We start from the raw sequence: 115,343 nt of genomic DNA on the forward strand, positions 1-115,343 counted from the left end.
GTAGCCGAATAGGCGGTAGACCAACGCAAAGTGTCGCGGGATGGAGCAGCCCGGTAGCTCGTCAGGCTCATAACCTGAAGGTCGCAGGTTCAAATCCTGCTCCCGCAACCATCACGGTCGAACACAGTGTTGAACAAGCCGCCCTTGGGCGGCTTTGTTCGTTCTGGGGTGCTCCCAACGCGAGCAAGCCCGCCAACTCTCCAACAAGCTCAATCGCATATTCCCCGTCTTCCGGGATCAATCGAATCTCTGACAACAGACCGCGAATGATGGATATTGCCTCAGCTTGCGATGAGGGATCGCGCAATGCCGTGGTCAAATTGGCGACCTGTTCTCGGTAGAGGTCGGACAGACCGGGGTGCAGCAATACTGGTGGTTCATTTGATGCCGAATTGATGGTATCTTGGAGTTCGGATTTGCGTGCTTCTAACGCTGTCAGTTTTTCCTTCATGCTGGCGTGAAACATGCCATCACTGATGGCGTCGATGAGATGTGCGATCTTGCGCTCGACCTGCGCCAGATCACGTGTCGCGTTAATCCGCTCCTGTTGAATGGACCCGGCAAGACGGTTGTATTCCTCTTGATAGGCGTTGGTGAATTCCGCGATCAGATCAGGGTGCAGCAACTGTTCCTTGAGGCCGGACAGAACACGATCCTCCAATTCCGAGCGTTTGATCGTAAGCCGATTATCGCAGGTGCCTTTATTCTTATGAGTGGAGCACCCGTAATACTGCTTTCCGACTTGGATGATACCACCGCCGCAACACCCGCAGGTCAGCATGCCGGAAAACAGATGCTGTGCCCGCTTGGTGCGGCCCAGCTTCCTGATGCCATCGCTGATCGCGACGTTGCGCGTTTGTTCCTGCCGTGCCTTCACCGCGTTCCAAAGGTCATCGGACACGATGCGCAGATCGGACACGTCTTCAATCACCCAGTCTTCCGGCGGGTTTGGGCGAGCTTGCCGTTTACCACTGTCCGGGTCTTTGACGAAACGCTGCCGGTTCCAGACCAGTCGCCCGATGTAAAGTTCGTTGTTCAAGATGCCAGTGCCACGCTGGTGGTTGCCGTAGATCGTCGATGCGCCCCATGTGCCCCGAGGTCCGGGAATGCCCTCATTGTTTAGATGGGCAGCGATGTTGCGTGGGCTTAGCCCAAGGTTGTAATCCTGAAAGATACGTTGAACGATCTGGGCTTGGCTTTCATTGATCCGCCGTTCCCCTGTGGTGACGGACCCGTCTGCGTCCATGTCTCGCACAACGTCATAGCCGTAGGTGATACCACCGGCTGATTTGCCTTTGCGCACACGCCCCTCAAGCCCACGATGGGTCTTTTGAGCCAGGTCTTTCAGGAACAGGCTGCTCATGGTCCCCTTGAGGCCGATATGCAGCTCGGAAATCTCCCCCTCTGCCACGGTGACAATTGGGATGCCCTGAAACCGCATCTGTTTGAAGAAGGCGGCAATATGCTCCTGATCACGGCTGATGCGGTCGAGACCTTCAGCCACAACGACGTCGAACATGTTGCGTCGAGCGTCCTCCAGCAACCGTTGATATCCGGGACGCAGATGGGACGCTCCGCTCAGCCCCCGGTCGGAATAGGTCTCTGCCTCTTGCCAGCCATTGCCACTGATCAGACGCAGGCACAGTCGATGCTGGTCCTCAATGGAGGCGTCACTTTGAAGATCGGTGGAGTAGCGGGCGTAAATGGCGGCGCGCATGGGTCGGGCCTTTCGGACTGAGAAACAAGTTGGCCCAACCCATTATAGGCATGGATTGGGCCGTGTCTTCCACTTTCGATTGCAACCCGTTGCAACAGAAAATGGCTTGATTACAAGTCTTTAACTCTATCGACTAGCGCCGTTTGGACGAGGTTGCCGACAGCTTGCCACCCAAGGTCTTCATCTTTGCCTGCAAGAGAGATTGATAGTCGTCACAGGCAGACAGTCCGGTGGCACGATTGTAGTGCTTCTGAGACATGTCCAGCGTCGCGTGCCCGAGGATATCCCGGATGATGTTGACATGTTCCGGGTCCGTCTCGGCGACGCTGGTCGCCGCAATGTGCCGAAATTTGTGCGGTCGCAACTCAACGCCCAGCATGCGCCGCGCCACTTTCGGCAGTTCCCGCGACAGGCCATCTGGTGTGATCGGGTCTCCATACTGGCTGATCCAGAGTGCATTGGATGTCTTAGAACCAAGGAGGACCGGACGATGAATATCCAGATAAGACTTCATCGGCTGTACCAGAACCTTGGGTAGAGGAAACCACCGCGCTTTTTTGTCTTTGGTGTCTTCCGCCGAAAGATGAACCTCGAACCCTTCGGCGTTTTTGCGCAGATGCTGGTCCGTTGTCAGCGCCAGCAACGTGCGACGGCGCACGGGTCGCGAGATTAGAAAGGCGAACATCAGACCCGCGCGAAAGTGAATTGCACGCTTCAGATCAGTGAGGGACGGATCATTCTCCACATCTTCGAGCCGCTGCAAACTTTTGTTAAGAATGTCTGCCGCCGAGAGGGCGACTGGCTTCGGCAGGCTTTTCCGGTCCGCTAGATGTACCAGGCGGTTGGACAGTTTGTTCAACCAGTCCCAGTCTCCTGCCGGGTGCATGGCCCTTGCAAGCACATACAGATCGCAAATCATGTTCTTGCGGGTCATGAGGCCTACGCGCGCTTCCGCTTCTTCCAGATATCCCCGCACGGCATCTTTGGTAATGCGATCTGTCGGCGGTTGATCCAAAAGGGCAGGCTGATGACGCTTTATCCATGACAGCCAGTATCCGTAGCTCTGGCGCCGTTTGGTGCGGCTGCCTTCGGACCAGCTCGCGCAGGGGCCTGTACCGTCAAAGATGTCACCTTCCGCGAACAGGGCCTCCCAGGCGGTTTTATCCGCCTCGGGCCAATCTTGATAAAGAAGAACAAGAGGAATGCCGTTAGTCATCGGTCTTACCTTTCCACTTGGACAGAACCACATCGTCGTAGTGATCATGTGCCCACTGATTGCTAAGCGACGCATAGAAATCCATCGTGGTCTGTTGTCGTTTATGTTTGAGCAGACGGCGGACGGTCTCGAAGTCACCGGGGCGTTCTTCGAGATAGAGCTTGGCTGCGATGTGGCGGAACAGATGCGGGTGAACCTTCAGACCGGTCTCTCGCAAGACTCGCTGGGTGAGTTCGCTACCAAAGTTGCTGGGTGCTCGTGGCTTCCCATCGCTGCTGCGCGGGAACAGAGCGCGCCCACCGGCTTGCGACACCTGCGGTCGGAATTGCATGATATAGCGGTGCAGAAGTTTGGAACTGCGGGTGTTCAGTTTGACCTCAATCGGCTCCCCATTCTTAACCTCGACCCCTTCGATACGGATGGAATAATAGGTGTGCGTCCCCGAGCGGGCAGGGATCAAATGCTTGTCCAAATCAAGGTTCGCGAGGTTTTTGACACGCATGGGACAGCTCAGAAGGATCGTCAGTGCCGCAGCGTGCATCGCCGCCAGAGCGCTGTCACGACAGGTTGGTTTGTCATCCGCCCGTGCCATCAACGTATCCGGAAGGCCTAGCAACAGAGCGACATTCTCCCAGTCGTTGAACTGAGCGAGGCGCTCGGCGTTTTTGGGGCTCATACCGCGAGGGCTGGTTGCAACGCGTTTGTGAATGTCTTTGAGCGCCTTAAGGACGTCTTCGGGTACGTTCAGGTGATGCCGTGCAATGGCGATGCAGGTTGCTGCAACATTACTCAGCCCAGAAGGCAGGCCGTCGGTTCCGCGCCGGTCGATGATCGTCCGGAAGGCCGTTTTGAGATTAGGCACCGTGATCAGTTCCGACAGGCTAACGAAGTGTTCCGAGCGCTGTCCGGCAGACACCAGCGCGTCGAGCATCTGCCGCAGATGGGCTTCGGTATTGCGCAGGCTGGTCTGACGCAGCGGTTTGTCGGGCCCGTCATCGCTGAACAGATCACGTTGCGCCAAGCGGTCGATATAGGCTTTGATCTCTGCTTGCAGGCTTTCCGGGTAGTCCGTCAACGGGCGAGCCACGTAGCGGTCCGACGACAAGCGGTCCAGCCGGGGAAGATCGAGACCGTGTTTGTCAATCACGTGGTTCCATGTATCGATCATGGACTGAATGTACTTGGCCGGTTCATTCTTCAGCAGCACTGCGTCGAGAGCCGTCTGAAACGCTTGAACCACGTTGTGATCAATGTCTGCGGGCAAGACCGACCGAGCACTGCAAAAGCGTGCAAACCGCATCAAGCCCCAAACCTGATGGGTGGATTGCACAGTCGTCAGAAACGCGCCCCACTCCGGAGTCAGTTCAGATTTGGCTTCAAAATCCTGCAACACCCCGACCGCACGCAGGGCACTGGCCAGATCGCTTTTGGTGGTGCTGAGGGTGTTGGGCTTCACCCCGCAGGCGGCGGGATGCAACGATGCCAGCAGTTTGCGCAGTTGCGGGATGTCTGTCGGAATGTCCGACGGAGGACGGTTCATGTATGTACTGACGCGCGAGATGGCGGACAGCTTGGACTGTTGACGTTTCTTGTTGGGGTCAGGATTGGACTTCAGAACGTCCAGAACCTCGGCCAGCGTCGTTGGTAGCTGGATCTCTTGGTGATGTGTCATGATAAACCTCTTCGGTTTTGAAAGTGGGGACAAAAGGGGACAGACGAGGACATGCTGACCCATGGCGGCCCTCTTGCGGACATTCGGGAAAACAAGGGTATGAATTTATAGCCAAAATCCATGACCCCGTTTTCCCGAACGCCGGAAAAGCCGAGATTTGTGAGAGCTTTAGAGAACATGGGCCGCTGCCTGATTGCCGCGTTGCTTGGCAAGGGCATGCAAATCACAGCGCGCGATGCGCCAATCGCGGCCCAACCGGGTTGCAGGCAGATCACCGGATTTGATCCAGCGGCGAACGGTCTTGGTGCTGATACGGAACAGCGCAGCGACATCGCGCACGCTGAGATAAGCGGCATCCTCTGAAATCGGCAGATCAACCATGATCCACCTCTGGGTCTTCACCGTTGCAACGGGTTGCGAAATCCGAGCGTGCAGCCTCGCGTGCCAACAGCCGCACAAGGTTGATCAGGGGTTCAGGAATAGCGAAATTGGGCGGGTTGCCCGTGGGAGCAGAAGACGAACACGTCATCGATACGTTCCTTTTTAAGGAACCGCTCGAGACAATGATCGCGATGTTCTGGCTTCGGAGCGCACTCCAGACGACAAAACACTGACCTCAAACGAGATCAGGATCATTGCCATCGAGTGCGTCGAGGACGAGAAACCGTCCTGTCCAATCCCAATATTGGCGGCCCAGCCATCACGGCCGGTAAGTTGAAAGTTCTTGAAGCGTAAGGGCAGTTGCTTGCCTGTCAAGGACGCACGGTGTGGCTACTCCGCGGTTACCGACTCAGAGACCAGATCGAGTTCTACATGTGTAAGCGAATGAAATTATGTACTTTTATCTTATTTTGGCTTGGGGTGGCTATCCGCACGTGATACCGTCATGTGCAAGGGTGCCGGGTGAGTGCCTGGATACCTCCTCTCTCTGACAAGCGACGAGGCCACTCCAGTCGGCTAACGCCGATATGTGTCAACCCGGCCCCCGATCTCTTCAGAGCAAATGGCAACCGGTTCTATTCCGACCCGGCTTTATAGCGCCCTGCAAAGACTACCAGCGTGAAGCGATCAATAGCTGCCTACAATAGAAAATGGTGCCCAAATTGCGGGATGCCTTAACACTTTCAAATCTTCCCTTGTTGACACCTCAATCATTGCCTCTTTCATCGCTTCATCCGCTGCTAGCCCATTGGAAATACCTTCAAAAAAACTAGGCATTAGCAAAAGAGGTGAAACGGTGGAAATTGTCCAATGGCTCACCACCAAAGATTGAGCGCCAGCTTCAAAAAAACCTTGCGCTAACCCAGACAAACCCGGAGCTCCAAATTGTCCTGAGGCGGATGCTGTGTTGCATGCCGATAGCACCACGATCTTGGCTGCGATCTGCTTTTGAGCAATTTCGCTCGCTGTTAAAAAGCCATCATCAATGTCGGAGGTTTCTGCAGGCGAACTGAGAACTAGTGCTGGCTCTCGCAAGTTGCCAAACTGACCAGAGACAATTGCGTGTGTTGCAAAAACGAGAACGTCACCTTTGATCTCGTGTAACTTAAAAACCTCTTCTGACGCATCTTTCCCGGTGTAATATGTAGAGGAAGAACCCGGCAGTGATCTGGATATTAGATCCAACTCGCGCTCTGTTTCCGGCAATGGCTCAAAGTAGTTTACAGTGCCGCCAAACCGCAACGCTTTGGGATTGATTTCAGGATCGCGGCTGAGAACTCCGGTGTCTGAAGAACGGTTTGAAAACGACGGGTTTGCAAATCCTGTTATACTTTTTAGTTCAACATCTTTGGATGGATTTAACTTGGAAAACAGGAGGTTCGCAACCGAAGTATAGACTGTAATCGAATGCGTTAGCCCCAAGAAACGCGCATCTGCTTTTTCAGGTGTTTTTCCGATTGGTGCGGAACTTCTAGTCGCGACTGCAAGAGAAATCTGTTGCGCTGGACCTTGTGGGACAACAAGCAGCTTTTTCTTTTTTTTAAGTATTCTGTCAAAAGGACCAAACAATATATTGTACAGTCGGGTGGAGGAATTAAAGTCAAAAGGTGGCGGTGTGGAGCGACCTTCAAGGTCCATATTTTCCCTGAGCTTTCTTACAAGTTGGTCGACTTTCTCTATGCTGGTGTTTGTCGATTCAACAAGAAGCTCATCTCTCGTAATAAGGAAAATAAATGTGCCGCCTTCAAACGAAAAGTTGGTCCAGAGAGCTTCATCTTGATCCAGCAGCGGTTGAATTGCGTTTAAAGTGATGACGGATGGCGACAAGTAAGGCACTAGATCAGGGTTTGCATTCAAAATCTGACTGTCAATATCCTGAATATGTAGTTTGACTTGATCGAGAACCTTTTGTTTTTGTTGATCCGGTTGAATTGTTAGGGCGCGGATCTGAGCTGATGCAGCGTGCCGCTCAGTGAACAGTTCTGCTAACTCCGGGTCCTTAGCTTTGAAGTGTCGTAGAAACCCATTAGTTGCAGTTGCAGCCTCATTCAGAAGAGCGAGTTGAGCGGTTTCAAACATTTCTTCGCTACTCGCGAAGCCTCTTCGTTGGTACTCGTTCAATACCGTGAGAGTGTTGCCTATTTGAAGATCAATAGACGATGACGAAAACTGTCGAGCGTAGGTAGTCGACTTGGCGACTTCCTTTAGTCTTTGTTTGATTCCAGTAATATTAGTGCGCGACAAATGCGCAGCTTTCTCAATATCTCCAATGTCGTTTCTAGAATAGTAAGTTTCGCTCAATAACCGCCTAATTTCACCAGACTTTTCAACACTTTCAGCTGCCCCAAACTCCTCATAGTTTCGAAGCAACTCTAAAAAGACATTTTCAGCTTCATCAAGCATTCCATCGTACAGATAAGCTTTTCCGAGGCTCATCTTGGTTGGTGCGAGATCGGGCTTGGAAAATCTTCCCTCCACCGCAAGCATTTGAGAATTGCGTAGTAGGGATTTGGCTTCTTCTAGTTCCCTCATTTCAACTAGCAAAGACCCCAAATTGGTCAATGCAAACAAATTTTCGATCGCCTGCTCACCGAAGATAATTGGTGCTTCAGAGACCAAATTGCGTGCTAAAGCTACGGCTTCGACTGTCCTATTGCTGAAACTCAATGCCCTGGTAAGTTCCAATTCTGTGTAGAACCTCGCGCGTCGGCTTCGAGCGCTGTTGTCGGAAAAAGCAGATGCGGCGACCTCGAATCCCCTTATGGAATTTTCGATGTCTCCGATCAATCCAAGGAACATTGCCCGTCTATGCAGCGTTTGACCAACTAGTGTCTCGTTGTTGTGTAAGCTTTCCTCGGCTATCACCATTGCGCGTTCGTTATTGGCGTACGCTTCCTGTAGTAGTCCCATCTGAAAGTAGGCTTCCGATAGGTTGTATCGGGCTGAAGCCAAAAGAGCGGATTGGCTTTCGTCTATTTGCTCCAGAAGAGCCTTTAGCTTATCCAAAGATCCCTGAACGTTTCCAAGTTGAAGATCTATTCTAGCGTTGATAAGTGCAACTTGCGGGTCGGTTTGATCGACTTGTTCAAGAGCATCAATTGAAGTTTGGGCTTGTTCTGGCCGTCGTAAAGTAAGGTATGCTTGACCCAGAATGGTTGCAACTTGCGTCGCCTGCCGCTCGTTTAGATGCTGTAACGGTTCAACTGCAGTTACTGCTTTTTCCCAGCTTCCAAGCTCTAGGCTATTTCCTGCAAATCGAATTCGTGAATGAGTGATGAGGCTGTCAATTTCTAGCCTTTCTGAAAGAGTTACAGCCTGATGGAACCTACTGTTTGCCTTTTCGCTCTCTCCTAACAGGCTCAAAGCCTCAGCAGAATTTAGAATGACAGCGACCAAAAGTTCATTTTCTGTAGCACTACTAATCAAAATTTTTTCAGCGCGTAGAACATCCTCAAGAGCTTCGTGGAATTGACCAGCAGTGCGTTTCAAGACGCTTATCTCGTTTAGTAAAAATGCGTGGTTATTGGTTTCCCGGTCATTCGACCTCGGGATTTTCGAGAGAATGTCTTCCAGAAGTGTGATTGCTTCAGTTGATTTTCCAGAAGCTCCTAAAGCGCGCGCCGCACCGAGCAAATTGATCAAATCAGGTTGCTGTGTTTGCGCGTTTCCAGGCGGAGTCACTCCTAAAAAAAAAGTTAGGAGAATGGTCGCAAAGGCGCTTGGGGAGCGTAAAAGTAGTTGGCAGATTGACTCAACACATTGCATTCGTAGACTATAGCAGAGTTTTTTAGCGTCTTTGCAAAGGGTTTTGGACAGAGGGATTGGTGAGATTTTGGTTTCATTTTTGCTTAGTAGGTGCCCTTCCCGCTTTAGTTTGATTCGGGTTTTTCTGGTTTCTGTTTGTATTCTTAGCGCCACTAGTTGGGCGGTATTTGCGCAATCAAATCAAATACCTTCAGAGTATTTGTCAGCGTTAGACAGAGTTAAACGAAATCCCTCAGACCCAGAGGCCTCGTTTCGTTTGGCGCAAATCGCTGCTCAAACAGGTGACTTCCAAACTGCGATTTCTGCATTTGAAAGAATACTGCTGCTTAACCCTACACTCGCGAACATTAAGCTCGAACTTGGTGTCCTATATCTGCGCCAGGGCGCTCCCAAGCTAGCCGAGAACTATATAAGCGAGGCACTGAAATCACCTGATGCACCGCCTGCTGTGAGAGAGAGAGCGGAAGAACTTCTCGCCATTGCTGAACAATCAAATTCCAGGTGGCGATTAACTGGGCGAGCGGCAGCCGGATTGATCGTAGATTCAAATGCAAATGCGGGTCCAGACAACGGAACCGAAGTCAGGGGTTTCGTTGTTCTGCCGGATTTTACCGACCAGTCGGACGTATCTGCCTTTGTTGGACTATCTGGAAAGTTGAAGTACGATCTGGGTCTTCAAGCAGGTCACTTGCTCGCTTTGGACGTAGACTTATTTGCACGAGGTTACCGCGATCAAACTCAGTTGAACCTGTCTCGCGGGGGTATCGCATTCGGGACCGATCTCAATTTGACAAGAGCCTTGAGCTTCCCCGCCGAGTTAGCGCTAAGATATTCCACGAGTTCGCTGCGTCGCGATGATGAAAGATATGTTAGTGAAGATGGTTGGGTCGCTAAGTTTCGTGCTGTTCCAAATGCGCAGAATAGCTTTGAGTTCAGTGCGTTTACTTTCGATCAAGACTATCACGCGACTACGTTGGACCCGTCAAACGACAATCGCGACGGTCGAAGAAGCGGGTTCTCTCTTCGTTACTCGAGGCTACTGACGGAAAAGACGGGGCTAAACGTCGTATTTGCTTACTCTGACAAATCTGCAGAAGAAGGCTTCGAAGCGTACCGGGATAGCGGTTTCTTTGTGGAAGTCCTTCGAGAAATTTCACCGTTGCTTGGAAAATCGGAAGACCCTTGGAAAATTTCTGCAGCTGTAGGTTACGGGCAGCGTAAGTATGACGAGCCCGACCCCGCTATCGATGACAATGCATCACAAAAAGATGAAAGGGTAGTCTTAAGGACGTCAATGTTCGTTCCGCTGACAGACAGCGTAGAGCTACAACTCGAACTTGGTCATTTCGACCAAAACTCAAATTATTCGCTGGATACCTTTGACAATACGTACCTGGCATTTTCGGTGACAAAGTCATTTTAAGTTTGAATATGGGAGGGAAGAACATGAAGTTTTCATTTACAAAATTTGCGGTACTTCTCGCCGGAGCGTTCGCAGTATCGACCACTGATTTAGCAGTTAGTGCAGCAACGTCCGATCACCGTATGAAGCAGTTTGTCCTCGGTTCTTCTCAATCTCGAACTGTCGAGACGGGCGAAAATGAGACTGCCGAAGTCATTTTGGTGGATGGTACATCGGTCGTCATTGCCCCTGGCAGTCTTGTCACCGTGATCACATCGAAAGACCAACCAATTGCTATTCGCGTCGAGCGAGGGACTTTGAGAGTTACAGGTGGGCTGTCGAACCGAACGCAAAATATCTCAATCATGACGCCTCATGCGCTTCTCTCACTCAAGTCCGGATCTGCGTTCATTCAAGTAGGCTCGGAAAGTACTCGCACACACTTGCTGAATGGCAAAGAAATACTGGTGTCGAGCGGGGGGCGTAGCCAAACGATCTATCGCACAGGGTTTCAGATTGTCGCTAGCAATGGGCGAGCCACCGCCCCACGACGCATGAGCACCCAAGATATCGTGAACGATCTAAATTCACTTAGCAGAGGGCTGCAGACGGGAACGACACCCAGGCTGGGTTCGACGCGGGGGAGTTCTTCTGGCGTTCAGAGTGAACAATTAACTGAGGATGTATCGGTTTCGGACGAAGATGTTCAGATTGCTGAAGCCGTTGAAGAAGTTTCTCGTTTGGACAATGCCGTTGGTTTCGATACCAGCGCAAACGAATCGGGAAATTCCGAATCTGATGGCGGAGGTTCTTCAGGTTCATCCCCGCCGCCAGAACCAATCGACTTTTCGTTTGATCTTGCGGGTGGAGGCTTCAGCCCATCCACAGGGGATTCATCTATACCTGTTGTGGAAACAGATACGACAACAGTAAACACAAATCGCGCTTTGATAAGACAGAACTATTCTACCGGAAACCCTCCTGAACAGCTTGGTATAAGATATCCATTTGTTGAAGAAATATTCCTTGGACCGATTGCAAACAGAGTATTTCCGACGCGAGACGCAAGTATTGCAATAGACAACGTTGACGTACTAACTTCGATTACTACCGGCGACGGCTCGCGTGCCGTTGGATATTACTACGGCTCTGCAACGTCCGGCATTGTTGCGCAACTGCCGCCAAACGAATTTAGTTTGGATACAGATCAAGGGCTAATAAGATTCGAAAGCCTCCCAATGGGACTCCTTTCTACAAATTCTATCTACAATATCGGGTCTGGAGACTTTATTCGTGCCGATACAACATTTGGAGTTCGTCCCGGGATCAATACGCCGGCAATTGGTGGTATTTGGCACAAGGGTACTGGTGTAACCGTCGAAGGTATCAATTTTGGGACGGATTTCGATAGAGTTATTCCTGGTTCGACCACATTAAACCGCAGGGACAATTTTATCTTCTTGGACATGAACTTGTTAGCAGCGTTTAACTGGCGCTGTGATTCAATTCGAGATTGTCAAATCGGAGGCGATGACGGGTTTATCGATGAAACGGAAACCGAAATTGCTTTTGTCGAAGCCATCGAAAACACTCCTTCTTTAAACGGTGAGAATTTTGACTTCGAATACGGGAGAGATATCCTAGTTTATGGCGGCAACAGTGACGCAGCGGCTTTGGTTCACGACCCATCTGAATCGCGCCGTTACATTTTTTCTGCCGGAGACTTAGATCAAGTCATTGAAAATCGCGTGCCCGGAGAGAGTGTCGACCGTTTCCACCTCGCGGCGGGAATGGGAAGCCAACTCCTTGCCGCCGACAGTCTATCTGACCTTACTGCTGGAATGGATCTTTCTGACGGAGATCGCGCCTTCTTTCGCGGGGAGACTTGGCTAGAACTGGCTGATGACTATAGTGAATCTACGTTTTCTCTAGATCTTTCCCAGTTGGCGCAAAGCGATTTGCTTATCATAAATCCGGACGGGCCGGTCATTGTAGATGACGGTGAGACTGCGCCAAATACATCCAAACTTTTGTATGCTGACTTGGGTATCCGGAACGATGCGGAGGGTCGGCAGGTATCAACAATCTCGGCAACAATAGGGGAAGTCCGCTATCGATTCACGAGTGAACTAAACGGAGGAACTGAGGGGTATGGCAACGATCAAATTGTTGATGCTCTGATCTTCAGCCGTGCCATTGGATCTACGAGAGGGATCAATTCGAGCGGAACGTCAAAGAGTCCCGTTCTTCTTTATTCTGACTTCCAAAGTACCGCGGCGGGAGGAGGAAATCCGAACATAGGAAGCCCAGGATCCCCAACACCCGGTCGCCTAGGGTTCTTTGTGCTGGAAAATACTGGAACGATCTTCGACGATGTCGAAGCCCGCGGGTCCCTTGGAAACGGGTTCGAAAGCCCTGTTGGATCAACAGATGGGCTCGAACCGGAACAGATTGAAGAGCTTGCACCAGTGCAATACGCCGCTCTGAGACTGGGCGTCGCGACAGGAACTGAAGCATTGCCTGGAAACAGAACCGGCTTTGGCTTCGCGCCGAGTGAAACCATTGGGTATGCGGTGGGCCTTGTCGACGTGGAAACTCCCGGAGGCTCGACAATCCGACCCATGGGAAACCCAGATTTGCTTCCAGATACCCTTGCGGGCCCTAACTTGTTTTTTTCCAACTTCGACGCCGCGTCCAATAGTTTCCAAGTTGCAATCGACGACTTAACTTTAGGAGGCGAAGGTGGAGCGAGTGCGTATGTCAGCGACACTGAATTTGGGGCTCGCAGTACTGATGGTGCGAGTGATGCAGCGTTGATATCTGGCGGTCTTGTAGCAGAAGGCATCGGTGCCTCTGTCTCATCGACCACGAATGGATATGAGCATGTGAAGTGGGGATTCTTTTTTGGTGACATCGACACTGGAATGGGTTCTGGGAGCAGAGAACATGTCCATTTGGGAACTTTCGCTGCGGGTAACGAACTGTCAGGAGATGAAACTGATTTGATAAACGGGTCAGTCCAAGATGCAATGGATAACGGTCTTTCTACGACTGTTCGGTATTCGGGTCACGCCATCGGCAATGTCGTGATGGGTGGAATCGTCTCAACTCAGACTGGCACATTTTCAGACACCTTTAACTTTGGGTCCCGCACAGGCCAAGCAGAATTGTCAATCGGTGGAGCGACCGTGGCGGGGAATAGTTCGTTAGCTTTAGAAGACGGTTTTGATAGCTATACTAGCTTTGTAACTGGAAGTGGCGGAATATCAGGTGAGTTGAATGGAAGCTTTGTTGGCGCTGTCGAACATCTAACGGTTGGTGGTGGTACGCTAATTGCCCCCGGCGGCCTCGTAGGTGGATTTGCCTTAAGTGATGGAGTAAGCGGTGGTTTTCGTGCTGTTGGGTCATTCGCTGGCGAATAAACATAAGATCGGGAACGCCTTTTTATTTTTCTTTTTTTGGGGGGTGCTATGTCTAAACGAGTTCGTATCCATGTGATCAAAAAGGGTGAAACACTAGATAAAATTGCTCGAGTTTATGGCTTTAGGTCGTACAAAGAGATCTATAATGCTGGGATCAACGCAAAATTCCGAAAAGAAAATCCAAATCCCGCAATCATCACACCTGGTAGCAAGATTTTAATCCCTAGTCATCTGGATACATCGCAAGGTATTAAATCCAAAAAGGCGCTGATATCACGCTACGAACGTAGAATTGCGGCCTACGAAAAGATTTGCTCAGATATCCAAAAATCCAGAGATGCACAGGTGCGGGAAATTAGCGCGGCTCTCAAAAAAGCTAAATCGACGGGTGATGCGGTCGATTTGGCAGCAACACTGATCAGCCTTACTCATGGAATTTACAAGGTAGGTTCGAAGGCGTCTGTTGCAATGAAAAAGAGCGGCGACGAAATCGCTAAGGCCAACAAAGAATTTTATCAACAAATGATGGAGTTCCGCAACGACTACCTTGAGGACGCGGTCGTCAAACCAGTACTTAAGCCAATCGCGGAAAAAATGAAATCGTCTAGCTCTACTGCTGAGCAGCTTGGTGCGGCCTATTTCCAAGCCTGGGTTGACTATACTAGCCCTTCTTTTTGGGCGCGAACTTATGTCAAATTGAGTGAATCCCGGATAGTTCGTGATATAGCCAAAGGAAAGTTTGAAGACGCTTGGGCAGCTTGGTCTCGGGCTGTAACATGGGACCCTGCTAAAGACCTGCAAGTGCAGACAAGCAAGATAAAGAAAAGCTCAGAAGTACAATTGAAAAAGTTTCGAGCCATTATTAGTGATGACAAAAAGCTCTTGAAGCAAATTGCGTCACTCTAAACTATCTCCTTAGAATCAATCTTGTTTCAAGTCTTAACGATAATCTAAATCTCGCGGCAATGCAGCGTTTTCGATGATAGCCATTTATCAACAGGTGTGTTTCGAAATAAGAAGTGTTTGTAGGGCCGTAGCATACAGAAGATTGAAAGCTTTCCACTGAATGATAGGCTGAATGATGGATAGAAACGCTGCCGTAGAATGCCGACAGAAGCAAAACTTGAAAGAATTCAAAAATTGGCTCTCAAAGTATAGCAAAGTGATCATGCCAATCCCGAATCGGGGGGCTATTTATGCGGGATTGGGAAAAACAAACCTCATGAAGATGAAGAAAGGGCTGCAAGCGCAGCCTGAAACAATCCCGATGTGGAAAATCATTGAGAAGGTCGAAAAAGACGCGCGCGAATACACAGGTTATGTGACGATAGATACGATTAACGATGTTCTAAAGCGCATAAAATCCCCGATTCCAAAACTCGTGGAAGCCACTGGAGCAAATGCTGGAGACCCTAAGAAATACTCTGACATGCTATCTTGTGTAAACGCGCTTGCCAGCGACGATTGGGAACTTTTGCCTAAAGTAAACCGTCGGAAGGTTTGGAACATGGTCTCCGCGAAGTACTCGGAGAACCTTTCCGGTGACGTACAAATTTGGGAAGGAGTGTCAAAGAGGCTTCGGCTGCTGGAGAAGTACAAAGTTATGCTGCAGGATGAATTGAAGCAAGTTCACAAGAACCCCAAGGTATCTCTGAAGACCCGAAAAGAGGTTGAGGGTTTGATTAAGAAATACGAGAATCACTATGGCGAGCTCGGTGCTGAAGCCAAATTGAAAGACAGCACTTTAAAAAGAAGTCTTAAGGTAGCCATGCGAAAGTGAGTTATTAACTTCTATGTTCACGTGAAATTAGGGTCAGGACTAATAGTAAACTGATGACGAGAGCTGCGAGGGCGATTGCTGAGAGGAAGACCTTCGGGCACCTGTCGTATCGGGTTGCCACACGGCGCCAACACTTGAGCCTATCAAACATGATCTCGATCCGGTTGAGGCGTTTGTGTCGGCCCTTGTCGTACTTCACCGTCGTCTTGCGCTGCTTCCGACCGGGGTACAAACGCGTATACCTGTGTCTTGCAACGCTTCTCGGAACCAAACGGCATCGTATCGGCGATTTCCGAGTATCCAATCGGCATTCGGTATACCGCTGAACAGATCCCGAGCACCGATGTAGTCGCTGACCTGTCCTGCGATTGTTAACAGGTTCAGCGGGCGTCTCTGACTATCGCAGATGACGTGCAGTTTGGTGTTCATGTCGCCCTTGGTTCAGCCAATCAGGCGTCCGCCCCCCGTTTTTGATGCCCGTGCTGGTCGCTTTCAGCTGAGCCTTCAGATAGGTCGCATCGATCACCACGGTCTTCTGTTCGCGGTACTCAGTGGCCAAGCCAGCCATCATTCGCGCGAATGATGCCCTTGTCGCTCCACCGTTTCCATCGATTGTACTGCGTCTTTTGCGGTTCATAGGCAGCAGGGGCATCCCGCCACCGCAAGCAATTGCGATTTATGAAGATAATCCCGCTCAACACACGCATGTCATCGACGCGCGGCTTGCCATGGTGCTTCGGGACGAAGGGCTCCAGATGCGTGATTTGCGCATCCGTAAGCAAGAAGAGATCAGACATGTTCACCGTTCGTTTTTGAACCGTGACACACGCCGCAAAGCGGAAAGCAATGGGTCCTGAACCTAAGTATCTGTTTGGATTTGGCCAAAACTCAATTGCTGGCGCTCAGCGACAGAGGTTCTGAAACGTTAAGCCCAAAGCCCTAAAATTGGCATTTCAATTGCGTTCGGCAACGGTGGTTGCGCTCTCCCGCAACCAGCGTCAGAAAATCCAAAACAGCCCGTTCAGACTACAATTGATCCCCGGATCAATTGCTTAACGTCCTAACCTCGTCAGCCTCATAACCTAAAGGTCGTAGATCCAAATCCTACGCCCGATAACAATACCCAAAACACAAGTGGCAGCACTGTGGAAGCAAACGGAGTGAATCAACCCTGTGGTGATCGAGCAACAGGGATTACCGGAAGGTCGGTGCAGTTTAATTCAAGCCATTTCTTGATCTTCGGATAGTAAGACATTAGCGATGCCGACAAGTCGATTTGTCCGATCTTGTTCAATCCGTGAAAGGTATTTTCTAAGGCAGGTGCTACCGTGGGCCGCCCGCCTTTTGCGTCTGGTAGGTCAAAAGGTTTTCTTAGAATAGGGTCGGCTTCCTCACGCACCATCCGCACTCGCACATCGACGAACTTCAGCGATTGATGTTACAAAGTGCTGTCATCACGTTTGGTCGCTCTTACCCATGCCTCCTTGGGGACTTGCACAGTTTTCAAATCCAAAGTTCTTGGACGGTCGAACCCGAATGCCCGATACCGACCTGATTTTAGCTTTTGGATCAGTTCTTGCGTGCACATTTTCAAAAGTTCATGTTTTGGTTTTCCGAGATCGCATATTTTTTTTGCGCTGTAAGCGAATAACTCTAAACCTTCGTAGCCCTGCGATTTACCTTCTCCAGCAGCGTCTTTTAAGTCTTCGATCCAAAGCTTGTTGCCAGCATGTTCGTTGGCTGCTTTCCTCTCCTTTTTATAGAAGTCTGCTGCGTATGTCCTTGGGCAATCTGAAAGCCAAAAAGAGCACTTCCAAAGCTCCATGTAGTCCGTCACCGCGCGCCTCTTGTCTTTTGAAGGAAACCTTACTGAGACCGTCGCGTGATCTAAAGTCTCGGAACTGGGGTTGCATGCAACGGCTATACCCAAAAGTTTCGATTCTGTTGCTGTTTCATCATGTTCGTGAATTGTGCTACGTAGGATGAACCGGTCGATGCCCATAGTCAAACAGAGCCATTTTCGCGCTATTTCAATAGCTTCGCGTTGGCATGTAAAAAATTCCTATCCCTTAAGAAATGGCCTTGTACTTCCGTTGCTTACACGGATATACCCGTCGGCGGAGACGTGGCCGAGTGGTCGAAGGCGCTCCCCTGCTAAGGGAGTAGGCGGGAAACCGTCTCGAGGGTTCGAATCCCTTCGTCTCCGCCACATACCTATTTTCGGTGAATTGGCACGGCTTTTCTAACTTGCCGAATGCAAAAAAAACCTGTGTTTACGGTCTCATAGTATCATATTGAGTTTTACTAAGTTGTCCTAAGTATTTTTCATTGAGTTGTTTATTCATGGCGGCGCTCAGCGGGAAGCTGGTAGAGAATCAAGGCCCGGGTCGGCATGCCGACGTTTCTGGTTTGTATTTTGTTGTTGATTGCTCTGGTGAGCGGCGCTGGATCGTTCGCGTAACGGTCAAAGGGCAGAAGAACCGCAAGGGCGTGCCGGTACGCACGGATTTCGGGTTGGGCAGCGCGGACGTTGTAACTCTGAGCCAAGCCCGAGAACGAGCCCTCAAATACCAGCGAATGGTGAAAGCAGGGTTGAACCACGTTTTAACGCCTAGCGCGAAATCCCGACCTTCGAAGAGCTCAGCCGACAAGTTCATATTGACCGAATGACGACATGGAAGAATGCCAAGCATGGACAGCAATGACTCAACACCTTGCGCTACTATGCACTCCCCATGATCGGACGCGAGCCAGTCGGTAGCATTGATCAGCCCGAAGTGTTGATGTGCCTCTCCCCGATCTGGACAGATAAAAACGAGACAGCAAAGCGACTTTCGCAGCGGATCAAAACGGTATTCGATGTAGCGAAGCCCCAGGGGTTTCGCTCGGGCGATAACCCGGCAACTGCGATTCGCGACGGCAAGGTGCTGCCCAAAGTCAACGTTAAGATGTAGCACCATTACGCGATGCCGTGGCCGGAGGTACCTGCGTTCTATGCCCAGTTGCAGACGCATTCGGCCATGGTCGCCAAGGCGCTTGCAGTTCACCATTCTAAGCGCTTGCCGAACTGGAGATGAAATGGCCCGAGGTCGATGTCGATACGCGTCTGTGGACCGTCCCGGCGGAGCGCATGAAGGGGCAAGTCCATCGTGTTCCTCTGACCGACGACGTGTTGGCCATTTTGGAACTGCTGCGTGCATTGGCCTCTGAATATGTGTTCGAGGTGCAAAAGCGGCTTGGCTACCAAACGGCTCAGGAACGCGCCCAGATGCGCGGCAACGTCGAAGTCCGCTGGCAAGAAGTGCCGCGCGTCCGCTGTTCGAGGCTGAAGTGCTTGTCGCATGTATAGGGCTAAAGGTGGACACGCTGCTAAGCTAAGCCAGCCATCTTGGAAACGCGGAGACAGATCGCGATATGCCAAAGAAGTGCGCAAGATGATTTATGACCTTATCCGCGCCAACGAGTAACTACAGAAATTAATCGACTGAACAAGGAATGAAAAGTAGAAGGCCGAGCAGGCACTTGTGCCAAAGGCAGCGAATAACTGCTCAGAGCATTTATTGACCGATGCTGTGTTTTGAATAGAGGTCCGCTTCAAGTAAGACGCAGAAGCTACAGGGAGCGCCCCCTCGATTTGCCAAACCTGTTCAAGACGTTGCGTGTGATCTGTTCGACTTGGTCGTCCTGCCGGATCAGGCCCGCGACCCATTCGCAGGTCGCAGCGGTGAATATCTCGCCCTTGCCACGCGGCCACGAGATGATCATTCCGTTGCCGCGTTTGCAGGCGTCCAAGGTTTCGGGCGTGACCTCTCCGAAGAGCACCTGCGCTTTGAACGCCGCATCCGCTGACCCGATGTAGAGCGTTTCACCCCAAATACCGTGATCGGCCTCGATATTGGTTGCGAGCCCCATTGCGAGGATGTCGATCTCCGGCACGGCACCATCCGTGCAGGTCGGAAAGGGCAACCCATCCTCGAAACGGTAGTCCAGCCCGTCAACCTCGTAGCCGAAAATCCGCGACCGCGCGCCCAGCACGTCTCCATAACCGAGCCCGGCTCCGTCAAAGGCCCAATGGTCGGAGCGGTAAATCGTAAAGCCGCCCGCACCGCCGCCAACACAGTTGCCAAGACCGGCATAGACGCCGCGCAGGGCGTTGACACCGAAGGTCAACGCGCCGGGACGATTGACTGGGTGCACCTCGAACGCACCCGAGACAAGGTGCTCTTGATCAGTCTCCATCAGAGGGTCCTGATCTGCGATGTATTTGTAGCAAACCTGAGTGCGGCCTTCGTCCTCGATCCGGGTCTGCCACAAGAAATTCCCGGCAAACCGAGCGACATGGCCCCCGGAATCGACATAGGCATCGACAGCATCGCGCATGTCCGCGCTCCAGTATTCATCGTGGCCAACGAAAACGGCACAGGCATAGCGGTTCAGAAGAGCAGGGTCGCGGTACAGATCGTGCTGTGTGACCATGTCGAATGCATATCCCTCAGCCTCGGCCCAACGGGCGAAATGACGTTCGTAGCTTGCCCAGCCCGCCGAAGCGTATTTCTTGGAATAGCCATAGGCATAGGCCCACTCCATGTAGGGATAGCGCACCATCTCGTCAGGCTTGGTCGGCTGTTCGCGCAACGCACGCGGTGCGCCCTCGGGCAGTTTGCAGAACCCCCGCGTCCATGGCCTCTGTGTGGAGACGATTGGTGAAAAAGCATCGCCATTCGGCCCTGTGATACCCTCATAGTGATTGGACCCGCCCCAGCAATTATAGGCTAGCCAGGTGCCCGTTGCACAAACCAAAACATAGGTCGGTGGCGCAGCATCTGGCGCGGTTCTGATTAGAATGACATGGTGTTCTTCAACCACATCATCGCCCTTCCGGGCGCGAAAAGTGACCAGATAACCGCCGGGTGCCCAATCATCGGGGATGGTGAAGGCATAGGACTCGGGCCAACCACAGCCTTTGACCGAGCAATCCCGCGGCGTTGGATGATGCGCCCCCGACAGGCCGTTCTTGGTCAGTAGTGGCTCATAGAGTTGCCCGTCGCGGCCGATCTCAAGCTCCCATTCCGTTGCCGTGGTGGACACGTGCAGCGCAACGCGGTCCCCGGGTGCATAGCTCATTTCTGGGGTGTAGCCCCATATTTCCAGAACCGCCTCGTCACGCGCCGGGCCGATATAGTAGTTATCAAGGATATGGCGCGCCTTTGCACGGCTACGCGGCGTGGTCGCCGGTCCGGGGTGGTCCTGTGTCATATGTCTACTCCGGCAAATACTTATCCGACCAGCTTTCGGCAGCTGCGCCATTTTCGATCATGTGCCCGATTTCCTCGTTCGTATAGCCTAGCCGTGCGAGGATTTCGCGCGTGTCCTGCCCGTATTTCGGAGCGGGTCCGGGGATCGTGATAGAGGCTTTCTCGGGCCGCACCGCATTGGGCGCGACAAGGTCGACCCACTTCCCCATCGGGTGCTGATCATGGCGCACCGCGCGGAAGGTCGCCTTTGAGATGTCGATCCTACCGTCGCTTTCGAACTGCAGGCCTGCGTCGCGCGTGTCATGGAGGGAACCAAGAGGCGTGATACCCACCGAGCCGGCGGCAAAGACGTGCATCCAGTCTGTCACCGGTTTTTGCGCAAACCGCTCGGCAAGGTCGGCTTCCAATTCGGTGTCATCCTTTCCGACGAGATCGGACAGATCAGGCACCCGTTTAAGGGCCGCTTCCCGCTCTGTCGGGGCAGCAAAGAACATCCAGCCATCGGCGGCGGCATAACAGCGATAGAACGGCCCCCAACCTCGCACCTCGCGTCCTGAAGGCTCGTCGAACGCTGGACGCCCTTCGAAATCATACATGAATTGCGCCTGGATCATTTCACCTGCAGCGGCCAGTGAGGCGCGGGCAACACCACCTTTACCGGTCACCCTTAACCGTTCCAGCGCCGCTCCGAGGGCCACGCAGGCACAATGCCCGGTCAGCGCGTCGATCGTACCGAAATGAGCGTGCTCCTCGGGTGTCTCCGGCCCGCCACCAAAGCGGGTCATCACACCTGTCGCGGCTTGCGCGAGATCGTCATAGCCAAGGTGATCCGATTTCGGCCCCCGACGCGGTCCGCCCCACGCATCAAGCTGCACCAGAATGAGACGCGGGTTGATTTCATTCAGTCGCGCTTCGCTCAGGCCCAGTGCATCACGTTGTTGATCGGTGCCGTTCATGGTTATCACATCGGCCCGCTCCACCATTCGCCAAAGCGCCTCTTGCCCCTGTTCCGAGCGCAGATCGAGCAACACGCTTTTCTTGCCTCGCTGCGCATGCAACCCGAACACCACCGCGTTCCACGGATCGACTGAAGGCTGCACGGGCTGGACCAGCGTAACCTGCGCCCCGAACCGCACCAGTGTAGACCCGATGGTCGGTCCGGCAATGACGTTTGTCAGATCCAGCACCTTCAGCCCGTCAAGCCAGAGGCCTTTGCCGTCGCCGCCCACGGGCATTCGCGGCGTCTCTGCAAGAACACCGCTCAGTGCATCCCGAAAGTCGTCCCGCTGTGGCCCTGCGGCTTTATCCATTGCGCCTGGATCATCGGCCAGCCAAGCGACGTTGCCCATCTGCCGCATCTGCCCATGGCGGGGATCGTCAAGCGCGACCACCAGCCCCGAGGCCAACGCGTGGGGGTCGGCCAGCCATTCGGCCGTGCAGCGTTGTGCTGTCGCCGGAGCCTTGGCCGCGCCGAACAACTCTTCCCATTCATGCGAGGGACGGGTCAGGAATGCTGCTTTCATCGCATCAGCCAATCGCCTGCGATCGCCTACCCCCACCGGATAGTTGCGCAAAGCCCATTCCGCGGGCCAATCCGCCTGATCGACATAGACATCAAAATCCGGCAATTCCTTCAACAGATCGCCAAGACCGAGAACCTCCAGCACTCTTTGGGGATGGTTCACGATCGAGCAAGACACGATGTAAAACCCGCGCCCATCGGCACAGGTATAGGTGCGGTAGAACGGATCAAGAAATTCGGACAGCTCGGCAAAGCTCAGGTTGTTGGGCAGGCCTTCGCGCGCGCGCCGCTCCAACTCCAACTCACGCGGAGATTTGTAGCGCTCGGGGTAGCCCTCGATCTGTTCGCAATTGTAAACCAGCCCCTCCAGCAGGGCAGACGCAAGCGGTACTTCGATGTGGTCGCCTCCCATCCGGGGCCGCGCGGCCAACGCAAATAGGACCGACATCGCGCCGAATGCGGCACCATAGGCCGAGGCCAGTCCCAGCGGAGTAAAGGAAGGATTGATCCCCATCAACCGACGATTCAACCCCATGTCGGTGAATTGCCCAGTGCGCGCCGCGATCACCGCCTCCCAGGCTGCCAATCCGGCGAGTTCGGGATCGGTCGACGCAAATCCGGGAAGCGAAAGCGAGACGATGTCGGCGTTCACATGCCTGAGCGCCTCCGGCCCAAGCCCCAGCCGCTCCATCACGCCGGGACGGAAGTTCTCGATCACCACGTCAGCGCGGCGAACCAGATCTAGCGCCGTATTGCGTCCGTCGGCTGTCTTGAGATCAAGCGCGAGCGCACGCTTGCCACGCGATAACATGTCGAAAGCGGGGTCCTGCCACCTGGGTCCACCTGGCGGATCAATGCGGATCACCTCGGCCCCGAGATCGGCCAGCATCATCCCGACCAACGGTCCGGCCAGAAAATGCCCAAAATCAAGGACACGAATGTGGGAAAGCGGGCGGTTCTGCATGGTTACTGGATCCTGTTCCGACGGTTTACCCCTACAAATCTATGAAATTGTCTGGGCATGTTTCATATTCATCCTGCCAAAAATGAGATCAATTCTGCCAATGCATCCCATCCACGTCTCTGTTTTCCTGTGCAATGCCTTTTCCAATATGGTGCTTGCATGCCTGCTTGAACCGTTGCGGGTGGTGCGCGATCAAACCGGTGCAGATATCCGCAGGAATATCCTGACGGACGGCGACCGTACCGTAAGCAGTTCCAGCGGTCTGAGCGTTTCGCCGGAAATGTCGATGGTAGACGCGCCCAAACCCGATCTGGTCATTATCATTGGTGGCGACGCCTTTCGCGACTCCAGGGGCGTGACCCCAGCCCGCAGTCTTGGACAATTGATGCAGGGCGCAACGTTGATTGCAGCCGATACCGGTGCCTGGGTGTTGGCGCGGGGCGGGTTTCTGAACGCTCGGAATGCCACGTTGCACTGGCAGCTTCTTGAGGAATTCGCCGAGGAGTTTCACGAAGTTGAGGTCCTTCCCGATCGCCATGTGCAAGACGTCCGTTTCTGGACATGCGGCAGCGCGGCGGCGGCGTTTGATCTGATGTTACAATTCATTCGAGATAAGTTCGGCGCCTCGGTCGCATTTGATGCCGGTGCAATGTTCCTACACGATAACGCCAGACGGCACGGCGCCTCATATCCCGATCAGGCATTGTCGCAAGCGGTGTCCCCGAAGCTCAAACGTGTCGTTGTGCTCATGTCCGAAGCGCTCGAAACAACGCAGTTTATCCCCGCCCTGGCGGAACAGGCACACATATCCGAACGGTCCTTACGCCGTTTGTTCTAGGCGGAATTGCAGACGACGCCTGGGCGATACTACTTGCTGCTTCGCCTGGCCCGCGCCCGCGAGTTGCTTCGACATAGTAACCTCTCACCCGATCAAATCGCTTTGCGTTGCGGTTTTGCGAGTTCGACCACCCTGACACGTAGTCTTCGCAAAAATTTTGTATCCGATCCGCTTCAGGATCGTCGGACAAATTTGTGACCTTTCCAACTCACGCATTGGCAATACGCCCCAAAGTGTAAACAAGGCATTTTAGAACTCCGCTGAGCATGGCCGTCACCAATTGGCACGCGCAAATCCAGTCGTTGGCCAGCCCTTCCCTGATTTGCGCTTTGTCCGCATAGGGGTCATAGACGTTTTCTTTCCGGCGTCTGTGATCGCCCGAAGCGGTCATTGGAAGCGGAGAGTTCGGTTTTGTGTCCTAGAATGACCGCTCAGCGGCACTTAAATGTCGTCTGAGCAAATCACTCAAATGATTGAGTCGAGCCCGCAGCATACTAATTAACTGTAACAGTTGTTTCCGTGTCGCGACTCGGCAATTTAGCAAATCCCATTCTACGATCAGGGATCATGGGCTCCAATTTAGCTTGCCGCCTCGCAACGCCGCCTCGAATTCTGCGGATTTAGGTACTGATAACCAATTTAAGCCCTAGAGATTCAAAGCTTGCACTGGACATTGCCTTTGTGAACAGGAAAGCATCTCAATAAAGACTGTTTGCGAAAGCGGGCCTCGCTGTAGCAAATTCAAATACGGCCGGGCAAATTCAGCCTGCGATAGCAAGAAACAACATGGGGGGAACTTATGACGTATAAATCGATTGCCATTGCCGCATCCATCGGGTTGCTGGCCACAGGGGCATTCGCTGAGACCAAGGTAGGTATGATAACTACTCTGTCCGGTGGTGGTGCCGGCTTGGGGATCGATGTGCGCGACGGTTTCATGCTGGGTATCAAGCAATCCGGGCGGGATGACATCGAAGTCGTCGTCGAAGATGATCAGCGTAAACCCGACGTCGCCGTGCAGCTTGCTGACAAGATGATCCAATCCGAGAAGGTTGATATCCTGACGGGCATTATCTGGTCGAACCTCGCAATGGCGGTTGTTCCGGCGGCAACGGCCCAAGGTAAGTTCTATTTGTCGCCGAATGCCGGACCGTCTGCGTTGGCCGGTCAGGGCTGTCATGAAAACTACTTCAACGTCGCCTGGCAGAACGACAATCTGCACGAAGCAGCTGGCGCCTATGCCAACACAGCAGGACATAGCAACAGCTTCATCCTCGCCCCGAACTATCCGGCGGGTAAGGACGCTTTGACCGGGTACAAGCGGTTCTTCGAAGGCGATCTTGCCGGCGAGATTTATACCGAGCTTGGCCAAACGGATTATGCAGCCGAGATTGCGCAAATCCGTGCGTCCGGAGCAGACAGTGTCTTTTTCTTCCTTCCTGGCGGAATGGGGATTTCGTTTCTCAAGCAATATGCGGATAGCGGGGTTGATCTGCCCGTGGTGGGTCCGGCGTTTTCGTTCGATCAGGGCATCCTTCAAGCCGTCGGACCCGCAGCACTTGGGATTGTGAATACCAGCCAATGGAACAAGGATATCGACAATCCAGCAAATGTCGCGTTCGTTGAAAGCTTTGTTGCCGAATACGGACGGCTTCCGTCTCTCTACGCGAGCCAAGGCTTTGACACGGCACAGTTGATCGTTTCGGCGCTGGGATCGGCGGACGTCTCGGATCAAGACGCGTTCAGAGATGCATTGCGTGCGGCTGAATTCGACAGCACACGTGGCGACTTTGCGTTTGGTCAAAACCACCATCCAATTCAGACTATCTATGCGCGCGAAGTCATTCAGGAAGGGGATGTATTCACCAACCGGATCATTGGTGTGGCGTTGGAAAACCACTCGGACGCCTACGCGGCAGACTGTAAAATGTAATCGGAGGGCCGCCCCCAACTAAATGGCGGCGGCCCGTTTTTGCTCGAACCGTGACTTTAATCCTTATCGCCGAGCAGATTCTGAACGGAATACAGTTCGGCTTCATGCTCTTTCTCATGGCAGCAGGCCTGACGCTTATCTTCGGCGTGATGGGCCTAATAAATCTTGCACACGGATCGCTCTACATGGTCGGCGCTTTTGCGGCTGCGGCGGCCGCTGCGGCGACGGGGTCGTTCTTGGCGGCTGTTGCAGCTGCCATTGCAGCGGCGGCTATGGCCGGGGTCATCGTCGAATTGGCAGTCATTCGTCGGCTCTATGCCCGCGATCACCTCGAGCAAGTGCTTGCGACTTTTGCGCTGATACTGATTTTCTCTGAGGGTACGCGATGGATCTTCGGTTCATTCCCGCTATTTCTCGATATTCCGAGCTATCTGTCCGGTCCCGTTTTATTGCCAGGCGGCATTCAGTATCCGCTATATCGCCTCGTACTCATCCTTGTAGGGCTTTTGGTGGCGGTTGGACTGTGGCTCTTCATCTCACGGACCCGCATTGGCATTCAGATTCGTGCCGGAGAAAATGACCGCGAAATGATTGCAGCACTCGGTGTTGATATCGGCAGCTTGTACACGTTTGTTTTCGCGCTCGGAGCAGCGCTCGCCGGATTAGCGGGAGCACTTGTAGGTGCCATCCAATCGGTCCAGATCGGAATGGGTGAGCCGATCCTGATCCTTGCTTTCGTCGTCATAGTGATCGGGGGCATCGGGTCCATTCGCGGGGCGCTTATCGGCAGTTTGCTGGTTGGATTGACCGATACCCTGGGCGGCATCTTCCTGCCGGAACTGTTCAAACTGTTCGTGGCGCCAGATGTTGCAACGTCGACTGGTTCGGCATTGGCATCAATGTCGATTTACGTTCTTATGGCTGGCGTGCTGATCTGGAGACCGACCGGGCTGTTCGGGGCACGCGCATGATCCCAGAAAAAGCACTAAACGTCATTCTCATGAGCCTGCTTCTTTGTGTGCCGCTTTGGGCTTGGGTCTCGGACGAACCCTTCACAATTACGTTGGCGACCCGCGCGGTCATCTTCGCTCTGGCCGCGGTTGGCCTCAATATCGCGCTTGGGCTTGGAGGGCTCGTGAGCCTCGGGCACGCGGTCTTCTTTGGGATTGGCGGCTATGCGATGGGTATTCTGGCGTTTCACGCGCAGACGTATTCGCCATTGATGGAATGGCCGTTCACGATTTCTGGCACCAAGCTCATGCCTGTGATCTGGTTGGTGGCAATACTGTTTTCAGGTGCTACCGCCTTTGTAATCGGGCTTCTGTCGCTTCGAACTTCCGGCGTATATTTCATCATGATCACGCTGGCTTTCGGGCAAATGTTTTTTTTCTTTGCAATCAGCTGGCCCGCTTATGGCGGAGAAGACGGCCTTTCCATCTACATTCGAAATTCGTTCCCGGGGATGAACACGCTTGATCCCATTCAGTTCTTTGGGATCTGTTTTTCAATTCTGAGCCTAATTCTTTGGCTAAATGTGCGGCTCGTAAAATCGCCCTTTGGGCTTGCGTTAAACGCGGCGCGGCAAAGTCCCGAGCGGGTAGAGGCGGTCGGACTTGATCCGTTTCGGCTGAGACTGATCGCGTTGGTGATTTCCGGTATGATCTGTGGGCTGGCAGGGGCGCTTTTTGCCGATCTTAATCGCTTCGTCAGTCCCACGATGTTCAGCTGGCAGATGTCAGGTGAACTGATCGTTTTCATAATCCTCGGAGGGCTGGGCCGGACGTTCGGACCGGTCGCAGGCGCGACTCTGTTCGTCGTACTCGAACACGCGCTTGGAGGCATTAGCGAATATTTCCTATTCTTTCTTGGATTACTTTTGTTGGCGGTCGTCCTTTTCGCCCGCGGCGGCCTTTACGGCGTCCTCACGGGAAGGTCTGACCGATGATGCGGCCCGTTTTGCAAGTTGAAGGTCTTACTCGACACTTTGGCGCCCTGATTGCAAATGACGACGTGACATTGGACCTGAGGCCCCGCGAAGTTCACGCCGTGATCGGCCCGAACGGGGCAGGTAAATCAACACTTATCGCTCAGATCTGCGGCGGCCTGAAGTCTGACGCAGGCTCGGTTCGCCTTCTGGGCCAGGATATCACCCACGAGACCACGAAAAACCGTGCAAGGCTCGGGCTCGGACGCACCTTCCAGATTTCCGCTCTAGCGTTAGAGGACACTGTCTTGCAAAATGCGATGCTGGGCGCACTTGGGGCCAAAGGCCGACCCTGGCAATTCTTCCTACCCGTTCTTGGCGACAAAAACCTGCGCGATCATGCAGAGAATGCACTGCGTCGCGTGGGCTTGATGGACTTTGCAGACAAGCGAACAGGCGAACTCAGCCATGGTCAGCGCCGCCAACTGGAAGTCGCAGTTGCGCTGACCCTAGAACCAAAGGTGTTCATACTGGACGAGCCAATGGCCGGTTTAAGCGCGGAAGGCACGCAGCTGCTCACGAACCTGCTGAGCGACTTGCGAAATCAGGCCCCGATCCTGCTTGTGGAACACGACATGGATGTCGTCTTCAAATTGGCTGACCGAATAACGGTTCTTGATTACGGGCGTGTGATTGCCTCCGGATCAGTCGAAGATATTCGCAAAAATCCAATAGTTCAGCGCGCCTATCTTGGAGAGAACCCATGAGCCTTCTTTCCATCTCCGGCCTTGTCGCAAGCTATGGCAAAAGCCAAGCCCTCTTTGGCGTTGATCTGACGATCGAAGCGGGCCAAGTCGTCGCCCTTATGGGGCGCAATGGTATGGGCAAGACGACCACCGTTCGCGCTATTTGCAGAATGATCGGAAGCAAAGGCTCGATGGTGTTTGCCGGCACCGACATTCTTAGACTGTCGAGCCACCAAGTGGCAAGGTTGGGCATCGGCCTTGTCCCAGAAGGCCGCCGCGCATTTCGCGATCTAACGGTGCGTGAGAATCTCGCAGCTGTGTCCCGGCCTGGCCATTGGGATATAGACAAGGTCGTTGCGCTTTTCCCGCGTCTCAGCGAACGCGCCGATCAGCTTGCGGGCTCTTTGTCAGGCGGGGAGCAGCAAATGCTGGTCATCGGGCGCGCTTTAGTCACCAATCCACGCTTACTCATATTGGATGAGGCTACGGAAGGGCTTGCGCCAAATATCAGGCGAGAAATTTGGGTGACTGTTGAGCAACTGAAACGGGAAACTGGTCTTTCAATTCTGGTAGTTGACAAATCGCTTAGCGAATTGCGAGCGGTCTGTGATCACGCGACAATCCTTGAGCGTGGCAGATCGGTCTGGTCAGGCGCAATGGGCGATCTGGATAGTGAAATCAGCCAGCGGCATCTCGGTGTGTAGTTGGTACAAATGAACAAGCTTTGACAGCTGCCACGCAGCCACCAAATCGTTTTTGATGTTTGACGCAATATCAGAATAGCTGTCGAGACGCGAACCGCATTACTTTCGTCTGGATGGGACGGCTGTTTCGTCCGCAAAGTAGATATTCAAGCAAATTGTAACGAACGTCCGCTATGCAGGACAAAGAGATCTTTTTTCTCCTGCGGCGATTTTTACAGATTTAGCTGTGAACGAAATGCACGCTCGCAAAGTGACGGCGCCAGTCAGCCACTTCGGCGGCGATATCGTCGCCCTTCAATCCGCGCGAAATCAGAGAAGCCAGTCTGTCAGCGTGATCAGACGTCATGCCCCATCTCACCAACTCGGGCGTACCTATGCGCAGACCATTCATGTCACCTTCGATTTCCGTCTCAGGTAGACCAATACCGCACGCCAAGAACCCAGCTTTGCGCAGGGTCTTGGATGCAGCCTGTCCACCGCCAAAGCTTTCTGCCAGAACAGCGAACTGGTGAGAGGCGGTGAAGCCCGCGTGTCCGGCAAAAACAGGAACACCTTGCGCATCGAGGCTCTGGGCCATTGCGCGGGACATTGCGATCATCTCGGCAGCGTAGTCCTGTCCATAGTCGCGCCAATCAAGCATCGTCACAGCGAGAGCAGCTGACTTCGCAGCATCAAAGTTTGCCGTCATGCCTGGGAATGCAATTGCATCCAAAGCCTTTGCGATCTCCGCATCGTTTGTGACAATCAGCCCCCCAGCAGGACCGCCGAGGCTTTTGTACGTACTCATTGTCATGAAGTGTGCGCCCTCGGCCAAGGGGTTGCGCCAGGCTCTTCCCGCGATAATCCCGCATTGGTGCGCGGCGTCGAACATCAACTTGGCACCGATTTCATCTGCAATGGCCCGTACTTCTTTGACTGGGTGTTCAAAAAGGTTGAGACTTCCGCCGATCGTGATCAACTTGGGACGCTCACTTCGCACAAGCGCGCGCAGCTGGTCGAGATCGACGGTGTAGCCATCGGCATCGGTTGGCGCATCTATTGTATGCAAACCAAACAACCCGGCGCATCCCGCGATGTGATGCGTTACGTGCCCACCGATCGATGCCGGCGGCGCAATGATTGTATCGCCGGCTTGGCAGGTGGCCATGAAGCCATAGAGGTTCGCAATCGCGCCAGAAGGCACGCGGATTTCTGCGAACTTTGCGTCGAAAACTTCCGCGCAAAGCTCGGCGGAGATGACCTCGATCTCTTCGATGGCTTCAAGGCCCATCTCATATTTTTCGCCCGGATATCCAAGCGACGGGCGCGAGCCAATTCCAGAAGACAGCAAGGCTTCAGCTCTCGGGTTCATTACATTGGTTGCAGGATTTAGGTTGAAGCATTCTTGCTCGTGGATTTCCCGATTTCGGGTGGCTAAATGCTCAATCCGATCCAGCAGAGCGTTGGATGAGGTGCGAGACGTTTCGGTTGCGATCTTCTGGACTAGTGCTTCGCTGTCGGCCGGCACCCAGTTTCTCATTTCTATGGTCATCGCAATTCCCTCCTTGGCTGCACACAGATTGGACAGATCGGAATGACAACGCAAACCAGTTTTGTTATTTCTGGGCATAGAAAAACTAAGGCTGAGATCTATGGCTGTCGCTCCACGTCGCCCCAAAGGGCCACCGCTCAATGCTCTGCGTGCCTTCGAAGCTGCGGCGAGGCTAGGAAGTTTCGTTTCCGCGGCCGAGGAGTTGGGCGTCACGGCCGGCGCGGTATCACAACATGTAAAAGCCTTAGAAGGCTGGGCCGGAACTACCTTGTTTGAAAGAGGTGCTCACGGTGTTTCGCTATCCTCCTCTGCTCGCAAGCTAGCGGAAGAGTTCACAAATGCCTTTGATCTTCTCGCCGCGGCGACGCAAAGTTTGCGAAACCTTGCACCCAACCCTGAGATACACATTGCCGCTTTGCCCTCAATTGCGCAGCTATGGTTACCGGCGCGATTGGGTAAGCTGCGTGAGAAGCGTCCCGACCTGAATGTCTCGGTGACAGCGATGGAGAGGCCTCCCAGCCTATCGAGAGAACTATTTGATCTGTCGGTTTTCTTTTCCGTCCCGGCTGAAACACCGGATCAGATCGTGCTTGCGGAAGACGAAATCCTTCCCGTTTGTTCAGCAAAGATAGCAAATGGGCTTGATCTAGAGACCGCGCAGTTGCTGCACGACCAGACGTGGCAAGAAGACTGGTCCATGTGGTCAGAGGCGACAGGTGTTTCAGTTGGTGATCCCCAAAGGGGGCCGAGGTATTCGCTATACGCCCTTGCCGTAGAAGAAGCGAAATCCGGTGCGGGTGTACTTATGGGACACAGTTGCCTGGTTGAGCAGGCGCTTCAGTCTGGACAACTCAAAAAAGTTTCATCGGAAAGTATCGGAACAGGTCGGGTGTTGGCCCTCGAGCTTCAACATAGATCGAGACGCCATCCTGCGATTGATGAGGTCGTTAGTCTAATTCGAGAGGAAGGACCGTACTTCAACGGATAAGAACTGCTGAGATGGCGATTCTTTCTGCTTTAGGCGCGGCGCAGTCAATCGCTCTACTTGGCGTGAACGGCTGCAACGCAGACAGTAACGTTTTTGCATGCGGCAGGGGGAAAAGCTTTTCCTGCGGGTATCAGATTTCTAGGTTTTACGTTTCTGCGACTTCGCTAGCTTCGCATGGATTGGCGTCAGTCTCTGTTTGCCGACTTTACCGATCACCTATTGAGGTAACCCTGCCTTTGACCACCCTTCACGCCAGTTGTTTGCGGAGGCGGGAACAGTGAAGATTGGTATCTGGGTTTCCTTTGAAGCGGCAGTCAAGCCCGGGCGCAAAATCTGCAAGTCTTTAACCGCTTTGCGAGCGGCTTCGTCATCAGTCAGGTGCCCCAGAGAAGCGATCAGCATGAGATGACTCATGACGAAGCTGGATCGCACTGACAAAGCATCCCGACAAGCTCCAGCCGCTTCTTCATATCGCTCAAGCTGAAAGAGTGCGCTTGCTTGAGCAAGGTAGGCCGCGTGGCGCAACGGATCATGTGGGCTAAGGTCGACAGACTGAACCGCGTGTTTCAGAGCGTCCTCCGGCCGATCAAGCAGGCAAAGGTTAATGGATGCTAGCATGTGAACTGTCGCAGCGTTTGGATTTTGCTTGAGCGCTTGTTTGAAAACGTCCCGTGCACGCGGCAGGTCTCGCGCGAGCATTGAGATAGAATGCGCCGCATACGCCATTGCGATCCCGTCTGCACGATCGCTCATAAGGACCCGTTCAGCGGCCTTGACAGCTTCCTTTGGTCCCTCACCAATAGGTTCAAGCCCTTGAACCATTCGTTGAATATGCAACCAAGCCAAAAGCCCGGATGCGGACGTATAGTCTGGATCACGATCCAGTGCGAGTGTTGTTAGTTGTATAGCCTTGCGGTTGTCTTCGTCCGTCAAAAGATGGAAGTGCGATTGCGCCTGAAGGTACAGTTCGTAAGCTTCCAAATTGTCCGTTGGTTTCGCTCGTGCTCGGTTTGTTTCAGCGTGCCTCAGTGATGGCTCAATCGCTGTCACGACCTCAACGGTGACTTTGTCTTGAAGGTCAAAAATATCATCAAGCACGCCGTCAAATCGATCTGCCCAAAGATGGCTGCCGTTTTCTGCATCAATCAGCTGCCCTGTAATGCGGACGCGCTGACCTGCACGTCTGACCGAGCCCTCCAGAACATACCGCACCCCAAGAGTGCGCCCAACTTCGCGTATATCTGTGCTTCTACCTTTGAACGTGAATGACGAGTTTCGGGCCAACACCATCAGCCAGCGGAAACGAGACAGCTCTGTGATAATGTCCTCGGTAATGCCGTCTGCAAAAAACTCCTGTTCGGGGTCACCGGACATATTGTCGAACGGAAGCACGGCAATCCCGGGTCTGACATCTGTTGTTGTGGAAAGATTGGCCGAAGTGCCTTTGGGCCAGTGCCAAACACCAATTCGGCGTGTGATGTTCTTCAATTCTGTTTGCTCGCCGCCTTCGAAGTGAGATGCATCACCACGGTCCAAACTGTTGTGCGAGGTGTCCGACATCAAAACCTGATCCGGCTCGGCCAGTGCTTCGAGACGGGAGGCGACATTTATTCCGTCACCAAAAATGTCATCACCGTCCGTGACGACCTCGCCGGTATGAATGCCAATTCGAAGTTTGATACCGTCCGGTTTCTGAGCTGACTGTATTGCGATCGCGCAATCTGCGGCATCTGATGTGGATTTGAACTCGGCAATCCAACCATCGCCCATGCTTTTGATCAGCGTTCCATCATGGTCTTCCAGCAGACACTGAAGCGTTTCTTCACGGAATGATCTGAGCGCTGCAATCGTACCTTCCCGGTCGCGATCCATCAGTGCAGAGTAGCCAACGATATCAGCTGCAAGCACTGTGGTAAGCCTTCTGTCCATTCGTTAACCCCCGTTTCTAGGAACTTAACGCGACACTCAGGTTCTGTCAGCCCGACAAGGTCACCTTCGGGCTCACGATGGACTTTCTCCGCTACTGTTCGAAAAGAGTCCTAAGCTGCTGTTGATCACACTTCGATCTTACGATCTTGCAGCTCGTTGCGAAACGGAAGAAGTTGCCGTGCGCTCAATGTTTGCTGAGGACCGGTCATAGCCTAGTGCGGACATGCCCAACCTGAAAGCCCCAATGAACAGCGTGCGGTACTTTGTGCCCCCAATCGGGCGCATCCGCAGGAAGTCGGTTTACTCGGCAACCGCCGCGACTTCCTTGCGCTCTGAGAATTGAAGCAAGGCCAGAAGCGGTGTAGCCAAGATGCCTAGACCGACAACGGCCAGCGCAAACATCGCCAAAAAGACCATGAAGGACAGGCCAAGGCTCGCCACGACACAGGCCACAAGAAAGAGGCCGACACCAGCAGCAGCAGAGGTCACCTTGTCCAGATACGTTTTCATGTCTCAATCTCCAGTTTCATTTATTGTGTTGATGAAACTGATATGTGGTTCTGGCTTTACGTCCGCCTGTGTCAAAACTTACAAATTTGCAAACTTCAGCGTCACCGTCAGCCCGTGAGGATCGGTTTGTGACAAGATAAGTTCTGCACCATGGCGATCTGCAACCGCACGGACGAGGGCTAGGCCTAAACCCGTACCCTCGCTCTGCCGTGTTGCGTCAAGACGGACCATGGGCTTGATGATCTCGGCATATTTCTCTTGCGCCACACCGGGGCCATTGTCAGCGACACTGATGGTGCGACCACGTGCTGCCAGATTGATCTGATCCCCTCCATAGCGCATCGCATTCTGTATGAGGTTTGCAACTGCCTGAACAAGCATCTGACGATCTGCGAAAACCGTTGCAGCGTCACTTGCATCAAATTGCAGCACTTTGCCTGCGTCCTCAACCACTGGGCCAAAGGTCACCGATAGATCGGTCATCAAGTCCGCCAAATCAACCGTTTCGAAACCATCTGTGCCTTGGGCGGCCTCAATCCGAGCGACCCGCATGATCGTATCGAAAATGCCGGACAAACGCTCTGCTTCTTCCAGGGCTGCACCGCGTTCATCTCCTTCGGGCAAGCTTTCAAGTCGAGACCGCAGGCGGGCCAGTGGGGTACGCAGGTCATGCGCCAAATTCGCGCTGAGATGGCGGGTCTGGGCGACCAGCCGTTCCAACTCGGCGGCAGTTAAATCCACCTGACGTGCCATGTCGTCGAGGTCATCCTTGTTCCGCGTGATCTCCGTGCGCGCGCTGAGGTCGCCAGAGGCCAACGCCGAAAGCGTGCTGTTGATCCGCTTGAGACGTCGCTGGGCGACGATACCGGTGGCAAACCCTACCACCAATGTCAGAACAATCATTGTCAACATCGTGGTCCAGAGAACACCGCCTAAGAGTTCAAACGCATCCTCCGCGTCATCAAGCGGAACAGCCGCCATGACCGGGGCGCCTTGACTGTCAGTATCTACAAGAACGCGCCAAGCTTCGGATTCCCGAAAATCATCGGACAGCTCCACCGTCCCCCCGCCGCGCGCAACCACACGCTTAAAAGCAATTGGCAGGTCTTCGAGATCATCTGGGTGACGCAAGATGACGCCAAACCGGTCCCCGCGCGCACCCTCAAGGGCTGAGGCCTTTGCCAGCGCATCCAGCGTCGTATCGATACGACGTTCGAACACATCTGAGCCTACCGTAATCGTGACGTAGGCAGCGGTAGCCATGCAAAGCGCGAAGATGGCTGACAATATCAACGCCAGCCGCAAGGTCGAGGAGCGGCGAAGCCAGGTCAGATTACCGGCCAAAGACATAGCCTTCCCCACGCCGGGTTCGGATCAGCGGTGTATCAAACGGCTTGTCAATTTTGGTGCGTAGCCGGCTGATATGGGTCTCCACGACACTTGTGGTGGGGTCAAAACTCATATCCCAGACCTGTTCCAGCAGCATCGTACGTGTCACCAATCGTCCCGGTCTTCGCATCAAGTATTCCAGAAGTTTGAATTCCTTGGCCAATAGCTCAATCTGTAGCTCCTGGCGTTTGCAGGTTCTCGCCAGAAGATCGAGGCTCAGATCCCCGTGGCGCAAGACGGTGGCTTCTTCCTGCCTCGCCTCCATGCCTTCGCGGCGGCGGCCCAAAGCGCCCACACGGGCAGAGAGTTCGGCAAAGGCGAAAGGTTTCGTCAGATAGTCGTCACCGCCAGCATCAAAGCCTTCGACTCGGGCGTCAACCTCACCCAAAGCCGTTAGAAAAAGCGCGGGGGTGGTATTCTTCGAGGCCCGCAAGGATTTCAGAACCGCCAAACCATCGAGGCCTGGGACCATGCGATCCAGAATTAGAAGATCGTACTCCTGAGCCATGGCCGCCATCAAAGCGTCTTTGCCATCCTCGAAATGGTCGATGACGTGACCTTCTTCGCGCAGGCCGTTGGTGACCCAAGACCCAAGTTGGCTGTCATCTTCCAGAAACAAAATTCGCATGTGAACCCTTACCGTCACGCATTCAGAGGCCACTCTAGTGAGCGACCTCCGAATTGGCCAATCATTCGCAGCTTGGCCGCGACCTATGTCTCATCTTCGTCGTTGTCGTCATCGTCGTCTTCATCGTCAGCCTCAACCTCAATCACTGCACCTGTGTCGGCGGCTATCTCGACTTCGAACTCTTGACCGTTAGCATCCAGGATTTCGACCTCATAGATCTTCATCCCATCTTCGTTTTCCAGTTCCGCTTCCTGGACCTCACCGGACACTTCCTGAAGCGCGATTTCAATGGCCTGTTGCAAAGTGAGTCCCGTCGCCTCTGCGGTGCTTTGTGCCGAAACCGAACCGACGACAGCTCCTGTAAGAATCAGACCTGCCAGTGCGCCGAGCGCTGCGTTTTTCTTGTCCATGTTTTCTCTCCATCGTTTTGTTGCTTGAAGGCTTTATTGCCTCCCGATGAGAACAACATGGGAGCCGCGCTTTGCTGGAAGATGCGGCGAAGTTTACAAATTTGTAAGCTGATCATCCCCCGCATGCCTATCCAACGTTTGGTGGATATCTAGTTGGCGCGCCACATACTTGTTTTCCAATCCTATGTTCGCGCGAATTTTTTGGGTTGCAGCGAACGTCTGAAAAACAGGCTGCGACTGAAGAAGTGTACCCAGGCGCTTCAGGTCGGCTCTGGGCCGTCCGCTAAAATTTGCAAAGGCAGCTTTCTGCGTATCGCTGCAATTGGGGCATCGCGCAGCATCGGTCAGAGTGGGCTCTGAGCGGTCATTCAGTGAAATCTGCTCAACGTCTATTTTTAGGACATTTCTGCCATTCACGAAAAAGCACCGCGGATTTGAGGCTTGGACGACTACGTTTAGGCCAGTGAGTAGCTTCGCCGACAAGTCTGACTTGTTTTCAACAAACTACTCGCGCAACATCTATGAACGTCCGGAACCAATTGGGAGGTTGGCATGGCGGAGCTACGCGAAATTGGTAAGACAGGGATACGGGTTCCTCGCATCGGGTTTGGATCGACAGGGTTGGGAAGTATTCCGGAAATCTATGGGTATGAAGTTGAGGAAGACCGCGCGATTGATACAATTCGGGCAATTCTTTCGCAGCCAAATGCGTTCCTGGACACATCCCGTTGCTATGCCATGGGGCGAAGTGAAGAGCGCATAGGAAAAGTCATTCGTGAGCTTGGCGGTTGGCCGGAAGGGCGGGTGCTTTCCACCAAAGTCGACCGGGATATGGAAACCGGTGCCTTTGATTCTTCTCAGGCACGTAGGTCATTCGAGGAAAGTCTTTCGGCCCTAAGCGTCGACAGCGTGGACATACTCCACGTGCATGATGTCGAATATGCAAATGATCTATCCGAGGTAAAAGGACCAGGTGGCGCGATTGAAGAGTTGTTCCGTATCAAGGAGGAAGGTCTGGCAAAGGCGGTCGGAATCGCAGCGGGACGTATCGACTTGATTATGCCAATTTTAGAGGGTTGGGATTTTGACGTGGTCCTGACACACAACCGGTATACGCTGGTAAACGACAACGCGGCACCTCTGATAGAACTCGCGAAATCGCGAGGCGTTTCGATATTGAACGCAGCACCTTATTCCGGAGGTGCACTTGCCCGAGGAAGCGCGATCCATCGCTTTTTTGTCTATCGTCCTGCAGATGATGAAGTACTTGCGCCAATACGTGCTGTTGAAGAGGTATGCGGGCACTACGATGTCCCAGTCGGGGCGGTCGCGTTGCAACACTCTTTGAAAAATGACGACATCATTTCGACCGTTTGCGGAGTGACATGGCCTCAGCATGTTCAACAGGCGATGGAATGGGCAGAGTGGTCCATCCCTGATGGTGTTTGGGAAGAACTAGCCCAGCTCGGGATATCTTCGGAGGACCCAGAGGCATAAAGTGAAACCCCAGAGGGGCAGTATAGCAAACAATGCGGAAGATCATTCGAGACTTGATAAGGTGCTTAGAACAGATTTTCGAAAAGGAAACGGTGTCCTCAGTACCTGCCAGTCTCGGCAAGGCCAAAAATTAAAGGGATCAATATGATTGCATTACTATTTGCGTTGTTCACATGCGCCCTTGGGCTCGCTTACTATAAACTCGTCCGACTTTCATACGCCCTCTTCGTAGTTACGCTTTTGGCGAGCGTTTATTGGCTTAAATTTCATGCAACAACGCCGCTTTCAATCCAACTGTGAGATCGTTCCATGTCACCTGAATTTGCCCGAAATATGAACGCGCTTGGTGCCCTGGCTGTCTGCCTCGTGTTGGTTCTTGCATTCTATTTTCAACTTGTTCTCTACGAACTACCTTGTCCGCTGTGTCTATTGCAGCGTGTCGGTTTCGTGGCCGTGGGGTTTGGGCTCGGGCTGAATCTCTTGTGGGGCACGCGTGCAAGAAACTACGGAATCGTCCTTGTGGCAGCAATATTTGGCATCAGCGTTTCGATCCGCCAAATCCTACTACACATAGTGCCCGGCACCGGGCACTATGGGTCTCCGGTTCTCGGTCTGCATTTTTACACTTGGGCCGGCATAGCCTTCGGATTGATAATACTCGGGACCGCGGTGATGCTTGTCTTTGAAAAGCAATATGATCTAGCCGCGGACGTTAGGGCATCGGAACGGTTCGGTGGAAGCAAGTTGGCCAAAACCGCGTTCATGTTGATCTTAGTTTTGGCAGTTGCCAACGCAGGCTCAGCTCTACTGGAGTGTGGACCAGGTATTTGCGACGATCCGCCAACAGACTACAAATTTTTGGAGAAGCTTGAGTAAGCAAGGGAAACTTAGGTCGAGGTGCGAGCTTGTGCGTAGTTTTTATGGTATTTCGCCGCCCAAAACCAAAGAAGATATTTAGAGGCGATCTCTCGCTTTATTTTGATCGCAAGCAGTTACCAACAAGGAAATTTAAAACTAGTAGTCAACTAAATGGTCACGGTTAAGGCAGGTGACCGCTTTGGCCTCAGAGTAGTACTTTGCAGCAATCCACGTGCGTTTCTGCTATAGCGTTTAACCAAGGTTCAGTAACATGACACCTCGTGCTAAGCCTCGGTCGATATCAAATTTAGCGTGGCATGTAGGATGGAGTATTTTCTCTATAACTAGAAAATTATTAAATACGTATCAGGAGTTTGCAGGCTTGGTGATACTGCCTTCGTCTCCGCCATAACCTCGAATTCTGGCGCCTTTCGAATAGATTGCTACGCCAGTTCGGCCAGTGCCGTGTCGATCCTGGACAGCATCGGGGATTGGCCCGCTGTTTCAACGATGACGCGGGCTTTGCTCAAGTGTTGCACGGCCAATTGCTTCTTTTTGCGCGCTTTGTAGAGCAACCCAAGGATCATGTCGCAGCGGGCGATATAATGCCCTTTGTCGTCGAATTGGGGGTTGCTGCGCACCTCGTCCAGCATCGCAACCAGTTTCTTTTCGCCAAAGAACAGCACCCAAAGGATCGAGCGGAAGTTCCGGAGAAAGACGCCAGCTGACGCACCACCCTCACCGGTTAGGATGGCAAGGTACATTTCGCATAGGAACAGACGCGCCCAATCGGCTGACACTTTGGTGCCTTCGTCCGTGCGCTTTTGAACAGCTCGTTCGATCTGCCGAAGCCCGTCGGCGATGCGTCCCTTCAGAGCATAGGCAACCCCCAGCATCGTTGCCGGGCCCATGGTGAACAGGGTCCAGCCGTGTTCATTGCAATTCTCGATATGGGCCTCGATGATCTCGATCGCGCCGGGTGTTTCGGTGGGCACCATAGCTGATACGCGGGCGGCCTCGGCGATGGCGCGCTCGAACTCGACTTTTGAAGCCTTATGCGCCTCTTCCGCGATGGCCAGCGCTTTTTCGTGGTCGTCTGCAACCATCGCAATCAGGGCTTTCATCGCCGTGCCATAGCCCAAAGCCCTAGGGTCGTTGGTCTTTTTGCCCAGCGCAATCATCTTGTCTGCGGTGGCGTGTGCCCGCGCCACCCGACCGCGAGTCAGTTCGTTCCAACCGATGGTGGCGAGGTAGAAGTTCTGGATATAGGCGTCGTCGATCTTTTCCAGCTCGGCCTCGATCACGCGCGCTTTGGCTTCGAACTCGGCGTTTGAAATCGGCGAGAAATAGATCGACACCGAAAGCTCATTCACCATGGCATAGGCCCGTGAGGCCGGATCGCCCAGACGTTCGGCCATGGCTGTCAGATCCTGTTGCACCCAGTGCGCCTCACGGTATTTGCCATTACAGACAAGACAGGACACGTAGTGGTGTAAGAACAGAGCGTGATGAGAGCTGTCGCCCACCTGTTCAAGGATGGGGCGCACGGACCCAGCAAGGTCAATGATCGTTTTGACCCTAAGCGAGATGTTCGAACACAGCGCAAAGCTGGCCAGAAACTCAGCGAACTCGGTCTTTGAAGCGCAGTCCGGGTCGCTTTCGTATAGAGCATAGGCCGCCGTGTAGTAATTGTTGGCCTCATCCAGCGAATAGACGCCCAGAGACTTGTCCCCAGCCATCGCCGTGTACCGGAACGCTTTGTCGGTCTGGTCTGTCTGGCTGAAATGGTAGGCCAGCATTTCGGCCACTTCCTGCAGGCGGTTTGCGTTGCGCAGAACCAGACACTCGGCCACCTCAAGATGCAGGCCTGCGCGGCGAGTGGCGACAAGGCTCTGATACACAGCATCGCGCAGTAGGACATGCTTGAAAACGTAGTCCGAGGAGTTCTCGTCGCGATACAACACGTCCTGAGCTTGCAGTCGCTGCAGGGCGTCACCGGTTTCAGCAGGGTCTTTGGCCAGTTGTGAGAGCAGACCCGGATCAAACCGCCGCCCAATGACGGCGGCGGCTTGCAGCAGGTCTCGATCTTCGGTCGACAGACGATCAACGCGGGCGGTCAGCAGGTTAAGCATGCTGGCCGGCAGATCGGCCTGCGCCATGTCGATATCCAGATGCGCTTCGGCAGCGTCGACCCGCAGACTGCCTTGTTCCAGCAGATAGGTTAGGATTTCTTCGCCAAACAGCGGATTGCCACCGGCACGTTCGGCCAGTTGCCTGTCCAGCCCCACAGGCAGAGTGGTTACGCCCAGCCGGTTGCGCGCCAGGTTGGCGAAATCCTCGGTCACCAGTGGTTTCAGTGCGATAGTCCGAACCTTGTCGTCGTCGCGCCACGCAGGTGTGTATTCCGGGCGGTGCGTCTGGATCAGCAACAGGTTAGTCAGGTCCGACCGGTTGACAATGCCCTGCAGCAACTCTTCCGAAGCGCTGTCGATCCAGTGGCTGTCTTCGATGAACAGGATCACGGGTTGTTTGGCGCATCGTGCTTTCAGCAGTTCAGGCAGTAATTCACGGGTGCGTAGGCCAATGAGAACGCCGTCAAGCCCGTCCAATGCGTCTGGAGGGGGCGTTAGACCCAGCAGGTTCATCAGCAGACCTAGGTTCTGATGAGAAAAGCACTCCCAAGCCTTCAGGCCGGTCTCAATCTTGTAGGCGATGCGGGTCGGGTTGTCCTGATCCTTGATGCGGAATCCGGTTCGGACAATCTCGATGATTGGTAGGAAGGGAACCTGCTGCCGATCCGCAAAACAATAGCCAGTCAGGACGTCAATCTGATCGCGGGGCAGGCGGTTTAGGAATTCGAACACAAGCCGGGTTTTTCCCAAGCCCGGTTCGGCCACCAGATCCACCACCGAAACGCCGTTGCGGGCCCGAGCCAGTGAATCGGCCAATTGAGTCAGTTCGCTGTCGCGCCCCACATAGGTGCTTAGACCACGCGCTACCGAGGCATCAAATCGCGAGGCATCGGCCCGTACGGATTGTAGTTGCCACAGTTTCTGAGGGGCAGCGAGACCTTTGAGCTGATGTTCCCCATCAAAGCGCAGCTCAGTTACCCATTCGACAAGGCTGCGGGTCTTGTCGCAGATCAGCGTACCACCCGATGGGGCCAGGTTTTCGATCCGCGACGCCATGTTGACCGTGCTGCCCACCGCTGTTGCCGGGCCGTCTGCGCCCTGTACGGCAGCCATCAGAACGGTGCCGGAACTGATGCCGACCCGCATCTGAGGGCGCACACCAAAGCGGGCCTCGATCTTTTGGGCGGATGCGCGGAAAGCGTGATGAATGGCGTCGGCGGCGCGGCAGGCCCGTTCGGCCGGGTCCTCTAGTGCCTCAGGGATGCCGAACAGCGCCATGATACTGTCCCCGGCAAAGTCGCGGACCGTACCACCATGTTTTGTTACCGCGCCCGAGAGTGTGTCGTAGACCAGACGCACAAACTCCAAAGCTTGTTCTTCGTCCAGTTTCGAGACGATCGACGTATAGCCAACCATATCCGCAAACAGGACCGAGACCTGGCGCCGCTGCCCCAGATCGCCCTGTTGTTGTGAAGATATGACCCCGCCGTCCTGCATTACCACCGGAGTGATACAGCAGCAAAGCACTCGCCGCCAGCCGTTGCGGACATGTTGGTGTGATTGGCCTGTGAAATGTACGCGAAAATGTCACGCAGAGACGCGCGGATGCCCGCAGCCCTGTGACCAGACTGCGGGGCGTGGAATTACTTGAACACGTCCACCAGATCCGAGACGCTGACGCCTTCCTTGATCTCTTTTAAGCGGGCAAAGATCAGAGCGATGGTGATGCTGAGCCAACCATAGGCAATCGCGTTGAGTGCGGCCTCGAAGAAGGCCCATGGACCCAAAGATGCTGTTGGATCAGCAATTCCGGAGAACCCGAACGCAGCTGCGAAAACAAATGTTACTACCATGACGACCAGCACAATACATAGACCCATCAGGATCAGCGCGCCGATGATGGGCCAACGGTAGTTCTTGGTCAGAGTCGCGCTGCGTCCCATCGCGCCGAACCCGGCCCTGTCGATCACAATGGCCGGTACGATGACGGAAAATACGGCGTAGATCCAGATACCCGGCACGACCAGAAAAACAAGGCCGACAAAATACAAGATCGTCGTTGCGATCGACAGAACTGCAATGGCGGGCAGGTTGACGACAGCCGCCGAGAAATAGCTGCCAATACGCGCCGCACGCCCCAGTTTTGCGTCATAGGCGAACTGTATGATCACAGCCGTGGTAACGGCATATGCGAGCAATGTGATCAGAGCCGACACGATCACGCCAGAATAGAAGGCGGTATTGTCGAAACCGGCGGTGCCAATGTCATCGAAAGACTGCACCACCGTATAGTTGTTCACAATGACCTCGATCAGGGCCGGAATGAATCCAAGCAGAAGCACAAGGTGGATCTTTTTGAAAAAGATCGAAAACGTCTCACCGACAATGGCTCCGACGCCTAGGGGCATGTGAGCCTCGGGGTATTCGGGATTGGCTGTATCTGTCATTTTTTGTTCCAAACCATTCTAATGTTCTGTCTCTGATAGAGCCTTGAGAACGGGTTCATCCTCAAGACGAGTTTCGTTTTTCTGCTTCTCGCTTGGGTAAATCTGCAACAGGCGTGGTTAGCCTTGCTTGTCTGCCTCGGCGTGGAATTTATCGGCGCGTTTGTCGCCGAACAACTGGCGCTGCTCCAGAAAGGCGCGTTGTGCTTTGTAGAAGGCCTCGAGAAAGGCAAGCTGGTCTTCGGCGCGTACCGCATCAGCATAGTCGATCTTGCGACGGACCTGCTCGACAATTGCGGCCATGGTTTCCTTTTTCCGTTTGTGTGCCTCGGGCCCGGTCGAGCGTGCCGCGCCGCGCAGAAACCCTTCGAGGGTATGCAATTCGAACGCGCCGTAATGTTCAAGCTGATGGGTCAGAAACTGGAACCGGGGCTGGGTGGCGGTGGCGGGTTTGATCGCTTTGGACATATCGGGCAGCAGGATCGGTTTGGGAAGGTGGATCACATAGGTGCCAGCGATAATGTCCCCCAGCCGTTGGCTGCGCTTGTTGAACACCGGCACCGCTACTACGCCCAGCACCCAGGCGAGCGAGATCAGCGACGGGATCAAAGCCTCGGCATTCAGGGTCAGAACCAGTGTGCCGGGCAAGAAAATCTCGGCCTCTTTCATAAGGTTGCGAACGACAAGCGATTGCGTCGTCAGCGCTTGACCATCGGCCGAGACAACCTTGATCTTCATCATGCGCTTACCGATGGTCTGGCCGTTCCACACCAGCTCGGACGCAGCGTAGTAGGGGATGCGGATGACGAAGAACAGCATCGCAGCAACCGCCACCAGCGCCTCGGGCGGGACAACGTCGATGGCCAGCAAAAGCAAGAAGAGGGCGATGGCACCCACCCCGGTGATCAAGATATCAGCGAATTGGGCGGCCATACGCACGCCCACACCCGCAACCCGGAAATAGAGCGGCACACCTTCGGGGGGCAGTAGGCGGTCGAGCTTGGGTTGCGTCATGACCGCTTCCTTCCGCCCATGCAGAACCACAGCAACCACAGCGCGCCGATCCCCCAGCCGATGGCGATGCGCGTGGTGCGGTCCTGTACCAACTGCCGGCCAAAGCCTTCCAGCAGCGCAGCAACCACCAGCATCATGGCGGCGATCAGCGCCAGTTTCACTGCGTCATGCCCGGCGGCCCGCAATGCCGCGCGGCGTGTGAGCTGGCCGGGGAACAGTACGGCAAGGCCCAGTTTCAAACCGCCCGCGCCTGCGATGCAGATCGCCGACAGCTCGGTCACGCCGTGGACCGACAGCCAGCCAAACAGGTCCCAGCCCAATCCCCGATCAATGTGTAGTGCGTAAAAAACGCCCAAAATCAATCCGTTATAGAACAGCAAAAGAACCGTTGGCGCACATAGGAACGCCCCCAATCCGAATACAAAGATCGCGATGCGCGTGTTGTGCGAGAACAGGTAAGTGGCGAAAGCCCCCAGACCGGAGCCGTCCTCTTCTCCGTAAATGACCGAGCGCAGGTAGTCCGTGCTGGCGTCCGGCCCGCGCCCTCCGGCCAGTTCGGTCGGCATGAAGACAAAGAACCATTCGGGATTGTCGAAGTAGAAGAAATACCCGGCGATGGCACCAGCCGCCATGCACAGAAACCCCAGCAATGTGACGTGCCACGAGGACCGCATCGCTTGCGGACCGCCGCTGGTCAGGAACTTGCGGATGATCCCGCCCAGCCGTTGTTGCGGGGCGTAGACACTCAGATAGGCGCGGCTTGTCAGCGCCTCGAGATATTCCAGCAACCCGCGATCCAATGAGATTTCGCGCGCGATGGACAGGGATGTTGTGGCCTGCCGGTAGAGGTCGGCCAGATCGCGCGCCTCTTGAAAGCTCATACGGTGCAGGCCCTGACCTTCGGCCTTGTCGACCAGATCGGACAAACGTCGCCAGTCGCTTTCGCGTTCCTGCCGGAACCGGGCCGAGCGGATCAGGTCAGCGTCAGACATCAGATCATCTCTCGCGCTTTGATTTCCAGATAGGTCGAGATCAGCCGCGCCGAGATCTCGCCCGGTTCGGCGTCTATCACGGTCACACCGATCTGTTGCAGCCGTTCCAGCACAAGGCGGCGTTCGCGCAGAAGCTGCCCGGTCGAGACGGTCTCGGCCACGTCGTTCATGTCCTGCGGGGCTGTGTTGACTTGCGCCTCGAGGATCGGATCACGCAGGGTGACGAAAACGATCAGGTGCCGCTTGGCCAGCGCGTTGATGTTTTCGACCATCAACTCGGCCGAGGTGGTGTCGACGAAATCCGAAAACACGATGATCAGGCTGCGTTTCGGGGTGCGCCCGTTCAGCTCGGTCATGGCGAGGGTGTGGTTGGTCTCGACGCTTTCATATTGCAGTTCGGCCGTACGGCTGCGCAGTCGGGTGAACGCTGCGCGGCCCGGTTCGGGGGGCAGGAACATGCGCGGCTTGGCGTCATAGGCGTAAAGTCCGACCAGATCCCCCCCGATGGCTGCGGCCCAGGCGGTGGCAAGTGCCGCGGTGATGGCATGGTCGATCTTGGGCAGGCCCGCGATCTCCTCGCGCATCTGATAGCCGTTGTCCAAGGCGATGATGACATGGTGGTTGCGCTCGGCCCGGACCTCTTTGGCGACCAAAGACCGATGCCGGGCGGACCGCTTCCAATCGATTGAGTTCGCATCCATGCCGGGTACAAAATCCCTCAACTGGTGAAACTCTGTGCCCTCACCGATGGCGCTGTTTTCCTTTACGCCGAACAGGCGTGATTGGACCGTCGTCGAAATTTCACCCGATTGCACCCGGCGGATGTTGGGTACGATCGCCAGTTCAAGGCCAAAGGCGATTTTTGGGACGAATTCGAACAGTCTGAATCGGGACGACCAACTGAGCCATAGATCTGAGAGGCGCCATTTTCCGCGGCGAATGGCGCGAAATGGAACGCTCACCTGACCGCTGGACAGGTCGAACCGGGCCGGTCCTTCGATCCCTTCGGGCCAGTTTACCTGCCCAGACATACCCGAAGTTGCAGGGGTGACGGTTAGGGCGATCTCATCCTGTTCGCCCACGAAGATATCACCCAACGGCTCGACCGAGACCGAACGGCGGCGTGGCCAGGACAGCAGCAGGTCGCCTATGGCCAGCGCGCATAGAACCACCCACGGCACCCCGGCCACGGCACGGGTTGCATCGCCCATGACAACGGCGACCAGTGACAGGCTAAGCGCCACGCAGGCGGCCACCAACAATATGCGCGAAGGCCGGATCAGCGGGGGGCCTCGATCTGGTTGACGATGTTCTCCAACACCTGCTGCGGCCCGCGCCCTTCGATTTCGGCGGCGGGGGACAGAACGATACGGTGTTGCAGCGCGTGGATGATCAGAGTTTTGACGTCATCAGGAATGGCAAAATCGCGCCCGTTCAGAGCAGCCGTTGCACGGGTCGCTCCGGCGATGGCATCCGCCGCGCGGGTCGAGGCGCCAAAGGCGATATCCGCGCTTTCCCGTGTGGCGCGCACCAGACGCAGGATATAGGCCAGAATGTCGTCATCCAGCACGATCTCATCAATCAACTGCCGGGCCGCTGCCATCGTCGGAGCGTCCAGCAAATGGCGCACCGTTTTCGTTGCGCTTAGGGGATCCAGCGGCGCATTGGCGTGTTTGCGCAGGATCGAAAGTTCGACGTTTTCGGGCGGGAAGCTGAGGTTTACCTTGAACAGGAAGCGGTCCAGCTGCGCCTCTGGCAGCGGGTAAGTGCCTTGTTGTTCAATCGGGTTCTGGGTGGCAACAACGATAAACTCGGATCCCAGCGAATGGTCGGTGCCGTCGATGGTTACCATGCGCTCGTTCATCGCCTGCAGCAAGGCGGCTTGGGTCTTGGGCGGCGCGCGGTTGATCTCATCCGCCAGCAGGATCTGACTGAAGACGGGGCCTTTGGTCAGAACAAACTCACTGGTCTGGAAGTTGTAGATCGAGGTCCCCAGAACGTCGCCCGGCATCAGGTCAGGTGTGAACTGAATGCGCCCGAACTCGAGGTTCAAAGCCCCAGCAAAGCTGCGCGCCAGCAGCGTCTTGGCGGTGCCCGGAGGCCCCTCAAGCAGCACGTGACCTCGCGCAAACAGCGCCGTCAGCAGCAGGTCAACCGCTTCTTCCTGGCCTTGCACAACTTTACCGATCTCAGCCCTGAGGCTTTCGGCATGGGAAAACAATTCATCAAGCGTCATCGGCAAGTTGCTCCAGTATCAACTCAAATTGGTCCACATAGGGAATGGCATGTTCCGGCCCCAGATGCGGGGGCAGGGCGCGGATGGATGCGATCAGATCTTCCAGTTTTGCGGTTAGGTCCGGTTTTCGGGCGCGAACGTAGTTGAGGTACGCCTCCTCGGGTGTGCCGCGCAGGGCGTGCGATGTACCGAACACCAATGCCGCGCGGGCGCGCAGGCGGGTGTCGATGAAGTCCGACAGCAACGCGCCATCCTGATCCGTCATGCGCATCAATCGGGCCCGGACCCGGTTGGCGGTGCGTTTGCCCGAACCGAGGCCAAGCGATAGATCAGCGACCGGCCCGCTGCGCACCCCACCGCGCCAGACCGCAAGGGCCAGCAGAAGCCCCGCACCGATCCAAAGGGTCAGGAAGGGTGGTTCGAACAGGCGCTTCAGGTCGTCCCAGGTGCGTTCGCGCGCGACATGCTGTTGCGGGTCGGTCAGCCAGTTGCGGTCGCTATAGTCGATGATGATCCGCTTCTCGCCCGCGATCCCGGCCAACACTTGCGCCGCGATCCGGGCGTTGTCCCCCAAAACCAGCCCATGGTTGTTCATCAGATCCGGGTCGGACAGAACATAGATCTTCTGTTGTTCACGGTTGCGCGGCAGTGGGCAAAGGCCTAAAACCATAGCGCCCCGACGGCCCACCAGCGGCTCGCAGCCTTGCCCGTCAAAGACCTGCGCCGCATAAAGGCGGGCGGTCAGCGTATCGTCGGAGACTACGTCAAAGTCGGTGAATGGAACGCGGGCCGAGCGGATTTTGCCGACATCCGAACCAACAATCCCATGTAGAACGCCCTCGATCCCTTGTTCGGGGGACAACAAGATAGGATGCCCCAACCCAGTTAACCTCAGGCCCGAGCGCCATTTGGGCAAGATCACAAGGCTGGGGGTCGAGAGCGCCTTTTCGCGGATCACGTCTAGAGTCTGATCGAACTCATCTGGTTGCAGCAGCAGTTCGTCTTTGGTCTGCGCGCGCGCCCGATCTTTGCCCGGCTGAGTGTCATAGATGGGCTGGATCAACAGGCCGATGGTGCTGCGGTCCAGCGGCCAGCCGCCGGTAAAGGTTTGCGCCGTGTGGCCTTGATCGCGCAGCCACAGCTCTAGCCCGTCGAACCCGGTTGAGGAGTCGCGCAGCGCATATTGTCGACCGGCCATCACATAAAGGAATATGCCGATGCACAACGCGCCGATGATGCCAAAGATGATCCAGTCGACCCGGACCCGCTCGGTTGCTGCAATATTGGCCGTATCGCTCATGCGCGGACCTCGCGCAGGATGGGGCGGATGCGCGCAAGCAGCGCATTGAAGTCGGGATCGCTGATGGAGCGATGGCCGAAATGCACCCGTTCACTTTCCAGCACCAGTGCGCGCAGATCCGGGATGTACCAGAGGCTCTGCGGCAGGCTGCGCAGCGCCTCGCGATGGGTCCAGCTGCGCTTGAAAAGAACCTCATTGGCGCTGAGGCAGCGGGTCAGGACCAGTTGCGCCAGCCCGACGACCGCCTGGTTGCGATCCTCCTGCCTCAGGATGGCGTCCAGATCGGGCAAATCCTCGTCTGTCTCGGGCGTGTCCACTGACGGCTTTCCGTCGCGCTTTGCGTTGCCCGCCCCCGACCGGAAAGAAACCGCCGTTCGACCCACGCTGAGGTACAGGATCCACGCCAACACGGCTAGAACCAGTGCCGAGACGATCCCCATCGTCCAGTTGGTATCAAGCGAGGCGGTTTGAGACTCTTCGTCAGGTGTGGGTGAGAATTTGGTGTCCAGCGGAGGTGCCGGTTGGGTGGGGTCAAAATACACTACATCCGTGTCGATCCCGCGATAGCGAACGGCCTTTAGATAGTTCTGCCCCGAGGGGCTAAGCTCGGCTGGGGAAAGCGCTTTCTCTTGCGCTGTCACCAGTGTGGGAGCGCAGAAAAGAAACGATAGAAATAAGGCCGTCAAAAAACGCATTGGGCTATCGTTAGTTCACTCTCGTCATGCACGCAATCAGTAGAATGCGCCTCGCGCCTGGATTGACCAAGGCTGCCACGCGACCTGTGTTTGTCGTGCCCATGTGGCGATTTCGTGACAGGTTTGCAGAGCGAGGTCGGGTGTGACTATTCGGGCTCTTCCGCATAGAGACCAAGCTCATGCCTGCGCTGGTGGAACCGCGCGACCCGATCAACGATCTCATCACTGGAAACGGCGATCACGAAAGACAAAAGCGTCTCAAGCAAAGCAATGGTCGAGACTGACGAGGGGAAGAATTGCGGCGTGTCCGCAGACAGAACAAACCCGTGCTGCGCGTTCAGGATCACCGGGCTGGCCGGGCTGTCCGAGATGCCAACGACCGTCATACCCTGCTGGCGCGCCAGCTTGATCGCCTCGATCACTTCGGTCCGATAGGGATGGCAGGTGATCGCAATCAGCACGTCCTGTTCATCCGCCCAAGCCAGATCGTCCACCGGGGTTGAGCCCGAACGGGGAATGGCGTGAAACTGCTTCATTCCGGTCGAGGCCAGATAGGTGAAGTTGCGGGCGTTCGAGTTGTTCACCCCGACACCAAGAGTAAAGATCTGGCGGCAGTTCCAGATATCCTCGGCAGCGGCCTGCAGTTGTTTGGCATCGATCCTGGCAAATGTCTCTTCGATATTGCGGATCGCCGCGCCGATCATGTCAGCGTAGAGCCCGCCCAGCTCACCGGATTTGCCGATATCCTGAAGCCACCGGGCGCGGTCAGGAAATGAGACCGATCCCTGCCGGATTGCCTGCCGGAACGGCGCGCGAAAATCCTCATAGCCTTCAAAGCCGACTTGCCGGGCCATACGGACAAAGGTGTTAGGTTTGACATTGGCGGCTTCGGCAATTTCGCGCACGGTCGAAACGCCGACATCGGTGGGGTTCTCCAACACATAGCGCGCGGCCTTTTGGGCCTCGGGTGTCAGGGCCTCCCATTCCTCGGCCAGACGGTCGAGAACGATTGATGATACATTTGTGTCATTCATTGTTGACCGTGGTACACTTGTGAAATTAGCCTGTCGAGCAGATTCGCACACCGGACGCACCAAGATGATCGAAAACGCCGGTATGTGGCCCCCGAAACACTTCTGCCGACCTGCGGCGAATTTGAGGAGACTACTGGATGAGTTTGCCTGACACAATGAAGGCGATGGTGACCATGGGTCACGGCGGGTTGGAGCAGATGGTGCTGCATGAAAACTGGCCCCGCCCCGAGCCCGCTGCGGGTGAGGTGTTGATCAAGGTTGCCGCTTGCGGGCTGAACAACACGGATGTGAACACGCGCTCGGGCTGGTACTCCAAGACCGTCACAGATGCGACGACGGGCGGTGCGTTTGAAGAGGTGGGTGAGGATGACCCGACCTGGGGCGGCGCACCGATTACTTTCCCGCGTATTCAGGGTGCCGATATCTGCGGTGAAATTGTTGCCGTCGGTGCGGGCGTGGATGCGGCGCGGATTGGTCAAAGGGTGATCACCGACGGCTGGCTGCGCGATCCGGATGATCCCGGCAACATGAATAAAACGGGTTACTACGGGTCCGAACGGGATGGCGGTTTTGCTGAATACGCAACGACGCTGGCCGTCAACGCGGTGCCGATCACATCGAACCTGTCGGACGCCGAGCTTGCGACCTTCTCGTGTTCCTATTCCACCGCCGAGGGCATGTTGACCCGAGCAAATGTCACGGACAAGGACACGGTTCTGGTGCCGGGGGCCTCGGGTGGCGTTGGTGGCGCGCTTCTGCAACTGGCCAAGCGGCGTGGTGCGCGGGTGATCGCGTTGGCGTCCGAGGCGAAACACGCCGATGTTGCCGCACTGGGTCCAGACATGATCCTGCCGCGCGCGCCAGAAAATCTGCGTGCTGCGCTGAGCGAAGAGAAGATCACCGTGGTGGCCGACGTGGTCGGTGGTCCCTATTGGGCGAAGTTGATCGACATTCTGGAACGGGGCGGGCGTTATACATGTTCAGGCGCCATCGCTGGCCCGATGGTCGAGTTTGACCTGCGCACGTTCTACCTGCGCGATCTGACCTTCACAGGCTCAACTGTGATTGACCCGCAGGTCATGCAGAACCTTGTGAAGTACATTGAAGCGGGTGAGATCAAACCGGCCCTTGCAGCCACCTATCCGCTTGAGGAGCTTCGGGACGCGCAAGCTGCGTTCATCGCCAAGCAACACACCGGCAATATCGTGGTGATCCCATGACCTTGGATGATGTGCTGCGGGCCGCGCAGTTGGTGCATCAAACGCACCATGATCTGTCCGCCTTTGGCGAATGGCCGACTGACCTGTCGGCGTCGGAACTGGAACCGAACCACATCCCTGCTGCGGATCAGGTGCGCGAGTTGACCCTCTCAGGAAGTGCTGTGACGCAGGCTTTGGTCGAGGCGATCAAGGCGACCGCGCATTTGGCCCAGTGGAAACACACCTACACGGTGGAGGAGGTCGGTGCCGAGTTCCTCAGCCGCTATGGCTACTACGAATTGTTCGGCCCGACCGGTCATTTTCATTCAACCCAGCTGCGCGGTTATGTCGGCTATTGGGGGCCGGGTCTGGCCTATGACTGGCACAGCCATCAGGCGGAGGAGCTTTACTTGACGCTGGCCGGGGGGGCTCTGTTCAAGGTCGACGGAGAGGAGGCGTTTGTCGGTCAAGGCCAGACACGCCGTCATGAAAGTTGGCAAAGTCATGCGATGACGACAACGGATCAGCCGATCCTGACATTTGTGCTTTGGCGTGGCGAAGGGATGGGCGATCTGCCCAGAATGGACGCGGCATGAAGATCACCCGGATCCGCGTGTTTCAGACCGGGCTGCCCTATGTCGGCGGGGCCTATGTCTGGGGCGCGGGGAACGCCATCAAAACGGCCACGGCTTCGGTCGTGGTCATCGACACGAATGCAGGCTTGCAGGGTTGTGGCGAGTTCACGCCCTGCGGCGAGAACTACATGGTCGCGCATTCTGAAGGCGTTGTGGCGCTGGCGCGGCTGGTCGCGCCGCACTTGCTGGGAGAAGACCCGCGTCAGGTTGGCCGGATCGAGCAATTGATGGATCATCTGGTGCAGGGGCATGGCTACGCGAAGGCTCCGTTCGATGCGGCCTGCTGGGATATCTTGGGGCAGGCCTGTGATCAGCCCGTCTGGATGCTGCTGGGTGGAAAGCTGACCGATGGCGCGCCCATGTACCGCGTCGCGCCGCAAAAGGCGGTAGATGAGACCGTGGCCGAGATGAATGCCTATCGCGATCAAGGCTACCGGCAGTTTCAGATCAAGGTTGGTGGTGACTGGGCCACCGATATTGACCGTATCCGCAGCACGGTTCCCTTGCTGCAGCCGGGCGAAAAGGCGATGGCGGATGCCAATCAGGGTTGGCGGGTCGACAATGCGATCCGGGTGGCGAGGGCCACGCGAGATCTGGATTTCATCCTCGAACAGCCCTGCCGAACCTATGAAGAATGTCAGCAGGTCCGTCGAGTCGCCGAACAGCCGATGAAGCTGGACGAATGCGTGACCGGTATCCACATGGCGCAACGCATTGTCGCGGATCGTGGGGCCGAGATCTGCTGTCTGAAAGTCTCGAACCTCGGTGGGCTCAGCAAGGCGCGACGTGTGCGGGACTATCTGATCGAGAACCGCATCCCCGTGGTCAGCGAAGACACGTGGGGAGGTGAAATCACAAGCGCGGTCGTGGCGCATTTTGCGGCATCGACCCCGCCCGAGTATCTTCAGAACACGACTGACCTGATGAACTACAACACTCGGTCGACCGGAATTGGCGGCCCGGAGTCTCGGAATGGCAAGCTCTATGCTTCGGATACGCCTGGGTTGGGGGTGACGCCGGATTTTGAAAGCCTCGGAGCACCGGTAGAGGAGTTCCGCCTGTGAGAGACCAAGCCAAAGCAACCCAGATGATTGACGACGCGCGCGTACGAGTGACTCGGTTTGACTTTGCCCCCGGCGCTGAAACCGGCTGGCACCGCCATGCGATGGACTATGTGATCACCGCCGTCACCGATTGCCACATGCGTTTGGAATTGCCTGATGGAACGGTCAATGAGGTGACAGTGCCTGCCGGAACATCCTACCGCCGGGACCAAGGGGTCGAGCACAATGTGATCAACGCGGGGGACCACCCCATGTCCTTTGTCGAAGTGGAACTGAAATGAAGATCACTCGACTAACGGTCTTTCAGGTCGATCTGCCGCTGGAGCATCCCTATTGGCTGTCCGGTGGGCGGCTGAAATTTGAAAATCTCGACGCAACGATTGTGAAGGTTGAAACGGATGCGGGTCTGACGGGATGGGGTGAAGGCACGCCCTGGGGCCACACCTATGTGCCCGCGCATGGGCCGGGTATTCGGGCTGGGATCGAAACCATTGCTCCGTTCATTCTGGGTCTTGATCCCCGCAAGGTGCTGGAAGTTGAGCGCGCGATGGACCTCGCGCTGCCTGGTCACCTCTACGCCAAAAGCCCGATTGATATGGCCTGCTGGGATATCGCTGGTCAGGCGGCGGGTCTGCCGATTGCCGATCTGATGGGTGGAGGCTCCCGCACGCCGCGCCCGATTGCCTCGTCCGTTGGGGCAAAGACCGTTGAGGAAACCCGCGAAGTCATCGAACGCTATCGTAGCCGGGGTTACATCGCGCATTCGGTTAAGATCGGCGGCGATGTGGAACGCGACATCGCCCGCGTTCGGGATGTGGAAAGCCTCCGCCGACCGGGTGAGATTGTCCTCTATGACGTCAATCGAGGCTGGACCCGGCAGCAGGCCCTGCGGGTGATGAGCGCCTGTGAGGACCTTAACGTGATGTTCGAGCAGCCGGGCGAAACGCTGGACGACATCGCTGCGATATTGGCGAAACATGCCTCGCCCGTCTCGGTGGACGAGTCGCTTGTCACATTGCAGGACGCAGCCCGGATCGCGCGGGATTGTCTGGCTGAGGTATTCGGGATCAAGCTGAACCGGGTCGGTGGGCTGACCAAGGCCGCGCGGATGCGAGACATTGCACTGGCACACGGGATCGACATGTTCGTCATGGCGACCGGAGGCTCCGTGCTGGCCGATACCGAAGCTCTGCATCTGGCCGCCACCATCCCCGATGACAATTGCCACGCCGTCTGGGCCTGTCAGGACATGATCACCGTCGACATCGCAGGCGGGCGCGGCCCGCGCAACGTGGACGGACATCTGCATCCGCCCGAAACGCCCGGCCTTGGCGTGCATCCCGACGAAGACGCTCTGGGCGCCCCGGCGGCCGTTTACAGACTCTGATTTTCTTGACGATGGAGATCGCGTGATATGCTCAAGATCAACACTCAATCCGAATGGATCGACCGCGCCAAGGCGGCTCTGCCGGCGGGTGGGTTCGGCAATTTCGACCCTGGCATCATGATCTCACGCGGCGAAGGCAGCCGCGTCTGGGATGAGGATGGGAACGAATATATCGACTACCTGATCGGCTCGGGACCGATGCTTTTGGGTCATGGTCACCCCGAAGTGCTCGAGGCCGTTCTGGAGCAACTGCCCAAGGGCATGACCTTCTTTGCAAATAACAGCAAAGGTGTCGAACTGGCCGAGGCGATCATTGACGCCGTGCCCTGCTGTGAACAGGTGCGCTTTGTCGCCTCGGGTGGCGAGGCGGATATGTACGCGATCCGTCTGGCGCGCGCTTATACCGGGCGGGACAAGATACTGAAATTCGAAGGCGGCTATCACGGCATGAGCGCCGAAGCGCAGATGAGCCTAGCCCCCAGCCGCGAGGTGAATTTCCCGCAAGCCGTGCCTGACAGTGCTGGTATTCCTCCAGGCGTCGCCGAACAGATGCTGATCGCGCCTTTCAATGACCTTGAGGCCGTCGAGACCCTACTGAACGAACATGACGATATAGCCGCGATCATGGCAGAGCCTTTGCAGCGTATCATTCCCCCGCTGCCGGGATATCTGCAGGGCCTGCGCGCGCTGTGCGACAAATACAATGTGCTGCTGATCTTTGATGAGATCGTCACCGGATTCCGTCTGGCCTATGGCGGGGCGCAGGAACGGTATGCTGTGACGCCCGATATCTGCACGCTGGGTAAAATCACCGGCGGCGGTTTTCCTCTGGCTGCGTTGGGCGCAAGCGCTGAGATCATGAAGCATTTCGACAAATCGCAGGTGGGTGAGGCCGGATGGCTGATGCAGCTGGGCACTCTGTCAGGTAACCCTGTGGCCTCGGTCGCCGGGTTGAAAACAATGGAGATTCTGCGGCGCGAGGGGACATATGACCAGCTGCGCGCAACCGGCGCGGCCTTGCAGCAGATGCAGGTGGATGAGCTAACCAAAGCGGGCATTCCCCATCAGATCTGCGGCGATGAAACGCTGTTTGATGTCTACTTCACTGAAAATCCCTGCCGCGACTACCGCAGCGCACGGCATGACGACCCCAAACGGAACGCGCTTTACAATGATGTTCTGCGGGAGAATGGGATTTTCAAATCTCCGGGCAAACTCTACCCGTCTCTGGCGGTGACTGAGGCCGATCTGGAGCAAACGCGCGAAGCCGTAAAACAGGCGGTCGCGGCACTGGGCTGATCAAAGACGTGCTGATGAAAAAAACGAGCCGCTGTCGAAATTGACAGCGGCCCGTTCACCTATTGCAGTCTGGGCGTAGCCTCGCCCCCTCGAATACTTGTTAAAACACCAACAATCTGAAAACTTTCGATACTTTCGAGGCTATCCAGTCTTGCAACCGGTATGGCCTATTAATGCCTGTCTTTTCGGAATGCCACAGTGAACAAGTTCACTTTGGCTAAAATTATTTAGGATTTTTTCCAATCGAAGAAACCGGGGCCTGCCTGACGCAGCAGAGTGTCGGCCATTTCCCGGCCCATCTCGGTGGCGTCTTCGATCGCGCCTGTTGTGTTTTCCGCAATAGCCTCGGATCCGTTGGGGCGCAGAACCTCGCCCCGCAGTCGCATTTGGCCGTTCTCGATTTCGCAAAGCCCGGCGATCGGGGTCTCGCAAGACCCGTCCAACCCGGCCAGTAGCGCACGCTCCGCTGTCAGACGTTGACCGGTTTCAGCGTGATGAATCGCTTCAAGCAGTTCGGCGGCCCGGTTGTCTGTTTCGCGGCGCTCAATGCCGATCGCGCCTTGTGCGATGGCGGGCAGCATATCGTCGGTTGAGATCGCGGTGGCAGGGACGTCCTCCATCCCCAGCCTGCGGATGCCGGCCATGGCCAGAAAGGTGCAATCGGCCACGCCGTCCGCCAGTTTCTTCAGACGGGTCTGCACGTTGCCGCGAAATTCGACCACATTCAGGTCCGGGCGACGGTTCAGCAATTGTGCCCTGCGCCGCAGGGATGAGGTGCCGACAACGGCGCCCTCGGGCAGGTCGTGGATCGAGGTGAATTGCGGGGAAATGAACGCATCGCGCACATCCTCGCGGGGCAGGAACGTATCCAGCACCAGCCCGGCGGGCTGTTCGACGGGCATATCCTTGGTCGAATGGACGGCGATGTCGATATCGCCGCGCAGCATCGCCTCTTCGATTTCCTTGGTGAAGAGGCCCTTGTTGCCGATCTCTTTCAACGGGCGATCCGCATCGATCATGGCGCGGTTGTCGCCGGTGGTTTTGATCACCACGATCTCAAAAGCCTCATCGCTCAGCCCGAACGCATCGCGCAGTCTCTGGCGGGTCTCATAGGCTTGTGCCAAAGCCAGCGGAGAGCCTCGGGTGCCAATTTTCAGCGGCGATGCGGGGGTGGGCAGAGTCAGTGTCATGGGCACAGCTTTAGTCGCGTCACATTGCCCTGACAATGGGGGCGGTGCTTGACAAATTGCCACTGAGCGCCGACCCGTGGGCGAAACGCAAGATTGAGGGCGATGATGGCTGAGACGAAGAAATTGCTGCGGGCACTGGCCGGAGAGGTTCAGGACATTCCGCCGATCTGGATGATGCGTCAGGCCGGGCGGTATCTGCCGGAATACCGCGCAACCCGCGCGCAAGCCGGGGATTTCCTGTCGCTGTGCTACAATCCCGAACTGGCGGCCGAGGTCACGTTGCAGCCCATTCGCCGCTATGGGTTTGACGCGGCGATCCTGTTTGCTGACATCCTTCTGGTTCCCCAAGCGCTGGGTGCGGACTTGTGGTTTGTAACAGGCGAAGGCCCGCGCCTTTCGACGATCACGCAGCAATCCGACTTTGACGTGTTGAAGCCGGTTGAGGACATTCATGAGACCCTGTCCCCGGTCTATGAAACTGTGCGTATCCTATCGAAGGAACTGCCGTCCGAGACCACCTTGATCGGATTTGCAGGCGCGCCGTGGACTGTCGCGACCTATATGATCGCAGGGCGCGGCACGCCTGATCAGGGTCCTGCGCATGCGCTGCGCGAGGAGAATAACGCCCTTTTCGAGGCTCTGTTAGAGCGGATTACACTGGCAACGATCGAGTATCTGTCGGCTCAGATCCATGCCGGGGCCGAGGTGGTCAAGATCTTTGACAGCTGGGCCGGGTCTTTGAAAGGCGACGCCTTCCAGAAATACGCGGTTGAGCCGTGCCGCGTGATCACGCAGGCCATTAAGACACGCCATCCCGGTATTCCAGTCATTGGCTTCCCGCGTGAAGCGGGCGAGGGCTATGTCGGGTTTGCCAAGGCAACCGGTGTGGATTGTGTGGCGCTGGACAACTCGGTCGCGCCTGACTGGGCGGCGGCGCATGTGCAGGTGGATGGCTGCGTGCAGGGGAACTTGGCCTCGTCCCATATGGTCACGGGCGGTCAGGCGCTGGTGGATGAGACGCGGCGGATTGTTGAGGCGTTCTCCAAAGGTCCACATATCTTCAACCTCGGTCACGGGATTACGCCGGATGCGGATCCCGAGAACGTGCAATTGATGATCGACACGGTGCGCGGGCGGTAGAGGGAAGGGGACCAGCCCCCTTCTTGGCCGTTGGCCAATTCATCCCCTGGGAAATTTTTAGCCAGATGAAGGGGCGGATTGGTTCTGGGCGGAGAGCTCGTCCAGAATGACTTGGTTGTGTTCGCCTCGGGCCGGGCTGGGTTTGGCGCTCCAGTGCATGGTCGAGAAACGGGGCGCTGCGGCGGCTTGCATGGTGCCATCCACGGTTTGCCAAGTTTGGCGGGCGGTGTTCATGGGGTGGTTTTGTGCCTCGACCGGATCAAGGACTGGGGCGACGCAGGCATTGGTTTCGTGAAACAGCGCGGCCCAATGGTCTCGGGGTTTGCTCAGGAACAGGTCTGTCAGTTTCTTCGTTTGGTCCGGCCAGAGTTTGGAGTTGAATTGCTCCTGCAAGTCGGGGTTTTGTGACAAGCCCAGAATGTTCAGGAATTCGGCATAGAATTTTGGCTCAAGGCACTGGACCGTCACAAAGCCATCATCGGCGCAGCGGTAGGTGCGGCTCCAATGTGGACCGTCAAGCAGGCTTTGGCCGCGCGTTTCTGACAGGTTGCCGGTTTGGCGCATGCTCATCAGCAGGTTCATCATATGCGCCGAACCATCGTAGATGGCCGCATCGACGACGGTGCCCTGACCGGTGCGCTGGGCGTTGAGCAAACCGGCAAGGAGGCCTGTGACCAGATACATCGCCCCGCCGCCAATGTCGCCGACGAGGGTTGCAGGGGTTTGCGGCGTTGTTTCAGGTTGCGCCGCGTACCAGAGAGCGCCCGAAAGGGCGATGTAGTTCAGGTCATGCCCGGCGGTTTTGGACAAAGGGCTGTCCTGTCCCCAACCGGTCATGCGGCCGTAGACCAGTTTGGGGTTCAGCGCATGGCATATGTCAGGCCCAAGTCCCAGTTTCTCCATCACGCCGGGGCGGAAGCCTTCGATCAGTGCGTCGGCGGTGGTGATGAGTTCCTTGGCGGTGTTCAAGTCGGTTGCATCCTTGAGATCAAGCGCAATGGACCGTTTGCCCCGGTCCAGCACCGAGCGTTCCGGCATGCCGGGTGTCACACTGCCGCCCTTGCGGTGGATGGTGATCACATCCGCGCCGAGATCAGCCAGCAACATGGCGGCGAAAGGGCCGGGGCCCAGGCCTTCGATCTCGACTATGCGTATTCCGTTCAGCATGGATCTCTCCGGTATGTGCAGCGTTTCCCGGACCCTACAGCAATTCCGTGCAGAGCTCTGTGCGAAATTGGCCTGTTCCACCGGGAAGCGAAACGATAGGGTCTCTGCCAGAACGGGGAAACAGGCATGACTACCATTTTGTCGATTAAGGATTTGCGCAAATCCTATGCGGACGGGTTTGAAGCGCTGAAGGGCGTGTCGCTGGACATCGAGGAAGGTGAAATCCTTGCTCTGCTCGGGCCGAACGGTGCGGGGAAGACAACGCTTATCTCGACCATTTGCGGGATCACCACGCCGACCTCGGGCAGTGTCTCGGTTGGCGGGCACGATATACAGGCCGAGTTCCGCGCCGCCCGCAAGATGATCGGTCTGGTACCTCAGGAAATCGCGTTGGAGCCGTTCGAGAAGGTATACAACACGGTCCGTTTTTCCCGAGGGCTGTTTGGCTATGGCAATGACAGCGCGCGGATCGAAGAGATCCTGCGCAAACTGTCGCTTTGGGACAAACGCAAGAACGCGATCAAGGAACTGTCCGGGGGCATGAAGCGCCGGGTTCTGATCGCCAAGGCCTTGGCCCATGAACCGCGCATTCTGTTTCTGGATGAGCCCACCGCCGGTGTCGATGTCGAGCTGCGCAAGGATATGTGGGAGATCGTCGCCGAGCTGAAGCAGGCGGGCGTCACCATCATTTTGACCACGCATTACATCGAAGAGGCCGAAGCCATCGCCGACCGTGTGGGCGTCATCGACAAGGGTGAGCTGCTGCTGGTGCAGGACAAGAAAACCTTGATGGCGCAGATGGGTAAGAAACAGATCGAGGTCATGCTGACCGAGCCGATCGCGGCAATCCCGGACGGTTTGGCCGCGCATAATCTGGTTTTGAACGGAAATGGCGATGCGCTGATCTATACCTATGACACCAATGCGGATCGGACCGGGATCACAACGCTGCTGAATGACGTGGCCCAATCGGGGCTGGTTCTGAGGGATGTGCAGACAAGGCAATCCAGTCTGGAAGAGATCTTCGTCAATCTGGTATCGGGAGAGGCCGCATGAACTGGACCGCCATTGCCGCCATCTACCGGTTTGAGATGGCTCGCTTCTTCCGCACCTTGGCCCAGAGCTTTCTGTCGCCGGTCTTGTCGACCTCGCTGTATTTCGTGGTCTTTGGTACGGCCATCGGTAGCCGGATTCAAGAGGTTGAGGGCGTCTCATACGGGGCATTCATCGTGCCCGGGCTGATCATGTTGTCGGTGGTCATGCTGGCGATTTCGAACGCGTCGTTCGGGATATATTTTCCAAAGTTTCTCGGAACGATCTATGAATTGCTGTCGGCCCCGGTCAATTTCATCGAGATTGTCATAGGTTATGTAGGCGCGGCGGCCACCAAGGCGCTATTCGTCGGTCTGGTGATCCTTGCGACTGCGACATTCTTCGTCGACATCCGGATCGAGCATCCGCTGGCGATGGCCGCGTTTCTAGTGCTGTCCTGCCTCAGCTTTTCGCTGTTGGGGTTCATAATCGGAATATGGGCCAGCAATTTTGAGCAGATGTCGCTGGTGCCGCAGTTGGTTGTCACGCCGCTGATCTTTCTTGGCGGCACGTTCTATTCGATCTCGATGCTGCCGCCGCTGTGGCAGACGATCACCTTGTTCAACCCTGTAGTTTATCTGATTTCAGGCTTCCGCTGGTCGTTCTATGGGCTTGCAGATGTACCGATCGTGTTCAGCCTTTTGGCCATCGTGGCCTTCACCGGACTGTGCCTTGCGATCATCTGGTGGATATTCAAAACAGGCTGGCGCATCCGCAGCTAGATCGCTTTGCGTTTGATTTGAACCGAAATGCGCTGTCTCTCCCTATGCTCGAACGCGCATCTCGGTGGCATTGTCTCAGCTAAAACGCAAAACGGTTAGGGCGTTGCATTTTTGCCCATCGGTGTGAGGAAATTGTCTAACGCCGCGTTTTGCGTTCCGCGAGTCCCTTGTTTAGCCGATGGGGGCACTCTACATCGGCACCCATGAAACTCAGCCTGCCTTTTGTCAATAAACCGCCCGTTGTGGCCATCGTTCGCCTGTCCGGTGCCATCGGTATGGCCGGACGCGGCGCGTTGAATGATACCTCGCTGGCACCTGTTCTGGAAAAGGCCTTTCGCAAAGGCAAGCCCGTGGCCGTCGCGCTCGAGGTCAACTCGCCCGGTGGATCGCCTGTGCAAAGCTCTCTGATCGGCGCGCGTATCCGGCGGTTGTCGGAAGAGTTAGACATACCGGTGGTGGCCTTTGTCGAGGACGTTGCAGCCTCGGGTGGGTATTGGCTGGCGGCGGCAGCGGATGAGATCTGGGCCGATGACAGCTCGGTCCTTGGGTCGATCGGTGTGATCTCGGCCGGGTTTGGCGCACATGAGTTTCTGGTGAAACAGGGTTTTGAGCGGCGTGTTCACACGGCCGGGAAGTCGAAATCCATGCTCGACCCGTTCCGCCCGGAAAAGGAAGAGGATGTCGCGCGGCTGGAACGCCTGCTGGAAGACATCCACGAGAATTTCATCACCCATGTCAAAACCCGTCGTGGGGACAAGCTGGACGCGGACGCCGATCTGTTCACAGGCGAAATCTGGCTGGCGCGCCGCGCGCAGGAGCTGGGCCTGATCGAAGGCATCGCCCATCTGAAACCCAAGATGCAGGAGCGTTTCGGCGACAAGGTGAAGTTCCGCCGTTACGGCGTGCGTAAACCAATATGGTCACGTTTCGGTACCGCGCTGGCGCAGGACGCCGTAGCGGGGCTAGAGGAGCGGGCGGCCTTCGCGCGTTTCGGTCTGTAACGTGATCATCAAGATCGTCACTCTGTTTTTGGTCGCCATGGGTGTTTTGGCGATGTTCGGCAAGCTGCGCTTTCCGGGCCAAAACCGGTTGAGTTCCGCCAAATGTCCGCGCTGCGGGCGGTTCAAGATCGGCAAAGGCCCCTGCGCCTGTGAAAAAGGAGGCCGGACATGACGGCATGGCTGCTCTCCGGCCTCGGATTGGTGATCTTGCTGCTGGCAGGTGATGCGCTGGTGCGCGGTGCGGTCAACCTAAGCCTGCGGCTGGGCGTGCCCGCCCTGATCGTCAGCCTGACGATCGTTGCCTTTGGCACTTCGGCACCAGAGTTGCTGATTGCGATCAGCGCGGTGAAGGAGAACGCACCGGGCATCGCATTGGGTAACGTCGTCGGCTCCAACACCGCGAATATCCTTTTGGTTCTGGGCTTGCCTGCCTTGTTGGCAACGCTGCACACCAGCGAATGCGATAGCCGCAAGAACTATGTCTTCATGCTGTTGGCGAGCGTCCTCTTCATCGGCCTGGCCTTCTGCGGGGTATTCAATCTGATCAGCGGCGCCATTCTGCTGGCCGCCCTTGGGCTTGTGTTGTGGAACGCGTTTCGCGAAGCCAAGGCTCATCGCAAAGCCTGCGCCGATGCAGCCGGGGCATGTGGCGACGACGAAGAGCTGGACGGTTTGGAAGAGGCCGATCCGAACATGCCCTATTGGAAGATCTCGATCTACGTGGTCCTTGGCCTGATCGGCCTGCCCATGGGCGCGCATCTATTGGTCGAAAACGCCACCGAAATCGCCCTGATGTACGGGATCACCGAAACGGTGATCGGTTTGACACTTGTGGCTGTCGGAACGTCTCTGCCCGAATTGGCGACGACCGTTATGGCGGCACTACGGCGTCAGGCGGATGTGGCGCTGGGCAACGTGATCGGCTCGAACATGTTCAACCTGCTGGCCATCGTCGGCATTGCCACGTGGTTCGGAAACATCCCGGTCGACCCGGAATTCCTTGAGTTCGACCTGTGGGTCATGCTGGGCGCATCGCTGCTGCTGATCCCGTTTGTGTTCTTCAAACAGGATATTTCCCGGATCTGGGGTCTGGTGTTGACTTTCCTTTATGCGCTTTATGTCACCACATTGCTGATGTGATCTGACGGAAAGAGGTATCCATGTCCCGAGCGCTAGTAACCGGAGCCGGCATCCGCTTGGGCCGCGCCATGGCCCTCTATCTGGCAGGGCGCGGGTATGACGTCGCCGTCCACTATGCGACCTCGGAACAGCCTGCGGCTGAGACGGTTGCAGAAGTCCAGGCGCTGGGCCGCAAAGCTGTGGCGCTACAGGCCGATCTTCTGGATGAGGCGCAGGTAACCGCCCTGCTGCCCCGCGCGGCTGAGGCTCTGGGTGGGCCGATCACTTGTCTGGTCAACAACGCGTCGGTCTTTGAGTATGACAATATCCACACGGCCACGCGCACAAGCTGGGACCGGCATCTCGACAGCAATCTACGCGCTCCCTTCGTTCTGACTCAGGCCATGGCAGAACAGGGGTTGCAACCCGAGACGGATGCGCAGGGAGAGCCGCAGGCCACTGGCCTGATTGTTAACATGGTCGATATGCGAGTGCGGAAACTGACGCCTGAATTCATGAGCTACACCATCGCCAAGATGGGCCTTTGGGCGCTGACGCGAACGGCTGCGCAGGCGCTGACACCCGCAATCCGCGTCAACGCCATCGGTCCGGGACCCACCATGCAGGGCCATCGCCAGAGCGAACAGCACTTCAAAACGCAGCGCGCCAACACAGTGCTGGAGCGGGGCTCGAACCCGTCAGATATCACCGCAGCACTGGGCTATTTTCTGGACGCGCATGCTGTCACTGGGCAGCTTTTGTGCGTGGATGGTGGGCAGCATTTGGGATGGCAAACGCCGGATGTGCTGGGCTTAGAATAAGTAAATCCGCTGCAAGTTTTGCACCGCTCTCTTTTGTGTTACTTAGCCGTTACAAAAACGTCTTATTTTTCATACACTTGCTAAGCGTGTAAAAAAATAGAAATAAAAAACAAACACTTAAGTATATGCCTGTTTTTTGTGCAAATTGACGAACAAGCAAGGAAACAAGGAAGATTCTACGCTCACGGAAACTTATCTTCATACTTATCCACAGAAACCGTGGATTTGTTTTCTCTTGAACTGAAGCGCCCAAGATTGCAGCCATAGACAGAGAATCATATCTCAGGCCCATGACAACCCAGGACGAATCGACACCCGAGCTTCAGCCCACCGGCTATGCCTGCATCCAGCGCTATGTGAAAACGCTGGACAGTTCGCCCGGTGTGTACCGGATGTTGGATGCGGACAGTCGGGTTTTGTATGTGGGTAAGGCGCGGAACCTTAAGGCGCGGGTCTCGAACTATACGCGACCGGGCCATTCGGGACGGATCGAGAAGATGATCGCCTCAACCGCCTCGATGATGTTTCTGACCACAAGGACTGAGACCGAGGCGCTGCTGCTGGAGCAGAACCTGATCAAGCAGCTTAAGCCCAAGTACAACGTGCTGCTGCGAGACGATAAGAGTTTCCCGAACATTCTGGTCGCCAAGGATCATGGCTTTCCGCAGATCAAAAAGCATCGTGGCGCCAAGAAAGAAAAGGGCGCGTATTTCGGCCCATTTGCCAGCGCGGGTGCAGTGAACCGGACGTTGAACCAGCTGCAGAAGGCATTCCTTCTGCGCAATTGCTCGGATTCCATGTTCGATAGCCGCACGCGCCCCTGTCTTCTCTATCAGATCAAGCGGTGTTCGGGGCCATGCGTCGGTTTGATTTCCGAGGGTGACTACCGCGAAAGCGTCAGGGATGCCGAGCGGTTCTTGTCGGGCAGGTCCACCAAGGTGCAAGAGGATCTGGCCGATCAGATGATGGCCGCGTCCGAGGCGATGGAGTTCGAACGCGCAGCCGGTCTACGCGACCGTATCCGGGCGTTGACCCAGGTGCAGACCAGCCAGGGCATCAATCCGCGTGGAGTGGCCGAGGCGGATGTGATTGGTCTCTATATGGATAGCGGACAGGCCTGCGTGCAGGTGTTCTTCATCCGGGCCAATCAGAACTGGGGGAACAAGGATTTTTACCCTCGGGTCGGGGCCGACGTGTCCCCGGCCGAGGTGATGGAGGCGTTCCTTGGCCAGTTCTACGACAACAAGGAACCGCCCCGGCAATTGATCCTGTCCGATGGGATCGAGAACGCGGACCTGATGCAGGAGGCTCTGTCCGAAAAGGCGGGTCGCAAGGTTGAAATCCTCGTGCCTCAGCGTGGCGAGAAACAGGAACTGGTGGCCGGAGCCCTGCGCAACGCTCGCGAGTCGTTGGCGCGGCGTATGTCGGAGAGTGCGACGCAAGCCAAACTGCTGCGCGGGGTGGCCGAGGCGTTTGACCTCGACGCGCCTCCGGGCCGGATCGAGGTGTACGACAACTCTCACATCCAGGGCACCAACGCGGTCGGCGGCATGATCGTCGCTGGCCCCGAAGGTTTCATGAAAAACGCCTACCGCAAGTTCAACATCCGGGGCGATGATCTGACCCCAGGTGATGACTTTGGCATGATGAAAGAGGTCTTGACCCGCCGCTTCACCCGCCTGCAAAAGGAAGACCCAGATCGCGAAAAAGGATTATGGCCCGATCTGCTGCTGATCGACGGCGGAGCCGGGCAGGTCAGCGCGGTGCATGAGATCATGGCGCAGTATGGCGTCGAAGATATCCCGATGGTCGGCGTCGCCAAAGGGATCGACCGCGATCATGGTAAGGAAGAATTCCACCGCATCGGCCAGCGCCCCTTTGCCCTGAAACGCAATGACCCGGTGCTGTATTTCATTCAACGTCTGCGGGATGAAGCGCACCGGTTCGCCATCGGTACCCACCGCGCGAAACGGGCCAAGGCCGTGGGCGCGACGCCACTGGATGAAATCCCCGGTGTAGGGGCCGCGCGCAAACGTGCTCTGCTAACTCATTTCGGAAGTGCCAAGGCGATCAGCCGGGCCAATCTTGCGGATCTGAAAGCGGTCGAAGGGATCTCGGCCGGGTTGGCGCAGAAGGTCTATGATTTCTTCCACGACAAGGGCTAGGCCTTTCGGCCGCGCCACAGGATGTACAGCCCCGAGGCCACGATCAGTGCGCTGCCGATCCACATGGTCTGATTCAACGTTTCGCCAAACATCACCACGCCCAGCCCAACGCCAAACAGCAGGCGGGAATAGCGGAACGGTGTAACGGCCGAGACCTCACCGGTTCTCATGGCTTTCATGAGCGAGGCATAGGCGGCAGTGCCCATCAGGATCGCTCCGCCCACGTGCAGGCTGGTGTTCAGGTCCAGCGCAGCCATCGGCACCCTTTCCCAGAACTGATAGGCCAGACCAGCCACGATGATGCAGAGGAAGCCGTAGAAGCCTAAGACCTCGGTCCCCAGTGTCGCTGGCGCGGCGCGGCTGGCTAGGTCGCGCCCGGCGAAGCCCAGCATGCCCAGAACAGCTAGGATAGACAGGGCCGAGAAGCTGTCTCCGGTCGGTTGAATGATGACCACGACGCCGATCAGGCCGACCAGAATGGCGCTCCACCGCCGCCAGCCAACGGTTTCGCCGAAAAACAGCGCGGCACCTGCCACCACGACCAGAGGGGTCGCCTGCAGGATCACGGTCGCCGCTGACAGAGGCGTCAGCGTGATTGCCAGCACGTAGAACATCCGCCCCAGGATCTCGAACAGAACGCGCACCTTCATGGGCCGTGACAGCACATCCCGATGCAACAGACTGGCGCCACGCAGCAGGGCGACGGCGGCGAAGATAATCGCGCCACCGGCACCGAACAGGATCAGGATCTGCCAGATCGGCAAATGCGCCGAGGCGCCTTTCAACAGCGCATCCTCTAGCGCGAACAGTGCCATGCCCGCGATCATCCACGCGCTTCCGATCAGGTTTGATCGGGGGTCGGTTCGAATATGTGCGGTCATGGTCTTCCGTCGCTGCTGAGCCGTGCGCCAATCTGACCGCAAAGCCGTCCTGGGCCAAGCCGTATCTGGCCGAGAGTCCCTGGTTGCGACCCTTTGACTTTTTTTCCCCACAACCCTCTGTGAACGGGTCAGTTTTTCATTTGTCTGTCTTTTCTGTCCTTAGGCGGCGATGTAGTGTCGGTTCATGAAGTGGAACTTGCCCAATATTCTGACCTTGCTCCGCCTGCTGGCAGCGCCCGGTCTGGCTGTGATGTTTTTGTATTTCACCCGCCCTTATGCCGACTGGTTTGCCCTGATCCTGTTCATGTCTGCTGCGATCACCGACTGGTTTGATGGCTATCTGGCGCGGGCCTGGAAACAGGAAACCAAGATGGGTGCGATGCTGGATCCGATTGCCGACAAGGCCATGGTCGTGATCGCGCTGATGATCCTCGTCGGCTATTCGACCGAGCATTGGACCCCGTGGCTGGTGCTGCCCGCCACCGTGATCCTGTTTCGCGAAGTGTTCGTCTCGGGCCTGCGTGAATATCTGGGTGATGTCGCCGGAACGCTCAAGGTAACGAAGCTGGCCAAGTGGAAGACGACGGCCCAGATGTTTGCCATCGCCATTCTGTTCTCGCAGGGGATTTTTGAGCACAACTTCGTCATGGCCACCTTCGGCATGGATCCCACGATCATAGATCAGGTCCTGACCGGAGAGGCTGAGGACTTCAACAAGATCCGCTGGCACCTTGAGGGAATGTTCTGGTCAGGGCGCATTGGCCTGTGGCTGCTGTGGATTGCCGCCACGCTGACATTGATCAGCGGCTATGACTACCTACGTAAAGCCATGCCGCATCTGAAGGAGAGCTAACCGATGGACGTGCTGTATTTCGCCTGGGTTCGCGAACGCATCGGCCTGCCGAAAGAAAAGGTCGAAACGCAAGCTGCGACCGTGTCTGATCTGGTAGCTGAACTCAGCGCACGCGAGGATCGCTATGCCGCGGCCTTTGCAGATCTCTCAGCGCTTCGAGTGGCTTTGGATCAGGAGCTGTCCGATTTTGATGCCCCTCTGGCCGGAGTGCGTGAGGTTGCGTTCTTCCCACCAATGACGGGCGGCTGAGATGCGGATCGCTGTTCAGGAAGAGGCGTTTGATCTGGGGGCCGAAGCCAACGCCTTTGCAGCGGGCGACGACGCCAATGGGGCGATCGTGACATTTACGGGTGTCGTGCGCGATCTGGCCTCGGGCGATCTGGATGTGATGGAGATTGAGCATTATCCCGGCATGACGCAACGCGCGCTGACAAAAATCGCGGAAGAGGCCAAGGAGCGTTGGTCTTTGGGTGATGTTCTGGTGATTCACCGCCACGGCAGGCTGGCTCCGGGCGACCGGATCATGATGGTCGCGACAGCCGCACCGCATCGCAGGGATGCGTTCGAGGCAGCAGAATATCTGATGGACTACCTGAAATCCCGCGCACCGTTCTGGAAGAAAGAGATCACCAATTCAGGTGCCGAATGGGTGGCCGCGAAGGACGAAGATGAAGACGCCCTGACGCGGTGGTAGAGGTCGGCTCCGGCACCCGTTTCCAAGTGCCGGGCCAAATGGAATAGCTTAGCTATTCTGCTCCGTATTGCAGGTCCGCGCCGCCTCGATCGCTTTCAAGGTGCCATCAAGACTTACGGTAAAGCCGCTCTCTTTTTCCGGGAAGACTGTCATATCGTACTTTTTCATGACGTCCTCAACGAATTGCGGGTTGTTGGCCAGAATATAGCCTCCTGTATACCCTTCCGCGAGATGCTTGGTCTTCTTGTAGGCTTTGGCTTCGTAGACATTACCATCCAGCGACAGGATGATGTCTTCCTTTTTGCCTTTCAGGCCAATGTCATTCTGAGTGAAGACACCAAGGTATCCCATTTCCTGATCCTTGGTCAGGCCCATTTGCACGACGTTGTTATTTTCGTCGACACGCTCAATCAGGCAAGAGCCGCGGGTATCATCGACATAGATAGTCCAGCCGGATTCCTCGCCCCATTTCGAAAACGTGTCATTCTCGGACGGGATCACATCGCTTGAGGCGAAGGCGGCAGTTGCGCCAAATGCGGCAAGGGTAGCGGCGGTTTTCAAAGTAACTTGGAAATTCATGATAGACTCCAGTTTTACAGAAAAAGGACAGTTCCGTGTGCAGGCAAAAACACACTCATTCATTATGTTGAATTTGTTGAAAAACTAAAGAAACCGGAGTCAGATCGGCTAAAACCCGCCGAACCAAGCCGCGCAGGCGCTTCGGGCTTAGCCCGGGATACGAAGACTCTGCCGCGCTTTCAGCAGTCTTGAGACGTTCGTTTTGCCGGATGACTCAGGAAAAATCCGAAACGCCATCACTAACTCCCACTGCGGCGAATGCTCCCGTTTGGTCGTCTGAACGGAGCGCGAGAAAAGGACTCAGCGGGTCGTATTAGTCCGCGTTGTTGATGCGTCCGCGCATTTCTTCGGCCTCTTGCCGGGCGGCGCGGAGGCCGTCCATGGCAGCGGCCAGTTCTGCCTCGGTTTGGGTCAGCTGGTTGGTCAGCTCGGCCTCGCGCTGCTGCAGATAGGTGATGGCCTGATCGCGAGTTTCCTCAGCCTCGTGCAGTTCCTGGCTCATACGGTCCAGGTCGGCTACGTCGCTTTGGCGGACGCGGGACAGGCGATGGGCCAGCCAGTTGGCAAACCATCCCATGCAGAAAGCCGCGAACAGGATGACGGCGGTGGCGATGATGAATTCTACTCTGTTCAACTTACTGGTCCTCTGCTTCCGCATCCGGCGCGGTCGTCTCGGTCTGGTCTTCCGCCCCGGCCTCAAGCGCCTCGAGGCCGGTTTCCGAGGCCTCGGTGGGCTCCGGCCGGATCAGGCGGAACTCAATCCGGCGGTTTTCTTCGCGGCCCTCTTCGGTGTCGTTGTCGGCGATTGGCTGTGTTTCGCCATAGCCGACGGCTGTATAGCTTGAGGTCGGAATGCGCCGTCCGCGCAGCTCGTTCAGGATCGACTGCGCACGCGCCTGGCTGAGCTGCTGGTTCATCTCTTCCCGGCCCTGACTGTCGGTATGGCCCTGAATCTCCATCCGGATCGGGCCGCAATCACGCAAGATGTCGGCGATCTGATTGACCGTATCGCGCGACTCCGCAGCGATGGTGGCCGAGCCCGGCTCGAACGCGATTTTGCTGGTGGCCTGAATTTCAGCGATACCTTCTTCACAAAGTTCAGGATCGGGCAGGGCGTCTTCGGGTTCGGGCGGGGCGACATAGGTGATCGACAGGGTGAAGTTCTGCGCATCGCCCAGCTTGTCCGAAAGCAGACCGGCGATCCGGGCCTTGGCTTCTTCATCATGGCTGATGCCGTTCAGGTCAACCAACTCGGGCGTTACGGTCAGTGCGCCGTTATGCAGTTGTGACAGGGCCTCAAGCCCGGCCAGAACGCGCACGGGCCAATCCATCGGCAAATCCGAGGTGATGCGGGTCGCGGTATAGACATTGTCGGACCCAAACGCCGCACGGGCGTAGCTGTCGACCATGTCGCGCAGAACGTCGTCACCGACGCGGCCGCGCAATTGAATCAGACCCTCGGGACTGCGGGTGGCAGAAAACTCCACGGGTCCGGTTTCATCCGCGACCTCGGGCTCGGGCAGCACGGCATGAAGGGCGAACACCGCGGGCAGTGCGTTTTCCAGCTCACCCACGACGCGGTCGAACAGCTCCGAGTTCGTACCTTGAGCCGCGACCAGAGTGATATCCGCATCCGACATCGTCACCGATCCTTGCCCGATTTCAGCAAGCGCGTTGATGCTCTGTTCTGCGGCTTCTGCCCAGCGGGGGGAGGGTACACCCAGACCAATGGTACAGAACGATGGTCCGGCAAGACCGGCTTCCTCTGCCGCTGCGATGATCTGATCGCGGGCGTCTTCATCTTGGGCGGAGCAGGCGTCAAACTGCCCTCCGGCCTCGTCAATCAGGTAGCGCAGAGTGAAGGGCGTGATCACCGGGCGCGGGGCTGATATGGACAGACCGATCCGAACACTTGGCGGCGCGGCGCGGGTCAGGTCCTGCTCCAACCGCTCTTTTTCCTGGTGGCTGTTGGCAATCGCAGTGATCCGGACAAGGCCGGGACTGGCCGATATCTTGGCGCGCGGCAGATCGGACAGGGCCAGCACGGCATAGGCCAGCGCATCATCCCAGCCATCGGGTTTCGGGTAGTCGGCGGTTTCGACCAGATCTGAGACGGAATGGTCGCTGTCCAGCGCCTGTAACCCGTCCATAAGGGACTCGCGGTCCTCGCTGGCCGGGATCAGGCCGATTACCGAGACACCGCTGTCATTGCGCAGGATTTCTACGGAAAACCTGGGGGCGGCCAGTGCTGATGTGGCGGCTACGTCCATCTCATCAATGACGCGAGAAGTGTCGACCTCGGTCCCAGCAGCGGTCAGGGCATTGAAGCGGATCGCCTCATCCGGCGCGGTGCCCGTGAGTATGACGCGCAGGCCGTCGGATTCGACCTCGGCCCAGTTGTGACCTTTCAGGTCCAGTGCACGTCGGACGGCGAATTCCGAGGCGTCTTCGACCTTTGTCACGGCAAAGCCCGCAGCCAAAAGGGACAGACCTGCAGAGACAAGGAAGATCAGACAAACAGCTACAAAATAGGGCAGACGCATATGCGGGCTTCAGACTCCTCGGGCGTTTGGGCGGGGTTGTACAGGCCCCGGCGCGCAGGTGCAATCAGAGCAGCAGCGCGACGCAGAGGAAGATCAGCGGAATTAGGCCGGTATCCCGGTTCGACCGGAACAGCATCAGAAGTTTGGCATTGTCCTCGATGTTCAGATTGCGCAGCTGCCATAGCATATGCCAGCCCATGGCCCATGGTCCGCCCAACGCAATCGTGACAATCCAGAACGGCGAATCCGGCACGCCTGCGTCGATGATCGCCAGCCCCATCAGCGAGACCGTGGCGATCAGAAAATACTTCAGCCATCTGGCCGTATCCGCCCCGAACAACCGCGCCGTGGATTTGACACCGATCAGCGCGTCGTCCTCGGTATCCTGATGCGCATAGATCGTGTCATAGAACAGCGTCCACGCGATACCCGCCAGATATAGCATGACCGCAGGCCAGCCCAGCGATCCGGTATGGGCCACCCAGGCCAGCAGCGCCCCCCAGTTGAAGGCCAGTCCCAGAAACACCTGCGGCCACCATGTGAAGCGTTTTGCGAAGGGATAGAGGGCAACCGGCACTAGCGACAGGACGCCCATGAGGATAGCGCCTGTATTGAAGCTGAGCAGAATCGCCAGAGATATCAGCGCCTGCAGACCCATCCAGATCACGGCTTGCCGCACGCTGACCTGACCCGATGGGATCGGGCGGGATTTTGTGCGTTCGACCTGCGCGTCGAAATGGCGGTCGGTGATGTCGTTCCACGTGCATCCCGCGCCGCGCATCAAAAAGGCGCCAATAGCACAGCCGATCGCGATCCATGCATCCTCCAGCCGCGGCGTGCCATCGCCCAGGATCGCAAGCACCAGCCCCCACCAGCAAGGGATCAGCAACAGCCACGTTCCGATCGGCCGGTCCGCCCGGCTCAGCCGCAGGTAGGGGCGGGTGAAGGCGGGCGCGCGGGTGTCCACCCAATTGCCGGTGACAGCATCAGCGACCTGACCGTCTGGTGTTGGAGCATTGCCTTGCATATGTAGGGTCTCATGAGTGCGAAGATCAGACTGTATGTAGAGCAGCCCTTGGGTCAGGGGCAATCGGTTCCTTTGACGCGTGAGCAGGCGCATTACCTGTTCGGTGTGATGCGGCAATCCGTCGGCGCGCAGATTGCGCTTTTCAACGGCCGGGATGGCGAATGGCTGGCCGAAGTCTCTGAGGCGGGCAAGCGCGGCGGTGTTCTGTCCTGCCTGCAGCAGACCAAGCCTTTGCAATTGCCCCCGGATTTGTGGTTCTTGTTTGCACCGATCAAAAAGGCGCGCACAGATTTCATTGTAGAGAAGGCCGCAGAAATGGGGGCCGCGCGCATTCTACCTGTGCAGACAGACTACACAAACTCCGAGCGTATCCGGCAGGACCGACTTCAGGCGCATGCGGTCGAGGCCGCCGAACAATGCGGCGGTACCTTTGTGCCCGAGGTCGCGGATCTGCAAAAACTTGACCGCGTGCTGGAGAATTGGCCTCAGGATCGGCGGTTGATGTTCTGCAATGAGGCCGAGGTCGGTTCAGCCCTACGATTGGCCGCGCAGGAAAAAGGCCAGCCCTGGGCCATTCTAATTGGCCCCGAAGGCGGGTTCTCGGACCAAGAACGCGCCCGATTGAGCGCGCTGCCCTTTTCGCACGTGGTTAGCCTCGGCCCGCGCATTCTGCGCGCTGATACGGCGGCGGTGGCCGCGCTTACCATGTGGCAGCAGGCCTTGGGGGATTGGCTATAGCCAAGTTTAATTTCGGCTACTCCCTCAGGATTGCGAACAATAGGCCCTGTTGAGTGGAATTGTGCTTAAAGTAAGTGCAATCCGACAAAAACGATCGCCGAAGAGCGCTTTTTCTGAAACCGTTTTCAAGTGTTGAGGCGCATCTCTCAATGCGACATCAATCATATGAATGTTTGAAGGCCTAGATCTCAGGCCAAGCCTTTGAAAGTAAACTGCCTCTTCAGGGTCCGAAAAGCATCAAAATGTTGACTAAATTTTAATTTCTCTATTTCTTTATTTAATGTGAACTTAACAAGTGAAGTGGACGCCGCTGGTCGTCATGAAAAACGCGCTGATTGATTTCGTTGATGCTTTGGCCGGACTCACCTCTGCAGAAGACCGATGGAATGAAGCTGTCGCGCAGTCTCAGAAACAGGGTATTGAGGCGATCCTGGTCGGTGAGGCCGACGGGATAAAAAAGCAGATCTTCTGGATGAACACCAACATGCCAGAAGACTGGATCACCGAGTATCTCGAAGAAGACTACATGTCGGTGGACGCCATGCTCGAGACATTGGCCTGGCAGAACGAATACCACATTGTTGAATCCGGCCAGATGAAACGCGTTGATGCGCGATCTGACAAGGAATACGCCCTGGATCACGGGTTGAAGTCTGCCGGCCTGGCCTCATTGATCGGGTCTCGCTTTGGCGAGCCTGGGCGTCGCGGGGTCTATGTGACGCTTTGTTCTAGCGACAGTATGAAAGCTGCGCATAACAACAGTGCCGTCGATTTGACGATGCTGTCGGCCTTGCTGGCCACTTCCATTACAGAACCCATTCACTCACCAGCAAATCTGAAGTTAAAAGCAATGACCCAGGTCCTTTCACAACGTCAGCAAGAAGTATTGGAGTTGCTGGCCAACGGGTGTCAGACGGCCCGTATAGCCGAGCGTCTCAACATCAGCGAAGCGGCGGTAAACAAGCATTTCTCACTGGCACGCAAGGCGCTGGGCGCGTCTACCCGTGAACAGGCGCTCGCCATAGCTTTGAAAGAAAACCTAATTAACCTGTGAAGGTATAAATATCTCTACCTTGGGCGAACGTCGCCTGTTTCCTAGAGTGCAGTAGCAAATTTTCGCCGACGAATAGTCGGGGTCCGTTTTTGGCCCCGCTTTACCAGTATTTTCGATGGAGCCACCTCTCACATGAACATGCAGTCGCAACTGAAAGGCCGCCTAGCCCGCACGCCTTCGTTTTCCCTATCTACTGTTGAGCTGCGCGGTGTCTCAGCCGAATTCGATCAGTCCATCAAAGCGCTGCCCGCGTCGTTGGCACAGCCTGTGCGAGTTCCGACCGACTCCAAGGGGCGGGGCGAGTTTCTCAAGCAACTGGTGGCGAAATCCGCGGCCAAGCTGGCCGCGGGGGGCACAGCGCTGATCCTTGTGTTGCTTAGTACAGAGACGGCCCAAGCGCAGTCATCGGACGTGTCTCTGCGTAAATTGGATGGGGTGAAGTCTATTGAGGTTCTGCCCGATGGAACCGCCGAGGTCACGCTGGAAAACGGGGCCGTCATGCGCCTTCCTGCGGGCAGTTTCACCGTGTCTGGCAGCGAGGTTCTGGTCTCTGAGGCGGTCGCGCTGCAGATGACAGAAGCCGCAGCCGCGGGCGGAGGTGTGTCCGGGGGAACGCTGGCCGCAGTCGGCGGAGGGCTTGCCTTGGCCGGAGCCGCCGGTGGCGGCGGTGGCAGCAGCGATGGAGGTGGCTCGGGATCGACGACTGCCCCCACCACGGGTACGGTCGTAGACGGCTATCTGGTCAACGCCACCGTCTTTCAGGATTTAAACGGCAACGCGATTTTTGACGCAGGTGAGCCAAATACAACCACCGATGCGCAGGGCAACTATTCGATCACCTTGGATCCCTCCAACCCGACGGCCAAGATCGTGTCGATTGGTGGTACGGATTCCTCGACGGGCCAAGCGTTCACGGGCACTCTGACTGCCCCGGCGGGTTCAACCGTCATCACCCCGCTGACCACACTTGTCCAGAGCCTTGTCGAAGCCAGCGCCGACAGCGACACGCCGCTGACCGCAGCCGAAGCAAATGAGCAACTGGCCGCCGCGCTGGGTCTGGGCAGCGACACCAACCTGTTGGAGCTTGACCCGGTCGAAGAGATCGAAAACGCCAGCGACCCCTCTGATGCTGCAGCTTTTGCGGCTGCCGCTCAGGTTGCCGCAATCATCTCGGCGGCTGCCGCGGCGCAGGATGACGCCCAAGGCAGTTCGGACGCCTCCGAGGCCGCGGCCGCATCGCTCGCACAACAGTTGCTGGACGCAGCGGCTGGCCCCGGTGATCCTGATCCGTCTTCGGTTCTGAGCGATGCAGATGCGATTGCAGCAGCGTTGGAAGAGGCTGAGGTTGAAGCGAGCGAGGCCAGCGCGATTGCGAATGGTGTTCAGGCCCTGAACGAGAACATTGATGAAGCCGTAGCAAACGCTGACCCCGGTGATCTTGATGGCCTGCAAAACGAGATCGTGGCCAACCAGGAAGTTGCGCAGGGGACGCTTGTCGATCTGGTGGAATCCGGTGATATCGTCACGACTGACCCTGCTGATCTAGCTGACGAGGCTGACGCAATTGTTCCACTGCAACCAGTTGTTGCGTCTGAGGATTTCTTGGGTACTTACGGCCCGTCAAATCTGGATAGCGCCCCGGTCGTATCGGGCACTGGTCGCCCCGGTAGTCTTGTCCGGGTGACCTTCAGCGATGGCGATGACGCGACAGTTGATGTCAGCCGAACTACGACAGTTGATGGTGCAGGCAATTGGCTGCTCACATTTGTCGCCGCTGATTTCCCCACAGCAAGCGGGGCTTATACGGTTGAGGTCGCCGCCGCGCCTTTGGGCTCGTCTGTGTTCACCGTTCCGGCGGTCTCGGGGGGCAGCTTTGATGTTGACCTTACGCCACCGGCGGCACCTGTCGTAGATACTGTGTCCAGCGACGACGCTCTGGCATTGGAAGAACGCGAGTCGGACCTGACAGTGTCAGGCACCGCCGAGGTGGGCGCAACTGTTTCCGTGACAATCGGCGGGGTGATTCTGACGGATACGGCCGCCGCAGATGGCTCGTTCAGTGTCACCTTTGATGCCAGCGACATTCCCGGTGATGACTTTACCATCAGCGCCGATGCGGCTGACAGCCTGGGCAACACCAGCCCCGCTGCTGATCGTGACGTTACGGTCGAGCCTGAGGCGAATCTGGACCCGACCATTGATCCGGTCTCGGGCACGCTGGGGTCTGCGGAACTGGCATCGGGCCTGACGGTCACCGGCACAGGCCGCGCAGGCAGCACGATCACCGTGTCCATCGACGGCGAGGATCAGAGCGCAACCGTTGGCGGTGACGGTACGTGGAGTGTTACATTTGCCGAGGCAGATCTGCCGGGTGCAAGTGACGACTATACTGTTTCTGCCGTGGCAACCTTGCCGCCGACCTCGTTCACCAGCGGGCCGGTTGACGGCGGAGGGTTCTCGGTCGATCTGACAGCCCCCGATGCACCGTCGATCGACACCGTAGCGGGCGACAATGCGCTGGAGCTTGAGGAGCAGGGCGCTGACTTGACCATCACCGGCACTGCCGAGGCAGGCGCGACAGTTGAGGTCACCGTCAACGGCGTGGTTGAAACTGTGGTTGCGGATGCGGGCGGCGCGTTCTCGGTCACTTTTGACACGGCGGATGTGCCCAGCGCCGATTTCTCGGTAAGCGCCACGGCGACGGACCTGCTGGGCAATGAAAGCAGCGCGGCGACGCAACCCGTCACGGTCGAGCCGGTCTCGGCCCTGACGCCCACAATCACGCCGGTTTCGGGCACGTTTGGCCCAACCGAACTGGCCGCAGGGCTGGTGGTGTCCGGTACGGGCCGCGCGGGCAGCACCGTGACCGTGGATATTGACGGCGTCACGCAGGACGCAACCGTCGATGGCGACGGCAACTGGACAACCACCTTTGCAGAGGCCGATTTGCCGGACGCGACGGGGGACTATTCGGTCTCTGCTACGGCAACCTTGGCAGGCACGTCCTTCTCCAGCGGTTCGGTCTCGGGCGGTGGTTTCTCGGTCGATCTGGACGCCGCAGCCGCGCCTGTTCTGGATGCGGTCGCAGGCAACAACGCCATTGAATTGGAGGAAAGCGGCTCGGCCCTGACCGTAACCGGCACCACCGATGAAGGCGCGACGGTTGAGGTCACAATCGGCAGCGTCACCCTGACAGACGTGGCCGGTGTGGGCGGCACGTTCAGCGTGACCTTCGATGCCGCTGAAGTTCCGACCTCGGACTTCTCCATCAGCGCTGTGGCGTCGGATGATCTGGGCAATACCAGCGCCTCGGCAACCCAGGCGATCTCGGTCGAGCCGGTCTTGGCCCTGACCCCGACCGTTGATCCGGTCTCGGGCGTCTTGGGTGCGGACGATTTGGCAGCCGGCCTGACGGTCACCGGGACAGGCCGCGCCGGCAGCACGGTCACCGTGACGATTGATGCTGAGAATCAGGAGGCCGTCGTGGACGGCGACGGCAACTGGAGCGTCACCTTCGCCGAGGCGGACCTGCCTGCGACGACGGGCGACTACGCGGTGTCCGCCGTGGCAACCTTGCCTCCGACCGCTTTCGCCAGCGGATCGGTTGATGGCGGCGGGTTCTCCGTCGATGTGACCGCGCCCGATGCGCCGGTGATTGACAGCGTAGCGGGCGACAACGCTCTGGACCTGGAAGAGCAAGGCGCGGACCTGACCATCACCGGCACCGCCGAGGCCTTTGCCTCCGTAGAGGTAGCGGTCAATGGGGTCGTGGAAACCACTGTCGCCGACGATGGTGGCGTGTTCTCGGTGACCTTTGCAGCGGCGGATGTTCCAGCCGCGGATTTTTCGGTCAGCGCCACGGCCACGGATGCGGCGGGCAATACCGGTGCCGAGGCCACTCAGGCCGTGACGGTCGAGCCGATTTCGACCCTGACGCCCACAATCACCCCGGTCTCGGGCACATTTGGCCCGACCGAACTGGCCACCGGGCTGGTGGTATCCGGCATGGGCCGTTTGGGTAGCACGGTTACCGTAACGATTGATGGTCAGGATCAGCAGGCCGCCGTTACCCCCAATGGCAGCTGGAGCGTCACCTTCGCTGAAGCAGACCTGCCAGACGCCAGCGGTGACTATTCGGTGTCTGCCGTGGCGACTTTGCCGCCGACCTCTCTGTCCAGCGGGTCGGTTGATGGCGGCGGTTTCTCGGTTGACGTAACCGCACCTGACGCGCCGCTTCTGGACGCGGTCGCTGGTGACAATTTCATCGACCCGTCCGAGCAAGCCGATGATCTGGTCATCTCGGGCACGGCCGAGGCGTTCAGCACCGTCACCGTCACAATCGGCGCGGACTCCGAGCAGGCGACGGCTGACGTGAATGGTGATTTCTCGGTTACTTTCGCCGCTGCGGATGTTCCAACCTCGAATTTCCAGGTCACTGCGGTCGCCGTAGATGCGCTGGGCAATACCAGCGTGGCAACAGATCGCTCGGTTCTGGTAGGTGCGGTGGGCCAGATCATCACCGGCACCAGCGGCGATGATGAGCTGTCGGGCACACCCGGTGACGATACAATCAACCCGGAAGGCAACGATGGTGAGGCCGGAGGCCTCGATATTATCAACGGCTCTCTGGGAGATGATGAGATCGACCTGAGCACATCCGGCGGCACCAGCTTTGTTGAGCTGAACTACGCCGCGTTGGACGGCCCGATCAACGTTACACTGGACTATGCCAACAACACGGGTTCGGTGAATAAAGGTGCCGATGGTACCGACACGCTGATCAGCCCGGAAACTCCGGGCGAGGCGTTCGGGATCGGCCTTGTTGGGACGCAGGGCGACGACACATTTACTGTCGTTCAGGACGGTGTCGAGACATGGGCGGGCATCTTCTACGAAGGCGGTGATGACACCGTCAACGTGACGTTGGACACCGGCATTGTACGTGTGAACGCAGTGACCAAGGACCCTGCGGATGAAGATGTCACGGCGGATCTGACCACGGGCGATATCACTTTCGCCAGCGGCTCGATTGATCTGAACGTGACCGGCTCCGGCGGCCAGATTGAATTGGAAACCGGCGATGGTGATGATGACGTAACCGGCTCTGATGCGGATGAGCGGTTCATTCTGGGCGCAGGTACCGACACGCTAGATGCGGGCGGCGGTTTTGATACCGTGCGCTATGACCGCAGTGTCGTGACCGATGGTGTGACGGTGAACCTGCAAACCGGGGTCGCAACCGGTATTTGGGACGGTCAGGCCTTTACCCATAACCTGTCCAATGTTGAACGCGTGCGCGGCTCACGCACCGGAGATGACAATCTGACGGCGGCCAATACCGGCTCGCGTCTGGAAGGCCGTGGCGGCGATGATACGCTGATCGGCGGTGTTGGCGACGACCTGCTGATCGGTGGCGATGGTGCGGATACGTTCTTTGTCGGACGTGGCAACGACACCATTCAGGACTATCAGGGCGACGCCATCGACACGATCGAATTGGACCCTGCCTACACCGAGGCCGAAATAGACGCAGCTGTTGCGGCGGCGGTGCAGGATGGCGACGCTGTGGTGGTCACTTTCGTTTCGACCGGTGCAACGCTCCGGTTGGAAGGCTGGACGGTTGCCGAGCTACAGGCCGAAAATGCCGCCGGCGGATCGGATATCGTGGGTACGCCGGGCAATGACCTGCTTGTTGGCACTGCCGGCGATGACACAATTGATCCACAAGGTAACGATGGGAATGATCCGGACCGAGTCATTGGGTCACTAGGCGATGATACGATCGACCTGACCAATACCGGCGCCGATAGCTTTGTTACGTTGGAATATGGTGGTTTGAGCGGCCCGATTGATGTGACGCTGGACTACTCGCTCAACGAGGGACAGGTGGTCAAAGGTGTTGGCGGAGTTGATGGAACGGATACGTTGATCAACCCGAACACAACTGGTGAGGCCAACGGGATTGATATCTTTGGCACTGCTGAAGATGATACCTACACCATCACTCAAAACGATGCGGGAACCTTCACGGCGATCGTCTATGCCGGTGGTGATGACACCGTCAATTTGGCGCTCGATTCGGGTGTTGTACGTGTCACGTCATCGGATTCCGAAGACGTCACAGCAGATTTAACCACGGGCGACATTTCATTCGTTGGTGGCTCGATCGACCTCAATGTTACCGGTTCTGGTGGCCGGGTTGAGCTGGTGACCGGCGATGGTGACGACACTGTTACCGGCTCGGCCTTGGATGAGCGTTTCATTCTTGGGGCCGGAACCGACACGCTGGATGCAGGCGACGGGATTGACCTCGTGCGCTATGACCGCTTCCCCGTTTCTGATGGCGTAACCGTCAACCTTGAAACAGGCGTTGCAACTGGTACATGGGGAGGTCAGGCCTTCTCGCACAGCTTGTCGAATGTCGAACAGGTACGCGGCTCGCGGACCGGGGGTGACAGCCTGACGGCGGCAGATAGTGGTTCCTTCCTTGACGGCCGCGGTGGCGATGACACGCTGATCGGCGGTGCCGGAGACGACGTGCTGGTCGGCGGCAGCGGTGCTGATACGTTCTTTGTCGGGCGTGGCAACGACACAATTCAGGACTACGAAGGCGACTCAATCGACACAATCGAACTCGAACCGGCTTATTCGGAAGCGGAAATCGATCAAGCCATTGCAGACGCGGTACAAGATGGCGAAGCAGTAGTTGTCACCTTCGTGTCGACCGGCGCGACTGTGCGGTTCGAGGGTTGGACTGTAGCGGATCTACAAGATGAAATCGGGGGTAGTGGTACCGACATTATCGGCACGTTTGGTGATGATGTTCTGGACGGCACCTCTGGTGACGACTTCATCGACCCGCAGGGCAATGATGATGGGTTTGACCTCATCAACGCCTCGACTGGAGATGATGAAATCGACTTCTCGAACTCGGGTGGTGAAAGCTTTGTCGAGCTGAATTATTCAGTGCTAGACGGCCCGATCACGGCCTCGATCGACTATGCCAACAATACGGGCTTTGTCGACAAGGGCGCGGACGGGTTCGACTCGCTGACCAACCCCAACACAACTGGGGAATCTCTTGGTATCGGACTTGTCGGAACCGCTGGCAATGACACCTACAATATCACGCAGGGTACTGGCTTTTCGTGGGCCGGGATTGTCTATGCCGGTGGCAATGACGTGATCAATGCTAGCCTGAACGAAGGTATCGTCCGTGTTGATACAAGCGGCGAGGCAACCACGGCTGATCTTTCGAGTGGCCTGATCAGCTTTGCCAGCGGAAGCATCCAATTGAATGCGACAGGCTCTGGCGGTCGGATAGAGCTTCGGACATTTGACGAAGACGATTCTATCACCGGTTCGGATGCGGATGAGCGTTTCATTTTGGGTGCGGGGACCGACACGCTGGATGGTGGCGCAGGTTTTGACACCGTGCGCTATGACCGTGGTGATGTGACGACGGGTGTGACCGTGAACCTTGCCACCGGGATCGCGACCGGCTTGTGGGATGGTCAGGCCTTTGAACATAGCTTGTCCAATGTCGAAGCGGTGCGCGGTTCTCGGACAGGAGATGACACCCTGACAGCGGCGGATACGGACGCGTTCCTGGATGGTCGTGGTGGCAATGACACCATCACTGGCGGTGTGGGTGAGGATATCCTCATCGGCGGCGAGGGTGATGATACGTTGCAGGGCAACGCTGGCGAAGACTTGTTCATCGTTGGACGTGGCAATGACATCATTCGCGACTTTGAAGCCGGGATCGACGACATCGAACTGGACAACAGTGCCACGGATGAAGAAATCGCCCTAGCTGTGCAAAACGCCGAACAGATCGGCGATGATGTCCGGATTACCCTGCCGGATGGCGCGACGATCCTGTTCGAAGACTGGACGGTTGCGAACTTCCAGCAGGAATATGCGGATCGCTTTGCGGTCAATCCGATCATCGGAACGGACGGTCCGGATGTTATCGATGGAACCGATGGCAATGACTTTATCAACCCGCTGTCCAGCGGTGATGGAGATGATGTCATCAACGGCTCTCTCGGTGATGATGAGTTTTTTCTGTCAGACGTGGACAGTGAGAGCTTTGTCGAGCTGCGCTATGACGGACTGACCGGACCGATCGAGGCCTTCGTTGATTTCGCCAACAACAATGGTGTGGTCAACAAGGGCGGCGATGGCGTGGATACCATTACCGATCCGCTTGCAGCCGGCGAAGCCTTTGGCCTGGGGATCTCCAGCACCTCTGGGGATGACACGATCAACATCACTCAGGGCAGCGGTTTCTCGTGGTTCGGAGCATTTTATGCGGGCGGCAATGACACCATTAACGCCAATCTGAACTCGGGCATCATCCGTATTGATACTGGCGGTGGCGCGACGACAGCAAACCTCGATACGGGCGACATCACCTTTGCTGGTGGGTCCATTGACCTGAACGTGACAGGTTCGGGTGGCCGGATTGAACTGCGGACCTTTGACGATAATGACAACGTGACAGGTTCTGACAGAGACGAACGTTTCATTTTGGGCGCTGGTACCGATGTTCTGGATGCGGCAGGCGGATATGACGTCGTGCGATATGATCGTGGCGACGTAACGACTGGCGTGACCGTGAACCTGGCAACAGGGATCGCGACCGGTACATGGGACGGTCAGGCATTTACTCATACCCTGTCGAATGTGGAAGAAGTTCGCGGCTCACGTACCGGCGACGACACACTGACGGCGGCGGATACCGGCTCGGTCCTCGAAGGGCGCGGCGGTGTAGACACCTATACGGGCGGTGCGTCCGAGGACATCTTCATTGTGGGTGAGGGTCATGATGTCGTCTACAATTTCGATATCGACGTCGATCAACTACAAGCTCGGAATGGTGCCTTTGAATTCGGGCTGCCGGATTATGAGGATGTCATCTTCGACGGTCAGCCGTCCCTGCGCTTCAACCTCAGCCCTGACGACTCTGTCACACTGGTCGGATGGCGCGCACAAGACCTTGAAAACTCGATCGCGGAGGAGCTTCTGTCGCTGACACCCGGGCGGATGAACAATCCGGCCACGCTGACAGTCGCTGGCGCGGGGAACCTTGCTCTGATCGCGTCGGACATCACCGAGTTCCTGCAGACGCAATCGACGACCGAGTTCACATTCTTCGAAGTTGGTGCAGCGGAAAACTACGCCTTGTCGGTCACCGGCAGTGGGTTGTCTCTGTCCGGCCTACCCGGCAGCGAAGTTCTCTCGGGCACGGTCGACGCAGCCACCCTTACCTTGGATGGCAGCCCGGTTTGGTCACTGACGGATCTTGAAATTCCGTTTACCGACTTTGCTGCAATGCTCGACAGCGCCACGAATGAAGGGGCGATCGACTACTCGCTCGGCATCGGAGATCGTGATCTGATCGTTGTCGCTGATGATGCGGCGCAGGATATCCGTATCGAAGGCGTCGATCATTGGATCGAGGCGGGCGGTGGCGATGATGCCGTCACCTTTAGTGGTGGTGGCAACGCAGCCATCATTCTCGGGGGTGGCGCTGACACGGTCGATATCGCGGGAAGCACCCCGTCAGAGGATCGTGCGTTCATCTATATAGACCCAGCCGACTCGGGCACCAATGTGATCAACGGCTTCCGCTTCACCGATAGCGAGGATTCCGGCGACCGCATTGTGGTTGAAGAAGATCTGGCCGTGTTCTCGATTGCATGGGAGGTCGACGATGCGACCGATCAAGGGGATCTGGACTCGATCGCGGCAACATTTGATCCGATTGGACCGGGCGAATACGCTCTGTTCTTCGATCAAAGCGGCAATGCCGTGCTGCAGGACCTCATCGAAGGTGGCGCACCGGGGGCGAACTATACTCTGGGCGACACCATCGCGAGCTTCACCAACGCGGATGTCAGCGGACTTTCGGGAAGCAATCTGGGCGGATACAACCTCGAGGGCTTCCTGGTCTACTCCGAGATCGACCTACCGCCCGCTTCCGAGCTGGTTTAACGCCCCGGAGGGTGCCTATGACTTCACCCGTCGCGATCACGCCGCAACCTCTGACACACAAGGACTGCGCCGGTTTACACTGGCGCAGTCCTTCCGATTTCGGTTTTGCCGATCATGTGCCCTCGGTTCTGGTCGGGGTGTCGGAGCTGTCGTCGGTGACGCTTGAGATGCCCTGGTATTTTGCGCAGGCCCGCGGCAAGTGGCACGCGCTTGCGCCGTTGAACTCGGACGCAGGGCTGAAATTGAACCACGTCCCGTTCCTGCTGCGCATGTATCCGTTCACCCTTCTGCCGGACGCGGACAGTTTCGTGCTTGGCATCTGGCAAGACCCTGACTGCATCGGCGAAACCGGGCACCCGATCTATGACGGCGCGCAGTTGCACCCGAGGTTGGAGCCGGTTGCCAACGCGTTCTCTCGCTTTGTCAAAGGCTTGGATGCGCTGCATAAAATCGGTGCAGCGTTGCAAGAGGAGGGTGTTCTGCAAACGAGACCTCTACAAGCCAGTGACACCGTCCAGCTGTTTCAAACGGATGAGGATGCACTGCGCGCTCTGCCAGCAGATAACCTGTCTGAGCTTGCGAAATCAGGTGCGCTGGGGGCGGCATATGCGCAGTTATTGTCACGCAATCATTTAAAAAGAACGGCAAGGCCCAAGGTTGCTTCCCAACCGCAAAATACTCCTGTAACGCGAGAGGAAGGCCGCGCCTTTCTGGATGCATTGACCGATGATCTTCTGGAGGGCGCTGAACTAAAACCAGGAGCGTTGGCACCATGAAGACTTGGTTGTCGGTTGTGATGACCACACTTGTTTTGGCGGGGTGCAGTGAGGATTTGCAGGGCACGCAGTCGTTCGACCCTGCAGCCGAACCCGCCGCGCAGCCTGCGGCGGCGCAAAGCAACCTTAAGGGTAGTGTCGCACGCACGGAATTCGCCGAGCTGGTGCGCAGATCCGTAGCGACGTCGCCAACGACCGCAGCAGGCACCGCCAATGTTCTGGCCTCGCAGTCTCGTATCGAGGCTGAAAAGGGCGCGTTCCGACCCCAGCTGAACGCCGAAACTTCTCTGACGTCCGATGGGGATACGGTTCCGATCCTGCGCCTAAGCCAGATCATCTATGACGGCGGCAAGGTTTCAGGCCGTGTCGGGCTGCGCCAGATCGAGGCGCGCCAGACCTGGTTGAGCGAATTGTCTGAGCTCAGCGCCCAAAGCTTTGAGGCGATTGAGGCCATCATTGACCTTGACCGCAACCGTCGTCTTGAAGATCAGGCCCGACAAAACCTTGAACGCACCGAGGCGTTGGTTAGCGATTTGCAATCTCGGTTCGATGCCGGTGCCGGATCGGTGGCGGATCTGCTGGCGGGTCAGGGCCGCCAGTCCAATGCAGAAACCGAGCTGGCGCAGGCCGAAACAGATGTAGAACTGGCAACCGCCACCTGGATCGAAGTGTTCGGCAGCCGCCCGAGTGCCATTCCAACCATCCCTCCGGCACCGGTTTTGGCGGGCACAACCTCGCAGGTTATGGTCGAACGCAGCCCGCGTCTACGCACACAGGTCGCCGTCAGTGAGGTGCGCCAGCAAGAGGTTGTCGTGGCCGAGCGCGCCACCCGCCCAACCCTGTCCGCGATCCTCGAGACCGACTTCAACGAAGGCAGCATCGACAACGGGGCGCAGGCCCGTCTGGGCGTGAATGTCCCGATCTATCAGGGTGGCTCGGCCCGCGCCAATGTGGAAACGGCAAGGGCCAATCTGCAGCAAAGTGAGGCCGATGCAGAAGAGCTGCGCCGCGAATTGCAGCGCAATCTCTCTCAGGCTCTAGAAGAGACGAACTCGATCCAGCGACGACTTGCGACGGCCCGCCGTGCGGTCGAGATCAACGAACAGGCACTTGATGCAGCGCGGGGGCAGTTCAACATCGGACGGTCGACCATCGTGCAGATTCTGGATGCTCTGCGCGAGCTGAACCTGGCTCAGGTGCGGGTCATCCAGCTTGAGGCACAGGCGCGCCGGGCTGAATATGCGGTGCTTGCGGTGACAGGCGATATTCTGGATGCGCTGGGCGTCGCACAACCGACTGATCCAACCTTGTGATATTCCCATGACCCCAACCGCCACAGACCCGCTGATCACCCATCTTCAGCTTTTGACAGAGCGGTTGGGCCACGGGCTGTCCGAAGCGGATCTGTTTCGCGTTTTCAAAGGCAGCAGTGAGGCTTACGCGGTCAAGGACGCGGTTAGCGCGCTTGAAGCGGCGGGCTACAAGGCTGATTTTGGTAAGGCACGCTTGCTCAAGCTCGACCCGATCCTGTTCCCGGTCCTGGCCTTCGACGCGGATGGGGTGCCGTTTGTGGTCCTCGACCGCGAAGACAAGGACCGCTTTCTTGTCATTGATGCCAGCAGCGGATCTGCTGAGCCTCAGATCTGGCGACGCAAGGACCAACGCATTGCCAAAGCGCGCTGGATCCTGCGCGCCTCACGCGCCCGCCGCTCGGATGAGGATCGCACGACCCCGCAAGGCCATTGGTTCTGGTCGGCGTTCAGCGATCTGCGTGGCGTGTATGTTCAGATCATCCTCGCGGCGATGGTGACCAGTATTTTGGGGCTGGCGACCTCATTGTTCACCATGGTGGTCTACGACCGCATCCTGCCGAATGAGGCGGTGGACAGCCTGTTGGCGCTGGTCGCCGGGGTCGGGTTCGCGCTGCTGTTCGACTTTCTGATCAAGAACCTACGGTCTCGCTTTATCGACACGGCCGGCAAGCGAGCGGATATGAAGATTGCCGAGCGTTTGTTCAATCAGCTCATGGCGCTGAAGATGAAAGCGCGAGGCGGGCAGAACGGACGCATGGCCTCGATCCTGCGGGATTTTGAGGTGGTGCGGGATTTTTTCACCTCGGCTTCGCTGGTCGCGCTGGTTGATCTGCCGTTCCTGCTGGTGTTCATCGGGGTGATCTGGGCCATCGGCGGGCCGCTGGCATTGGTCCCTGCGATTGCGGTGCCGATCACTCTGCTTTCCGGCCTGCTGGCGCAGCCGTTCCTCAGCCGCTATGCGCGCGAATCCAGTGTAGATGGGCAGACCAAGCAATCGGTTCTGATGGAAACCCTGACAGGGATGGAAACGCTCAAGACCACCGGCGCGGAACCGGTCATGCGCGCGCGCTGGGATGATACCGTGCGGGCACAGGCGGATAGTTCTGGCAAGACGCGGTTGGTGTCTCAGGGCACGGTGAACCTGACGCTTCTGGTGCAGCAGATCGCGCAGGTCGCCATTGTGTTCTATGGCGTTTTCCTGATCCGGGACGGGGTGATCTCGATGGGCGCGCTGATCGCCTGTGTGATCCTGACGGGCAAGACGCTGGCCCCGCTTTCGCAATTGGCGCAGGTGCTGACGCGGCTGAATCAGGCGCGGGTCGCCTATGGCCAGATCGACGAGCTGATGCAGCAGGAGGTCGAGCGTGAGGCCGGTCGCCGCTACTTGTCGCGCCGCACGATTGCGGGGCAGATCGAATTCAAGGGCGTCAGCTTTGCCTATGACGAGGCGTTGGGTTCGATCCTCAAGGATATCGACCTGTCGATCAAACCCGGAGAAAAAGTCGCCATTCTCGGCCCTGTCGGGTCAGGCAAAAGCACGCTGGCGCGCCTCATTCTGGGCCTATACGAACCCGATGACGGAGCGGTTTTGCTGGACGGTCTGGATTCGCGTGCCGTGGATCCCGCGGACAAGACGCGCAATATCGGGGCGGTGTTGCAGGATTGCTGGCTGTTCTCGGGCACACTGCGCGAAAACATCATCGCCGGGCGCTTTGGCGTGACGGATGATGAGGTTCATAGCAAGGCCGCCATCTCTCTGGCCGACCGGATCGCGGCGGCGCATCCGCATGGCTACGACATGCAGGTGCATGAGGGCGGCGCTGGCGTGTCCGGCGGGCAGCGTCAGGCGGTGGCCATCGCACGGGCGCTGATTGGTGATCCGCCGACACTTGTGATGGACGAGCCGACCTCTGGTATGGATGTGCAGACGGAATCGCAGGTGATCGAGAACCTGAAAGGCTGGCTGTCGGAGGACCGGACGCTGGTGCTGGTGACGCACAGAACCAGCCTGTTGCAATTGGTGGACCGGGTGATTGTCCTGAACGGCGGCAAAGTCACTTATGACGGCAGCAAGGACGATATGCTGGTCCGCAACCGCCCGGCGGCACGCGCCGTGAAGGAGGCGTAAGGATGGCCGGGGCAGATTTCACCGCAACAGCGCGCGAGCTGCGCGGCAGGCGTAGTGCCGCCGGTGGCCTGATCCTGCTGTCGGTCGTGACCTTGCTGGCCGTTGTGCTGACCTGGGCCTATTTCACCGAGATCGACGATGTAACGCGGGCCGAGGCGCGCGTGGTGCCCTCGCAACTTGTGCAGGTGGTTCAGGCAGCGGAAACCGGCACCATTACCGAGATCAACATCCGCGTTGGCGACACGGTTGAGGCCGGGGATGTCCTGATGCGCTTCGACCCCGCGCTGTTGCGGGCCGAGCTGGACACCGCCGTATCCGAGGCCACCGCCCTGCGCCTGCGCCGCGCCCGGCTTGAGGCGCAAATTGCCGGAGAGCCGTTCGACATGCCGGATCGCGAGGGCGTCGAGGGGAAACTGCTTGATGCGGAACGGGATCTGTTCCTGGCCATGGAAGCGCATCTGACCGCCGATCTTGAGGTTCTGGACGCCCGGCGCGAGATCAAGTTGGCCGAGATCGAGGCCGCCCGGATCAGCAAGGATGTGAACAATGAGACCATCGGCCTGCTGGAGGAAGAGATCGGCGTGATCCAGCCTCTGGTCGAGCGTCGGATCGAAAGCCCCATCGCCATGATCGACCTGCGCCGGGAACTCAGCCGCCAGAACGGGCAGTTGAGTGACGCCGGAAACCGCATCCTGATGGCGCAGGCTGCCCTGACCGAGATCGACAGCCAGATCGTTGCCCGCAAGCGGGAGTTTCGCTCCATCGCCAATAGGGAATTGACCGAAACACAGGCTGGACTGGCCGCGCTTGAAACCCGCATTCCCGCGCTGCAGGCCCGATTGGCGCGGGCGGAAATCCGGGCCCCGGCGCGTGGGGTGGTTAATCAGGTGCTGATCTCGACATTGGGCGGTGTGGCGCAGCAGGGCCAGACCGTGGCCGAGATCGTGCCCTTTGGCGACACTGTCACGGTCGAGGCCTATGTCGCGCCCGATGACATCGCCTTCATCCGGCCTGATCAGGATGTGAAGGTCCGTATCACGGCCTATGATGCTTCGCGCTATGGCGCGCTGGATGGGCGGGTGACACGGATCGGGGCGGATACGATTCTGGCCCCGGATGGGGAAACCTCGGTCTATGTGGTCGAGATCCAGCTGGACGGCTCGCTGACCGATGCCGATGGGCAGAAACTGGATGTGATCCCCGGCATGGTCGCGCAGGTCGATATGCTGTCCGAGCCGAAAACGGTGCTGGAGTATCTGACCAAACCGGTGATCCGCGTGAAAGATCGCGCCTTCCGGGACTAGTCCGAGATACGAAACCCCCTCTTGAACTCTGCGCCACTCGGCCCGATTTTGAGGGGGTTGGGGATCGCCTATCACGTCCAAGCGCTGAAACAGGAACACCGATATGAGTTTCATTCGACCCGAAGCCAAATTGGCCCTCTGGCGTTGGCGCGAGGTTGTCGCTGCCGGTTTTGTTTTGGTTCTGGGTCTCAGCTGGGTCAGTGGACCCGGCGGTCTGCTGGGCGTTCTGGGCTGGGTACTGGTGGCCGTCGCAGTCGCTCTGGCCGTGATCGGCGTGCAGCGTGCCCGATTTCGGACCGGGGCAGGCGGGCAGGGCGTCGTCAGCGTCGATGAGGGGCAGATCACCTATCTCGGCCCGCTGGATGGCGGCATGGTGGCAACGCGCGAGATCGAACGACTCGCGCTTGATCCGACCTCAAGCCCGGCGCATTGGGTGCTGGACCAACCGGGGCAACCTACGCTTCACATTCCTGTGAATGCGGAAGGGGCCGAGGCGCTGTTCGATGTGTTCTCGGCGTTGCCGGGATTGAAAACGCAACAGATGCTGGCCGAACTCCACGGCGGGTCACGCCATCCGGTGGTGATCTGGGAAAAAACCTCCTCTCGCCCGGCCCACCTTAGGCTGCATTGACACTGGCGCGGTTTGCGCTCAGGACTGACCGATAAGACAGACACATCAGGATCGGAGATCGGTTCATGTCCATCCCTCAGTCCGGCGGCGGTCCGATCGAGCGCCACGAGCAATTGGCCGAATATCTGGAATCGGGCTGCAAGCCCAAGGCCGATTGGCGTATCGGGACCGAGCATGAGAAGTTCGGCTATTGCAAAGACACCCTCAAACCGCTGCCTTTTGAAGGCAAACGTTCCATCGTTGCGGTGCTTGAAGGGCTGCGCGACCGCCATGGCTGGGCCGAGGTGCGCGAAGCGGGCCATCTGATAGGTCTTGAAAAAGACGGCGCAAATGTCAGCCTTGAACCTGGCGGCGCGCTGGAACTGTCGGGCGCTCCGCTCGAGACGATCCACGAGACCTGCGATGAGGTGAACACCCACCTGCGCGAGGTGAAGGACATCGCCGATGAAATCGGCGTGGGCTTCATCGGTCTGGGCGCTGCTCCGATCTGGACCCACGAAGAGATGCCGCTGATGCCCAAAGGGCGCTATCGGCTGATGAACGACTACATGGAAGAAGTCGGCACCATGGGCCGTGCCATGATGCGCCGCACCTGCACTGTTCAGGTCAATATCGACTTTGGGTCCGAGGCCGACATGGTGCAGAAACTGCGCGTGGCGCTGGCGCTGCAACCGGTAGCGACGGCACTGTTCGCAAACTCTCCGTTCTTTGAGGGCAAGGTGAACGGCCAGAAAAGTTGGCGCAGCCACATCTGGCGGCATCTGGACGATGCGCGCACCGGCATGCTGCCTTTCGTGTTCGAAGAGGGCTTCGGGTTCGAGCGCTACGTGCAATACGCGCTCGATGTGCCGATGTATTTCGTCTATCGCGACGGCCAGTATATCAACGCGCTGGGCATGTCCTTCCGCGACTTCCTGAAGGGCGAGCTGCCCGCGCTGCCTGGTGAGACACCGACACTGTCCGATTGGGCCGACCATCTGACCACGGCCTTCCCCGAAGCGCGGATCAAGAAATTCATGGAAATGCGCGGCGCCGATGGTGGCCCATGGCGTCGTCTGTGCGCGCTGCCTGCCTTCTGGGTCGGTCTGACCTATGACCAGACCGCGCTGGATGCGGCGTGGGATCTGGTCAAAGACTGGGACGCTGAAACCCGCGAGGAACTGCGTGTTCAAGCCGCCGTTCAAGGCCTGCAGGCCAAAGTTGGGGACATCAACATGCACGATCTGGCGCGTGAGGTCGTGGCGATCTCTGAGGCGGGTCTGAAAGCCCGTGCTTTCCCCGGTGCTGGCGGTCTGGTCCCGGATGAGACGCATTTCCTGAACGCGTTGAAGGAAAGCATCGACACCGGCAAGGTGCCCGCCGATGAGTTGCTGGAACACTACACTGGCGACTGGAACGGCGACCTGACCCGGATTTTCCCCGAATACAGCTATTGATCCGCCCGGTCCCGCTTGCATTCGCGGGGCTGGCCCGATAGCAGGTTGGCGACCAAATTCAGAGGGCGTCATGGACGATCTTAAGGCAAAATATCTGGGCCAAATCGCCGAGGCTGGCGACGAGAACGCGCTTGAGGCGATCCGCGTCGCTGCCGTGGGCAAAAAAGGCGAGGTCGCGCTGAAGATGCGCGAGCTGGGCAAGATGACCCCCGAAGAGCGTCAGGTCGCAGGCCCCGCGCTGAACGCCCTGAAGGATGAGATCAACTCGGCCCTCACCGCCAAGAAATCCGCGCTGGCCGATGCCGCGCTGGATGAGCGTCTGCGCACCGAATGGCTGGACGTCAGCCTGCCGACCCGCGCGCGCCGTGAGGGCTCGATCCATCCGATCAGCCAGGCGACCGAGGAGCTGACCGCGATCTTTGCCGAACTGGGCTTTGCCGTGGCTGAAGGTCCTCGGATCGAGGACGACTGGTATAATTTTGACGCGCTGAATATCCCCGGCCACCACCCCGCGCGGGCCGAAATGGACACGTTCTACATGCACCGCGGCGATGGCGATGATCGCCCGCCGCATGTGCTGCGGACCCATACCTCGCCGGTGCAAATTCGGTCGATGGAGAAACAGGGCGCGCCGATCCGCGTGATCTGTCCGGGCGGTGTGTACCGCGCCGACTATGACCAGACCCATACGCCGATGTTCCATCAGGTCGAGGGGCTGGCGATTGATAAAGACATCTCGATGGCGAACCTGAAATGGGTTCTGGAAGAGTTCGTGAAGGCCTTCTTCGAGGTCGATGATGTCGAGCTGCGCTTCCGCGCCTCGCACTTCCCGTTCACCGAGCCGTCGGCCGAGGTCGATATCCGCTGTTCCTGGGACAACGGTCAGCTGAAGATCGGCGAGGGCGACGACTGGATGGAGATTCTGGGCTCGGGCATGGTCCACCCCAAGGTGATCGCCGCCGGTGGCATTGATCCTGAGGTCTATCAGGGCTTTGCCTTTGGCATCGGGATCGACCGTCTGGCGATGCTAAAATACGGCATTCCTGATTTGCGGGCGTTTTTTGATTCTGACCTGCGTTGGCTGCGGCACTACGGGTTTGCAGCGCTGGATATGCCGAACCTGCATGGTGGTTTGTCGCGGTAAGTGTACCTTTTTGGGGTATACCTCTCGAAGTACTACGACTGGTGCTTTGCTTTCGCGAGCAGACATGGGCTTTGGGTTGGAGCCGCCGTACATTTTGTGTGGCTCTCAGGGTTTGTTGTGATCCTAAACATTGCGCCGGGTTGGGTATCTGGAATTGTCCTGATTGTTTCAACACCGACGCTTGGTCTCTTTATGTTGGCATACCACCGAGCAGAGCGTCAGCGAGAAAGAGCTATGCGCGAACTGAAAGATCAACAATCTCAGTTGTGGAAAACTAAGAAACTCATCGGATGGTACAAAAGGTAAGCGGGGACCGAAGGCCCATAGGCCGCCGCGCCATCTGTCGTTCATTGTTGCGCCCTTGGTTCAAGCCCAATGGACGACACCGCCCGCACGGGCTGGCGATTTGTGTCTGCCCGCGCAACGCTCGAACAGTGCGCGGATTTGGCTTCGATAAAGTGCCCAATACAGACCAAGGATCGCCATCCCGCGGTCTGGCAACAGCGCGGCTTGTTACAGGTTCCCACAGGGTTGTGACGTGACAGTTGGCGTCAGGCGGCTAGGCTCCGGCCTATGATCTATCGACTGCTTCTTTTGCTGCTGATCGCAACCCCGGCCCTCGCCATGGGGCCTTGGAAATCCGACTGTCATGGCGATACGGCCTGTGAGGTCGGCGACCGCTCCTACCATGTGCTGGAACCTGAAGGGTGGGACGGCGAAACGCCTCTGCCCGTGTTGTTGCATTTCCACGGTTGGGCGCGGCAGGGGACCGTCGTGGTGAACCATGAGCGTATTGCCGGGGCGACCAAGTTGCGGGGCGTATTGCTGGTGGCCCCGAACGGGCTGGGCAAAAGCTGGGATTTCTGGACTTCGGGCACGGGCGACGTGCCCTTTGCCGACCGAGTGTTGGAGGATGTCGCCAAGCGCTACCCGGTTGATCCCGACCGCATCTATGTCTCGGGCTATTCCTTCGGCGGCGCGATGGCGTGGCGCTTTGTGTGCCAGTCGGGCAATGACGTTGCCGCCTTGCTGGCCGTTGCAGGCAGTATTCGCCAGACCGAGGATTGCCCCGAAGCCCCGCTTGAGGCGCGCCATGTGCATGGCCTCAGCGATACTGTGATGGATTTTCCCTATGGCGCGAATGGCGACACGACCTATCCGGTGGCCCTTTGGCGCGCGAAATACGACTGCCACGACGCGACCCCGCGCGGGGATTGGAGCGTGGTGCCGATCCTGACCCTCAGTCGGGTGGAATGGACCGATTGCGCGCAGGGGCAGGTGGTGCTGGATACCCATCCGGGCGGGCATTTCATCCCCCATGGCTGGATCGGGCGGCAATTGGACGAGCTTTTGGGCCGCACCCCCACCTATCCGTGACCTGCAGCGCTTGCACCTTGGCGCAATCTTTGCCATTGCCTGTGCCGACTGGATATCTGCCAAAAAAGGCCCCGAGCAATGAAATTCACTCTGTCCTGGCTGAAAGACCACCTCGACACCGATGCGTCGGTTGAAGAGATCACTGAGGCGCTGACCGATCTTGGCCTTGAGGTCGAAGAGGTCGTGAACCCGGCGGACCGACTGGCGGGCTTTACCTTGGGCCATGTGAAACATGCCGAGAAACACCCCGACGCCGACAAGCTGCGCGTCTGCACGGTTGAGACGGATGAGGGCGATCTGCAGATCATCTGCGGTGCCCCAAACGCACGCGAAGGCATCACTGTCGTAGTCTGCAAACCGGGCATGTATATCCCCGGTCTGGATATCACCATCAGCGTCGGCAAGATCCGGGGCGTTGAGAGCTTTGGCATGATGGCCTCGGAGCGTGAGCTGGAGCTGTCGGACGAGCACGACGGCATCATCGAGCTGCCTTCGGGCGACGTCGGCGACACGTTCGTCGACTGGCTGGCCGAGAATGACCCGTCCAAGATCGACCCGATGATCGAGATTGCGATCACCCCCAACCGCCCGGATGCGTTGGGCGTTGCGGGTATTGCGCGGGATCTGGCTGCGCGCGGCGTTGGCACGCTGAAAGAGCGCGCCTATGCGCCGGTGCCGGGTGATTTTGACAGCCCGATCAAGGTGACGATTGATGAGGATACGCTGGACGGCGCGCCGCATTTCACCGGTCGTCTTATCCGTGGCGTTAAAAACGGCCCCAGCCCGCAGTGGTTGCAGGATCAGTTGAAGGCAATCGGTCTGCGTCCGATCTCGACCCTGGTCGATATCACAAACTACATGACCTACGACCAGAACCGCCCGCTGCACGTTTTTGACGCGGACAAGGTTCAAGGCAACCTACGCGTACACCGTGCCAAAGGTGGCGAGAAACTGGTGGCGCTGGATGAGAAAGAATACACGCTGCAGCCTGGCATGATGGTGATCTCAGACGACAACGGGCCTGAGTCCATCGCCGGTATCATGGGTGGTGAGGAAACCGGTTGTACTGATGAGACCGTGAATGTCTTCCTCGAAAGCGCGTTCTGGGATCACGTGCAAATCGCGCTGACCGGTCGTGCGCTAAAGATCAACTCGGACGCGCGCTATCGGTTCGAGCGTGGGATCGACCCGGAATACACGCTGGAAGGGTTGGAGCAGGCGACGCAGATGATTCTGGATATCTGCGGCGGTGAGGTTTCCAAAGTGGTTGAGGCCGGCAGGGCTCCGAACCATGCGCGGGCCTACAAGTTGGATGCAGCGCGTGTGCAGTCTCTGGTCGGGATGGATATTCCCGAAAGCGAGCAGCGCCAGACGCTGACCCGTCTGGGCTTCCGTCTGGAAGGCGAGATGGCGCATGTGCCCAGCTGGCGTCCAGATGTCATGGGTGAGGCCGATCTGGTGGAAGAGGTCGCACGGATCGCGTCTTTGACCAAACTGCAGGGCAAGCCCTTGCCGCGGGTGACCGATGGTATCCCGAATCCCGTAATGACCCCGACACAGCGTCGTCAGTCGATGGCGCGACGTACCTGTGCCGCGTTGGGGTATAACGAATGCGTCTCATATACCTTCATAGATCAGGCCTCAGCTGCGCTGTTCGGCGGTGGAAATGACGCAACGCGTCTGGAAAACCCGATCTCGTCCGAGATGAGCCATATGCGCCCGGACCTGCTGCCCAGCCTGCTACAAGCGGCGGCGCGCAATCAGGCGCGCGGCTATGCTGACGTGGCGCTGTTTGAGGTCGGACCAGTCTTCCATGACGGTGAGCCCGGCGATCAGAAGACACAGATTTCCGGCCTGTTGGTTGGCCGCAACGGTCCAAAGGATGTTCACGGCGCGTCCCGCCCGGTTGACCTCTTTGATGCCAAAGCGGATGCCGAGGCGGTTCTGGCCGCAATCGGCGCACCGGCAAAGGTTCAGATACTGCGCGACGGAGACGCCTGGTGGCATCCGGGTCGTCACGGCAAGATCTGCCTCGGCCCGAAAAAGGTTCTGGGCGTGTTTGGTGAGTTGCATCCGCGCATCCTTCAGGCGATGGATATCAAAGGTCCGGCGATGGCGTTCACCATCTGGCCGGATGAGGTGCCGCTGCCGCGCAAATCAGGCACAACCCGCGCCGCGCTGGAACTGCGCGATCTGCAAGCGGTCGAGCGTGACTTTGCCTTTGTGGTCGACGATACTGTCGAAGCTCTGACTTTGGTGAATGCTGCGGCGGGGGCTGACAAGGCCTTGATCGAAGACGTTCGCGTTTTTGATGAGTTCATCGGCGGCAGCCTTGGTGAGGGTAAGAAATCTCTGGCCATTACTGTGCGTTTGCAGCCAAAAGATGCGACGTTGAAGGAAAAGGATATCGAGGCCGTGGCTGAGAAGATCATTGTCAAGGTGTCAAAAGCCACAGGCGGCGTTCTGCGCGGCTAAGGGTGATCCACCCTCGGTCAGAAGATTTTTAGAAAGATGAAGGGGCGAATGCGCCCCTTTTTCATGGGAGGAAACGCAAGATGTTGAAGGTTTATCTTTCTGGTGAGATTCACACCGATTGGCGCGAGCAGATCATTTCGGGTGCTGAGGGGCTGGATGTCACGTTCAGCAGCCCAGTGACCGATCATGCGGCCAGTGATGATTGTGGTGTCGCCGTCTTGGGCGCAGAGCCGAACAAGTATTGGCACGACCACAAGGGCGCGATGGTGAATGCGATCCGTACGCGCAAGGGGATCTCGGACGCAGACGTTGTGGTTGTCCGGTTTGGCGACAAATACAAGCAGTGGAACGCCGCCTTTGATGCGGGCTACGCCGCCGCTTTGGGCAAGTCGATCATTGTGCTGCACGGCCCTGATCATCAGCACGCGTTGAAAGAGGTCGATGCCGCCGCGCTGGCAGTTGCGGAGGAACCGCGCCAGGTGGTGGAGATCCTGCGCTATGTTCTGACCGGCGCACTGCCGGGCTAGGTTGCGAAAAGGGCTTGCGCCCCGGGATGGTCGCAAGCCCTTTTGGTGTCAATCGCGGGCGGGTGTCATCAAGCCTTTTTGCACGGCGGGGCGGTCAAGGAACCGATCTAGATAGGCGGTGAGATTGGCGTGGTCATCCCACCCAACGACCTCTTTAGCGCCATAGAAATCCAGCCCGCGCAGCCAAGGCGCGATGGCCATATCTGCGATCGAGTAGTCTCCTGCGATCCAGTCCTGACCCTCGAGTTCCTGGTTCAGGACGTTCAGCAGGCGCTTGGCTTCATTGATATAGCGCTCGCGCGGGCGAGGGTCTTCGATCTCGCTGCCGGCGAATTTGTAGAAAAAGCCCAATTGTCCGAGCATCGGCCCAAGGCCACCCATCTGGAACATCAGCCATTGGGTGATGCGATGCTTGTCACTGGCGGATTGGCCGATGAACTGCCCGGTTTTCTCGGCCAGATAGAGCAGGATCGCGCCACTCTCGAACACGCCAATGGGGGTGCCATCTGGGCCATTGGGGTCAATGATCGCGGGGATCTTGTTGTTGGGGTTCAGCGACAGAAACTCGGGGCTTTTGACATCGGCATCGGCCAGGGTGACCTTGTGTGCTTCATAGGGTAGGCCGGTTTCTTCCAACATGATCGAGGCTTTGACCCCGTTGGGTGTCGGGAAGGAATAAAGCTGTAGGCGGTCGGGGTGTTGCGGCGGCCATTTGGCCATGATCGGGAAAGAGGCGGTGTCCAGCATGCGAAAGCTCCTGTTCGGGCGGTTCCGTTCGAGTTAGGCACGGAGTCGTGTATTTGTCAGCCCCCCAAGCTGTGCAGTGTAGGTCATCGGTTGTTTGCTGGCGAACAATGGGGAAAACTGCCGTAACTCGCACCTAGACCGATTTTTGTTTTTCACTCACAATTCAGTGACTCCCGCGCGAAAGCCGCGGGATTGATGTTTGAGAAAGGAAATGCGCGTGGATGAAGTTGCAACACAGGTGGGTGCTTTTGCGCCTCTGATCATGAGCGCGGTGAAGGCGCTGATCGTACTGATTTTGGGTTGGATCGTCGCCGGAGCAATCGCTGGCATGGTGCGGCGACGCATCAACGCGACGCCGCAGATCGACCCGACACTAGGGAACTTCATGGCCAGCCTTGTCAAATGGGCGATCCTGGCGATGGTTCTGGTTGCCGTTCTCGGGATTTTCGGGATCCAGGCGACAAGCATCGTGGCCATTCTGGGTGCCGCGTCTCTGGCGATTGGTCTGGCGCTGCAGGGGACGCTCAGCGATCTGGCAGCAGGTGTGATGCTGGTCGTGTTCCGTCCGTATAAACTGGGCCAGTTTGTCGACATCGGCGGGACAGCCGGGACGGTGAAAGACCTCAACCTGTTCACGACCGAATTGGTGACGCCGGACAATGTGCAGATCATCGTGCCAAACGGGCAATCCTGGGGGTCGATCATCACCAACTACTCGGCACATGACACGCGCCGTGTGGATTTGGTGTTCGGGATCGACTATGGCGACAGTGCGGATGAGGCGATGAAGATCATTCTGGACGTTGCGAACGCGGATGCGCGTATTCACAAAGATCCGGAGCCCTGGGTGCGTGTGACCAATCTGGGCGATAGCTCGGTCGATCTGACAGCACGTCTGTGGTGCGCAGCGGCGGACTATTGGGATGTGAAATTCGAGCTGACCAAAGCTGTGAAAGAAGCCTTCGATGCGAAGGGCGTCTCGATCCCCTACCCACATTCGGTTGAGATCCACAAAGAGGGCTGAACCCTCCCGCCCGTCGCGCGGGCATTGGAAATGCCCTCCTCCCGTTGGGCCAAGCGCCGCACTTTCGTGCGGCGCTTTCGTTTTGCGGATAGGGTATCATTCAAGACCAACCACGCCGCGCCGATAGGCGCGGCGCCATGCCCAACGCTGTAAATCGCCTTTTGGCAAAAAGGCGATTTCAGGTGCGGGAGTGTTTACGACTTGATCACCACATTGGGGGAAACGACATCAATGCCGAGGGCTTTACCAACCGCATAATAGGTCAGTTGTCCGGCGTGAACGTTCAGACCCGCCAGCAGGTGCGGGTCGTCCTGACACGCCTGTTTCCAACCTTTGTCCGCCAGTGCCAGCATGAACGGCATCGTCGCGTTGCCCAAAGCGATGGTTGAGGTCCGGGCCACCGCGCCCGGCATGTTGGCCACGCAATAGTGCATCACACCATCGACCTCGTAGATCGGGTCGGCATGGGTCGTTGCGCGCGAGGTTTCAAAGCAGCCGCCCTGGTCGATAGCCACGTCCACCAGCACCGCACCGGGCTTCATCGTCGACAGTTGCTCTCGACTGATCAGCTTCGGAGCGGCAGCGCCCGGAATCAGAACGGCTCCGATCACCATATCGGCGTCCTGGATCAGTTCAGCCGTCGCGCCAGCCGTCGAGTATTGGTTCTTGAACTGCCCGCCGAACACGTCATCCAGATAGCGCAGCCGAGGCAGTGAGCGGTCAAGAACCGTCACATCTGCACCCATGCCTGCAGCGATCTTAGCCGCGTGAGTGCCGACGACACCTCCACCAATCACGACGACCTTGGCCGGACCAACGCCGGGAACGCCACCCATCAGCACGCCTCGGCCACCATTGGCCTTCTGCAGGGTCCACGACCCGACCTGAGGCGCCAGACGGCCCGCAACCTCGGACATGGGCGCGAGCAGAGGAAGACCGCCGCTTGCGTCTGTGACGGTCTCATAGGCGATTGCGGTACAGCCTGAGGCCAGCAGGTCGTGGGTCTGATCTGGGTCCGGGGCGAGATGCAGGTAGGTGAACAGCAACTGGCCTTCGCGCAGCATCTTACGCTCACCGGCCTGAGGTTCTTTGACCTTCACGATCATGTCGGCCGTGGCAAAAACCTCTTCTGCGGTGTCCACGATGCCCGCGCCAGCAGCGATATAGGCGGCATCATCGAATCCAGCGCCAATGCCGGCACCAGATTCGATCAGCACGTCGTGTCCGCGCGCAACCGCTTCCTGCGCGGCGTTGGGCGTCATGCCGACGCGAAATTCCTGGGGTTTGATTTCCTTGGGGCAACCGATTTTCATCTGCACCGTCTCCGTTCATAAACTGCCTAAATTATGTGCAATTCAAGGCGCAATTTTTGTGAAACAAGAAGGGGCTTTGTGTTTTTTGTCGGAAGATTTTCGCGTAGACTGCAAAAATCTCGCAAAGGATTTGCAGCAATGAGCCTAGACACGACTGATCGGAAGATACTTTCTGCGCTGCAGCGCAATGGTCGAATGTCGAATGCAGAGCTGTCGGAGCAGGTAAATCTGTCCCCCTCGGCCTGCCATCGCCGGGTGCAAAGGCTTGAGGCTGACGGCTATATCCGCAATTACGTGGCTTTGCTGGATGCGCGCAAGATGAATGTGCCGACAACTGTCTTTGTCGAGATCACATTGCAGGGCCAGGCCGAAGAAGTTCTGGACGCGTTCGAAAAGGCGGTTTCGCGTATCCCGGACGTTTTGGAATGCCACCTGATGGCCGGAACCGCTGACTACATCCTGAAAGTGGTGGCCGAAGATACCGAGGATTTCGCCCGGATCCACCGTCAATACCTGTCGCGATTGCCCAAAGTGGCGCAGATGCAAAGTTCGTTCGCTTTGCGCACGGTGTTCAAAACAACCGCCCTGCCAGTTTGAACGGCGCCTATTTTCTGCGCGCAGAAAGGCAAAGGACTGCCTTGCGTCAATTCTACGGCTTGTATCCCCAGGGCGGGGCGTCCAAAATTGAAACGACTAGACCCTCGCGCTGCGCCTCCCTGTGATCCCGACAGCGCGATGTCATCAATTCATCTGATGACATCAGGCGGTTACACAAACCTGCCAGGGTGGGAACCCGAAGAATAATAAGGAGTTGACCTTGGCTTACGAAAACGATGGCGCCCCCAAAGACTGGTTGGAGGCTGAGCTGGAAGATACGCTGGATGAGGATTTCGAGATCGAATTCAGCGAGCCGATGCTGTCGATGGAAGTTCGCAAGATCTATCGGGAACAGCACCCGGACATGCTGGACCGAAAGGTCTATTTCCGAAACCTGCTGCGTCTTCAGGCCGAGTTGATCAAGGTGCAGGATTGGGTTCAGCACACTGGGGCCAAAGTCTGTATCCTGTTCGAAGGCCGCGACAGTGCGGGCAAGGGTGGCGTGATCAAGCGGATCACCCAGCGTCTCAATCCGCGCGTGGCACGGGTGGTGGCGCTGCCAGCCCCCAGCCGCCGGGAACAAAGTCAGTGGTATTTCCAGCGCTACGTGCCGCACCTGCCTGCGGCCGGTGAGATCGTTCTGTTCGATCGGTCCTGGTACAACCGTGCAGGCGTGGAACGGGTCATGGGTTTTGCGACCGAGGATCAGGTTGAACAGTTCTTTCAGGACGTTCCGGAATTTGAGCGTATGTTGGTGCGCTCGGGGATCATCTTGCTGAAATACTGGTTCTCGATCACGGATGAAGAACAGCAACTGCGATTCCTCATGCGCATCCATGATCCGATGAAACAGTGGAAGCTGTCGCCGATGGACCTGGAATCCCGCATCCGGTGGGAATCCTACACCAAGGCGAAAGAGGATATGTTCTTCCGCACCAATATCCCCGAGGCGCCGTGGTACATTGTGGAAGGCAATGACAAGAAACGCGAGCGTCTGAACTGTATCGAGCATCTTCTGACCATGATCCCCTATACGGATGTTCCGCATGAGCGGGTCAATCTGCCCGACCGCCGCTACAATCCGGACTACGAACGCCGCGTTCTGCCGGACGAGCTGCACGTACCCAAGATCTACTGATCGTGTTGTGGGGATGCGAGGCAGCGGACTGCCTCGCATCAGGATAGGCCGTCAGGCGACGTCCATCATGCAATCGAAATTGAAGAAGTTGACGAAGAAGACGTCTCCGGAGTCGTCAGACGCCATCTCCGGGCATGACGTGTCATCCGAGGATGGGTCCATATCGTCGACCATCACCAGATCCAAGTCATCCTCGGGTTCGTCCAGAGTCATGACGTCATCATTCCAGGCGAATTGATCCAACTGCATCTGTAGCTGTTGAATGAACGCCTCAATTTCGGCGAGGAAAGCTGCTACGTCGAAACAACCGCTATCAGGGTCCTCGATCTCGGTGACATTGGTCTCGGGCTGCTCGGGCTCTGGATCATCAGTCTCAGTGACGTCGGTCTCGGGTTGTTCAGGTTCCGGGTCCTCGGTCTCGGTGACATCGGTTTCGGGCTGTTCCGGTTCTGGATCTTCCGTCTCGGTGACATCGGTTTCGGGCAGTTCAGGTTCCGGGTCTTCGGTCTCGGTGACGTCAGTTTCGGGCTGCTCGGGCTCCGGGTCTTCGGTCTCGGTGACGTCAGTTTCGGGCTGCTCGGGTTCCGGGTCCTCTGTCTCTGTGACATCAGTCTCAGGCTGTTCCGGTTCCGGATCTTCCGTCTCGGTGACATCGGTTACCGGTTGTTCCTGAGTTGGGTCTTCGGTTTCCGTCACATCTGTTTCCGGTTCCTCGGGCACTGGATCTTCAGCCGGGGGCGGCGTCATGGCGGTGTCGTCAATGTCCAGCATGACCTCTGCGTCAGTTGTGGCAAAGTTTTGCGTCACCATGACTGCGTCAAAGCCCTGCATGTCGCCCGTCTCAACGCCGATCCCGATATATTTGAAATCGGGGTTCAGAATGTTGGCCCTGTGGCCGGGGCTGTTCATCAGGTTCTGGTGCAGTTGCGCGACATCATCGCTGATGCCTGGGGCGCCGCGCTCGGATTGCCAGGCGATATTCTCGCCCGTGCGCCAGCTGCCTTCCAGATCGAAACCGGCCGACTGCATGCGCTGGGTTGCGCTGGATCCGCCCGATCCGGTGTGGCTGAACCGGTCCGTATTCAGCATCCATGCGCTGTGGTCTTCTGATGACTCGTTAAGCTGTCTTTCAAGTTGCAGGGGGTCCAGACCGCGGGATGTGCGCTCTTGGTTGATGAGCGCCAGCATCTCGCGTTCTACTTCACTTCCTGTAGACATTTTTGCCTCCGTTTTATGTTTTGTCTGAGTGGACGAGCCCAGTTATCGGGGCCATCAAAGACATGAACAGAGAGGCTATGAAAATCGGCACTTTTCGGCGGGTCGGTGCAGCCGGACGCAGATTCGCTGCGCTGGAAAACGCCGAGAAAGAGGCGAGACTAAGGCTCGGCGAGTTATCGCACTGGTTGTGCAGTGGCGCGGGCAAAAACGCACTTAGAAACGACAAACCCCCGGGCGATGCCTCGGGGGTCGTCAAATAGTGTCATCCAAAGCTGGACGAGCGTCAGGTGCTTAGAGCAAACCTTCGCGCTGTGCTTTCTTACGTGCCAGTTTACGGGCACGACGGATCGCTTCAGCCTTCTCGCGCGCTTTTTTCTCGGACGGTTTCTCGAAATGTTGCTTCAGCTTCATTTCACGGAACACGCCTTCGCGCTGCAGCTTTTTCTTCAGGGCACGAAGCGCCTGATCGACGTTGTTGTCGCGAACACTAACCTGCATGTGGTTGTCACCACCTTTCTAGATAGAGTTGCAAGGAAATTGCAGGAGTTGGCCGTATAGCAAAGCCGCTCTATCTTGTCTAGTACTGTGCCCAAGCACCGGAGACCCACCATGACCGTCACTTACGAAGACACCAAACAACAGCTGCTGGACGCGATTTTGATGCATGTTCCGTTCGATGGCTGGTCCGAGGCCAGTTTTCGCGCGGCCGTTGTCGATTGCGATCTGGATGACGGTCTGGCCCGTGCGATCTGCCCGCGCGGCGCGGTCGATCTGGCGCTGGCCTACCACGCGCGGGGCGATCAGGTCATGCTGGACAGAATCAAGTCCACCGACATGAGCGAGCTGAAGTTTCGCGAAAAGGTTGCCGCTGCTGTTCGGTTCCGGCTTGAGGCGGTCGAGGACAAGGAGCTGGTGCGCCGGGGCATGACCCTGTTTTCACTGCCCAACCACGCGGCAGACGGGGCCAAGGCGGTCTGGGGGACTTGCGATCTGATCTGGGACGCGCTGGGCGATACGTCGGATGATGTAAACTGGTACACCAAGCGCGCCACCCTGTCGGGGGTCTATTCGTCGACGCTTCTGTTCTGGCTGGGGGATGATTCGCCGGATCACCAGAACAGTTGGGCCTTTCTGGACCGCCGGATCGAAAACGTGATGCAGTTCGAAAAGCTCAAGGCGCAGGTGAACGGTAACCCGCTGCTCAAGCCCTTGCTGGCCGTTCCCAATTGGTTTGCAGCTCAGGTGAAACCGCCGATGAAGATGCGGGCTGATCTGCCGGGGATGCTGAACCCGCGCAAGTAAGCATCTGGGCCTTTGCTTTTTGGCCTGCTAGGCATTGGGCAAAGGAGATTTGCCCATGACTTCGCCCGAGACCCAGACAATGCGTGCCGTCGAAATCACCGAACCCGGCGGCCCTGATGTTCTGCAACTGACCGAACGACCAATTCCCGAGCCGGCAGCCGGGCAGGTTGTTTTGAAAGTGGCCTATGCTGGCGTGAACCGACCGGACGCGCTGCAGCGCGCGGGGGCCTATGATCCGCCGCCCGGTGCAAGCGATCTGCCGGGACTTGAAGCCTCGGGCGAAGTGGTTGCCCTTGGCGCGGGTGTTGAGGGGCTCTCGATCGGTGACAAAGTCTGCGCGCTGCTTCCGGGCGGCGGATATGCTGAATATGTCGCCACGCCCGCCGCGCATTGCCTGCCCGTCCCCGATGGCATGGACCTAAAGCAAGCCGCCTGCCTGCCCGAGACCTTTTTCACAGTCTGGTCGAATGTCTTCACACGCGGAGGCCTGAAAGCAGGTGAGCGGTTCCTTGTCCATGGCGGCTCAAGCGGTATTGGGACGACGGCGATCCAATTGGCGAACGCGTTTGGCGCGCGTGTCTTTGCGACGGCGGGCTCGGCTGAGAAATGTGAGGCCTGCCTCAGCTTGGGCGCCGAAAAAGCGATCAACTACCGGGATGAGGATTTTGTTGGGGTTATGCGGGCCGAAGGGGGCGCGAACCTGATCCTCGATATGGTTGGCGGTGACTATATCCCGCGCAACGTGAAAGCGCTGGCCGAGGATGGACGTCTGGTTCAGATCGCCTTTTTGCAAGGACCCGTGACCGAGCTGAACTTTGCCCTGATGATGGTGAAACGCCTTACGCTGACCGGCAGCACCCTGCGTCCGCAAAGCGATCTGGCCAAGGCAAAGATCGCTCAGGACCTGCACGAGGCTGTCTGGCCGCTGCTCGCTGCAGGCAAGGTCGCGCCGGTGATGCACAGCGAATTCCCTCTGGCAGAGGCTGCTGCGGCGCACGCGCTTATGGAAAGCTCGCAGCATATTGGCAAGATTGTCTTGAACGTCGCGGGCTAAGCGCCCTGTTGGTCACGCAACAGCGCGCCGGTAGAGGTGCCATGTTGCGTGGCCCAGAACGGGCATTACTATGATCAGCCCCAGCAGTATTGGGATCGCGCCCAGCACCAGCAGGGTCGCGACGATGAAGCCCCAACCCATGATGACGCCGGGATTGTGGCGCAGCACGCGAACGGATGTCACAACGGCCACGGGCAGCCCTACTTTACGGTCCAAAAGAAGCGGGAAGCTGACAACGCTGACCGCCAGCGCAATTAGTGCGAAAAAGAACCCTGCAGCAGTGCCGAAGATGACCATTGTCCACCCCGCGCCTGTTGTCAGAACCTCGGTCGCAAACGCGCCCAGAGAGGCAGGCGGTTCAGGGCCGAGCGTCTGCGCATAGACGCTTTGAGCGACCATCAGCCAGACAAGCAGCAGCAGGACTAAATAGAACCCGAGCGCGAGAATGGCCCCGAAGGAGGGCGAGCGGAATACGCCGAACGCATCCAGCCAATGGACCTCTCCGCCTTGTTCGCGCTTGCGGCTGATTTCATAAAGACCAACGGCTGCGATTGGGCCGATCAGAGCAAAGCCTGCGATCAGGGGGGCCAGCAACGGCACCAAGTCCATGTTCATTGCAAAGCCTACCATCAACAGCCCGGCAATCGGGTAGATCAGCACAATAAAGATCGCATCCGCGCGGGTTTCCAGAAAGTCCGTGTATCCCGCCCTCAGGCAGTATTTCAGGTCGTCGAATGTGAGTGGCTGCACCATGGGCAGGTGGCGCACGTCCGAGCTGCCCAGGTGCGAGACGCTTTCCGAGACGTGATCGCTGGTTGCTCCAAGGCTTTGGGCCGCCCAGCTGATCGGATTACCGATAGTTTTTGCCATTTTGTTCCCTTCCTTGGCGAGTGGTGCGCCGCAGAATGGATCCGGCTGAGGGTTGCTCGTGGCCGGACCAGCCGGCAACGCCTGCGTGAAGTATAGCACAGTTTTGGAAATTCCCGAATTGCCGCCGCCGCATCGCCCGGATTGTCTTGCCGCGCAGGCGTGTTAGCTTGAGCAAAGGCAAGAGGAGGTCAGAATGCAGCAAACTGCGCGTACAGTTGTCATTGAGGAATTCGGCGGACCTGAGGTCCTACAGATCAAGGACCAGCCTTTAGGCGATCCCGGCCCCGGCGAAGTTCGCATTCGCCACGAGGCGTGCGGGTTGAACTTCATTGATGTCTATCAACGAACGGGCCTCTATCCCCTTGAATTGCCGCATGCATTGGGCATGGAGGCTACAGGTGTGATCGAGGCGGTCGGCGAAGGTGTGACGCATTTGCAGCCGGGCCAGCGCGCGGCCTATGCCAGCGCTCCGTCCGGCGCCTATTGCGAGGCGCGGGTGATGCCCGCAGCGCAGGTATGCCCACTGCCGGATGGCATCCCTTCGGAAATAGCCGCCGGGATGATGTTGAAAGGTCTGACGGTTGAATATCTGTTCCATCGCACCACCCCCTTGAAGCGTGGCGACACGGTTCTGTTTCACGCGGCTGCGGGCGGTGTCGGCCTGATCGCCTGCCAATGGGCGAAATCCGAGGGCATCAAGCTGATCGGAACCGCAGGAACGGATGAGAAATGCAGTCTGGCGCAATTCAACGGCGCGGCCCATTGCATCAACTACCGGACCGAGAACTTTGCCGAACGCGTCGCCGAATTGACCGGTGGCAAAGGTGTCGATGTGGTGATGGATTCCGTTGGGGCCGATACGTTTGACGGCTCATTGGACTGTCTGAAGCCTTTGGGCATGATGATATCCTTCGGCAATGCATCCGGGCCGGTGCCGCCAGTGAATATCGGCATTCTCGGGCAAAAAGGCTCGCTCAAGATCACCCGGCCGACGCTGTTCACGCATATTGCGGACCATGCGGTCTGTCAGGCGATGGCGCGGCGGTTGTTTGGCAAGGTTCAGGGCGGCGAGGTCAAGATCCATATCGACCAACGCTTCCCTCTGGATCAGATTGCCGAAGCGCACCGCGCGCTAGAGGCGCGGCAAACCACCGGCAGCACAATTCTGGACTTGTAAACGCAAAGACCCGGCGCAGGACGCCGGGTCTGCTCCAGCACAAAACCGGAAAAATCAGAAGCGGTAGGCCGCTCGGATCTGCAGTGTTGTGGCGTCAACATCCACACTGGACGAGTTGAAGTTGTCAAACTCGTGATAAAGCAACTCGCCTGCGATGCTGACATTCGGGGCCACGATCTGCTCATAGCCTGCGCCGATGAACCAGCCGTCGTCGCTGCCCAGATTGTCGGTGCCAGCATCCGCATAGCCGCCAACGCCGTATAGAAGACCCTGAGGGTTCACCTTGTAGCCAGCGCGCACTTTGATCCGCCAGACGTCCTCGACAGTTGCGGGGCCGAGATCGATATTGGTCCAGTCATAGTCAAAGCCGCCGCCCACGACCCAGTCGCCTAGATCGTAGTCATATCCAAGGATGATACCGCCAATCGCGCCATCACCATCGACGCCCGAGACGCTGGTGTCCACGTCGATATAGCCCAATTGCAGACCGCCGTAGAACCCTGTCCAGTTGCCCGAGGATTGGGCCATCGCGGCCCCTGCCGCTAGGGTGGACGCCGCTGTCACAATTGCCAATCTGCCTATCATGTCTTGATCCTTTCATTCCAAATAACCGCGCGCCAATTTGTGGGTCTGGCTACGCATATCCATACTCAAATACGGCCCTGCCTCAGGACCGGATCATCGTTTGTGGCATATTCCGTACTAGGTCTTGGATCGTTCAGGCCGTTTGGCCCGATGTCCGCCCGTTAGATCCGGGCTTGTCTCAATAAGATAGTTAGCGTTTTCAAAGCTTCAAATAAAATGCGGCGGCAGATCACTCTGCCGCCGACGCGTGCTGTCAATTTCAGCGGATTATTGCTGCAGCTCAGCCGGGCTTTTGTCTGCGATGGTTTCCCAGTTGGTGCTGGCTTGCTCGATGAAGCCCGGGATGTCGCCTTCCCAACGTTCCTGGATGTCTTGCGACAGGTTCAGGTACAGCTTGTCGTCAACGATTTTCCAGTGGTTCGGGTCACCGTCGAACTTGAAGCCCATTGCCGCGCCGAAGGCGCAATAGCCGCCATATGCAGGCAGGTAGGCCTCGGGGTTGGCTTCAAAAGCCACTTTGTTTTCTTCCGACGAGAAGCGGTACAGAGCGTCGTTGTGCAGGGTGGTTATGCGGTAGTCGCCCTTGGTCGCTTCGCCAGCGGTGAAATAGGCAACCGGGTCATAGCCTTGCATCGCCAAACCGGTCGAGCTTGCGTTGAGTTCAACACCAGCCGCCAGGGTCGAAGTGGCCAGAGCAACAGACAGGGCTACGCCGCCGATCAGAGATTTAAACGTGTTCATAGCTTCACCTTTCGTGAAAGGGCCGCGCGACCTCGCCTGAATTGCGATTTGCGGACCCGGGATTTTATCTTGTGAGACCGGTAATTGGCCGCCACGGAATGCAGATGGGAGGCTGGTTGATCACGTTCAAAACAATGAATTGTGATTGTGCCACGACACAGAGGTGCTGTGCAAAAATGCGGAATATCAATCAGATATCCGGGGTCAGCGCCAATACGAAATCCACCACTTTGGGGGCGGGCATTTCACAGGGACGCAGCAGCGCGCCGCTGTTTCGCGTCTGGTAGAGGTTCAGGCTGATATAGTCTGTCCCGCCCAGCTCATGCGCGACAAGCTTGTGGGATTTGCCCCCGGCCAGAACCTGCCGCGAGATCACATAGCGCTTGGCGTCTGCTCGGCCAGAGAACGTTCCGGTGGGCAGGGCGAAAAATGCCGTCAGAAAATCCTCTGGCGGGGTCACGATTTCCCGATTTTCGGCTCGGTCCGGGATTTGATACGGGCGACGTTGTCCTTATGACGCCAGTAGATCAGGAAGGTCAGGGCAATTCCGAGGATGAATGTTTTGCCGTCTGTCAGAGTGATGATCCAGGTGGTCGACAAGGCCGCTGCGGCCAGCGCTCCGGCCGAGGACATACGCCAGATCGCGACGGAGACCAGCCAGGTCAGACAGCAAGCAACGCCGACGCGCCAGTCCAGCGCCAGCCAAAGCCCGATGAAGGTTGCAACGCCCTTACCGCCCTTGAAGGCAAGCCAAACAGGCAAGCAGTGGCCAAGAAAAGCCATCAGGGCGGCAATCTGCGCCGCGTCCTCACCTGCATAGGCGCGGGCCAGCAGGACCGCCAGCGCCCCTTTGCCGCCATCCAACAGCAGCGTCAGCGCGGCGGCCGGTTTGCTGCCGGTGCGCAGAACATTTGTTGCGCCGATATTGCCCGATCCGATCTGCCGCAGATTGCCCAGCCCCATGACACGCGCGATGATCAGGCCGAAAGGGACTGATCCGATCAGGTATCCCAGGGCCGCCCACAGGGCGAGGATGGTCATTGAGCTGTCGATTTCGGGCATCAGGTTCTCCGGTAGACGTCTTTGCCGGCCACATAGGTTGCAAGGACCTTACCTTGCATGCGCTGACCGTCAAACGGTGTGTTCTGCGATTTCGATTTCAGGGCAAACCGGTCCAGCACAAAAGGCACATCTGGGTCGAACAGGACCAGATCGGCAGGCGCGCCCTGCGCTAGTCGCCCGCTGTCCAACCCCAACCGTTTCGCCGGATTCAGCGCGACGGCCCGGAACAGAGTGGGCAGGTCCAATTGCCCTGCATGAAACAGGCGCAGGGCTGCAGGCAGGAAGGTCTCCAACGCAACCGCGCCCGAGGCGGCCTCTTCAAACGGCAGGCGTTTGCTTTCTTCGTCCTGCGGCGTGTGCATCGAACTGATGATGTCGATCAGACCCGTGCGCACCGCTTCAATCACCGCTTGCCGATCATCCTCAGACCGCAGGGGCGGCTTGACCTTGAAGAAGGTGCGATAGTCGGCCACGTCCAGTTCATTCAGTGTCAGATGGTGTATCGAGGTCCCGGCGGTGATGTCCAGCCCGTTGCGCTTGGCACGTTCCAGTGCGGGCAGGGCGCGGGCGGTCGTTATCTGGTCGGCGTGATAGGCGGCTCCGGTCATCTCGAGCAACGCGATGTCGCGGTCCAGCCCCATCCGTTCCGCCATGGGCGAGACGGCTGGCAACCCGCGCAAGGCGGCAAACTTGCCGCTGGTCGCAGCGGCCCCTTTGCTCAACCCCGGTTCCTGAGGGTGCGCGATGACCAGCGCGCCGCAGGATTTGGCGTAGGTCAACGCACGGGAAAATACCTTGGTGTTGGTGATGACGTGATCGCAATCGGTGAAGGCGACCGCGCCCGCATCCTGCAGGAACCCGATCTCGGTCATCTCACGCCCTTCGCGTCCTTTGGTGAGGGCGGCCATGGGAAGGACGTTGACAGGCGCATCCGCTTGCGCCCGCCTTGTGGCGAATTCCAGCGTTTCGGGCGTGTCGACGGCGGGCAGCGTATCGGGTCGGGTGACGATGGTGGTCACCCCACCCGCCGCCGCCGCCAGCCCGGCAGATTTGTAGCTTTCCTTATGCCGCTCACCCGGTTCGCACACCTTAACGCCGATATCGACGATACCGGGGGCCAGGCATTTGCCGTTGCAGTCGATGACGTCTCCGCTGATGGCTGGGGCGTTTCCATCCCCCAGCGCCACAATGCGTCCGTTTTCGGCGTGTAGCCAGCCCAGGCTCTCCGTGCCAGTTTCCGGGTTGATCAAGCGGGCATTGGTGAAAACGACAGAAGTCATGCTGAGGCCTCTCGGGCTTGGTTCAAAGCCGCCAAAGCGGCACTAGGGTCGGAAAGGTATTCGAAGACAAGAAACAGGCGGCGCGAAAACACCACGTTCTGACCGCTGCGATGGTAGTTCAACGCGTGGTCGATCGGGACGTGTTTGGGCTTGAAGATCTTGCTGATCCACCATGCATTGCGGGTGGTCACCACATAGACACGACACCTGCGCAACAGGCGGTCGTACCAAATGAGAAATATGACGAAACCCGTGGACCCGATCAGTTTCCAATAGTCGCGCAGGGTGTCGGCGAACCACGGGCTAGCCAGCCATGCCAGACCGAGGCTCAAGATCAGAAGCCGGTAAGCCCACCCTACATGGGGCGGAAAATACCCCTGATGCGGTTGCCCGGTCCAGAGGACCTCTTCGCCCTCGGGGATATGGGTTCGCCACCACCCGTCACTCATCCCGCGGCCCTTTCGATGGCGGCTTTGGTGGCGGCGGGGTTCGCCTGATATTTGATGAGGTGCTTGTCACCGCCCCGTGTCACCACCTGAACAAAGCTGCCCATCGTATTGACGGCTTCGATCTGGTTCAGCGCGACGACCCGAGGGCCGGGGCCGGTGAGGGTGGTGTCAGACAACTCCCACGTATTGTTCAGCTCTTCCGACGCCAGATACCAGGCGCGAAAACCGATGGCGGCCAGCCCGGCTGGCGCGCCGGTCCAGACATAAGGGTTGCCGATCAGCCACAGCACCAGCATCGCGCCCGCCATCGCAATGGCGGCGAGGGTCAGGTTGGTCTGGATATAGGCGCGTTTGTCCGGGGTGAAGGTCACAGGATCAGCCATAGGGCACCTCCGATAACAAGCAGAGCGATCACCGCCATCAGGGCCGATCCAACACGGCGGGGGGCATCATTGTCCATGGGCGGTTGCGGGGCCGAGAACGGCTTGGCACTTTCGGTTTCAATTGCACCGCCGGTCCAGTTTGTGGCCTCTTCGGTGAACAGACCCAGCAAATGCTGACGAGGATCAGGGTTCAGCTGCGCTGCGCGCCCTCCAAAGGCTGCGCTGCGCACGACCATGACCCAGCCCTCGACGGCTTCAAGCATGCTGCGATCCAGTTGATCCTCGGACACGCCTCCGCCCTCATGCAGATAACCATAAAGCCCAAGGTCTTCGAGGTCGGAGACCGGGAAAATGTCGATTTGATCTGGGTCCAAGCCATTGACACCCAGAACCTGATCGGCCGCACCGGGCTCGCGCAGGAACTTGGCCTCTTCCGGGCGCATGTCCAGCGCGAACAGTCGGATCACGCCGTGTTCATGGGGGGCGACGGTCAGATCGCTCATGCGACCTCACTCAGGTTGCGGGCCAGAAGCTCCATCGCAGCCATACGTACGGCGACGCCCATTTCGACCTGTTCCTGAATGACCGAGCGGTTGATGTCATCGGCCAGCGTGCCGTCGATCTCAACCCCGCGGTTCATCGGTCCAGGGTGCATTACAATGGCATCGGGCTTGGCCTGCGCCAGTTTGGCGGCGTCCAGCCCGTAGCGGTGATAGTACTCACGCTCCGAGGGGATGAAGCCGCCATCCATCCGCTCTTTCTGAAGGCGTAGCATCATCACCACGTCGACGTCTTTGAGGCCTTCGTTCATATCGTCATAGATCTCGGCCCCGAAATCGGCGAATTGCGAGGGGACCAGCGTGGGCGGGCCGATCAGGCGAATGCGGTTCTCCATCTTGCCCAGCAGGATCAGGTTCGACCGCGCCACGCGGGAATGTGCGACGTCGCCGCAGATCGCGATGTTCAGGCGATGCAACCGGCCCTTGGCCCGGCGGATCGTCAGAGCGTCCAGCAAGGCCTGTGTGGGGTGTTCGTGCCGCCCGTCCCCTGCGTTCAGAACCGCGCAGTTGACCTTCTGCGCCAGAAGGTCCACGGCCCCGGAATGCGGATGCCGTACCACCAGCAGGTCAGGATGCATTGCGTTCAGTGTCATGGCGGTGTCGATCAGCGTCTCGCCCTTTTTGATCGAGCTGGCCTGCATCGCCATATTCATCACATCCGCGCCCAACCGTTTGCCCGCCAGTTCGAAACTGGCCTGCGTGCGGGTCGAATTCTCGAAGAACATGTTGATCTGAGTTAGCCCCGACAGAACGTCCGAATGCTTGGTCGACTGGCGGTTCAGGTCGACGTATTTTTCGGCCAAATCCAGAATGGCGGTGATATCGGATTGCGACAGATGCTCGATGCCAAGAAGGTGACGATGGGCAAAACGCATGGCGGGCTCCTGTCTGACAATCGGACCGCTTATAGAAAGCCACGCGGGCAGAGGCAACCTAAAGCGTTTCGGGTTTTATCTGAATCACTCTACGACACGAATGTGCCCCCGAACGCCGCAGGCGTGGCAGGGTATTCGTGTCTCAAGTTAAACCCGAAACGCTCTATGGTTCCGACCCTTCGGGCAGATTCTCGCACCCGCCTTCGGGCAGGCATTGCTCGCCGGGTTTGCACCACTTTCCATAACCACAGTCGATGGCCTTGATCGGAACGCATCCCTGATGGTCCGAGCATTTGAAACCGGGGCGGCATTGCGATCCGGTTTCCTCGCACAAGAACCATCCGGGACGCGTGCATCCGCCTCCCGGCAGGCACGACGACCCGCGCGCGCAGGTCAGGCCATCATCGCATATTTGCGGCGGGTCAAGGGCCTCAGGCAAACTGGGGTTCAAGTCGGGTATGGTTTTTTCACATTGCCCGCGCGCACTGCAAAAGCTGCCTGAGGGACAATCAAGACTTGAGGTGCAAGCGTTTGCCGCGGCAGGCGCGCAGCGTGTGCCACCCGCGACGCAGCGCTCGAACGCGCCACAGCTGCGAC

99 protein-coding genes, 2 tRNA genes and 1 pseudogene (1 of these 102 running past the window's edge) are annotated in these 115,343 nt (G+C 57.4%); 56 read left to right on the forward strand and 46 right to left on the reverse strand.

What is annotated here, in order from left to right:
• Positions 1-34 precede the first annotated feature (34 nt).
• Positions 35-111: transfer RNA gene (locus ACR0B5_RS13320), tRNA-Met, on the forward strand.
• On the opposite strand, the gene ACR0B5_RS13325 is transcribed toward ACR0B5_RS13320, so the two are convergent.
• The 5 genes from ACR0B5_RS13325 to ACR0B5_RS13345 form a co-directional block, all read right to left on the reverse strand.
• Positions 68-1,717: a recombinase family protein gene (locus ACR0B5_RS13325; RefSeq protein ID WP_170747363.1), complete on the reverse strand. Its 1,650-nt coding sequence runs from the start codon at positions 1,715-1,717 to the stop codon at positions 68-70. The genes ACR0B5_RS13320 and ACR0B5_RS13325 overlap by 44 nt on opposite strands.
• 133 nt (positions 1,718-1,850) lie before the next feature.
• Positions 1,851-2,933: a site-specific integrase gene (locus ACR0B5_RS13330; protein WP_170747361.1), complete on the reverse strand. Its 1,083-nt coding sequence runs from the start codon at positions 2,931-2,933 to the stop codon at positions 1,851-1,853.
• Positions 2,926-4,605 (reverse strand): site-specific integrase, encoded by a 1,680-nt coding sequence (locus tag ACR0B5_RS13335; RefSeq protein ID WP_170747360.1) that lies wholly within the window; start codon positions 4,603-4,605, stop codon positions 2,926-2,928. Before ACR0B5_RS13335 ends, ACR0B5_RS13330 begins: the two co-directional genes overlap by 8 nt.
• 168 nt (positions 4,606-4,773) lie before the next feature.
• On the reverse strand, positions 4,774-4,986 hold the full coding sequence (locus tag ACR0B5_RS13340) for a helix-turn-helix domain-containing protein (protein WP_480541037.1): 213 nt from the start codon (positions 4,984-4,986) through the stop codon (positions 4,774-4,776).
• Between the two features lie 687 nt (positions 4,987-5,673).
• Complete coding sequence (locus tag ACR0B5_RS13345; RefSeq protein WP_480541039.1) at positions 5,674-8,727, reverse strand: CHAT domain-containing protein; 3,054 nt, start codon at positions 8,725-8,727, stop codon at positions 5,674-5,676.
• Between the two features lie 127 nt (positions 8,728-8,854).
• Between ACR0B5_RS13345 and ACR0B5_RS13350 the strand changes: the two genes are divergently transcribed.
• The 4 genes from ACR0B5_RS13350 to ACR0B5_RS13365 all read left to right on the forward strand — a co-directional run bounded on the left by ACR0B5_RS13350 (position 8,855) and on the right by ACR0B5_RS13365 (position 15,415).
• A complete protein-coding gene (locus ACR0B5_RS13350; RefSeq protein WP_480541041.1) occupies positions 8,855-10,234 on the forward strand; it encodes a tetratricopeptide repeat protein in 1,380 nt (459 codons plus the stop codon).
• Between the two features lie 23 nt (positions 10,235-10,257).
• Complete coding sequence (locus ACR0B5_RS13355; RefSeq protein WP_170747357.1) at positions 10,258-13,635, forward strand: FecR domain-containing protein; 3,378 nt, start codon at positions 10,258-10,260, stop codon at positions 13,633-13,635.
• A gap of 48 nt (positions 13,636-13,683) precedes the next feature.
• On the forward strand, positions 13,684-14,541 hold the full coding sequence (locus ACR0B5_RS13360) for a LysM peptidoglycan-binding domain-containing protein (protein ID WP_170747356.1): 858 nt from the start codon (positions 13,684-13,686) through the stop codon (positions 14,539-14,541).
• A gap of 172 nt (positions 14,542-14,713) precedes the next feature.
• Positions 14,714-15,415 carry a hypothetical protein gene (locus ACR0B5_RS13365; RefSeq protein ID WP_170747355.1) on the forward strand — a complete coding sequence of 234 codons (702 nt, stop codon included), beginning with the start codon at positions 14,714-14,716 and terminating at the stop codon, positions 15,413-15,415.
• Between the two features lie 4 nt (positions 15,416-15,419).
• On the opposite strand, the pseudogene ACR0B5_RS13370 reads toward ACR0B5_RS13365, so the two are convergent.
• A pseudogene (locus ACR0B5_RS13370) lies at positions 15,420-16,212 on the reverse strand (IS5 family transposase).
• A 641-nt stretch (positions 16,213-16,853) separates the two neighbouring features.
• Positions 16,854-17,417 carry a hypothetical protein gene (locus ACR0B5_RS13375; protein ID WP_480541043.1) on the reverse strand — a complete coding sequence of 188 codons (564 nt, stop codon included), beginning with the start codon at positions 17,415-17,417 and terminating at the stop codon, positions 16,854-16,856.
• Between the two features lie 117 nt (positions 17,418-17,534).
• Here ACR0B5_RS13375 and ACR0B5_RS13380 point away from each other — a divergent pair.
• The 4 genes from ACR0B5_RS13380 (at position 17,535) to ACR0B5_RS13395 (ending at position 18,764) form a co-directional block, all read left to right on the forward strand.
• Positions 17,535-17,624 (forward strand) — tRNA-Ser (locus ACR0B5_RS13380).
• Positions 17,625-17,758: 134 nt separating this feature from the next.
• On the forward strand, positions 17,759-18,085 hold the full coding sequence (locus ACR0B5_RS13385) for an Arm DNA-binding domain-containing protein (protein ID WP_480541045.1): 327 nt from the start codon (positions 17,759-17,761) through the stop codon (positions 18,083-18,085).
• 65 nt (positions 18,086-18,150) lie between these two features.
• Positions 18,151-18,369: a phage integrase central domain-containing protein gene (locus ACR0B5_RS13390; protein ID WP_480541047.1), complete on the forward strand. Its 219-nt coding sequence runs from the start codon at positions 18,151-18,153 to the stop codon at positions 18,367-18,369.
• Positions 18,370-18,488: 119 nt separating this feature from the next.
• Positions 18,489-18,764 carry a hypothetical protein gene (locus tag ACR0B5_RS13395; RefSeq protein ID WP_480541049.1) on the forward strand — a complete coding sequence of 92 codons (276 nt, stop codon included), beginning with the start codon at positions 18,489-18,491 and terminating at the stop codon, positions 18,762-18,764.
• Between the two features lie 263 nt (positions 18,765-19,027).
• Here the strand turns inward: ACR0B5_RS13395 and ACR0B5_RS13400 are convergent, their stop codons facing one another.
• Entirely contained in the window at positions 19,028-20,671 is a 1,644-nt protein-coding gene (locus tag ACR0B5_RS13400; protein WP_480541051.1) for a N,N-dimethylformamidase beta subunit family domain-containing protein, read from the reverse strand.
• A gap of 4 nt (positions 20,672-20,675) precedes the next feature.
• Entirely contained in the window at positions 20,676-23,156 is a 2,481-nt protein-coding gene (locus ACR0B5_RS13405) for a CoA transferase (protein WP_480541053.1), read from the reverse strand.
• Positions 23,157-23,238: 82 nt separating this feature from the next.
• Between ACR0B5_RS13405 and ACR0B5_RS13410 the strand changes: the two genes are divergently transcribed.
• From ACR0B5_RS13410 to ACR0B5_RS13440, 7 genes are all read left to right on the forward strand, one after another.
• A complete protein-coding gene (locus ACR0B5_RS13410) occupies positions 23,239-23,994 on the forward strand; it encodes a DJ-1/PfpI family protein (RefSeq protein WP_480541055.1) in 756 nt (251 codons plus the stop codon).
• A 6-nt stretch (positions 23,995-24,000) separates the two neighbouring features.
• Positions 24,001-24,192, forward strand: coding sequence for a helix-turn-helix domain-containing protein (locus ACR0B5_RS13415; protein ID WP_480541057.1), 192 nt, complete (start codon positions 24,001-24,003; stop codon positions 24,190-24,192).
• A 601-nt stretch (positions 24,193-24,793) separates the two neighbouring features.
• Positions 24,794-25,927, forward strand: a complete 1,134-nt coding sequence (locus ACR0B5_RS13420; protein WP_480541059.1) for an ABC transporter substrate-binding protein — start codon at positions 24,794-24,796, stop codon at positions 25,925-25,927.
• Between the two features lie 50 nt (positions 25,928-25,977).
• On the forward strand, positions 25,978-26,898 hold the full coding sequence (locus tag ACR0B5_RS13425; RefSeq protein WP_170474981.1) for a branched-chain amino acid ABC transporter permease: 921 nt from the start codon (positions 25,978-25,980) through the stop codon (positions 26,896-26,898).
• Positions 26,895-27,872, forward strand: coding sequence for a branched-chain amino acid ABC transporter permease (locus tag ACR0B5_RS13430; RefSeq protein WP_480541061.1), 978 nt, complete (start codon positions 26,895-26,897; stop codon positions 27,870-27,872). The genes ACR0B5_RS13425 and ACR0B5_RS13430 overlap by 4 nt, the downstream gene beginning before the upstream one ends.
• Complete coding sequence (locus tag ACR0B5_RS13435; RefSeq protein ID WP_480541063.1) at positions 27,869-28,618, forward strand: ABC transporter ATP-binding protein; 750 nt, start codon at positions 27,869-27,871, stop codon at positions 28,616-28,618. The genes ACR0B5_RS13430 and ACR0B5_RS13435 overlap by 4 nt, the downstream gene beginning before the upstream one ends.
• Positions 28,615-29,301, forward strand: a complete 687-nt coding sequence (locus tag ACR0B5_RS13440; RefSeq protein ID WP_480541065.1) for an ABC transporter ATP-binding protein — start codon at positions 28,615-28,617, stop codon at positions 29,299-29,301. Before ACR0B5_RS13435 ends, ACR0B5_RS13440 begins: the two co-directional genes overlap by 4 nt.
• 220 nt (positions 29,302-29,521) lie before the next feature.
• On the opposite strand, the gene ACR0B5_RS13445 is transcribed toward ACR0B5_RS13440, so the two are convergent.
• A complete protein-coding gene (locus ACR0B5_RS13445; protein WP_480541067.1) occupies positions 29,522-30,832 on the reverse strand; it encodes an aminotransferase class I/II-fold pyridoxal phosphate-dependent enzyme in 1,311 nt (436 codons plus the stop codon).
• A gap of 100 nt (positions 30,833-30,932) precedes the next feature.
• On the opposite strand from ACR0B5_RS13445, the gene ACR0B5_RS13450 reads away from it, so the two are divergent.
• Positions 30,933-31,820, forward strand: coding sequence for a LysR family transcriptional regulator (locus ACR0B5_RS13450; RefSeq protein ID WP_480541069.1), 888 nt, complete (start codon positions 30,933-30,935; stop codon positions 31,818-31,820).
• Positions 31,821-32,036: 216 nt separating this feature from the next.
• Here ACR0B5_RS13450 and ACR0B5_RS13455 read toward each other — a convergent pair whose 3' ends face one another.
• From ACR0B5_RS13455 to ACR0B5_RS13475, 5 genes are all read right to left on the reverse strand, one after another.
• Positions 32,037-33,749 (reverse strand): adenylate/guanylate cyclase domain-containing protein, encoded by a 1,713-nt coding sequence (locus tag ACR0B5_RS13455; protein ID WP_480541071.1) that lies wholly within the window; start codon positions 33,747-33,749, stop codon positions 32,037-32,039.
• 300 nt (positions 33,750-34,049) lie between these two features.
• The gene (locus ACR0B5_RS13460) at positions 34,050-34,259 is read right to left on the reverse strand and encodes a hypothetical protein (RefSeq protein WP_480541073.1); all 210 of its coding nucleotides are present in this window, start codon (positions 34,257-34,259) and stop codon (positions 34,050-34,052) included.
• A gap of 78 nt (positions 34,260-34,337) precedes the next feature.
• Positions 34,338-35,609 carry a sensor histidine kinase gene (locus tag ACR0B5_RS13465; protein WP_480541075.1) on the reverse strand — a complete coding sequence of 424 codons (1,272 nt, stop codon included), beginning with the start codon at positions 35,607-35,609 and terminating at the stop codon, positions 34,338-34,340.
• Positions 35,593-36,276, reverse strand: a complete 684-nt coding sequence (locus ACR0B5_RS13470) for a winged helix-turn-helix domain-containing protein (RefSeq protein ID WP_170359591.1) — start codon at positions 36,274-36,276, stop codon at positions 35,593-35,595. The genes ACR0B5_RS13465 and ACR0B5_RS13470 overlap by 17 nt, the downstream gene beginning before the upstream one ends.
• A gap of 83 nt (positions 36,277-36,359) precedes the next feature.
• Positions 36,360-36,686: a PepSY domain-containing protein gene (locus ACR0B5_RS13475; RefSeq protein WP_480541077.1), complete on the reverse strand. Its 327-nt coding sequence runs from the start codon at positions 36,684-36,686 to the stop codon at positions 36,360-36,362.
• Positions 36,687-37,238: 552 nt separating this feature from the next.
• On the opposite strand from ACR0B5_RS13475, the gene ACR0B5_RS13480 reads away from it, so the two are divergent.
• From ACR0B5_RS13480 to ACR0B5_RS13490, 3 genes are all read left to right on the forward strand, one after another.
• Positions 37,239-38,183, forward strand: a complete 945-nt coding sequence (locus ACR0B5_RS13480; protein ID WP_170469337.1) for an aldo/keto reductase — start codon at positions 37,239-37,241, stop codon at positions 38,181-38,183.
• Positions 38,184-38,327: 144 nt separating this feature from the next.
• Positions 38,328-38,483 (forward strand): DUF5993 family protein, encoded by a 156-nt coding sequence (locus ACR0B5_RS13485; protein WP_425084400.1) that lies wholly within the window; start codon positions 38,328-38,330, stop codon positions 38,481-38,483.
• Positions 38,484-38,492: 9 nt separating this feature from the next.
• Entirely contained in the window at positions 38,493-39,059 is a 567-nt protein-coding gene (locus ACR0B5_RS13490) for a disulfide bond formation protein B (protein WP_170469334.1), read from the forward strand.
• Between the two features lie 425 nt (positions 39,060-39,484).
• On the opposite strand, the gene ACR0B5_RS13495 is transcribed toward ACR0B5_RS13490, so the two are convergent.
• The 9 genes from ACR0B5_RS13495 to ACR0B5_RS13535 all read right to left on the reverse strand — a co-directional run bounded on the left by ACR0B5_RS13495 (position 39,485) and on the right by ACR0B5_RS13535 (position 50,888).
• Entirely contained in the window at positions 39,485-42,670 is a 3,186-nt protein-coding gene (locus tag ACR0B5_RS13495; RefSeq protein ID WP_480541080.1) for an ATP-binding protein, read from the reverse strand.
• Positions 42,671-42,816: 146 nt separating this feature from the next.
• Positions 42,817-43,620, reverse strand: a complete 804-nt coding sequence (locus ACR0B5_RS13500; RefSeq protein ID WP_480541082.1) for a hypothetical protein — start codon at positions 43,618-43,620, stop codon at positions 42,817-42,819.
• Positions 43,621-43,737: 117 nt separating this feature from the next.
• Positions 43,738-44,631 (reverse strand): RDD family protein, encoded by an 894-nt coding sequence (locus ACR0B5_RS13505; protein ID WP_480541084.1) that lies wholly within the window; start codon positions 44,629-44,631, stop codon positions 43,738-43,740.
• Complete coding sequence (locus tag ACR0B5_RS13510; protein ID WP_170642702.1) at positions 44,628-45,623, reverse strand: stage II sporulation protein M; 996 nt, start codon at positions 45,621-45,623, stop codon at positions 44,628-44,630. Before ACR0B5_RS13510 ends, ACR0B5_RS13505 begins: the two co-directional genes overlap by 4 nt.
• Positions 45,623-46,867 carry a DUF58 domain-containing protein gene (locus ACR0B5_RS13515; protein ID WP_480541086.1) on the reverse strand — a complete coding sequence of 415 codons (1,245 nt, stop codon included), beginning with the start codon at positions 46,865-46,867 and terminating at the stop codon, positions 45,623-45,625. The genes ACR0B5_RS13510 and ACR0B5_RS13515 overlap by 1 nt, the downstream gene beginning before the upstream one ends.
• A 35-nt stretch (positions 46,868-46,902) precedes the next feature.
• A complete protein-coding gene (locus tag ACR0B5_RS13520; protein ID WP_480541088.1) occupies positions 46,903-47,859 on the reverse strand; it encodes an AAA family ATPase in 957 nt (318 codons plus the stop codon).
• A complete protein-coding gene (locus ACR0B5_RS13525; RefSeq protein ID WP_480541090.1) occupies positions 47,849-49,159 on the reverse strand; it encodes a hypothetical protein in 1,311 nt (436 codons plus the stop codon). The genes ACR0B5_RS13520 and ACR0B5_RS13525 overlap by 11 nt, the downstream gene beginning before the upstream one ends.
• Positions 49,156-49,800 carry a DUF4129 domain-containing protein gene (locus ACR0B5_RS13530; RefSeq protein ID WP_480541092.1) on the reverse strand — a complete coding sequence of 215 codons (645 nt, stop codon included), beginning with the start codon at positions 49,798-49,800 and terminating at the stop codon, positions 49,156-49,158. The genes ACR0B5_RS13525 and ACR0B5_RS13530 overlap by 4 nt, the downstream gene beginning before the upstream one ends.
• Before the next feature lie 200 nt (positions 49,801-50,000).
• Positions 50,001-50,888: a MurR/RpiR family transcriptional regulator gene (locus ACR0B5_RS13535; RefSeq protein ID WP_170379200.1), complete on the reverse strand. Its 888-nt coding sequence runs from the start codon at positions 50,886-50,888 to the stop codon at positions 50,001-50,003.
• Positions 50,889-51,025: 137 nt separating this feature from the next.
• Here ACR0B5_RS13535 and ACR0B5_RS13540 point away from each other — a divergent pair, with 137 nt between their 5' ends.
• The 6 genes from ACR0B5_RS13540 to ACR0B5_RS13565 are packed head-to-tail and all read left to right on the forward strand — an operon-like array spanning position 51,026 to position 56,472.
• The gene (locus ACR0B5_RS13540; RefSeq protein WP_480541094.1) at positions 51,026-52,108 is read left to right on the forward strand and encodes an alcohol dehydrogenase family protein; all 1,083 of its coding nucleotides are present in this window, start codon (positions 51,026-51,028) and stop codon (positions 52,106-52,108) included.
• The gene (locus ACR0B5_RS13545) at positions 52,105-52,683 is read left to right on the forward strand and encodes a dimethylsulfonioproprionate lyase family protein (RefSeq protein ID WP_170642706.1); all 579 of its coding nucleotides are present in this window, start codon (positions 52,105-52,107) and stop codon (positions 52,681-52,683) included. The genes ACR0B5_RS13540 and ACR0B5_RS13545 overlap by 4 nt, the downstream gene beginning before the upstream one ends.
• On the forward strand, positions 52,680-53,786 hold the full coding sequence (locus tag ACR0B5_RS13550; protein WP_480541096.1) for a mandelate racemase/muconate lactonizing enzyme family protein: 1,107 nt from the start codon (positions 52,680-52,682) through the stop codon (positions 53,784-53,786). Before ACR0B5_RS13545 ends, ACR0B5_RS13550 begins: the two co-directional genes overlap by 4 nt.
• A gap of 23 nt (positions 53,787-53,809) precedes the next feature.
• Entirely contained in the window at positions 53,810-54,067 is a 258-nt protein-coding gene (locus ACR0B5_RS13555) for a cupin domain-containing protein (RefSeq protein ID WP_170553940.1), read from the forward strand.
• Positions 54,064-55,173 carry a mandelate racemase/muconate lactonizing enzyme family protein gene (locus ACR0B5_RS13560; RefSeq protein WP_480541098.1) on the forward strand — a complete coding sequence of 370 codons (1,110 nt, stop codon included), beginning with the start codon at positions 54,064-54,066 and terminating at the stop codon, positions 55,171-55,173. The genes ACR0B5_RS13555 and ACR0B5_RS13560 overlap by 4 nt, the downstream gene beginning before the upstream one ends.
• Positions 55,174-55,200: 27 nt before the next feature.
• A complete protein-coding gene (locus ACR0B5_RS13565; RefSeq protein WP_480541100.1) occupies positions 55,201-56,472 on the forward strand; it encodes an aspartate aminotransferase family protein in 1,272 nt (423 codons plus the stop codon).
• Between the two features lie 227 nt (positions 56,473-56,699).
• On the opposite strand, the gene hemC is transcribed toward ACR0B5_RS13565, so the two are convergent.
• On the reverse strand, positions 56,700-57,662 hold the full coding sequence (hemC, locus tag ACR0B5_RS13570) for a hydroxymethylbilane synthase (protein ID WP_480541102.1): 963 nt from the start codon (positions 57,660-57,662) through the stop codon (positions 56,700-56,702).
• 105 nt (positions 57,663-57,767) lie between these two features.
• Between hemC and hemE the strand changes: the two genes are divergently transcribed.
• Complete coding sequence (hemE, locus tag ACR0B5_RS13575; protein WP_480541104.1) at positions 57,768-58,802, forward strand: uroporphyrinogen decarboxylase; 1,035 nt, start codon at positions 57,768-57,770, stop codon at positions 58,800-58,802.
• 57 nt (positions 58,803-58,859) lie between these two features.
• Here hemE and ACR0B5_RS13580 read toward each other — a convergent pair whose 3' ends face one another.
• Positions 58,860-59,969: a CaiB/BaiF CoA transferase family protein gene (locus tag ACR0B5_RS13580; RefSeq protein ID WP_480541106.1), complete on the reverse strand. Its 1,110-nt coding sequence runs from the start codon at positions 59,967-59,969 to the stop codon at positions 58,860-58,862.
• A gap of 126 nt (positions 59,970-60,095) precedes the next feature.
• Between ACR0B5_RS13580 and ACR0B5_RS13585 the strand changes: the two genes are divergently transcribed.
• The 7 genes from ACR0B5_RS13585 to uvrC all read left to right on the forward strand — a co-directional run bounded on the left by ACR0B5_RS13585 (position 60,096) and on the right by uvrC (position 66,889).
• Positions 60,096-61,025, forward strand: coding sequence for an ABC transporter ATP-binding protein (locus ACR0B5_RS13585; protein ID WP_170553853.1), 930 nt, complete (start codon positions 60,096-60,098; stop codon positions 61,023-61,025).
• A complete protein-coding gene (locus tag ACR0B5_RS13590) occupies positions 61,022-61,783 on the forward strand; it encodes an ABC transporter permease (protein WP_170379180.1) in 762 nt (253 codons plus the stop codon). The genes ACR0B5_RS13585 and ACR0B5_RS13590 overlap by 4 nt, the downstream gene beginning before the upstream one ends.
• 203 nt (positions 61,784-61,986) lie before the next feature.
• Entirely contained in the window at positions 61,987-62,784 is a 798-nt protein-coding gene (locus tag ACR0B5_RS13595) for a S49 family peptidase (protein ID WP_480541109.1), read from the forward strand.
• 1 nt (position 62,785) lies between these two features.
• Positions 62,786-62,956 (forward strand): hypothetical protein, encoded by a 171-nt coding sequence (locus ACR0B5_RS13600; protein ID WP_170553847.1) that lies wholly within the window; start codon positions 62,786-62,788, stop codon positions 62,954-62,956.
• A complete protein-coding gene (locus ACR0B5_RS13605) occupies positions 62,953-63,924 on the forward strand; it encodes a calcium/sodium antiporter (protein WP_170681587.1) in 972 nt (323 codons plus the stop codon). The genes ACR0B5_RS13600 and ACR0B5_RS13605 overlap by 4 nt, the downstream gene beginning before the upstream one ends.
• A 20-nt stretch (positions 63,925-63,944) precedes the next feature.
• The gene (locus ACR0B5_RS13610) at positions 63,945-64,724 is read left to right on the forward strand and encodes an SDR family oxidoreductase (protein WP_480541111.1); all 780 of its coding nucleotides are present in this window, start codon (positions 63,945-63,947) and stop codon (positions 64,722-64,724) included.
• A 290-nt stretch (positions 64,725-65,014) separates the two neighbouring features.
• Complete coding sequence (gene uvrC, locus ACR0B5_RS13615; RefSeq protein WP_480541113.1) at positions 65,015-66,889, forward strand: excinuclease ABC subunit UvrC; 1,875 nt, start codon at positions 65,015-65,017, stop codon at positions 66,887-66,889.
• Here uvrC and ACR0B5_RS13620 read toward each other — a convergent pair.
• Positions 66,886-67,770 (reverse strand): DMT family transporter, encoded by an 885-nt coding sequence (locus ACR0B5_RS13620; protein ID WP_480541115.1) that lies wholly within the window; start codon positions 67,768-67,770, stop codon positions 66,886-66,888. The genes uvrC and ACR0B5_RS13620 overlap by 4 nt on opposite strands.
• A gap of 184 nt (positions 67,771-67,954) precedes the next feature.
• Between ACR0B5_RS13620 and pgsA the strand changes: the two genes are divergently transcribed.
• The 3 genes from pgsA to ACR0B5_RS13635 are packed head-to-tail and all read left to right on the forward strand — an operon-like array spanning position 67,955 to position 69,317.
• Positions 67,955-68,623 (forward strand): CDP-diacylglycerol--glycerol-3-phosphate 3-phosphatidyltransferase, encoded by a 669-nt coding sequence (pgsA, locus tag ACR0B5_RS13625; protein ID WP_170469254.1) that lies wholly within the window; start codon positions 67,955-67,957, stop codon positions 68,621-68,623.
• A gap of 3 nt (positions 68,624-68,626) precedes the next feature.
• Positions 68,627-68,872 (forward strand): molybdopterin converting factor subunit 1, encoded by a 246-nt coding sequence (gene moaD / locus ACR0B5_RS13630; RefSeq protein ID WP_170379166.1) that lies wholly within the window; start codon positions 68,627-68,629, stop codon positions 68,870-68,872.
• A 1-nt stretch (position 68,873) separates the two neighbouring features.
• Positions 68,874-69,317 (forward strand): molybdenum cofactor biosynthesis protein MoaE, encoded by a 444-nt coding sequence (locus tag ACR0B5_RS13635; protein ID WP_480541117.1) that lies wholly within the window; start codon positions 68,874-68,876, stop codon positions 69,315-69,317.
• A 48-nt stretch (positions 69,318-69,365) separates the two neighbouring features.
• On the opposite strand, the gene ACR0B5_RS13640 is transcribed toward ACR0B5_RS13635, so the two are convergent.
• From ACR0B5_RS13640 to ubiA, 4 genes are all read right to left on the reverse strand, one after another.
• A complete protein-coding gene (locus tag ACR0B5_RS13640) occupies positions 69,366-69,896 on the reverse strand; it encodes a hypothetical protein (protein ID WP_170462571.1) in 531 nt (176 codons plus the stop codon).
• A gap of 313 nt (positions 69,897-70,209) precedes the next feature.
• Positions 70,210-70,530 (reverse strand): hypothetical protein, encoded by a 321-nt coding sequence (locus ACR0B5_RS13645; RefSeq protein WP_170379160.1) that lies wholly within the window; start codon positions 70,528-70,530, stop codon positions 70,210-70,212.
• A gap of 1 nt (position 70,531) precedes the next feature.
• Entirely contained in the window at positions 70,532-72,439 is a 1,908-nt protein-coding gene (locus ACR0B5_RS13650) for an OmpA family protein (protein WP_480541119.1), read from the reverse strand.
• A gap of 64 nt (positions 72,440-72,503) precedes the next feature.
• Positions 72,504-73,466, reverse strand: a complete 963-nt coding sequence (gene ubiA, locus ACR0B5_RS13655) for a 4-hydroxybenzoate octaprenyltransferase (RefSeq protein ID WP_480541121.1) — start codon at positions 73,464-73,466, stop codon at positions 72,504-72,506.
• Between the two features lie 12 nt (positions 73,467-73,478).
• Between ubiA and ACR0B5_RS13660 the strand changes: the two genes are divergently transcribed.
• The 13 genes from ACR0B5_RS13660 (at position 73,479) to ACR0B5_RS13720 (ending at position 98,371) form a co-directional block, all read left to right on the forward strand.
• Positions 73,479-74,204 (forward strand): 16S rRNA (uracil(1498)-N(3))-methyltransferase, encoded by a 726-nt coding sequence (locus ACR0B5_RS13660; RefSeq protein WP_480541123.1) that lies wholly within the window; start codon positions 73,479-73,481, stop codon positions 74,202-74,204.
• A gap of 319 nt (positions 74,205-74,523) precedes the next feature.
• Entirely contained in the window at positions 74,524-75,258 is a 735-nt protein-coding gene (locus ACR0B5_RS13665; protein WP_170559688.1) for a helix-turn-helix transcriptional regulator, read from the forward strand.
• 138 nt (positions 75,259-75,396) lie between these two features.
• Positions 75,397-85,260, forward strand: coding sequence for an Ig-like domain-containing protein (locus ACR0B5_RS13670; protein WP_480541125.1), 9,864 nt, complete (start codon positions 75,397-75,399; stop codon positions 85,258-85,260).
• Between the two features lie 17 nt (positions 85,261-85,277).
• The gene (locus tag ACR0B5_RS13675; RefSeq protein ID WP_480541127.1) at positions 85,278-86,036 is read left to right on the forward strand and encodes a SapC family protein; all 759 of its coding nucleotides are present in this window, start codon (positions 85,278-85,280) and stop codon (positions 86,034-86,036) included.
• Positions 86,033-87,349, forward strand: a complete 1,317-nt coding sequence (locus ACR0B5_RS13680) for a TolC family protein (RefSeq protein ID WP_480541129.1) — start codon at positions 86,033-86,035, stop codon at positions 87,347-87,349. Before ACR0B5_RS13675 ends, ACR0B5_RS13680 begins: the two co-directional genes overlap by 4 nt.
• 7 nt (positions 87,350-87,356) lie before the next feature.
• The gene (locus ACR0B5_RS13685) at positions 87,357-89,477 is read left to right on the forward strand and encodes a type I secretion system permease/ATPase (RefSeq protein WP_480541131.1); all 2,121 of its coding nucleotides are present in this window, start codon (positions 87,357-87,359) and stop codon (positions 89,475-89,477) included.
• Positions 89,478-89,479: 2 nt separating this feature from the next.
• Positions 89,480-90,781, forward strand: a complete 1,302-nt coding sequence (locus ACR0B5_RS13690) for an HlyD family type I secretion periplasmic adaptor subunit (protein WP_480541133.1) — start codon at positions 89,480-89,482, stop codon at positions 90,779-90,781.
• 103 nt (positions 90,782-90,884) lie between these two features.
• Positions 90,885-91,412, forward strand: a complete 528-nt coding sequence (locus ACR0B5_RS13695) for a hypothetical protein (protein WP_480541135.1) — start codon at positions 90,885-90,887, stop codon at positions 91,410-91,412.
• A gap of 65 nt (positions 91,413-91,477) precedes the next feature.
• Positions 91,478-92,848 carry a glutamate--cysteine ligase gene (locus ACR0B5_RS13700; RefSeq protein ID WP_480541137.1) on the forward strand — a complete coding sequence of 457 codons (1,371 nt, stop codon included), beginning with the start codon at positions 91,478-91,480 and terminating at the stop codon, positions 92,846-92,848.
• 70 nt (positions 92,849-92,918) lie between these two features.
• Entirely contained in the window at positions 92,919-93,992 is a 1,074-nt protein-coding gene (pheS, locus tag ACR0B5_RS13705; RefSeq protein WP_170691611.1) for a phenylalanine--tRNA ligase subunit alpha, read from the forward strand.
• Between the two features lie 573 nt (positions 93,993-94,565).
• Entirely contained in the window at positions 94,566-95,369 is an 804-nt protein-coding gene (locus tag ACR0B5_RS13710) for a CE1 family esterase (RefSeq protein WP_480541139.1), read from the forward strand.
• Between the two features lie 78 nt (positions 95,370-95,447).
• On the forward strand, positions 95,448-97,844 hold the full coding sequence (gene pheT / locus ACR0B5_RS13715) for a phenylalanine--tRNA ligase subunit beta (RefSeq protein WP_480541141.1): 2,397 nt from the start codon (positions 95,448-95,450) through the stop codon (positions 97,842-97,844).
• 80 nt (positions 97,845-97,924) lie between these two features.
• Complete coding sequence (locus ACR0B5_RS13720) at positions 97,925-98,371, forward strand: YtoQ family protein (protein ID WP_170379140.1); 447 nt, start codon at positions 97,925-97,927, stop codon at positions 98,369-98,371.
• A gap of 48 nt (positions 98,372-98,419) precedes the next feature.
• On the opposite strand, the gene ACR0B5_RS13725 is transcribed toward ACR0B5_RS13720, so the two are convergent.
• Complete coding sequence (locus ACR0B5_RS13725) at positions 98,420-99,118, reverse strand: glutathione S-transferase N-terminal domain-containing protein (RefSeq protein WP_480541143.1); 699 nt, start codon at positions 99,116-99,118, stop codon at positions 98,420-98,422.
• A 211-nt stretch (positions 99,119-99,329) separates the two neighbouring features.
• On the opposite strand from ACR0B5_RS13725, the gene ACR0B5_RS13730 reads away from it, so the two are divergent.
• A complete protein-coding gene (locus tag ACR0B5_RS13730) occupies positions 99,330-100,142 on the forward strand; it encodes a mechanosensitive ion channel family protein (RefSeq protein WP_247748119.1) in 813 nt (270 codons plus the stop codon).
• Between the two features lie 194 nt (positions 100,143-100,336).
• Here the strand turns inward: ACR0B5_RS13730 and ald are convergent, their stop codons facing one another.
• Positions 100,337-101,455 carry an alanine dehydrogenase gene (gene ald, locus ACR0B5_RS13735; RefSeq protein ID WP_480541146.1) on the reverse strand — a complete coding sequence of 373 codons (1,119 nt, stop codon included), beginning with the start codon at positions 101,453-101,455 and terminating at the stop codon, positions 100,337-100,339.
• A 138-nt stretch (positions 101,456-101,593) separates the two neighbouring features.
• Between ald and ACR0B5_RS13740 the strand changes: the two genes are divergently transcribed.
• Positions 101,594-102,052, forward strand: a complete 459-nt coding sequence (locus ACR0B5_RS13740) for an Lrp/AsnC family transcriptional regulator (RefSeq protein ID WP_170553779.1) — start codon at positions 101,594-101,596, stop codon at positions 102,050-102,052.
• A 220-nt stretch (positions 102,053-102,272) separates the two neighbouring features.
• The gene (gene ppk2, locus ACR0B5_RS13745) at positions 102,273-103,190 is read left to right on the forward strand and encodes a polyphosphate kinase 2 (protein ID WP_170379135.1); all 918 of its coding nucleotides are present in this window, start codon (positions 102,273-102,275) and stop codon (positions 103,188-103,190) included.
• Between the two features lie 51 nt (positions 103,191-103,241).
• On the opposite strand, the gene ACR0B5_RS13750 is transcribed toward ppk2, so the two are convergent.
• Together ACR0B5_RS13750 and rpsU are read right to left on the reverse strand one after the other, a co-directional pair.
• The gene (locus ACR0B5_RS13750) at positions 103,242-104,408 is read right to left on the reverse strand and encodes a CAP domain-containing protein (RefSeq protein ID WP_480541148.1); all 1,167 of its coding nucleotides are present in this window, start codon (positions 104,406-104,408) and stop codon (positions 103,242-103,244) included.
• A 291-nt stretch (positions 104,409-104,699) separates the two neighbouring features.
• The gene (gene rpsU / locus ACR0B5_RS13755; RefSeq protein ID WP_005614280.1) at positions 104,700-104,906 is read right to left on the reverse strand and encodes a 30S ribosomal protein S21; all 207 of its coding nucleotides are present in this window, start codon (positions 104,904-104,906) and stop codon (positions 104,700-104,702) included.
• Between the two features lie 111 nt (positions 104,907-105,017).
• On the opposite strand from rpsU, the gene ACR0B5_RS13760 reads away from it, so the two are divergent.
• Both ACR0B5_RS13760 and ACR0B5_RS13765 read left to right on the forward strand, forming a co-directional pair.
• Positions 105,018-105,710, forward strand: coding sequence for a COQ9 family protein (locus ACR0B5_RS13760; protein ID WP_170379132.1), 693 nt, complete (start codon positions 105,018-105,020; stop codon positions 105,708-105,710).
• A 55-nt stretch (positions 105,711-105,765) separates the two neighbouring features.
• Positions 105,766-106,764: an NAD(P)H-quinone oxidoreductase gene (locus ACR0B5_RS13765; protein WP_480541150.1), complete on the forward strand. Its 999-nt coding sequence runs from the start codon at positions 105,766-105,768 to the stop codon at positions 106,762-106,764.
• A gap of 12 nt (positions 106,765-106,776) precedes the next feature.
• Here the strand turns inward: ACR0B5_RS13765 and ACR0B5_RS13770 are convergent, their stop codons facing one another.
• The gene (locus tag ACR0B5_RS13770; RefSeq protein WP_170721337.1) at positions 106,777-107,634 is read right to left on the reverse strand and encodes a DUF2189 domain-containing protein; all 858 of its coding nucleotides are present in this window, start codon (positions 107,632-107,634) and stop codon (positions 106,777-106,779) included.
• A 193-nt stretch (positions 107,635-107,827) separates the two neighbouring features.
• Between ACR0B5_RS13770 and ACR0B5_RS13775 the strand changes: the two genes are divergently transcribed.
• The gene (locus ACR0B5_RS13775) at positions 107,828-108,811 is read left to right on the forward strand and encodes a quinone oxidoreductase family protein (RefSeq protein WP_170379126.1); all 984 of its coding nucleotides are present in this window, start codon (positions 107,828-107,830) and stop codon (positions 108,809-108,811) included.
• A gap of 54 nt (positions 108,812-108,865) precedes the next feature.
• Here ACR0B5_RS13775 and ACR0B5_RS13780 read toward each other — a convergent pair whose 3' ends face one another.
• The 10 genes from ACR0B5_RS13780 to ACR0B5_RS13825 all read right to left on the reverse strand — a co-directional run.
• Positions 108,866-109,396, reverse strand: a complete 531-nt coding sequence (locus ACR0B5_RS13780; RefSeq protein WP_170639852.1) for a porin family protein — start codon at positions 109,394-109,396, stop codon at positions 108,866-108,868.
• 267 nt (positions 109,397-109,663) lie between these two features.
• Positions 109,664-110,137, reverse strand: a complete 474-nt coding sequence (locus ACR0B5_RS13785) for a YHS domain-containing (seleno)protein (protein ID WP_170666770.1) — start codon at positions 110,135-110,137, stop codon at positions 109,664-109,666.
• A 190-nt stretch (positions 110,138-110,327) separates the two neighbouring features.
• Entirely contained in the window at positions 110,328-110,597 is a 270-nt protein-coding gene (locus ACR0B5_RS13790; protein WP_480541152.1) for a hypothetical protein, read from the reverse strand.
• Entirely contained in the window at positions 110,594-111,199 is a 606-nt protein-coding gene (gene plsY / locus ACR0B5_RS13795; protein ID WP_480541154.1) for a glycerol-3-phosphate 1-O-acyltransferase PlsY, read from the reverse strand. Before plsY ends, ACR0B5_RS13790 begins: the two co-directional genes overlap by 4 nt.
• On the reverse strand, positions 111,199-112,479 hold the full coding sequence (pyrC, locus tag ACR0B5_RS13800; RefSeq protein WP_480541156.1) for a dihydroorotase: 1,281 nt from the start codon (positions 112,477-112,479) through the stop codon (positions 111,199-111,201). The genes plsY and pyrC overlap by 1 nt, the downstream gene beginning before the upstream one ends.
• Entirely contained in the window at positions 112,476-112,928 is a 453-nt protein-coding gene (locus ACR0B5_RS13805) for a hypothetical protein (RefSeq protein ID WP_480541158.1), read from the reverse strand. Before ACR0B5_RS13805 ends, pyrC begins: the two co-directional genes overlap by 4 nt.
• Positions 112,925-113,311, reverse strand: a complete 387-nt coding sequence (locus ACR0B5_RS13810; protein WP_170480953.1) for a hypothetical protein — start codon at positions 113,309-113,311, stop codon at positions 112,925-112,927. The genes ACR0B5_RS13805 and ACR0B5_RS13810 overlap by 4 nt, the downstream gene beginning before the upstream one ends.
• Positions 113,296-113,814, reverse strand: a complete 519-nt coding sequence (locus ACR0B5_RS13815; RefSeq protein WP_170642734.1) for a hypothetical protein — start codon at positions 113,812-113,814, stop codon at positions 113,296-113,298. The genes ACR0B5_RS13810 and ACR0B5_RS13815 overlap by 16 nt, the downstream gene beginning before the upstream one ends.
• Entirely contained in the window at positions 113,811-114,746 is a 936-nt protein-coding gene (locus ACR0B5_RS13820) for an aspartate carbamoyltransferase catalytic subunit (RefSeq protein WP_170642735.1), read from the reverse strand. Before ACR0B5_RS13820 ends, ACR0B5_RS13815 begins: the two co-directional genes overlap by 4 nt.
• A gap of 163 nt (positions 114,747-114,909) precedes the next feature.
• Positions 114,910-115,343, reverse strand: partial view of a scavenger receptor class F, member 2 gene (locus ACR0B5_RS13825; protein WP_170678653.1) — the 3' portion only. 199 nt of this gene lie beyond the right edge of the window; 434 of the gene's 633 nt are visible here — the last part of the coding sequence; its start codon lies off the right edge, out of view; it ends in the stop codon at positions 114,910-114,912.

Source organism: Ruegeria sp. AG1, assembly GCF_056541705.1.

Bases quoted from the DNA above. Each gene is read 5' to 3' on its own strand.
- ACR0B5_RS13325 (WP_170747363.1), bottom strand. From the start codon at position 1,717: ATGCGCGCCGCCATTTACGCCCGCTACTCCACCGATCTTCAAAGTGAC.
- ACR0B5_RS13330 (WP_170747361.1), bottom strand. From the start codon at position 2,933: ATGACTAACGGCATTCCTCTTGTTCTTCTTTATCAAGATTGGCCCGAG.
- ACR0B5_RS13335 (WP_170747360.1), bottom strand. From the start codon at position 4,605: ATGACACATCACCAAGAGATCCAGCTACCAACGACGCTGGCCGAGGTT.
- ACR0B5_RS13340 (WP_480541037.1), bottom strand. From the start codon at position 4,986: ATGGTTGATCTGCCGATTTCAGAGGATGCCGCTTATCTCAGCGTGCGC.
- ACR0B5_RS13355 (WP_170747357.1), top strand. From the start codon at position 10,258: ATGAAGTTTTCATTTACAAAATTTGCGGTACTTCTCGCCGGAGCGTTC.
- ACR0B5_RS13360 (WP_170747356.1), top strand. From the start codon at position 13,684: ATGTCTAAACGAGTTCGTATCCATGTGATCAAAAAGGGTGAAACACTA.
- ACR0B5_RS13365 (WP_170747355.1), top strand. From the start codon at position 14,714: ATGATGGATAGAAACGCTGCCGTAGAATGCCGACAGAAGCAAAACTTG.
- ACR0B5_RS13375 (WP_480541043.1), bottom strand. From the start codon at position 17,417: ATGGGCATCGACCGGTTCATCCTACGTAGCACAATTCACGAACATGAT.
- ACR0B5_RS13385 (WP_480541045.1), top strand. From the start codon at position 17,759: ATGGCGGCGCTCAGCGGGAAGCTGGTAGAGAATCAAGGCCCGGGTCGG.
- ACR0B5_RS13390 (WP_480541047.1), top strand. From the start codon at position 18,151: ATGATCGGACGCGAGCCAGTCGGTAGCATTGATCAGCCCGAAGTGTTG.
- ACR0B5_RS13395 (WP_480541049.1), top strand. From the start codon at position 18,489: ATGAAATGGCCCGAGGTCGATGTCGATACGCGTCTGTGGACCGTCCCG.
- ACR0B5_RS13400 (WP_480541051.1), bottom strand. From the start codon at position 20,671: ATGACACAGGACCACCCCGGACCGGCGACCACGCCGCGTAGCCGTGCA.
- ACR0B5_RS13405 (WP_480541053.1), bottom strand. From the start codon at position 23,156: ATGCAGAACCGCCCGCTTTCCCACATTCGTGTCCTTGATTTTGGGCAT.
- ACR0B5_RS13410 (WP_480541055.1), top strand. From the start codon at position 23,239: ATGAGATCAATTCTGCCAATGCATCCCATCCACGTCTCTGTTTTCCTG.
- ACR0B5_RS13420 (WP_480541059.1), top strand. From the start codon at position 24,794: ATGACGTATAAATCGATTGCCATTGCCGCATCCATCGGGTTGCTGGCC.
- ACR0B5_RS13430 (WP_480541061.1), top strand. From the start codon at position 26,895: ATGATCCCAGAAAAAGCACTAAACGTCATTCTCATGAGCCTGCTTCTT.
- ACR0B5_RS13435 (WP_480541063.1), top strand. From the start codon at position 27,869: ATGATGCGGCCCGTTTTGCAAGTTGAAGGTCTTACTCGACACTTTGGC.
- ACR0B5_RS13440 (WP_480541065.1), top strand. From the start codon at position 28,615: ATGAGCCTTCTTTCCATCTCCGGCCTTGTCGCAAGCTATGGCAAAAGC.
- ACR0B5_RS13445 (WP_480541067.1), bottom strand. From the start codon at position 30,832: ATGACCATAGAAATGAGAAACTGGGTGCCGGCCGACAGCGAAGCACTA.
- ACR0B5_RS13450 (WP_480541069.1), top strand. From the start codon at position 30,933: ATGGCTGTCGCTCCACGTCGCCCCAAAGGGCCACCGCTCAATGCTCTG.
- ACR0B5_RS13455 (WP_480541071.1), bottom strand. From the start codon at position 33,749: ATGGACAGAAGGCTTACCACAGTGCTTGCAGCTGATATCGTTGGCTAC.
- ACR0B5_RS13460 (WP_480541073.1), bottom strand. From the start codon at position 34,259: ATGAAAACGTATCTGGACAAGGTGACCTCTGCTGCTGCTGGTGTCGGC.
- ACR0B5_RS13465 (WP_480541075.1), bottom strand. From the start codon at position 35,609: ATGTCTTTGGCCGGTAATCTGACCTGGCTTCGCCGCTCCTCGACCTTG.
- ACR0B5_RS13470 (WP_170359591.1), bottom strand. From the start codon at position 36,276: ATGCGAATTTTGTTTCTGGAAGATGACAGCCAACTTGGGTCTTGGGTC.
- ACR0B5_RS13475 (WP_480541077.1), bottom strand. From the start codon at position 36,686: ATGGACAAGAAAAACGCAGCGCTCGGCGCACTGGCAGGTCTGATTCTT.
- ACR0B5_RS13480 (WP_170469337.1), top strand. From the start codon at position 37,239: ATGGCGGAGCTACGCGAAATTGGTAAGACAGGGATACGGGTTCCTCGC.
- ACR0B5_RS13485 (WP_425084400.1), top strand. From the start codon at position 38,328: ATGATTGCATTACTATTTGCGTTGTTCACATGCGCCCTTGGGCTCGCT.
- ACR0B5_RS13490 (WP_170469334.1), top strand. From the start codon at position 38,493: ATGTCACCTGAATTTGCCCGAAATATGAACGCGCTTGGTGCCCTGGCT.
- ACR0B5_RS13495 (WP_480541080.1), bottom strand. From the start codon at position 42,670: ATGCAGGACGGCGGGGTCATATCTTCACAACAACAGGGCGATCTGGGG.
- ACR0B5_RS13500 (WP_480541082.1), bottom strand. From the start codon at position 43,620: ATGACAGATACAGCCAATCCCGAATACCCCGAGGCTCACATGCCCCTA.
- ACR0B5_RS13505 (WP_480541084.1), bottom strand. From the start codon at position 44,631: ATGACGCAACCCAAGCTCGACCGCCTACTGCCCCCCGAAGGTGTGCCG.
- ACR0B5_RS13510 (WP_170642702.1), bottom strand. From the start codon at position 45,623: ATGTCTGACGCTGACCTGATCCGCTCGGCCCGGTTCCGGCAGGAACGC.
- ACR0B5_RS13520 (WP_480541088.1), bottom strand. From the start codon at position 47,859: ATGACGCTTGATGAATTGTTTTCCCATGCCGAAAGCCTCAGGGCTGAG.
- ACR0B5_RS13525 (WP_480541090.1), bottom strand. From the start codon at position 49,159: ATGAGCGATACGGCCAATATTGCAGCAACCGAGCGGGTCCGGGTCGAC.
- ACR0B5_RS13535 (WP_170379200.1), bottom strand. From the start codon at position 50,888: ATGAATGACACAAATGTATCATCAATCGTTCTCGACCGTCTGGCCGAG.
- ACR0B5_RS13540 (WP_480541094.1), top strand. From the start codon at position 51,026: ATGAGTTTGCCTGACACAATGAAGGCGATGGTGACCATGGGTCACGGC.
- ACR0B5_RS13545 (WP_170642706.1), top strand. From the start codon at position 52,105: ATGACCTTGGATGATGTGCTGCGGGCCGCGCAGTTGGTGCATCAAACG.
- ACR0B5_RS13550 (WP_480541096.1), top strand. From the start codon at position 52,680: ATGAAGATCACCCGGATCCGCGTGTTTCAGACCGGGCTGCCCTATGTC.
- ACR0B5_RS13555 (WP_170553940.1), top strand. From the start codon at position 53,810: ATGATTGACGACGCGCGCGTACGAGTGACTCGGTTTGACTTTGCCCCC.
- ACR0B5_RS13560 (WP_480541098.1), top strand. From the start codon at position 54,064: ATGAAGATCACTCGACTAACGGTCTTTCAGGTCGATCTGCCGCTGGAG.
- ACR0B5_RS13565 (WP_480541100.1), top strand. From the start codon at position 55,201: ATGCTCAAGATCAACACTCAATCCGAATGGATCGACCGCGCCAAGGCG.
- hemC (WP_480541102.1), bottom strand. From the start codon at position 57,662: ATGACACTGACTCTGCCCACCCCCGCATCGCCGCTGAAAATTGGCACC.
- hemE (WP_480541104.1), top strand. From the start codon at position 57,768: ATGGCTGAGACGAAGAAATTGCTGCGGGCACTGGCCGGAGAGGTTCAG.
- ACR0B5_RS13580 (WP_480541106.1), bottom strand. From the start codon at position 59,969: ATGCTGAACGGAATACGCATAGTCGAGATCGAAGGCCTGGGCCCCGGC.
- ACR0B5_RS13585 (WP_170553853.1), top strand. From the start codon at position 60,096: ATGACTACCATTTTGTCGATTAAGGATTTGCGCAAATCCTATGCGGAC.
- ACR0B5_RS13590 (WP_170379180.1), top strand. From the start codon at position 61,022: ATGAACTGGACCGCCATTGCCGCCATCTACCGGTTTGAGATGGCTCGC.
- ACR0B5_RS13595 (WP_480541109.1), top strand. From the start codon at position 61,987: ATGAAACTCAGCCTGCCTTTTGTCAATAAACCGCCCGTTGTGGCCATC.
- ACR0B5_RS13605 (WP_170681587.1), top strand. From the start codon at position 62,953: ATGACGGCATGGCTGCTCTCCGGCCTCGGATTGGTGATCTTGCTGCTG.
- ACR0B5_RS13610 (WP_480541111.1), top strand. From the start codon at position 63,945: ATGTCCCGAGCGCTAGTAACCGGAGCCGGCATCCGCTTGGGCCGCGCC.
- uvrC (WP_480541113.1), top strand. From the start codon at position 65,015: ATGACAACCCAGGACGAATCGACACCCGAGCTTCAGCCCACCGGCTAT.
- ACR0B5_RS13620 (WP_480541115.1), bottom strand. From the start codon at position 67,770: ATGACCGCACATATTCGAACCGACCCCCGATCAAACCTGATCGGAAGC.
- pgsA (WP_170469254.1), top strand. From the start codon at position 67,955: ATGAAGTGGAACTTGCCCAATATTCTGACCTTGCTCCGCCTGCTGGCA.
- moaD (WP_170379166.1), top strand. From the start codon at position 68,627: ATGGACGTGCTGTATTTCGCCTGGGTTCGCGAACGCATCGGCCTGCCG.
- ACR0B5_RS13635 (WP_480541117.1), top strand. From the start codon at position 68,874: ATGCGGATCGCTGTTCAGGAAGAGGCGTTTGATCTGGGGGCCGAAGCC.
- ACR0B5_RS13640 (WP_170462571.1), bottom strand. From the start codon at position 69,896: ATGAATTTCCAAGTTACTTTGAAAACCGCCGCTACCCTTGCCGCATTT.
- ACR0B5_RS13650 (WP_480541119.1), bottom strand. From the start codon at position 72,439: ATGCGTCTGCCCTATTTTGTAGCTGTTTGTCTGATCTTCCTTGTCTCT.
- ubiA (WP_480541121.1), bottom strand. From the start codon at position 73,466: ATGCAAGGCAATGCTCCAACACCAGACGGTCAGGTCGCTGATGCTGTC.
- ACR0B5_RS13660 (WP_480541123.1), top strand. From the start codon at position 73,479: ATGAGTGCGAAGATCAGACTGTATGTAGAGCAGCCCTTGGGTCAGGGG.
- ACR0B5_RS13665 (WP_170559688.1), top strand. From the start codon at position 74,524: ATGAAAAACGCGCTGATTGATTTCGTTGATGCTTTGGCCGGACTCACC.
- ACR0B5_RS13670 (WP_480541125.1), top strand. From the start codon at position 75,397: ATGCAGTCGCAACTGAAAGGCCGCCTAGCCCGCACGCCTTCGTTTTCC.
- ACR0B5_RS13675 (WP_480541127.1), top strand. From the start codon at position 85,278: ATGACTTCACCCGTCGCGATCACGCCGCAACCTCTGACACACAAGGAC.
- ACR0B5_RS13680 (WP_480541129.1), top strand. From the start codon at position 86,033: ATGAAGACTTGGTTGTCGGTTGTGATGACCACACTTGTTTTGGCGGGG.
- ACR0B5_RS13685 (WP_480541131.1), top strand. From the start codon at position 87,357: ATGACCCCAACCGCCACAGACCCGCTGATCACCCATCTTCAGCTTTTG.
- ACR0B5_RS13690 (WP_480541133.1), top strand. From the start codon at position 89,480: ATGGCCGGGGCAGATTTCACCGCAACAGCGCGCGAGCTGCGCGGCAGG.
- ACR0B5_RS13695 (WP_480541135.1), top strand. From the start codon at position 90,885: ATGAGTTTCATTCGACCCGAAGCCAAATTGGCCCTCTGGCGTTGGCGC.
- ACR0B5_RS13700 (WP_480541137.1), top strand. From the start codon at position 91,478: ATGTCCATCCCTCAGTCCGGCGGCGGTCCGATCGAGCGCCACGAGCAA.
- pheS (WP_170691611.1), top strand. From the start codon at position 92,919: ATGGACGATCTTAAGGCAAAATATCTGGGCCAAATCGCCGAGGCTGGC.
- ACR0B5_RS13710 (WP_480541139.1), top strand. From the start codon at position 94,566: ATGATCTATCGACTGCTTCTTTTGCTGCTGATCGCAACCCCGGCCCTC.
- pheT (WP_480541141.1), top strand. From the start codon at position 95,448: ATGAAATTCACTCTGTCCTGGCTGAAAGACCACCTCGACACCGATGCG.
- ACR0B5_RS13720 (WP_170379140.1), top strand. From the start codon at position 97,925: ATGTTGAAGGTTTATCTTTCTGGTGAGATTCACACCGATTGGCGCGAG.
- ACR0B5_RS13725 (WP_480541143.1), bottom strand. From the start codon at position 99,118: ATGCTGGACACCGCCTCTTTCCCGATCATGGCCAAATGGCCGCCGCAA.
- ACR0B5_RS13730 (WP_247748119.1), top strand. From the start codon at position 99,330: ATGCGCGTGGATGAAGTTGCAACACAGGTGGGTGCTTTTGCGCCTCTG.
- ald (WP_480541146.1), bottom strand. From the start codon at position 101,455: ATGAAAATCGGTTGCCCCAAGGAAATCAAACCCCAGGAATTTCGCGTC.
- ACR0B5_RS13740 (WP_170553779.1), top strand. From the start codon at position 101,594: ATGAGCCTAGACACGACTGATCGGAAGATACTTTCTGCGCTGCAGCGC.
- ACR0B5_RS13750 (WP_480541148.1), bottom strand. From the start codon at position 104,408: ATGTCTACAGGAAGTGAAGTAGAACGCGAGATGCTGGCGCTCATCAAC.
- rpsU (WP_005614280.1), bottom strand. From the start codon at position 104,906: ATGCAGGTTAGTGTTCGCGACAACAACGTCGATCAGGCGCTTCGTGCC.
- ACR0B5_RS13760 (WP_170379132.1), top strand. From the start codon at position 105,018: ATGACCGTCACTTACGAAGACACCAAACAACAGCTGCTGGACGCGATT.
- ACR0B5_RS13765 (WP_480541150.1), top strand. From the start codon at position 105,766: ATGACTTCGCCCGAGACCCAGACAATGCGTGCCGTCGAAATCACCGAA.
- ACR0B5_RS13770 (WP_170721337.1), bottom strand. From the start codon at position 107,634: ATGGCAAAAACTATCGGTAATCCGATCAGCTGGGCGGCCCAAAGCCTT.
- ACR0B5_RS13775 (WP_170379126.1), top strand. From the start codon at position 107,828: ATGCAGCAAACTGCGCGTACAGTTGTCATTGAGGAATTCGGCGGACCT.
- ACR0B5_RS13780 (WP_170639852.1), bottom strand. From the start codon at position 109,396: ATGATAGGCAGATTGGCAATTGTGACAGCGGCGTCCACCCTAGCGGCA.
- ACR0B5_RS13785 (WP_170666770.1), bottom strand. From the start codon at position 110,137: ATGAACACGTTTAAATCTCTGATCGGCGGCGTAGCCCTGTCTGTTGCT.
- plsY (WP_480541154.1), bottom strand. From the start codon at position 111,199: ATGCCCGAAATCGACAGCTCAATGACCATCCTCGCCCTGTGGGCGGCC.
- pyrC (WP_480541156.1), bottom strand. From the start codon at position 112,479: ATGACTTCTGTCGTTTTCACCAATGCCCGCTTGATCAACCCGGAAACT.
- ACR0B5_RS13805 (WP_480541158.1), bottom strand. From the start codon at position 112,928: ATGAGTGACGGGTGGTGGCGAACCCATATCCCCGAGGGCGAAGAGGTC.
- ACR0B5_RS13810 (WP_170480953.1), bottom strand. From the start codon at position 113,311: ATGGCTGATCCTGTGACCTTCACCCCGGACAAACGCGCCTATATCCAG.
- ACR0B5_RS13815 (WP_170642734.1), bottom strand. From the start codon at position 113,814: ATGAGCGATCTGACCGTCGCCCCCCATGAACACGGCGTGATCCGACTG.
- ACR0B5_RS13820 (WP_170642735.1), bottom strand. From the start codon at position 114,746: ATGCGTTTTGCCCATCGTCACCTTCTTGGCATCGAGCATCTGTCGCAA.